The sequence below is a fragment of the Muricoccus roseus genome, assembly GCF_900141905.1.
Taxonomy (GTDB): Bacteria; Pseudomonadota; Alphaproteobacteria; order Acetobacterales; family Acetobacteraceae; genus Roseomonas; species Roseomonas rosea.
Window position 1 is genome coordinate 167,961 of record NZ_FQZF01000002.1, and the last position, 112,022, is coordinate 279,982.

General features: G+C 70.7%; 105 protein-coding genes. 55 read left to right on the forward strand and 50 right to left on the reverse strand.

The genetic code is table 11. The features are described from left to right. Positions 1-91: 91 nt before the first annotated feature. The 6 genes from BUB97_RS00825 to BUB97_RS00850 are packed head-to-tail and all read right to left on the reverse strand — an operon-like array spanning position 92 to position 5,537. A complete protein-coding gene (locus tag BUB97_RS00825; RefSeq protein ID WP_073130314.1) occupies positions 92-1,390 on the reverse strand; it encodes an LLM class flavin-dependent oxidoreductase in 1,299 nt (432 codons plus the stop codon). Next, positions 1,387-2,130 (reverse strand): ABC transporter permease, encoded by a 744-nt coding sequence (locus tag BUB97_RS00830; protein ID WP_217659538.1) that lies wholly within the window; start codon positions 2,128-2,130, stop codon positions 1,387-1,389. The genes BUB97_RS00825 and BUB97_RS00830 overlap by 4 nt, the downstream gene beginning before the upstream one ends. Further along, positions 2,127-2,903 (reverse strand): ABC transporter permease, encoded by a 777-nt coding sequence (locus BUB97_RS00835; RefSeq protein WP_073130318.1) that lies wholly within the window; start codon positions 2,901-2,903, stop codon positions 2,127-2,129. The genes BUB97_RS00830 and BUB97_RS00835 overlap by 4 nt, the downstream gene beginning before the upstream one ends. Then, positions 2,903-3,907 carry an ABC transporter substrate-binding protein gene (locus tag BUB97_RS00840; protein ID WP_086061778.1) on the reverse strand — a complete coding sequence of 335 codons (1,005 nt, stop codon included), beginning with the start codon at positions 3,905-3,907 and terminating at the stop codon, positions 2,903-2,905. The genes BUB97_RS00835 and BUB97_RS00840 overlap by 1 nt, the downstream gene beginning before the upstream one ends. Positions 3,908-3,948: 41 nt before the next feature. Beyond that, a complete protein-coding gene (locus BUB97_RS00845) occupies positions 3,949-4,704 on the reverse strand; it encodes a class II aldolase/adducin family protein (RefSeq protein WP_073130321.1) in 756 nt (251 codons plus the stop codon). Beyond that, complete coding sequence (locus tag BUB97_RS00850) at positions 4,701-5,537, reverse strand: ABC transporter ATP-binding protein (RefSeq protein ID WP_073130324.1); 837 nt, start codon at positions 5,535-5,537, stop codon at positions 4,701-4,703. Before BUB97_RS00850 ends, BUB97_RS00845 begins: the two co-directional genes overlap by 4 nt. A gap of 153 nt (positions 5,538-5,690) precedes the next feature. On the opposite strand from BUB97_RS00850, the gene BUB97_RS00855 reads away from it, so the two are divergent. The 10 genes from BUB97_RS00855 (at position 5,691) to BUB97_RS00900 (ending at position 14,598) form a co-directional block, all read left to right on the forward strand. Then, positions 5,691-6,401 carry a GntR family transcriptional regulator gene (locus BUB97_RS00855; protein ID WP_073130327.1) on the forward strand — a complete coding sequence of 237 codons (711 nt, stop codon included), beginning with the start codon at positions 5,691-5,693 and terminating at the stop codon, positions 6,399-6,401. Positions 6,402-6,460: 59 nt separating this feature from the next. After that, a complete protein-coding gene (locus BUB97_RS00860) occupies positions 6,461-7,243 on the forward strand; it encodes an SDR family oxidoreductase (protein WP_073130330.1) in 783 nt (260 codons plus the stop codon). 2 nt (positions 7,244-7,245) lie between these two features. Continuing rightward, positions 7,246-8,376 carry a pyridoxal phosphate-dependent aminotransferase gene (locus tag BUB97_RS00865; RefSeq protein WP_073130333.1) on the forward strand — a complete coding sequence of 377 codons (1,131 nt, stop codon included), beginning with the start codon at positions 7,246-7,248 and terminating at the stop codon, positions 8,374-8,376. Positions 8,377-8,387: 11 nt separating this feature from the next. Next, a complete protein-coding gene (locus BUB97_RS00870) occupies positions 8,388-9,269 on the forward strand; it encodes an alpha/beta fold hydrolase (RefSeq protein WP_073130336.1) in 882 nt (293 codons plus the stop codon). Further along, positions 9,266-10,513, forward strand: a complete 1,248-nt coding sequence (locus BUB97_RS00875; protein ID WP_245818114.1) for a Zn-dependent hydrolase — start codon at positions 9,266-9,268, stop codon at positions 10,511-10,513. The genes BUB97_RS00870 and BUB97_RS00875 overlap by 4 nt, the downstream gene beginning before the upstream one ends. Then, positions 10,510-11,427, forward strand: a complete 918-nt coding sequence (locus BUB97_RS00880; RefSeq protein ID WP_073130341.1) for a cupin domain-containing protein — start codon at positions 10,510-10,512, stop codon at positions 11,425-11,427. Before BUB97_RS00875 ends, BUB97_RS00880 begins: the two co-directional genes overlap by 4 nt. Positions 11,428-11,564: 137 nt before the next feature. After that, positions 11,565-12,074, forward strand: a complete 510-nt coding sequence (locus BUB97_RS00885) for a VOC family protein (protein ID WP_073130344.1) — start codon at positions 11,565-11,567, stop codon at positions 12,072-12,074. Positions 12,075-12,086: 12 nt separating this feature from the next. Beyond that, entirely contained in the window at positions 12,087-13,049 is a 963-nt protein-coding gene (locus BUB97_RS00890) for an ABC transporter substrate-binding protein (protein ID WP_073130347.1), read from the forward strand. Between the two features lie 11 nt (positions 13,050-13,060). Then, the gene (locus BUB97_RS00895) at positions 13,061-13,849 is read left to right on the forward strand and encodes an ABC transporter ATP-binding protein (protein WP_217659540.1); all 789 of its coding nucleotides are present in this window, start codon (positions 13,061-13,063) and stop codon (positions 13,847-13,849) included. Next, positions 13,849-14,598 (forward strand): ABC transporter permease, encoded by a 750-nt coding sequence (locus BUB97_RS00900; RefSeq protein WP_073130353.1) that lies wholly within the window; start codon positions 13,849-13,851, stop codon positions 14,596-14,598. Before BUB97_RS00895 ends, BUB97_RS00900 begins: the two co-directional genes overlap by 1 nt. A 27-nt stretch (positions 14,599-14,625) precedes the next feature. Here BUB97_RS00900 and BUB97_RS00905 read toward each other — a convergent pair whose 3' ends face one another. Continuing rightward, a complete protein-coding gene (locus tag BUB97_RS00905; RefSeq protein ID WP_073130359.1) occupies positions 14,626-15,723 on the reverse strand; it encodes a hypothetical protein in 1,098 nt (365 codons plus the stop codon). A 121-nt stretch (positions 15,724-15,844) separates the two neighbouring features. Continuing rightward, positions 15,845-18,580: a preprotein translocase subunit SecA gene (gene secA / locus BUB97_RS00910; protein WP_073130361.1), complete on the reverse strand. Its 2,736-nt coding sequence runs from the start codon at positions 18,578-18,580 to the stop codon at positions 15,845-15,847. Positions 18,581-18,833: 253 nt separating this feature from the next. Between secA and BUB97_RS00915 the strand changes: the two genes are divergently transcribed. Together BUB97_RS00915 and argJ are read left to right on the forward strand one after the other, a co-directional pair. Next, positions 18,834-19,877, forward strand: coding sequence for a peptidylprolyl isomerase (locus BUB97_RS00915; RefSeq protein ID WP_073130365.1), 1,044 nt, complete (start codon positions 18,834-18,836; stop codon positions 19,875-19,877). An 18-nt stretch (positions 19,878-19,895) separates the two neighbouring features. After that, positions 19,896-21,131 carry a bifunctional glutamate N-acetyltransferase/amino-acid acetyltransferase ArgJ gene (gene argJ / locus BUB97_RS00920; RefSeq protein WP_073130368.1) on the forward strand — a complete coding sequence of 412 codons (1,236 nt, stop codon included), beginning with the start codon at positions 19,896-19,898 and terminating at the stop codon, positions 21,129-21,131. Between the two features lie 52 nt (positions 21,132-21,183). Here argJ and BUB97_RS00925 read toward each other — a convergent pair whose 3' ends face one another. The 5 genes from BUB97_RS00925 to BUB97_RS00945 all read right to left on the reverse strand — a co-directional run bounded on the left by BUB97_RS00925 (position 21,184) and on the right by BUB97_RS00945 (position 26,253). Next, entirely contained in the window at positions 21,184-21,570 is a 387-nt protein-coding gene (locus BUB97_RS00925) for an excalibur calcium-binding domain-containing protein (protein WP_086061780.1), read from the reverse strand. Positions 21,571-21,773: 203 nt separating this feature from the next. Further along, positions 21,774-22,520, reverse strand: a complete 747-nt coding sequence (locus tag BUB97_RS00930) for an FkbM family methyltransferase (RefSeq protein ID WP_073130372.1) — start codon at positions 22,518-22,520, stop codon at positions 21,774-21,776. A 129-nt stretch (positions 22,521-22,649) separates the two neighbouring features. Continuing rightward, the gene (locus BUB97_RS00935) at positions 22,650-23,609 is read right to left on the reverse strand and encodes a Bug family tripartite tricarboxylate transporter substrate binding protein (RefSeq protein ID WP_073130375.1); all 960 of its coding nucleotides are present in this window, start codon (positions 23,607-23,609) and stop codon (positions 22,650-22,652) included. 21 nt (positions 23,610-23,630) lie between these two features. Then, positions 23,631-24,797 carry a pyridoxal phosphate-dependent aminotransferase gene (locus tag BUB97_RS00940; protein WP_073131050.1) on the reverse strand — a complete coding sequence of 389 codons (1,167 nt, stop codon included), beginning with the start codon at positions 24,795-24,797 and terminating at the stop codon, positions 23,631-23,633. 28 nt (positions 24,798-24,825) lie between these two features. Continuing rightward, complete coding sequence (locus BUB97_RS00945) at positions 24,826-26,253, reverse strand: gamma-glutamyltransferase (protein ID WP_175562526.1); 1,428 nt, start codon at positions 26,251-26,253, stop codon at positions 24,826-24,828. Between BUB97_RS00945 and BUB97_RS00950 the strand changes: the two genes are divergently transcribed. Genes BUB97_RS00950 through BUB97_RS00965 form a run of 4 tightly spaced genes read left to right on the forward strand, consistent with a single transcriptional unit; the run spans position 26,180 to position 30,517 of the window. Next, positions 26,180-27,637: a M48 family metalloprotease gene (locus BUB97_RS00950; RefSeq protein WP_073130378.1), complete on the forward strand. Its 1,458-nt coding sequence runs from the start codon at positions 26,180-26,182 to the stop codon at positions 27,635-27,637. The genes BUB97_RS00945 and BUB97_RS00950 overlap by 74 nt on opposite strands. Continuing rightward, the gene (locus tag BUB97_RS00955) at positions 27,634-28,383 is read left to right on the forward strand and encodes a DsbA family protein (RefSeq protein WP_073130381.1); all 750 of its coding nucleotides are present in this window, start codon (positions 27,634-27,636) and stop codon (positions 28,381-28,383) included. The genes BUB97_RS00950 and BUB97_RS00955 overlap by 4 nt, the downstream gene beginning before the upstream one ends. Further along, entirely contained in the window at positions 28,358-29,233 is an 876-nt protein-coding gene (gene kynA / locus BUB97_RS00960) for a tryptophan 2,3-dioxygenase (protein WP_073130383.1), read from the forward strand. The genes BUB97_RS00955 and kynA overlap by 26 nt, the downstream gene beginning before the upstream one ends. A 33-nt stretch (positions 29,234-29,266) precedes the next feature. After that, positions 29,267-30,517, forward strand: coding sequence for a D-amino acid dehydrogenase (locus BUB97_RS00965; RefSeq protein ID WP_073130386.1), 1,251 nt, complete (start codon positions 29,267-29,269; stop codon positions 30,515-30,517). A 5-nt stretch (positions 30,518-30,522) separates the two neighbouring features. Here the strand turns inward: BUB97_RS00965 and comJ are convergent, their stop codons facing one another. Together comJ and BUB97_RS00975 are read right to left on the reverse strand one after the other, a co-directional pair. After that, a complete protein-coding gene (gene comJ / locus BUB97_RS00970; protein ID WP_073130389.1) occupies positions 30,523-30,993 on the reverse strand; it encodes a competence protein ComJ in 471 nt (156 codons plus the stop codon). A 33-nt stretch (positions 30,994-31,026) separates the two neighbouring features. Further along, positions 31,027-32,178 carry an aminotransferase class V-fold PLP-dependent enzyme gene (locus BUB97_RS00975; RefSeq protein ID WP_073130393.1) on the reverse strand — a complete coding sequence of 384 codons (1,152 nt, stop codon included), beginning with the start codon at positions 32,176-32,178 and terminating at the stop codon, positions 31,027-31,029. Between the two features lie 143 nt (positions 32,179-32,321). Between BUB97_RS00975 and BUB97_RS00980 the strand changes: the two genes are divergently transcribed. Next, positions 32,322-33,251, forward strand: a complete 930-nt coding sequence (locus BUB97_RS00980) for a M14 family metallopeptidase (RefSeq protein WP_073130396.1) — start codon at positions 32,322-32,324, stop codon at positions 33,249-33,251. Here the strand turns inward: BUB97_RS00980 and BUB97_RS00985 are convergent. The 3 genes from BUB97_RS00985 to BUB97_RS00995 form a co-directional block, all read right to left on the reverse strand. After that, on the reverse strand, positions 33,248-34,018 hold the full coding sequence (locus tag BUB97_RS00985) for a competence/damage-inducible protein A (protein WP_073130399.1): 771 nt from the start codon (positions 34,016-34,018) through the stop codon (positions 33,248-33,250). The two genes, BUB97_RS00980 and BUB97_RS00985, sit on opposite strands and share 4 nt — an antisense overlap. 101 nt (positions 34,019-34,119) lie before the next feature. Continuing rightward, positions 34,120-35,121, reverse strand: coding sequence for a bifunctional GNAT family N-acetyltransferase/(deoxy)nucleoside triphosphate pyrophosphohydrolase (locus tag BUB97_RS27145; protein ID WP_073131054.1), 1,002 nt, complete (start codon positions 35,119-35,121; stop codon positions 34,120-34,122). 4 nt (positions 35,122-35,125) lie between these two features. Continuing rightward, on the reverse strand, positions 35,126-38,071 hold the full coding sequence (locus tag BUB97_RS00995; protein WP_073130402.1) for an Rne/Rng family ribonuclease: 2,946 nt from the start codon (positions 38,069-38,071) through the stop codon (positions 35,126-35,128). Between the two features lie 728 nt (positions 38,072-38,799). Here BUB97_RS00995 and BUB97_RS01000 point away from each other — a divergent pair. From BUB97_RS01000 to BUB97_RS01015, 4 genes are all read left to right on the forward strand, one after another. Then, the gene (locus BUB97_RS01000) at positions 38,800-39,909 is read left to right on the forward strand and encodes an N-acetylmuramoyl-L-alanine amidase family protein (RefSeq protein ID WP_245818116.1); all 1,110 of its coding nucleotides are present in this window, start codon (positions 38,800-38,802) and stop codon (positions 39,907-39,909) included. A gap of 382 nt (positions 39,910-40,291) precedes the next feature. Then, positions 40,292-42,817, forward strand: a complete 2,526-nt coding sequence (locus BUB97_RS01005; RefSeq protein ID WP_245818117.1) for a penicillin-binding protein 1A — start codon at positions 40,292-40,294, stop codon at positions 42,815-42,817. 149 nt (positions 42,818-42,966) lie between these two features. Continuing rightward, the gene (prfB, locus tag BUB97_RS01010; protein ID WP_073130405.1) at positions 42,967-44,097 is read left to right on the forward strand and encodes a peptide chain release factor 2; all 1,131 of its coding nucleotides are present in this window, start codon (positions 42,967-42,969) and stop codon (positions 44,095-44,097) included. Positions 44,098-44,107: 10 nt separating this feature from the next. Next, the gene (locus tag BUB97_RS01015; protein ID WP_073130408.1) at positions 44,108-44,677 is read left to right on the forward strand and encodes a DUF1643 domain-containing protein; all 570 of its coding nucleotides are present in this window, start codon (positions 44,108-44,110) and stop codon (positions 44,675-44,677) included. Positions 44,678-44,931: 254 nt separating this feature from the next. Here BUB97_RS01015 and BUB97_RS01020 read toward each other — a convergent pair whose 3' ends face one another. The 11 genes from BUB97_RS01020 to BUB97_RS01070 form a co-directional block, all read right to left on the reverse strand. Further along, positions 44,932-45,993 carry an ROK family protein gene (locus tag BUB97_RS01020; RefSeq protein ID WP_073130412.1) on the reverse strand — a complete coding sequence of 354 codons (1,062 nt, stop codon included), beginning with the start codon at positions 45,991-45,993 and terminating at the stop codon, positions 44,932-44,934. Between the two features lie 55 nt (positions 45,994-46,048). Next, positions 46,049-47,185, reverse strand: a complete 1,137-nt coding sequence (locus BUB97_RS01025) for an MFS transporter (RefSeq protein WP_073130417.1) — start codon at positions 47,183-47,185, stop codon at positions 46,049-46,051. Further along, complete coding sequence (locus tag BUB97_RS01030) at positions 47,182-47,712, reverse strand: GNAT family N-acetyltransferase (RefSeq protein ID WP_073130420.1); 531 nt, start codon at positions 47,710-47,712, stop codon at positions 47,182-47,184. Before BUB97_RS01030 ends, BUB97_RS01025 begins: the two co-directional genes overlap by 4 nt. A gap of 83 nt (positions 47,713-47,795) precedes the next feature. Further along, positions 47,796-49,454 carry an AMP-binding protein gene (locus BUB97_RS01035; RefSeq protein ID WP_086061820.1) on the reverse strand — a complete coding sequence of 553 codons (1,659 nt, stop codon included), beginning with the start codon at positions 49,452-49,454 and terminating at the stop codon, positions 47,796-47,798. Next, positions 49,454-50,269, reverse strand: a complete 816-nt coding sequence (locus tag BUB97_RS01040) for an enoyl-CoA hydratase (RefSeq protein WP_073130423.1) — start codon at positions 50,267-50,269, stop codon at positions 49,454-49,456. Before BUB97_RS01040 ends, BUB97_RS01035 begins: the two co-directional genes overlap by 1 nt. Before the next feature lie 134 nt (positions 50,270-50,403). Beyond that, entirely contained in the window at positions 50,404-52,113 is a 1,710-nt protein-coding gene (locus BUB97_RS01045; protein WP_073130425.1) for an MFS transporter, read from the reverse strand. 207 nt (positions 52,114-52,320) lie between these two features. Further along, positions 52,321-52,971 carry a hypothetical protein gene (locus tag BUB97_RS01050; RefSeq protein WP_073130428.1) on the reverse strand — a complete coding sequence of 217 codons (651 nt, stop codon included), beginning with the start codon at positions 52,969-52,971 and terminating at the stop codon, positions 52,321-52,323. Further along, positions 52,968-54,368 carry a TRAP transporter large permease gene (locus BUB97_RS01055; protein ID WP_073130431.1) on the reverse strand — a complete coding sequence of 467 codons (1,401 nt, stop codon included), beginning with the start codon at positions 54,366-54,368 and terminating at the stop codon, positions 52,968-52,970. The genes BUB97_RS01050 and BUB97_RS01055 overlap by 4 nt, the downstream gene beginning before the upstream one ends. A gap of 33 nt (positions 54,369-54,401) precedes the next feature. Then, entirely contained in the window at positions 54,402-55,076 is a 675-nt protein-coding gene (locus BUB97_RS01060; protein ID WP_073130434.1) for a TRAP transporter small permease subunit, read from the reverse strand. A gap of 58 nt (positions 55,077-55,134) precedes the next feature. Next, positions 55,135-56,271, reverse strand: coding sequence for a TRAP transporter substrate-binding protein (locus tag BUB97_RS01065; protein WP_073130436.1), 1,137 nt, complete (start codon positions 56,269-56,271; stop codon positions 55,135-55,137). 142 nt (positions 56,272-56,413) lie between these two features. Beyond that, positions 56,414-57,187 carry a ferredoxin--NADP reductase gene (locus tag BUB97_RS01070; protein WP_073131062.1) on the reverse strand — a complete coding sequence of 258 codons (774 nt, stop codon included), beginning with the start codon at positions 57,185-57,187 and terminating at the stop codon, positions 56,414-56,416. Between the two features lie 150 nt (positions 57,188-57,337). Between BUB97_RS01070 and BUB97_RS01075 the strand changes: the two genes are divergently transcribed. From BUB97_RS01075 to BUB97_RS01095, 5 genes are all read left to right on the forward strand, one after another. Beyond that, positions 57,338-58,060 (forward strand): GNAT family N-acetyltransferase, encoded by a 723-nt coding sequence (locus tag BUB97_RS01075; protein WP_073130439.1) that lies wholly within the window; start codon positions 57,338-57,340, stop codon positions 58,058-58,060. Positions 58,061-58,157: 97 nt separating this feature from the next. Then, on the forward strand, positions 58,158-59,534 hold the full coding sequence (locus BUB97_RS01080) for an esterase-like activity of phytase family protein (RefSeq protein ID WP_073130441.1): 1,377 nt from the start codon (positions 58,158-58,160) through the stop codon (positions 59,532-59,534). Between the two features lie 110 nt (positions 59,535-59,644). Next, positions 59,645-60,835, forward strand: coding sequence for an amidase (locus BUB97_RS01085; RefSeq protein WP_073130444.1), 1,191 nt, complete (start codon positions 59,645-59,647; stop codon positions 60,833-60,835). Positions 60,836-60,900: 65 nt separating this feature from the next. Next, the gene (locus BUB97_RS01090) at positions 60,901-61,419 is read left to right on the forward strand and encodes a GNAT family N-acetyltransferase (RefSeq protein ID WP_073130448.1); all 519 of its coding nucleotides are present in this window, start codon (positions 60,901-60,903) and stop codon (positions 61,417-61,419) included. Positions 61,420-61,502: 83 nt separating this feature from the next. Next, positions 61,503-61,856 carry an NIPSNAP family protein gene (locus tag BUB97_RS01095; RefSeq protein ID WP_245818118.1) on the forward strand — a complete coding sequence of 118 codons (354 nt, stop codon included), beginning with the start codon at positions 61,503-61,505 and terminating at the stop codon, positions 61,854-61,856. A 43-nt stretch (positions 61,857-61,899) separates the two neighbouring features. Here BUB97_RS01095 and BUB97_RS01100 read toward each other — a convergent pair whose 3' ends face one another. After that, positions 61,900-62,871 (reverse strand): Bug family tripartite tricarboxylate transporter substrate binding protein, encoded by a 972-nt coding sequence (locus BUB97_RS01100; RefSeq protein ID WP_073130453.1) that lies wholly within the window; start codon positions 62,869-62,871, stop codon positions 61,900-61,902. Positions 62,872-62,951: 80 nt separating this feature from the next. Continuing rightward, on the reverse strand, positions 62,952-63,338 hold the full coding sequence (locus BUB97_RS01105) for a hypothetical protein (RefSeq protein ID WP_073130456.1): 387 nt from the start codon (positions 63,336-63,338) through the stop codon (positions 62,952-62,954). 57 nt (positions 63,339-63,395) lie between these two features. Between BUB97_RS01105 and BUB97_RS01110 the strand changes: the two genes are divergently transcribed. The 5 genes from BUB97_RS01110 to BUB97_RS01130 are packed head-to-tail and all read left to right on the forward strand — an operon-like array spanning position 63,396 to position 70,346. Then, the gene (locus BUB97_RS01110; protein WP_073131065.1) at positions 63,396-64,340 is read left to right on the forward strand and encodes an ArsR/SmtB family transcription factor; all 945 of its coding nucleotides are present in this window, start codon (positions 63,396-63,398) and stop codon (positions 64,338-64,340) included. A gap of 14 nt (positions 64,341-64,354) precedes the next feature. Beyond that, positions 64,355-67,855, forward strand: coding sequence for a methionine synthase (gene metH, locus BUB97_RS01115; protein ID WP_073130459.1), 3,501 nt, complete (start codon positions 64,355-64,357; stop codon positions 67,853-67,855). A 39-nt stretch (positions 67,856-67,894) separates the two neighbouring features. Then, a complete protein-coding gene (locus tag BUB97_RS01120) occupies positions 67,895-68,782 on the forward strand; it encodes a cation diffusion facilitator family transporter (RefSeq protein WP_073130462.1) in 888 nt (295 codons plus the stop codon). Between the two features lie 10 nt (positions 68,783-68,792). Beyond that, positions 68,793-69,785, forward strand: a complete 993-nt coding sequence (locus BUB97_RS01125) for an energy transducer TonB (RefSeq protein ID WP_073130466.1) — start codon at positions 68,793-68,795, stop codon at positions 69,783-69,785. Between the two features lie 12 nt (positions 69,786-69,797). Beyond that, entirely contained in the window at positions 69,798-70,346 is a 549-nt protein-coding gene (locus BUB97_RS01130) for a cob(I)yrinic acid a,c-diamide adenosyltransferase (RefSeq protein WP_073130468.1), read from the forward strand. 15 nt (positions 70,347-70,361) lie between these two features. On the opposite strand, the gene BUB97_RS01135 is transcribed toward BUB97_RS01130, so the two are convergent. Both BUB97_RS01135 and BUB97_RS01140 read right to left on the reverse strand, forming a co-directional pair. Then, positions 70,362-70,907 carry a DUF4142 domain-containing protein gene (locus BUB97_RS01135; protein WP_073130470.1) on the reverse strand — a complete coding sequence of 182 codons (546 nt, stop codon included), beginning with the start codon at positions 70,905-70,907 and terminating at the stop codon, positions 70,362-70,364. A 172-nt stretch (positions 70,908-71,079) separates the two neighbouring features. Next, a complete protein-coding gene (locus BUB97_RS01140; RefSeq protein WP_073130473.1) occupies positions 71,080-72,201 on the reverse strand; it encodes a M20 family metallopeptidase in 1,122 nt (373 codons plus the stop codon). 70 nt (positions 72,202-72,271) lie between these two features. On the opposite strand from BUB97_RS01140, the gene BUB97_RS01145 reads away from it, so the two are divergent. Together BUB97_RS01145 and BUB97_RS01150 are read left to right on the forward strand one after the other, a co-directional pair. Next, positions 72,272-73,405 (forward strand): threonine synthase, encoded by a 1,134-nt coding sequence (locus tag BUB97_RS01145; RefSeq protein WP_073130475.1) that lies wholly within the window; start codon positions 72,272-72,274, stop codon positions 73,403-73,405. Between the two features lie 108 nt (positions 73,406-73,513). After that, entirely contained in the window at positions 73,514-73,900 is a 387-nt protein-coding gene (locus BUB97_RS01150) for a hypothetical protein (protein ID WP_073130478.1), read from the forward strand. A gap of 22 nt (positions 73,901-73,922) precedes the next feature. Here BUB97_RS01150 and BUB97_RS01155 read toward each other — a convergent pair whose 3' ends face one another. Beyond that, entirely contained in the window at positions 73,923-75,710 is a 1,788-nt protein-coding gene (locus BUB97_RS01155) for a glycerophosphodiester phosphodiesterase family protein (protein WP_073130480.1), read from the reverse strand. A gap of 285 nt (positions 75,711-75,995) precedes the next feature. Here BUB97_RS01155 and BUB97_RS01160 point away from each other — a divergent pair, with 285 nt between their 5' ends. Genes BUB97_RS01160 through BUB97_RS01175 form a run of 4 tightly spaced genes read left to right on the forward strand, consistent with a single transcriptional unit; the run spans position 75,996 to position 79,150 of the window. Further along, positions 75,996-77,036 (forward strand): class I SAM-dependent methyltransferase, encoded by a 1,041-nt coding sequence (locus tag BUB97_RS01160; protein ID WP_073130483.1) that lies wholly within the window; start codon positions 75,996-75,998, stop codon positions 77,034-77,036. Beyond that, positions 77,029-77,826 carry a phytanoyl-CoA dioxygenase family protein gene (locus BUB97_RS01165; protein ID WP_073130486.1) on the forward strand — a complete coding sequence of 266 codons (798 nt, stop codon included), beginning with the start codon at positions 77,029-77,031 and terminating at the stop codon, positions 77,824-77,826. The genes BUB97_RS01160 and BUB97_RS01165 overlap by 8 nt, the downstream gene beginning before the upstream one ends. Continuing rightward, positions 77,823-78,566, forward strand: coding sequence for a class I SAM-dependent methyltransferase (locus BUB97_RS01170; RefSeq protein ID WP_073130489.1), 744 nt, complete (start codon positions 77,823-77,825; stop codon positions 78,564-78,566). The genes BUB97_RS01165 and BUB97_RS01170 overlap by 4 nt, the downstream gene beginning before the upstream one ends. After that, positions 78,566-79,150 carry a GNAT family N-acetyltransferase gene (locus BUB97_RS01175; RefSeq protein ID WP_073130492.1) on the forward strand — a complete coding sequence of 195 codons (585 nt, stop codon included), beginning with the start codon at positions 78,566-78,568 and terminating at the stop codon, positions 79,148-79,150. Before BUB97_RS01170 ends, BUB97_RS01175 begins: the two co-directional genes overlap by 1 nt. Here BUB97_RS01175 and BUB97_RS01180 read toward each other — a convergent pair. The 5 genes from BUB97_RS01180 to BUB97_RS01200 form a co-directional block, all read right to left on the reverse strand. Then, on the reverse strand, positions 79,147-79,821 hold the full coding sequence (locus BUB97_RS01180; protein WP_073130495.1) for a trimeric intracellular cation channel family protein: 675 nt from the start codon (positions 79,819-79,821) through the stop codon (positions 79,147-79,149). The two genes, BUB97_RS01175 and BUB97_RS01180, sit on opposite strands and share 4 nt — an antisense overlap. Positions 79,822-79,826: 5 nt before the next feature. Then, positions 79,827-81,071 carry an MFS transporter gene (locus BUB97_RS01185; protein ID WP_073130497.1) on the reverse strand — a complete coding sequence of 415 codons (1,245 nt, stop codon included), beginning with the start codon at positions 81,069-81,071 and terminating at the stop codon, positions 79,827-79,829. A 75-nt stretch (positions 81,072-81,146) separates the two neighbouring features. After that, positions 81,147-82,010: a LysR family transcriptional regulator gene (locus tag BUB97_RS01190; RefSeq protein WP_073130500.1), complete on the reverse strand. Its 864-nt coding sequence runs from the start codon at positions 82,008-82,010 to the stop codon at positions 81,147-81,149. Between the two features lie 85 nt (positions 82,011-82,095). Next, positions 82,096-82,872 (reverse strand): DUF2076 domain-containing protein, encoded by a 777-nt coding sequence (locus tag BUB97_RS01195; protein ID WP_073130503.1) that lies wholly within the window; start codon positions 82,870-82,872, stop codon positions 82,096-82,098. A gap of 92 nt (positions 82,873-82,964) precedes the next feature. Further along, a complete protein-coding gene (locus tag BUB97_RS01200) occupies positions 82,965-83,402 on the reverse strand; it encodes a CoA-binding protein (protein WP_073130506.1) in 438 nt (145 codons plus the stop codon). Between the two features lie 141 nt (positions 83,403-83,543). Between BUB97_RS01200 and BUB97_RS01205 the strand changes: the two genes are divergently transcribed. After that, positions 83,544-85,172 (forward strand): glycoside hydrolase family 17 protein, encoded by a 1,629-nt coding sequence (locus tag BUB97_RS01205; protein WP_073130509.1) that lies wholly within the window; start codon positions 83,544-83,546, stop codon positions 85,170-85,172. Here BUB97_RS01205 and BUB97_RS01210 read toward each other — a convergent pair. Both BUB97_RS01210 and BUB97_RS01215 read right to left on the reverse strand, forming a co-directional pair. Then, positions 85,156-85,386: a hypothetical protein gene (locus tag BUB97_RS01210; RefSeq protein ID WP_073130510.1), complete on the reverse strand. Its 231-nt coding sequence runs from the start codon at positions 85,384-85,386 to the stop codon at positions 85,156-85,158. The genes BUB97_RS01205 and BUB97_RS01210 overlap by 17 nt on opposite strands. Next, positions 85,383-86,126: a TSUP family transporter gene (locus BUB97_RS01215; protein ID WP_073130512.1), complete on the reverse strand. Its 744-nt coding sequence runs from the start codon at positions 86,124-86,126 to the stop codon at positions 85,383-85,385. Before BUB97_RS01215 ends, BUB97_RS01210 begins: the two co-directional genes overlap by 4 nt. A gap of 108 nt (positions 86,127-86,234) precedes the next feature. On the opposite strand from BUB97_RS01215, the gene BUB97_RS01220 reads away from it, so the two are divergent. Then, the gene (locus tag BUB97_RS01220) at positions 86,235-87,149 is read left to right on the forward strand and encodes a LysR substrate-binding domain-containing protein (protein WP_073130514.1); all 915 of its coding nucleotides are present in this window, start codon (positions 86,235-86,237) and stop codon (positions 87,147-87,149) included. Here BUB97_RS01220 and BUB97_RS01225 read toward each other — a convergent pair. Both BUB97_RS01225 and BUB97_RS01230 read right to left on the reverse strand, forming a co-directional pair. After that, positions 87,121-88,098, reverse strand: a complete 978-nt coding sequence (locus BUB97_RS01225; RefSeq protein ID WP_175562527.1) for a Bug family tripartite tricarboxylate transporter substrate binding protein — start codon at positions 88,096-88,098, stop codon at positions 87,121-87,123. The two genes, BUB97_RS01220 and BUB97_RS01225, sit on opposite strands and share 29 nt — an antisense overlap. A 40-nt stretch (positions 88,099-88,138) precedes the next feature. Next, positions 88,139-89,431 carry an FAD-dependent oxidoreductase gene (locus tag BUB97_RS01230; RefSeq protein ID WP_073130516.1) on the reverse strand — a complete coding sequence of 431 codons (1,293 nt, stop codon included), beginning with the start codon at positions 89,429-89,431 and terminating at the stop codon, positions 88,139-88,141. 156 nt (positions 89,432-89,587) lie between these two features. Between BUB97_RS01230 and BUB97_RS01235 the strand changes: the two genes are divergently transcribed. After that, entirely contained in the window at positions 89,588-90,091 is a 504-nt protein-coding gene (locus tag BUB97_RS01235) for a YciE/YciF ferroxidase family protein (protein ID WP_073130518.1), read from the forward strand. A 90-nt stretch (positions 90,092-90,181) separates the two neighbouring features. Here BUB97_RS01235 and BUB97_RS01240 read toward each other — a convergent pair whose 3' ends face one another. Further along, a complete protein-coding gene (locus BUB97_RS01240; RefSeq protein ID WP_073130520.1) occupies positions 90,182-90,505 on the reverse strand; it encodes a DUF167 domain-containing protein in 324 nt (107 codons plus the stop codon). After that, on the reverse strand, positions 90,505-90,888 hold the full coding sequence (locus BUB97_RS01245) for a hypothetical protein (RefSeq protein WP_073130522.1): 384 nt from the start codon (positions 90,886-90,888) through the stop codon (positions 90,505-90,507). The genes BUB97_RS01240 and BUB97_RS01245 overlap by 1 nt, the downstream gene beginning before the upstream one ends. A 149-nt stretch (positions 90,889-91,037) precedes the next feature. On the opposite strand from BUB97_RS01245, the gene BUB97_RS01250 reads away from it, so the two are divergent. The 3 genes from BUB97_RS01250 to panC all read left to right on the forward strand — a co-directional run bounded on the left by BUB97_RS01250 (position 91,038) and on the right by panC (position 93,073). Continuing rightward, entirely contained in the window at positions 91,038-91,868 is an 831-nt protein-coding gene (locus BUB97_RS01250; protein ID WP_073130524.1) for a S49 family peptidase, read from the forward strand. Between the two features lie 77 nt (positions 91,869-91,945). Next, entirely contained in the window at positions 91,946-92,140 is a 195-nt protein-coding gene (locus BUB97_RS01255; RefSeq protein ID WP_073130526.1) for a hypothetical protein, read from the forward strand. A gap of 81 nt (positions 92,141-92,221) precedes the next feature. Continuing rightward, positions 92,222-93,073: a pantoate--beta-alanine ligase gene (gene panC / locus BUB97_RS01260; RefSeq protein WP_073130528.1), complete on the forward strand. Its 852-nt coding sequence runs from the start codon at positions 92,222-92,224 to the stop codon at positions 93,071-93,073. Positions 93,074-93,085: 12 nt separating this feature from the next. On the opposite strand, the gene BUB97_RS01265 is transcribed toward panC, so the two are convergent. After that, positions 93,086-93,505, reverse strand: a complete 420-nt coding sequence (locus BUB97_RS01265; protein WP_073130529.1) for a MerR family transcriptional regulator — start codon at positions 93,503-93,505, stop codon at positions 93,086-93,088. Between the two features lie 54 nt (positions 93,506-93,559). Here BUB97_RS01265 and BUB97_RS01270 point away from each other — a divergent pair, with 54 nt between their 5' ends. The 4 genes from BUB97_RS01270 to ppdK are packed head-to-tail and all read left to right on the forward strand — an operon-like array spanning position 93,560 to position 101,693. After that, positions 93,560-95,839, forward strand: a complete 2,280-nt coding sequence (locus BUB97_RS01270; RefSeq protein ID WP_217659541.1) for a heavy metal translocating P-type ATPase — start codon at positions 93,560-93,562, stop codon at positions 95,837-95,839. 60 nt (positions 95,840-95,899) lie between these two features. Next, on the forward strand, positions 95,900-96,763 hold the full coding sequence (locus BUB97_RS01275) for a glycine--tRNA ligase subunit alpha (protein ID WP_073130532.1): 864 nt from the start codon (positions 95,900-95,902) through the stop codon (positions 96,761-96,763). Beyond that, positions 96,763-99,000 carry a glycine--tRNA ligase subunit beta gene (gene glyS, locus BUB97_RS01280; RefSeq protein ID WP_073130534.1) on the forward strand — a complete coding sequence of 746 codons (2,238 nt, stop codon included), beginning with the start codon at positions 96,763-96,765 and terminating at the stop codon, positions 98,998-99,000. Before BUB97_RS01275 ends, glyS begins: the two co-directional genes overlap by 1 nt. Positions 99,001-99,011: 11 nt before the next feature. Further along, positions 99,012-101,693 (forward strand): pyruvate, phosphate dikinase, encoded by a 2,682-nt coding sequence (gene ppdK / locus BUB97_RS01285; RefSeq protein WP_073130535.1) that lies wholly within the window; start codon positions 99,012-99,014, stop codon positions 101,691-101,693. Positions 101,694-101,787: 94 nt separating this feature from the next. Here ppdK and BUB97_RS01290 read toward each other — a convergent pair whose 3' ends face one another. The 4 genes from BUB97_RS01290 to BUB97_RS01305 form a co-directional block, all read right to left on the reverse strand. Then, positions 101,788-102,618, reverse strand: coding sequence for an exodeoxyribonuclease III (locus BUB97_RS01290; protein WP_073130537.1), 831 nt, complete (start codon positions 102,616-102,618; stop codon positions 101,788-101,790). 8 nt (positions 102,619-102,626) lie between these two features. Further along, positions 102,627-103,310, reverse strand: a complete 684-nt coding sequence (locus BUB97_RS01295; RefSeq protein ID WP_073130539.1) for a fumarylacetoacetate hydrolase family protein — start codon at positions 103,308-103,310, stop codon at positions 102,627-102,629. A gap of 392 nt (positions 103,311-103,702) precedes the next feature. After that, positions 103,703-104,509, reverse strand: coding sequence for a gamma-glutamyl-gamma-aminobutyrate hydrolase family protein (locus BUB97_RS01300; protein WP_073130541.1), 807 nt, complete (start codon positions 104,507-104,509; stop codon positions 103,703-103,705). A 101-nt stretch (positions 104,510-104,610) separates the two neighbouring features. Then, positions 104,611-105,255 (reverse strand): LolA family protein, encoded by a 645-nt coding sequence (locus BUB97_RS01305; RefSeq protein WP_073131069.1) that lies wholly within the window; start codon positions 105,253-105,255, stop codon positions 104,611-104,613. 202 nt (positions 105,256-105,457) lie between these two features. On the opposite strand from BUB97_RS01305, the gene BUB97_RS01310 reads away from it, so the two are divergent. The 8 genes from BUB97_RS01310 to BUB97_RS01340 all read left to right on the forward strand — a co-directional run bounded on the left by BUB97_RS01310 (position 105,458) and on the right by BUB97_RS01340 (position 111,981). Continuing rightward, positions 105,458-106,042, forward strand: a complete 585-nt coding sequence (locus BUB97_RS01310; protein ID WP_139281273.1) for a hypothetical protein — start codon at positions 105,458-105,460, stop codon at positions 106,040-106,042. 99 nt (positions 106,043-106,141) lie between these two features. Next, positions 106,142-106,468, forward strand: coding sequence for an ArsR/SmtB family transcription factor (locus tag BUB97_RS01315; protein ID WP_245818120.1), 327 nt, complete (start codon positions 106,142-106,144; stop codon positions 106,466-106,468). Positions 106,469-106,698: 230 nt separating this feature from the next. Then, complete coding sequence (gene coxB, locus BUB97_RS01320) at positions 106,699-107,604, forward strand: cytochrome c oxidase subunit II (RefSeq protein ID WP_086061789.1); 906 nt, start codon at positions 106,699-106,701, stop codon at positions 107,602-107,604. A gap of 23 nt (positions 107,605-107,627) precedes the next feature. Further along, the gene (ctaD, locus tag BUB97_RS01325; RefSeq protein ID WP_073130548.1) at positions 107,628-109,226 is read left to right on the forward strand and encodes a cytochrome c oxidase subunit I; all 1,599 of its coding nucleotides are present in this window, start codon (positions 107,628-107,630) and stop codon (positions 109,224-109,226) included. A gap of 55 nt (positions 109,227-109,281) precedes the next feature. Next, complete coding sequence (locus BUB97_RS01330) at positions 109,282-110,238, forward strand: heme o synthase (RefSeq protein ID WP_073130551.1); 957 nt, start codon at positions 109,282-109,284, stop codon at positions 110,236-110,238. A gap of 14 nt (positions 110,239-110,252) precedes the next feature. Next, on the forward strand, positions 110,253-110,387 hold the full coding sequence (locus BUB97_RS27150; protein ID WP_277614014.1) for a hypothetical protein: 135 nt from the start codon (positions 110,253-110,255) through the stop codon (positions 110,385-110,387). Positions 110,388-110,401: 14 nt separating this feature from the next. Further along, positions 110,402-111,010 (forward strand): cytochrome c oxidase assembly protein, encoded by a 609-nt coding sequence (locus BUB97_RS01335; RefSeq protein ID WP_073130554.1) that lies wholly within the window; start codon positions 110,402-110,404, stop codon positions 111,008-111,010. Between the two features lie 101 nt (positions 111,011-111,111). After that, complete coding sequence (locus tag BUB97_RS01340; protein ID WP_086061790.1) at positions 111,112-111,981, forward strand: cytochrome c oxidase subunit 3; 870 nt, start codon at positions 111,112-111,114, stop codon at positions 111,979-111,981. The last annotated feature ends 41 nt before the right edge of the window (positions 111,982-112,022 follow it).

The following is a 112,022-nucleotide window of genomic DNA, read 5'->3' on the forward strand; positions in this document are numbered from 1 at the left end:
CCCTTGCGCTTACGGCCCGCGGGGCCCGGAGACCCGGGCGGGCAATGGGGATGGAGAGTAAGCAATAGGCGGGCCGCTTCGGAATGCCCGATCATGCCTCCCGGCGCGGCGGGCGGGCCAGGCCGAGGTTTTCCCGCAGGGTGGTGCCGGCATAGGCAGTGCGGAACAGGCCGCGCCGCTGCAGGATCGGCACGACAAGCTCCACGAAGTCCTCCAGCCCCTCGGCCAGGTGGGACGGCATGATGTTGAAGCCGTCCGCGGCGCCGCCGCGGAACCACTCCTCCAGCGTGTCCGCCACCTCCTCCGCGGAGCCGCAGAGCACCCAATGGCCCCGGGCCGCGGCCATGAGGTTGTAGGCGTCCCGCAGCCGCATCCCCTCGCGCCGGGCCTTGTTCAGCATCACACGGGCGAAGCTGTGATAGGTGTCGGGGATGGGAAGGTCCGGAACAGGGCCGTCCAGGTCATAGGCTGACATATCGGTGCCGAAGCGGTCGGAGAGCAGGGCGAGGGCGTTGGTCGCGTCCACGAAGCCCATCAGCTGGGCGAGCTTCGCGAAGGCCTCTTCCGAAGTCCGGCCCACCACGGGCATGACGCCGGGCAGCACCGTCACCTCCTCCGGCCGGCGTCCAAGGGCCGGCAGCCGCGCCTTCAGCGCCTCATACTGCGCCTTGGCCTCCGCGAGGTCCTGCACGACGGAGAAGACGACATCGGCGGTTCGCGCCGCCAATGCCTGGCCCGGCTCCGAGCCGCCGGCCTGGAGGATAACCGGATGGCCCTGCGGTGCGCGACCGATATTCAGCGGGCCCTTCACGCTGAAATGCGTGCCCTCATGGTCGAGGCTCCGCACCTTCGCGGGGTCGATGTAGCGGCCGGTCGCGCGGTCGGCCTCGATGGCGTCATCCGCCCAGCCATCCCATAGTCCCTTCACCACATCCACGAACTCGCCCGCGATCGCGTAGCGCTCGGCATGATTGGGGTGCAGCCGTCCGAAATTCGGGGCGGCCTGCGGGGATGAGCCGGTGACCGCGTTCCAGGCCGCCCGCCCCTTGCTGATGTGGTCGAGCGAGGCGAAGGCCCGGGCGGTGGTGAAGGGGTCGCTGTAGGTCGTGGAGACCGTGGCGCCGAGGCCGATATGGCGCGTGTGCATCGCCAGGGCGGAGAGCAGCGTCAGCGGCTCGAACCGCACGGTGTAGGAGGGATGCGCGGCCGGGTCGCCATAGAGGTTGTCCCCCATGAAGATCATGTCGAGCAATCCGCGCTCGGCGATCTGCGCGACGCGGATCATGGCGTCGATATCCTGGAAGCTGTCGATCGCCCCGGGCATGCGCCAGCCCGCGACATGGCTGCCCGTTCCCAGCAGGAACAGGCCAAGATGCATCTGGCGGCTCATGATGATCTCCAGAAGATCACGCGGCGTTCGATGACGCCGACCAGCCCGAAGAAGGCGAGGCTGAGGGCGGAGGCGACGAGGATGGCCGACCAGACCGCCACGAAGTCGATCTGCACCACGGCCTGGTAGATGATCCAGCCCAGCCCGCCATAGGCGCCGAGCATCTCCGTCACGATGGCGACGATCAGGCTGCGCACCGTGGAGACGCGCATGCCAGCGGCGATCAGCGGCAGGGCGGTGGGCAGGCGCAGCCGCCAGAGGATGGAAAGCGGCCCGGCCCCGAAGCTGCGCATCAGATCCGCCGCGCGCCGGTCCACGCGATCCAGCCCCGCGAGCGCGCTGAGGAAGACGGTGAAGCCCACGGCCAGCGCCACCGCGGCGATCTTCGAGGCCATCCCGACGCCGAGCCAGAGCAGCAGGAGCGGGGACCAGGCCGCGACCGGGACGGAGTTGATGGCCATCATCACCGGCATCACCCCGCGCCGCACCGGGGGCAGCAGGGAGAGCAGGAGGGCGATGCCGATTCCAACGACGCAGCCGATGGCATAGCCGGCGAGCGCCTCCGCCAGGGTGAACCAGGCCGCCGTCAGCAGCGCCTGCCGGGTGGTCCAGGCGGAGAGCAGGATCTCGCTGACCGAAGGCAGGGTGTAGGAGGGAAGGGCGAGGCCCCTGGCCAGGCCCTCCCACAGGATGAGAAGCAGCGCGACGCCGAGCGCGCCGCGCAGCGCACCGCGATTCACTGCTCCGCCCCCCAGAAGAGGATGCGCCGTTCCGCCAGGGCCACGAGCCCATAGAAGCCCGTGCCGAGCACGGCGGCGCAGAGAATGGCCGCCCAGAGGCCCACGACATTCTCGTTGTACATCGCCTGGAGCAGCAGCACGCCCAGCCCGGTGGTGTCGCCGAACCACTCGCCCACGATGGCGCCGACCAAGCTGAGCGAGGCGGCGAGGCGCAGTGCCACGAAGATCTGCGGCAGGGCCATGGGAAGCTGCAGGCGCAACAGCTGCTGCCGGCCGGAGGCGCCGAAGCTCCGCAGCAGGGCCGTGTGCCGCGGGTCCACCGATTGCAGGCCGAGCAACGTGTTCACCGTCACCGGGAAGAAGGTGAGATAGAAGGCGATCACCGCCTTCGCGAGCATCGTGTTCCCGAACCACAGCACCACCAGGGCGCCGAAGGCGATGACCGGAATGGTCTGGGACACGACGAAGATGGGGAAGAGCAGGTCCCGCAGCGCGGGCGCGCGGAAGAACAGCACGCCGTTCAGCACGCCGACGATGCCGCCCGCCGCGAAGCCGATCAGCGTCTCGGCCAGCGTGCGCAGGAAGCCGGACCAATAGGCGCCCGGCGTCGCCGCGATGGCGGAGAGGATGGTGCTCAGCCGCGGCAGGATATGGGGCCGGATGCCGAGGAGGAGGACGGCGGCCTCCCACAGCATTGCGGCCAGGGCCAGGCCCAGGATGAAGCGCGCGCCCGTCATGAGCCAGGGCGGCAGGAAACGGGCGCGCGTGGTCATCAGGCCAGGCGGTCCGCCACGGCGATGGAGTTCAGGAAGCTGCCATCATAGGCCGCGGCCAGGTCCACTGGCGTCTTGATCACCTCATGCTCGCGCAGGAAGTCATGGGCGGACCTGATGGCGCCGTTGTCGATCCAGAACAGGCCCTGCTGCGCGGCGGCGCCGGCCGTCATCAGCTTGCCAGCCTCCACGAGCATGAACTCCTGGTGGTCGCGGTTCAGCGTGGGCGCGACAGCCATCACGGCGTCCACGCCTGCCTTCTGGTCGCGCAGCGCCTCGCGCCAGCCCTTGATAGAGGCGCGGAGGAAGCCCTTCACCATCTCCGGCTTCTGCCGCGCCGTGGTCTCGCTCACGATCAGCGTGTCGCGCGGGAAGGTGATGCCCTGGTCCTCGGCCACGAAGGTGCGCAGCTTGTCGCGGCCCATGCGGGTCATCAGCGTGTAGAACTCGTTGTACTTGGTGGCCGTCACCACATCGATCTGCCCGTCGACGAAGGGCGTCACCGAGACCTGCTGCGGCTGCATGGTGAAGTCGCCCGGCCTCAGCCCGGCCTTGGCCAGCATGCCCAGCAGCACGTAATTCGCGCCGGTGAACCAGGTGGTGATGGTCTTGCCCTTGAAGTCCTGCAGGGAGCGGATGGGGCCATCCGCGCGGGTGACGAAGAAGAAGGGGGTCTGCTGGTGGGACACGCCGACGCAGACGACCGGCAGGTTCTTCTCGCGTGCCGCGAAGACGCTGTCCGTGCCGCCCGAGAGGCCGAAGGTGTCGGCGCCCGTGGCAACCAGATTCTCGGTTAGCAGGTTGGGGCCGCCGGGGTTGATGGTGAGGTCGATCCCCTCGGCCTCGTAATAGCCGCGCGCCTTGGCGAGGTAGAAGCCGGCGAACTGGGTCTGGGGCAGCCACTTCAGGCGGAGCGTCGCCTTGGTGGTGCCCTGCGCGCGCAGGCCAAGGGCGGGGAGCACGGCCGCCGCGCCGGTGGCAGCGAGAAGGTGACGCCTCTGCATGGGTCTGGTCTCCGGTTCGGGTTGACGCTGAAGGCCGCTTCTCAGTGGCGGTAGGACGGATCCGTGCGGTCGAGCTGGCGGATGAAGGCGGGCCACTCACGCTCGCCCGGGACGAGGATGTCGCCCTGGTTCTCCCAGAACTGGCGCGCGGCCTTCTCGCAGACCTCATGCGGCGGGATGACGAGGCATGCCCCGGCGGCCGCGGCCGCCTGCATCGAGAGCTGCACCTTCGCGGCCCTCTCGAAGTAGTAGAGCAGCATGAAGGCTTCGGCCGGGGTCCGGCCGGTGGTGAGCAGCCCGTGGTTGCGCATCAGCATCACCCGGTGCTCGCCCAGGTCCCGCACGAGGCGCGCCTGTTCGTCCGTGTCGATCGCCACGCCCTCATAGTCGTGGAAGGCCTGGCGGTCGTAGAAGCGCATGGCGAACTGGCTCAGCGGCAGCAGGCCGGCCTCCTGGCCGGAGATGGCGAGGCTGGCATCGGAATGGGTGTGAAGAACGCAGATCGCGTCATGCCGCGCCTTATGGATGGCGGCGTGGATGATGAAGGCCGCGAGGTTCACCTCATGCGGCGAGTTGCAGAGCTTGCGTCCCTCCGTGTCGATCTTCACGAGGGAGGAGGCGGTCATCTCCTCGAAGAGCAGGCCGTAGGGGTTGATGAGGAACTGATCCTCCGTCCCCGGGACGCGCATGGAGACGTGGTTGTAGATCAGGTCGTCCAGGCCGAGCCTCGCGACGAGGCGGTAGACGGCGGCGAGCGCGATCCGCGCCTCCTCCTCCGTGGCCGGGGTCGCGTTCATGCGGCCACCGCGCCGTTGCTGGCGACGAAGGACTTCATGCTCTCTTCCTCGATGGCCTCGAGGATCTCGCGTTTCAGCGCCGTGAATTCGGGGGAGGTGACCAGCTCGGCGGCGCGCGGGCGGGGCAGGTCCACGCGGCGCGCGTGCTTCACATGGCCGGGGCGGGCGCTCATCACCAGCACGCGGTCGCCCAGGAAGATGGCCTCGTCCACGTCATGGGTGATGAAGAGGATGGTACGGCGGTGGCGCTGCCACACATCGAGCAGCCAGCGCTGCATCAGCGTGCGCGTCAGCGCATCTAGCGCGCCGAAGGGCTCGTCCAGCAGCATCAGATCGCGCTCGAACAGGAAGGTGCGCATCAACGCCACGCGCTGGCGCATGCCGCCCGAGAGCTGGTGGGGATACTGCTTCTCGAAGCCAGTCAGGCCAAATTCGGGGAGCATGCGAAGCGCCTTGGCGCGGGCCTCCGCGCGGTTGGCGCCCTCGATCTCATTGGCGAGGATCGCGTTGTCCACCACGTTCCGCCAGGGCAGCAGCAGGTCCCGTTGCGGCATGAAGGAAACGCGGCCGAGCAGCTCATGCGCATGGCAGCCGCGGCCTTTGAAACGGAGGATACCCCCCGGGTCGGGCTCGTCGAGCCCCGCCACCATGTTGAACAGGGTGCTCTTGCCGCAGCCGCTGGGCCCGACAACGGTGACGAACTCCCCCTCCTCGACGCTCAGCGACAGGTCGCGCACGGCCTGCACGGACCCGAAGGTCTTGCTGATGCCCTGAAGCTCCAGCAGGGGCGTTGCGGCGGAAGGGGGCAGGGTCACGCGGCTCGGTCCATCCATGTATAATGAAGTCTGCTTCCGGCATGCAGATGCCGCGTCTCAGTTCCTGCCCAGCAACCCCCATGCCAGCGTGCCGGGTGATGGGCCCCTGGGGCCGGGAACGCGGCACGCGGTGTGCGACGTTGCATACGAAGACGGAGTTCATGTGCACAGATGACCAGTTCCTCAGCACAAGGGGCAGGGTTCAGCACAGGGTTTGAGCAGGCAGCCCTGCCCCTGGCCGAGGGGGACACCCTGGCCAGCGCCCTCCACCGCCGGTTGGAGGCCGAAATAGCGGATGGGGCGCTGGAACCCGGCAGCCGGCTGGACGAGCAGGAGATCGCCCAGCGCTTCGGGGTCTCCCGCACGCCGGTCCGCGAAGCCTTCCGCCTCCTGGCCGCGGACCGTCTGGTGGAACTGCGCGGGCGGCAAGGGGCGCTTGTTCGCAGCATCGGCGTGCACACGCTAATCGAGATGTTCCAGGTGATGGGGGAGCTGGAAGGTCTCTGCGCTCGCCTCGCCGCACGCCGCATCGCGCCACGGGGGATCGAGCGCCTCCGCGCCTTGCATGCGCGCCTTCAAGCGAGTGCGGGGGAGGGGCCCGACCGCTTCTATGACGTGAACCAGGAGTTCCACGAGGCCATCTACGAAGCCTCGTGCAACGCCTTCCTGGCCGAGGAGACGCGCAAGCTCCGCAACCGCGTGGCTGCCTATCGCCGCCGGGTCACGCGGATGCCGAACCGGGTGGAAGATACGATCCGGGAGCATGAAGAGGTGATGGAGGCGATCATCGGCCGCGACCCCGAACGGGCCCATGCCGCCATGCGGGCCCACCTGACCCTGCTGGGGGACAACCTGCTGGATTTCATCGCCGCCTTCGAGTGAGGTCGTGGTTTGGTATGCAATTTGCTGCGGATTGCATACCGAACGCCTGGAGCAACCCCTTGCAGCTCGACCTGACCGATAAAACTGCCCTGATCACCGGCGCCTCGAAGGGGATCGGCCTCGCCTGCGCCGAGGTGCTCGCCGCCGAGGGGTGCCACCTGCACCTGGCCGCCCGGAACGGCGCCGCCATGGAGGAAGCCGCCGCCCGTCTTCGGGCCGAACATGGGGTACGCGTCACTATCCATGCCGCCGATCTCGGCAGCACCCCGGCCATGGAGGCCCTGGCCGAGGCCGTGGGCGATGTGGACATCCTGGTGAACAACGCCGGCGACATCCCCTCCGGCAATCTGGCCAAGGTGACGGACGAGGCCATCCGCCGCGGCTTCGACCTGAAGGTGTTCGGTTACATCACCCTCACCCGCCTCTACTATCCTCGCATGAAGGCGACGGGCGGCGGCGTGGTCATCAACGTGATCGGCAATTCCGGCGAGAACTGGGACGCCTCATATTTCGCCGGCTCCACCGGCAATGCCGCCCTCATGTCCTTCTCCAAGGCCATCGGCGGCCGCAGCCTGGATGACGGCATCCGCGTCGTCGGCATCAACCCCGGCCCCGTTGCCACCGACCGCATGCTGAAGATCATGCGCACCAAGGCCATCGACATGCTGGGCGACGAGAGCCGCTGGGAGGAGCTGTTCGACAAGTATCCGGGCAAGCGCCCGGCCACCGCCCGGGAATGCGCCGATCTCGTGGCCTTCATGGCCTCTCCGCGCGCGGCCTACATCACCGGCACGGTCGTCACCATCGATGGCGGCATCGCGGCCCGCGGTTCGGTGATCTGAGCATGTCGGACGCCCTCATCCGCAACCGCTACTTCGACGAGCTGACCGCCACGCCGGACCTGGCCTGGATGGGCCAGAACACCAACCACATCCCGGCGCATCCGGCGGTGCGCGCTGCCATGATCCAGGCGATCGAGGGCGGCGAGTTCAACGCCTATGGCCCGCCGCTCGGCTTCGAGGCGCTGCGGGCCGCCATCGTGGCGGATCTGGGCGTGGAGGGGGCGGAGGCGCTGGTGACGGAGGGCGGGGTGAATGCCCTGGCCCTGGTCTGCCGCGCCCGCTGCAAGCCCGGCACCACCTTCGTCACCACCGACCCCACCTGGAAATGGCCCTGCCTCTTCGCCCGCCAGGCGGGTGCCGAGGTGATCGAGATCCCGATCTACGACCCGGCCTGCGACTACAAGCTGACGCCCGAGGCGCTGGCCGCGGCGGTCGATGCGCGCACCGCCGTCATCTACCTCGTCGATCCGAACAACCCCCTCGGCATCCGCTACACCGCCGAGGAGATCGCGGCCTTTGCCGCCATCGCCAAGAGCTGCGGCGCGCTGCTGGTGCATGACTGCACCTATCGCGACTTCGCCGAGGGCCATCACCCCGCGCTGCGCGTCGCGCCGGAACACTCGGTCGTATCGCTCTCCTTCTCCAAATGGCTCGGCCTCGCGGGCATGCGGATCGGCGCGCTGGTCACGCCGCGCGCGCTGTTCGACGAATTCGCGGCCCAGGCGACCAGCGTGCTCGGCGCCAGCGTCATTGCGCAGCGCGCGGCGCTGGCCGGGCTTTCGGTGAAGGCCGAATGGATGGAGGAGGTGCGCCGGATCGACACGGCCAACAAGGCGATGATCCGAGAGGCCGCCGAGGCCATCGGCCTCACCCTCCCGGTCTGGCCCAGTCACGGCAACTTCCTGGTAATCGAAACCGGCGCGGCCGGGCTGCGGCCGGAGGCGCTGGTGGAGGCCGCGCGCCGCCGCGGCATCATGATCCGCCAGGGCACCTATCACACCGCGCGCTTCGGGGACCGCTTCATCAAGGTCAGCACCTCCGTGCCCACCGAATGGGCTGAGCGCCTCCGCGATGCCTTCCCCGCCATCGCGGAAGAGGCGCGCACGATGAACGACCTGCCGCCGCAGTTCTGAGGAGCACTGCCATGCCCCGCATCACCACCCCCGACGGGATCGGCCTCCACTACGAGGAGGTGGGGGAGGGGATCCCCATCCTCTTCATTCACGAGTTTGGCGGCAACCATGAGAGCTGGGAGCCGCAGATGCGGTTCTTCACGCGCCGCTACCGCTGCATCACCTACGCTGCGCGCGGATACCCGCCCTCCGACGTGCCGGGTGATGTGGAGGCATACTCCCAGGCCCTCGCGGTGGCCGATGCGGTGGCGGTGCTCGACGGGCTGGGGATCGCGAAGGCCCATATCGTGGGCCTCTCCATGGGCGGCTTCTGCACCGTCCATTTCGGCATCCACCACCCCGATCGCGCCCTGTCGCTCACCGTGGCCGGTGCAGGCTATGGCTGCGAGAAGGAGCATGAGGAGTATTTCCGCGGCGTCTCGCGCGAGGTGGCGGACCAGTTCCAGACTCTGGGGGCCAAGGCCTTCGCGCCCGTCTACGGCTCCGGCGCTTCCCGCGTGCAGTTCCAGAACAAGGACCCGCGTGGCTGGCAGGAGTTCGTGCAGCGCCTGGCCACGCATTCTGATACCGGCGCCGCCAATACCATGCGCGGCGTCCAGGCCCGCCGCCCCTCCTTCTGGGACCTGGAGGAGGAGCTGAAGCGGATGATGGTACCCACCCTGGTGGTGGTGGGCGACGAGGACGACCACTGCCTGCAGCCCGGCATTTTCCTGAAGAAGACCATTCCGGCCAGCGGCCTCTCCGTCCTCCCCAAGACCGGCCACACGCTGAATCTGGAGGAGCCCGCCGCCTTCAACGCCCTCCTGGCCGAGTTCTTCGTCCAGGTGGAGGCCGGCGCCTGGAAGCCGCGTGACCCACGCGCCCTGCCGGGCCAGGTGATGAAGACGAAGTGACCCGTGCGATGCCCCGCATCGACGCCGATCGCCTCTGGGCCCGCCTCATGGCCCTGGCCGAAATTGGCGCCACGCCGGCGGGCGGCGTGAACCGCCAGGCGCTGAGCGCGGGCGAGATCGAGGCCTGGCGCCTCCTGATCGGCTGGGCCGAGGCGGCGGGCATGCAGGCCTCCACCGATCCGGCGGGGAACCTCTTCCTCGTTCTGCCCGGGCGCGACCGCGGCCTGCCGCCTCTGATGATGGGCAGCCATATCGACACCCAGCCGACGGGCGGAAAGTTCGACGGCGCCTTCGGCGTGCTCGCCGCGCTGGAAGCCGCCGAAAGCCTGGACGCTACCCCCGAGCGGGACGTGGTGGTGGTGGCCTGGATGAATGAGGAAGGCAGCCGCTTCGCCCCGGGCATGATGGGCTCGGAAGCCTTCGCCGGCGTCCGTGCGCTGGAGGAGGTCCTGGCGGCCCGCGACGCGGCTGGCACCACCGTCGCCGAGGCACTGGCCACGCTGCAGGCGGCCTTTCCGCATCTCCCCTGCCGTCCCCTCGGCTTTCCCATCGGCTTCTACCTGGAGCCGCATATCGAGCAGGGACCGCTGCTGGAGCAGCGCGGCACGCCCATCGGCATCGTCACGGGAATCCAGGGCAAGAAGACCTATGAAATCGCGGTGGAGGGCGCGGAGGGCCATGCGGGCACGCTCGACATGGCCGACCGCCGCGACGCCCTGGCCGCCTTCGCCCGCATGGCCAATGCCATGTTCCGGGAGGTAGGGGCCGCCGACCCCGCCGTGAAGTTCACCATCGGCATGGCGCGCGTGGAGCCCAACGCGCCTTCCGTCGTGCCGTCGCGCGTGACCTTCCGTATCGACCTGCGCCACCCGGAGAATGCCGCGCTGGACGCCTTCGGTACCCGGCTGGAGGCGCTGGCGGAAGCCCACGCCCCGCCCTGCACGGTGCAGGTGAAGGTGCTGGTGGATGCGCCCTCCAACGAATTCGATCCGGATCTTCGCGCCCGGATCGCCGCCGGCGCCGAGGCGCTGGGCCACCCGGCCATGCCCATCCTCTCCGCAGCGGGGCACGATGCCCGTCACATGGCGCCGCTCTGCCCCTCCGCCATGATCTTCATCCCCTGCCGCGGTGGCGTGAGCCATGCGGAGCACGAATGGGCCGAACCCGCCCATGTGGCCGCAGGCGCCGCCGTGCTTGCCGAGGTGGCGGCCAGCCTCGTCCTGGAAGAGGAGACCGCCGCATGATCGACATGGCCGAGCTGCCCGTGCAGCTTCCCGAAGCGCCGCGCAGCGCCGCCGCCGCCCGGGCGCGCTTCTTCAACTCGGGCAACGCCTTCAACATCAAGCTGCCGCCCGTGCCCGCCGCCGGTTTCGCCGCGGTGCTGGCAGCGGCGGATGCGCCGGATGCCCCCACGGGCCTCCATGCCTGCGACCAGTCCGCCGCCATGGGCTGCCCCTTCCCAGCCACGACCCCGCTCATGCTGGCGCGCTATGCCCGGATCCGCGCGGGCGAGGCACTCGGCCTCGCCCTGCGGGCCACTGGCCTCATCGCCCATGTGCTGCACGGGGAAGGGGAGGTGGAGGGGCCGGATGGCTTTGCCTGGGGCCCGGGTGACATTGTCCTGCTCCCCGGCGACCGGCCGCTCAGCCTGCGCGCCACCGCCGACGCCCTGCTCTGGATTGTCACGAACGAACCGATGCTGGCGCTGGACGGCGCGCTGCCGGGGCCGGCGCCAGTCGAAGCCGTGCATTACCCCGCGGCGGAGATCGAGCGGCAACTCGCGTTGCTGGCGACGACCACCACCAACCCGAACACCTCCGGCCTCGCCCTGATCTTCTCTTCCGACCGGTTCGAGGCCGCGCGGAACATCACGCCGACGCTGACCCTCTCCCTGAACACCCTTTCGCCGGGGAAGGACCAGCCGCCGCACCGGCACAACTCCGCGGCCATCACCCTCGCCCTGCGCGGGGAGAACTGCCACTCCATGGTCGGCGGGCAGCGCTGCCCCTGGACCACCGGCTCCACCCTCGTCACCCCACCGGGGGAGGCGCATTCGCACCACAATGGCGGCGCCGTCGGGGCGCGCTTCCTCATCGTGCAGGATGGCGGGCTGCACTACCACGCCCGCACCATGGGCTTCGCCTTCCTGGGCGGCTGAGCGCGCCAGCCTGCCCAGGATCGCGCCAACCCGGGCCGCGCGTGACCAGCAAACGGGCGAGGACGGCCACGCCACGGGGCGATCCTATGGCACATGGATTGCCCAGAGGAGGGCCGATCCAGAAGAAGCCGTCCGGAATGCCAGACCCCCAGGATACGCCGTTCGTCGCCGGCCTGTTCCATGTCGCGATCAAGACCAGCGACCTCGCGGCCACCCTTCGCTTCTACAAGGGGGTCATGGGGCTGGCCGATGCCCGCCGCCCTGATTTCGGCTATCCCGGCGCCTGGCTGGCCGTGCCGCTGCCCGGCGGCCAGGCGCTCATGCACATCTATGCCGGCGGCCCCGCGCTCGGGCCGGAAGGCGTGGCCCCGCGGGGCACGGCCGCCATCGACCATGTCTCGCTCGCCTGCCGGGGCTATCACGGCTTCATCGCCCGCTTTCGCGAGGCCGGGCTGGACTGGCGCGAGTTCCTCGTCCCCGGCACCAGCCTTTGGCAGCTCTTCGTCTACGACCCCTCCGGCGTGCAGCTGGAGCTGACCTTCGAGGGCAGCACCGAGGCCGGCCCGCCGCCGGACATGTCCGATGGCCGCCGCTACGTCGCCGGCGCCTCCTTCTTCGATCCCGCCACCTATCCGAAGCTCTCCTGAAGGGCCGCCGCCATGAACCGTCGCAGCCTCCTCGGCACCACCCTCGCCACGCCTTTCCTGGCCCACGCCGCCTTCGCCGCCGATACGGTAAAGGTCGCGGTGTTCAACGTCTCCTCTGCGCTGCCCTTCTATGTCGCGCGCGAACGCGGCTTCTTCGCCGAGGCCGGGATCGCGGCGGAGGCCGTGCCCTTGCAGGCCGCGCCGCTGATCGTGCAGGCCATGGTGTCCGGCGATGTGGACGGGGCCTCGAACCTCGTCACGCTCGAGGGCGCGAACATCAATTCGCGCCGGGCCAACACCGCCGTCTACATCGCGCTGAACGGCCAGAGCGCGCGTTACCAGATGGAGCAGTTCGTCGTCCGCCCGGGATGGGCGGCCAGCAGCCTGAAGGAACTGAAGGGCGCCCGCATCCTCTCCGCGCCCGGCCCCGCCAATATGTCCGCCGCCCGCGCGGTCCTCGCCTCCGTCGGGCTGCAGGAAGGCCGGGACTACACGCTGACGGAACAGCAGATGGGCGTCCATGTCGGGGCCCTCGCCGCGGGCAGCTTCGATGCCGCCTACACGCTGGAGCCGCAGGCCACGATCGCCGAGCGGCAGGGCGCCGCGCGCCGGCTCGAGGCCGGGGTGATCGCCACCCACCTCATCGGCCGCCCCGACGCCCAGGCCTGGGCCGCCGGCGCCGCCCTGACCGGCAAGTTCCTGCAGGAGAAGCCGCAGGTGGCGCAGCGCTTCGCGGCCGCATGGGCGAGGGCCTGCGCAACCATCCGAAGCGACGCCTCCGTGCGCGAGCTGCTGGTGCCCTTCATGAACACCTCGGCCGAGCTGGCGCCCGCCATTCCCCTGGTGAACTTCCCGATGGTGAAGGACATGGCGCCGCAGGACATCGCGGACTTCCAAAAGTTCGTGGACCTTGCGGTGGCGCAGGGCGTCGTGCGCAGCGCGATCGACGTGAAATCCTTCCTGCGGCCGCTTTGAGCGGAATGGCCTTGAGCAGCATCTCCCCAAGAGAGGCTGCGGTCTCCGTCCGCGGACTCTCCAAGGCCTATCGGGGCCAGCCCGTGCATGACGGGCTGAATCTCGACCTCCGCCGTGGCGACATCCTCTCCGTCTTCGGCCCGAATGGCTGCGGCAAATCCACCCTCATCAACATGATGGCGGGGCTGCTGGAGGCCGATGCGGGATCGGTGTTGTTCGACGGCCGGACGGTGCGGGAGGCCCGCATCGGCTATGTCTTCCAGAACTACCGCGAGGCGCTGCTGCCCTGGCGCCGCGCCGCCGATAACATCCGCTATCCCCTGAAGCTCATGGGCCAGCCCCGCGCCCGGATCGAGCAGCGGCTGGAGGCGCTAAGCTCCGCCTTCCAGGTGCGCTTCGACCTCAACCGCTACCCTTACGAGATGTCAGGCGGCCAGCAGCAGCTCGTTTCCGTCATGCGGGCCCTGGCGGTGGAGCCGGAGGTGCTCTTCCTGGACGAGCCCTTCTCCGCCCTGGACTACGAGACGACGCTATCCCTGCGGGAGCTGCTCGGCCGCGTGCTGAAGGAGAACCGCATCACCGCCATGCTCGTCTCCCACGACCTCGAGGAATCGATCGCCCTGGCGGACCGCGTGCTGATGCTCACCCGCCGTCCCGCGCGCATCGTGGACGACGTGCCGGTGCCGCTGGCCTGGCCGCGAGACGCGGCCACGCTCTCCTCGCCGGAGTTTGTCGCCATCAAGAAGCGCTGCCTGGATGTCTTCACCGCCTCTGTCCGCGCCCGGCCGGAGGCGGCGTGATGCGGGGGCTGCTTCCGCCGCTACTCGGCGCCGCGGGATTCATCGCGTTCTGGCAGGTGGCGGTGCTGCTCCGCGTCGCCGATCCCGTGCTGCTGCCCTCACCGGCGGAGACGGCGCGCGACACCTGGGCGGCCTTCGCCACCGGTACGCTGGCGCAGGACCTGATGCGCACGGTCTGGCGCACCCTCCTCTCCTTCGCCATTGCCTCCGCGATCGGCGTGCCACTGGGCGTGGCGCTCGGTGCGCGGGAGAGGCTCTACCGCGCCGTCGAGTTCGTGGTGGACTTCTTCCGCTCCACCCCCGCCTCTGCCCTCTTCCCTCTTTTCCTCGTGCTCTTCGGCACGGGGGAGGCGACGAAGATTGCGGTGGCCGCCTTCGGGGCCGCTCTCGTGATCCTGTTCAACGCCGCCTATGGGGTGATGAACGCCCGACGCACCCGCGTGCTGGCCGCGAAGGTGATGGGGGCTGGACCGATGCGTCTCCTGACCGACGTGCTGGTCTGGGAAGCCCTGCCGCAGATCTTGGTGGGCATGCGCCAGGGCGTCTCGCTCGCCCTGGTCATCGTGGTGGTGGCGGAGATGTTCATCGGCTCCACCGACGGCATCGGGCAGCGCGTGATCAATGCCCAGATGCTGTTCGAGAGCGGGCTGATGTATGGCGCCATCTTCGTGGCCGGCGCCCTGGGCTACGCGCTGAACCTGCTGTTTCTCGTCATCGAGAAGCGCTTCGTCCATTGGTCCGGGAAGTAGCCGCGGCCACTCCCCGGATGACCCAGCCTAGTTCCCGCCGTGGCGGACAAGATGCGCGGCCAGGGCCGGCACCCGCTCGGACAGCACGATCTTCTGCAGCGGGCTGCGCACCTCCCCCAGCTCGATCTGCATGTTCTCGTCGATCACCGGCGGAGAGACCCGCGACTCCTTCAGCCCCAGGCGAATGAGCGCGATGTAGCACTGCCGCGAGGCGCGCAGGACGTTCTGCAGGTCGCCCAGCACCCAGACGTTCTCCATTAGGTTCTGGGCCTGCACGATCGGCTTCACCGCCTCCACCCCGCGGGTCAGCGCGGCGCGGGCCTGGTCCGTCCGGCCGAGCATATGGGCCAGCAGCCCCTCGGCGAAGGCGCAGATCACGAGGTTCAGCGCCGAGACCTTGGCATAGTGGACGAGATGGGTGTGGCGTGTCGCCAGCTCGAAGAAGAAGAGCGCCTGCTCATAGGACTCGTCATAGAGCGAGAGATGGGCGGCCACCGTGGCGAGGGAGACGGTCCAGCGGACATGCCGCCAGTCCACCTTCGTGCCGGCATCCTCCGCAGCCTTCACGAGCGCCGCGCCTTCAGCCGTGACCGGCCCGGCCTCGGCGAGCAGCCATGCGACCCGCGTCGTTTCCACGGCGTCGAGCGATTCCGCCGGCTTCTCCAGATAGCGATGGCTCAGGATGGTGAGCGCGGCGGCCCGGAGCACGAACTCGGCTTCGGGGTGGTGGAGGTAGAAGGAGTGGGCCGCGAGCTCCAGCAGGTGGCGGGAGCGGAAGCGGGAATGATGCAGCTGCACCCGGTCGAGGAAGTTCGCGGGCGAGATGCTCAGCGCCTCGAAGAACTCTCCCCGGAGGACCCACTCCGCGGCATCGGCGAGATCGGCGCCGGATTCATCGGTGAGATGGATGTCATAGTCCTGCAGGTCATGCAGCGCCGTGACGTTCAGCGTCGCCCGTCCCCGGCTCCCCTCCGCCATCGGCAGCCAGCCCAGCTCCTGGTTGCCCAGGCGCAGCGCAACGTGCCGATCGGCCCACTCGGCCGGGGCCCGTACCGTCAGAGCGAGGGAAAGCTGGCCTTTCGTTTCCTCCGGAGATGCCTCGATCTCAATCTTTGCTTTGGTCATGATCGTCCGAATCTGGCCGCAAATTCATGCCCAACGCGGCTCGGGGCGTCAAATCCACACCGGATCGGCGTGGGTCTTGTTATCGTTCCGGAACGGGCGATGGTTGCAGCCCGGGCGGCCTTCACGCCCGCCCGTGGCAGTGCTTGTACTTCTTGCCAGAACCGCAGGGGCAGGGCGCGTTGCGCGGGGTGCGGTCCCAGGTGGAGGGATCATGGGGATCGACCCCCTCCGCCACCCGGGCGGCGGCCAGCGGGGCGGCGTTGCCATACTCGCCCAGCGCCGCGTCATAGCCGAGCAGCGGATCGCCGGAATCGGGAGCGGGATGGCGGGCATCCAGGATGCTGACGGGCTCCGGGCTCGGCATGGGCGCATCCGGGCCCAGATTCACCTGCATGAGCCAGCGCGTGGTCTCCTCGCGCATCTCGCCCAGCATGGCGTTGAACAGGTTGAACGCCTCGGACTTGTACTCGTTCAGCGGGTCCCGCTGGCCATAGGCGCGGAGCCCGATGCCCTGGCGCAGATGGTCCAGCGAGAGGAGATGGTCCTTCCACACCTTGTCGAAGACCATGAGGAGGAGGGACTTCTCCACCTCGCGCATGCGCTCGATGCCGATATTGGCGGCGCGGGCGGCATAGGAGGTCTCCGCCGCCTCCAGGATGCGCTCGCGGATCTGGGTCTCGTCGATGCCCTCCTCGCGGCTCCACTCCACCACAGGCAGGTCGAGGCCGAGGATCTCCATCACCCGGGATTGCAGGCCCTCCACGTCCCATTGCTCGGGATAGGCGTTCTCGGGAATGGCCGCGGCGACCATGTCGTCGATCACCTCGCGGCGCATCTCCGCGACGGTCTCCTGAACGTCCTGCGCCTGCATGAAGGACTTGCGCTGGGCATAGACCTCCTTGCGCTGGTCGTTCATCACGTCGTCGTATTTCAGCAGGTTCTTGCGCGTGTCGAAGTTGCGCGCCTCGACCTTCTTCTGCGCCTTCTCCAGGGCCTTGTTGATCCAGGGGTGGATGATCGCCTCCCCCTCCTTCAGCCCCAGCTTCTCCAGCATCCCGCCCATGCGGTCGCTGCCGAAGATGCGCATCAGGTCGTCTTCCAGGCTGAGGAAGAAGCGCGACGCGCCCGGGTCGCCCTGGCGGCCGGAGCGGCCACGCAGCTGGTTGTCGATGCGGCGGCTCTCATGCCGCTCCGTGCCGATCACGAAGAGGCCGCCGGCCTCCTTCACGCGCGCCGCACTGCCTTCCACCTCACGCCGGATCTCGGCGAGGCGTGCCTCGAATTCGGGGCCGTCCGGCTCGCCGGGGAAGGTGGCGCGGGCCAGCATCTCGGCATTGCCGCCCAGTTTGATGTCGGTGCCGCGGCCGGCCATGTTGGTCGCGATGGTCACGGCGCCCGGGCGCCCGGCCTGGGAGATGATCGCCGCTTCCTGCTCATGGTAGCGGGCATTCAGCACCTGGTGCGGCACGCCCTTCTTCTTGAGCAGGTCGGAGATCAGCTCCGACTTCTCGATGCTGGTCGTGCCGACGAGGCAGGGCTGGCCACGCTCGCGGCATTCCTGGATGAGGTTCGCCACCGCATCGTATTTCTCGCGCGCGGTCCGGTAGACCTCGTCGTCGGAATCGGCGCGCGCCACCGGCAGGTTGGTGGGAATCTCCACCACTTCCAGCTTATAGATCTCGGCGAACTCGTCGGCCTCGGTGGAGGCCGTGCCGGTCATGCCGGAGAGCTTGGGATAGAGGCGGAAGTAGTTCTGGAAGGTGATGGAGGCCAGCGTCTGGTTCTCGGGCTGAACCTCGACGCCCTCCTTGGCCTCCAGCGCCTGGTGCAGCCCGTCGGAATAGCGACGGCCCTCCATCATGCGGCCAGTGAACTCGTCGATGATGACGATCTTGCCGTCGCGCGAGACGATGTAGTCCACGTCGCGCGAGAAGAGGGTGTGGGCGCGCAGGCTCTGGTTCACATGGTGCACCAGCGTGACGTTGTGGAAGTCGTAGAGGTCGCCTTCCTCCAGCAGCCCCACCTCGGTGAGCGCGGCCGAGACCGCCTCGTTGCCCGCCTCCGTCAGCGAGACGGTCTTGTTCTTCTCGTCCTTCTCGAAGTTCTCGGCCTCCTGCGCGATCAGGCGCACCACCGCGTTCACGCGGTTGTAGAGGTCCGAGGTGTCGTCGGTCGGGCCGGAGATGATGAGCGGGGTGCGCGCCTCGTCGATGAGGATGCTGTCCACCTCGTCCACGATCGCATAGCTGAAAGGCCGCTGGACCATCTCGTCCAGCCGGTACTTCATGTTGTCGCGCAGGTAATCGAAGCCGAACTCGTTGTTCGTGCCGTAGGTGATGTCGCAGGCATAGGCGTCGCGGCGCTGCTGGTCCGTCTTGCCGTAGACGATCGTGTCCACCGTCAGGCCCAGCCAGTTGTAGAGGCGGCCCATCTCCTCGGCGTCGCGGCTGGCGAGGTAGTCGTTCACCGTCACCAGGTGCACGCCCTTGCCCGTCAGGCCGTTGAGATAGGCGGGCAGCGTCGCGACGAGGGTCTTGCCCTCGCCGGTCTTCATCTCCGCGATGCGGCCCTCATGCAGGACCATGCCGCCGATGAGCTGCACGTCGAAGTGCCGCATGCCCAGCACGCGCTTGGAGGCCTCCCGGCACACCGCGAAAGCTTCGGGCAATAGGTTGTCCAGCGCCTCACCATTGGCGAGGCGTTGCCGGAACTCAGGGGTCTTGGCCTTCAGCGCCTCGTCGGAGAGGGCGGCCATCTGGGGTTCCAGCGCGTTGATGGCCGGCACCCGCGACCGGTAGGCCTTGAGGGCGCGGTCATTCGAGGTGCCGAGGATGGCGCGGGCGAGGCGGGCGAACATCGGGGCAGGCGGTCTCCGGGCAACGCCAGGGGGGCCGCCACCGAAGGACCGCGGCGCGGCCGGCAGGAGGGGGGCGCACGAGCCCTGTGTGCGAGGGGGAGAGATAGGGAAGGGGGGCCGGTCGGTCAACGAAAGGGCACGCTCCGGCGGCCGGGACGCCGGGTTGTGATGGGCGGCGCGCCCCAGGGGCGCCTTGTGACGGAACGACCCGTCCGCCATGTTGCGCCCCCTTCCGCCGAGGCTTTGACCCCAGATGCGTCGCCTTCTCCTCTCCACCGCCCTGATCCCGGCCGTCCTCTCCGGCGGGCTCGCCTTCGCCCAGGTCCCCGCCCCGAGCCCGGCCCAGCGGCCCGCCGCGCCGCCAGCCAGCGCCCCGGCCGCCAACGCCCCGGCTGCCAGCCCCCCGGCTTCCAACACCCCGGCTGCCAACGCCCCAGCCGCCAACCCCCAGCCGGCGGACCCTGTGGTGGCCCGGGTGGATGGCCAGGAGATCCGCCTCTCGGACGTGCGCGATGCCGCGAACGAGCTGCCGGACGAGCTGAAGAACGCCCCGCCCGCCATGCTCTACCCCCTGATCGTGGACCAGCTGGTGGCCCAGAAGGCCCTGGTCGCCCGCGCGCGCGCCGAGGGGCTGCAGAACGATCCGGAGGTGCAGCGCCGCATCGCCCGCGCCACCGACCAGGAGCTGCAGCAGGCCATCCTCCGCCGCGAGGTGGGCCCGGCCCTGACCGAGCAGGCCCTGCGCCAGCGCTATGACCGCGATTCTGCGAACCGCCGGGGGGAAGAGGAGGTGCATGCCCGCCACATCCTCGTCCCCACCGAAGCCGCGGCGCGCGAGGCGCTCGAGGAGGTCCGCCGCCCCGGCACCGACTTCGCCGAGGTGGCCCGGCGCCGTTCCACCGGCCCCGGCGCGCAGCAGGGCGGCGATCTTGGCTTCTTCAAGAAGTCCGACATGATCCCCGAATTCGCCGAGGCCGCCTTCGCCCTCCAGCCCGGCCAGATCAGCGAGAACCCGATCCAGACCCCCTTCGGCTGGCATGTCATCAAGGTGGAGGGGCGCCGCACCGCCGCGGCCGCGAGCTTCGAGGACAGCCAGGAGGCTCTGCGCCAGGCCGCCTTCGAGGAGACGGTGAACGCCGCCGTGGAGCGCATCCGCAGCGCGGCGCGGGTGGAACGCTTCAACCTGGACGGCTCGCCCCAGCGCCCGCCCAGCCTGCTCGACGGCGCCTCCCCCCCGTCGCCCACCGCCCAGCCGCCGGCGGCCAGCCCCACCCCCACCCCGGCCCAGCGGCGCTAAGCGGAAAGGAGGCGCCACATGGCCAAGGACCTGCCCGTCTCCCCCCTGAAGGTGGAGCTGCCGCCCCTGCCGCCGGTGAAGGGCGTGCGCCTCGGCGTCGCCGCCGCCGGGCTGCGCTACCAGGGCCGCCCGGACGTGATGATGATGGAGTTCGCCCCCGGCACCACGGTCGCGGGCGTCTTCACCAGCAACAAGTGCCCCGGTGCCCCGGTGGATTGGTGCCGCACCGCCTTGAAGGGCGAGGCGGCCCGCGCGCTGGTCGTGAATGCCGGCAACGCGAATGTGTTCACCGGCCGCGCCGGGGTGGAGACGGTGGAGGCGACCGCCGCTGCCGCCGCCGCGCTCGTCGGCTCCACGCCCACCGAGGTGTTCCTGGCCAGCACGGGCGTGATCGGCCAGGTGCTGCCGCATGAGAAGCTGACCGCGGCGCTGCCCGCCCTGCACGGCGCGCTGAAGGAGAATGGCTGGGCCGATGCCGCGCGCGGCATCATGACCACCGACACCTTTCCCAAGGCCGCGATGCGCAAGGCGGCCATCCACGGCACGGAGGTGACGATCCTCGGCATCGCCAAGGGTAGCGGCATGGTCGCGCCTGATATGGCGACCATGCTGTGCTTCGTGGCGACGGACGCCGCCATCCCGGCTGCCGCGCTGCAGTCCTGCCTGCGCCAGGGCGTGGAGGCGAGCTTCAATCGCACCACGGTGGACAGCGACACCTCCACCTCGGACACGGTGCTGCTCTTCGCGACCGGACAGGCCGGGCATGACAAGGTCTCCGCCCTGTCTGGATCCGCGCTGGCGGATTTCCAGGCCCAGCTGGATGCCCTGCTGCTGGACCTCGCGCTCCAGGTGGTGCGGGATGGCGAGGGCGCCCAGAAGCTGGTGAAGGTGGCGGTGAAGGGTGCCGTCTCTGACAGTTCCGCCAAGCGCATCGGCATGGCCATCGCGAATTCGCCGCTGGTGAAGACCGCGATCGCCGGCGAGGACGCCAATTGGGGCCGCATCGTCATGGCCGTCGGCAAGGCCGGGGAGCCCGCCGACCGGGACCGCCTCTCCGTCGCCATCGGCGGCACCTGGATGGCCAGGGAAGGCGGAGTCGTCGAGGGCTATGACGAAACGCCCGTGGTCGAGCACATGAAGGGGCGCGAGATCGACATCGAGGTCGATATCGGGCTCGGAAAGGGCGAGGCCACGGTTTGGACCTGCGACCTGACCCACGGCTACATCGATATCAACGGCTCCTATCGGTCATAGGAGAGGCGGGCCTGGTCATACGTGACCGGGCCCTTCCGCCGCCCCGTGCCGCCTAGTAGCGGCGGTTACGTCCCCAGGGCTCGCATGAAATCCCGTCCTCATCGGCATCCAGGTGTTCCCAATAGCCAGGGGCGCCCCTCCGGGCGGGAGCCAGGCCGACCGCGCGGGCCGCATCGCAGTTTCTCCGGGCGCGGTAGTGCTTGATGGTAACCGCCAGCGGCCAGGGGCTCAGGACAAGATCGGCCACTGAGGATACGGTCCCTAAGGCGATCACGGCCAGCACAAGCACGAACTTTCCGCGGGCGAGGATGCGGCGGAGGCTCAGGGACCCGAGGAAATTTCCCAGGGCGGCCGTCCGGCGGCGCCGCTTCCGGCCGTACATGCGCTTCTCGACCTCGGCGCGGTCAGAAGCTCGCAGCCATGCCGGAAGATCGCTCATCGCCCCGCCCCGTCACCCCTGCACGCGACGGCTGCTGAAGTGCCCCGCGATGCCTGTTTCTCTGAAGCATGGCGTTCTGTGAACGGAAGAATCAACCGGCGGTTGTGCGTTCGACATCTCTGATTGGCTCATCCAGCACTGGCAGGAAGGCATGTGGAGCCTCGTCCGGTCGGAGAAGCGGGCCCTGGACGTCATACGTGGGTTCAGGCCCTGCGCGCCCAGATCATCCCATTGTCCGGCCCGGTCGCATAAGGCTCCGCGACATACCCGAGCGCATTCAGGCGCTGCAGGCACCAAGCGAGGCCCTGTTCACCCCGCGCATGCCACTCCATGACGATTGCCCGGACATCGAGCCCGGCGAAGCGCGGATCGGCCAGCAATTCGTACTCCCCGCCTTCCATGTCGATCTTCATCAGGTCGATGGGCCGGCCGGTGAGATGGGGAAAGGCATCCCGGATCTCGATGCTGAGCCCATCCCCTTCCGCCGCGACGGTGGACCCCGAGCCGCGATCGCTCAGCACGGCCATGCGCGTCCGCGTTCCCGCTCCCGCCTCGACCAGCTCGACCCGCTCCGCCACCCCGCCCAGCGCCCAGTTCCGCCGGGCCTGGGCGGCATGGCTCGGATGCGGCTCGAAGGCCAGCACGCGGCAGGCTGGGAACTGGTTCAGGAACCAGAGGGCGGACAGGCCGACATTGGCGCCGAGATCCACGACAAGGCGAACCTCGTCCCGCTTCACCCCCTCCAGCGCAACCCGGTAGAGGTCGAGCGAGAAGATCTCATAGGCAACGCCGTAATCGTTGTTGCCGAGGCGCCCAAGTCCGTTGGGGCGGATTTCGAAGCGCGCGCCGCAGCGCGCCCGAAGTGGAACGGCGGCCCGGCCCCCACCCGCCCGCCAGGCGAGATAGCGGAGGGCGCTTGGAACTGTCAGCGCGCGGGTGAAATCGAGCATCCGGCCGCTCCCTAGGGGGGCTTCAGGCCGGCTGGACAGGAGGCCGGGAGCACCGCCCGAGATTAGCGATACGCGGCCCCAGCGCCCTTTCCAATGCGAAATATTCCGACATTCTATCCTGCGGGGCGCCTATTCCGCGGTGCGGATGTTCAACCGACGCACCAGCTCGGTCCAGCGCTCCCGCTCCGAGCGCGCCGCCTCCGCCAGGGCCTGCCCATCCCCCGTGCGGGGATCGACCCCCAGGCCCAGCAGGCGGGCCCGCAGCTCGGGGTCCGCCATTACGGCCTGCGAAGCCTCGGTGATCCGCTGCACCACGGGCGCCGGCATCTGGGCCGGGCCGAAGATGCCGAACCAGGTCTCGGAGACCAAGCCGGGAAGGCCCGCCGCCTCGGCGGTCGGCACGCCCGGGGCCAGCGGCGTTTCCTGCGCGGAGGTCACCGCCAGGGCTTTGACCGTGCCAGCCTGGATATGGGTTGTGGCCGTCGCCGGCACGTCGAGCAGCACGTGCACGTCGCCCCGCCGCAACTCGGCATAAACAGCACCGGTGCCGCGATAGGGCACATGCACCATGCCCAGCTCGGCCAGGCTATCCAGCAACGCACCGTTCAGATGCGGCGTGGTGGCAACGCCGGAGGAGCCGTAATTCACCTGCCCCCGCCGCGCCCTGGCCCAGGCGATGAGGCCGCGCAGGTCGTTTACCGGCACGGTGGTGGAAACGAGCACGAGCGAGGGTGAGGCGCCGATCAGCGCGAGCGGCGTAAAGTCCTTCTCCACGTCATACGGCAGGCTCGCCCCGGTCGCGGGAGCGGTGGAGTGGATGGAGGAGGTGGCGAGAAGCAGCACCAGCCCATCCGCCGGCGCGCGCACCACCACCTCGGCCGCCGGCACGCCGCCGGCCCCGGGGCGGTTCTCCACCACCACGGTGGTGCCGAGCCGCTGGGCCAGCAGGGGCGCGAAGAGGCGCGAGACCGCATCGGTGGCGCCGCCGGCCGGGAAGGGGACGATCAGTCGGGTGGGGCGCTGCTGGGCCAGGGCGGGGCGGCCCAGCGCGGCCAGGGCCGGCAGGGCGAGAAGCGAACGGCGATCCATGGAAGTTCTCTGTGAGAGGGGTCAGCCCTGAAGCCAGCGGCGCAGCCGGCCCGGAGCCTCGGCCATGTCGGCCTCGGGCCCGCAATAGCTGAAACGCAGGAAGCGGGCGCCCCGTTCGGGGTCGAAATCGACGCCGGGCGTGGCCGCGATCCCGGCCTCCGCCAGCATGCGGGAGCAGAAGCCCGGGCTGTCATTGGTCAGGTGCCCGACATCGGCCCAGATGTAGAAGGCGCCATCCGCCGCCGCGATCTGGTCGAACCCGGCCTCCGGGAGGCCCCGCAGCAGGAGGTCGCGGGAGCGGCGGTAGGCGGCGCGGTTCGCCTCCAGCTCCTCGGTGCAGTCCATCGCCGCCTCGGCCGCGATCTGGGCGACATGCGGGGCGGAGATGAACATGTTCTGGGCCAGCCGCTCGACGGGGCGGACCAGATCCTCCGGCAGCACCAGCCAGCCGATCCGCCAGCCGGTCATCGAGAAATACTTGCTGAAGCTGTTCACCACGATGGCGCTGGGGGAATGCGCCGCGGCGGTCGCCTCCGGCATGTCGTAGGACAGGCCGTGATAGATCTCGTCTGAGATCAGCCGCACGCCATGGTCATGGCACCAGCGGGCGATGGCGCCCAGCTCCTCCGGCGTCAGCATGGTGCCCGCCGGGTTGCAGGGGCTCGCCACGATCACCCCGGCGGGGCGCGGGTCCAGCGCCTCGAGCATCGCGACCGTCGGCTGGAAGCGGGTGGAGGCGTCGCAGGGCAGGAGCTGCGGCACCATGCCCAGCGCCGTCAGAATATTGGCATAGGGCGGGTAGTAGGGGGCGGCCATGGCCACCCGGTCCCCCGTGTCGAAGGCGGCGAGGAAGGCGAGGGGAAAGGCGCCCGACGCCCCGACCGTGACCGCGATGCGCTCGGCCGGAACCGCCGTGTCGTAATGCTCGGCGTAGCGGCGCGAGATCCGCTCCCGCAGGCTGCGCAGTCCGAAGGCCTCGGTATAGCCCATCGGGTGCCCGTCCCGAAGGGCGCGGGCCGCGGCCTCGGCGGCGCCGCGCGGGGCGCCCGTGCCGGGCTGGCCCACCTCCATCCGCAGGATACCGGGCTCCCCCGGGGCAATGCCGGCCGCGCGCGCATTGGCGGCCGCGATCACATCCATCACCAGGAAGGCGGGGGCATGGGCACCCCGCCCCACCTTCAGCCCCAGCTGAAGCCCAGGCTTCGGACCGGACAAGTCAGTTGTTCCCGGTCGCCAGCCCGAAGCCGCGCGGATCGGCCGCGGCGGTGCAGGAGGAGGCGCTGATGCCGCCCTGGCAGGAGATCGCGACCCCGCGTCCGGGCTCCGGCGCGCCGGTCGCCACGGCCTGGGCAAGGGGCACCCGCCGGCCGAAATGCAACCCGGCCGGCCCGCCGGCCGCCGCCGGCGCCGCGCCCTGGCCCGAACCGGCCCCGGCATAGCGCATGGCCTTCGCCCCGGGGCTGGTGACGAGGATCGCCCCGAGCGGCGGCGCCTGCACGCTGCCCAGCCCGGGGGCGGGCGCCAGCAGGAAGCCCATGCCCGACACCATGCGGCCGGTGCCGAACAGGTTGTTCATGGTGAAGGCGCAGGCGACCGCCCCGCCATCGCGGTCCTGCACCACCAGGGCGGTGCTGGCGCCGAAGCTGCCGCCCACGACCGGGGCGGGCTGGCCGGAGGCCGCGGCGCGGAAGGCGGCCAGCGTCGCGCCGCCATCGGCCGAGGCCGGCAGCACGGAGATGAGATCGGAGCCCAGCCGCTCCTGGACGGGCGGGGCCGCCTGCGGCACGGCCGCGCGCATCTCGGCGACGGTGAGGAAGCCGCCAGCGGCCGCGCTGGCCTCCTCCACCCGCCGGGCCAGCCCGCCCTGGTGGAAATCGCCCACCCCCGTGCTGCGGAGCGCGGCCAGGGTGCTGGCCAGTTCGAGCTGGGTAAGGGAGGTCCCTTCGCCGATGGGCGCCCCGCCGGGCGCGAAAACGGCCCGGCTGACCGGGTCGGCCAGAAGCGGGCCGGAGACGGCCGCGAAATCCGCCGCCAGGGCGCGGGAGACCGGGGTGCCGACGCGCGCCAGCTGCTCGGCCGGGGCGAGGATCTGCTCGAAGGGCAGGCGCCCCTGGCGGGCATGCAGGGTGAAGAGGCCGCGCGCCATCATGGGCACCGCCGCCGGCCGGTCCGCCCCGGCCGGGATGCCGGTGCGGGCCCCGGGCTGGAACAGGAAGGATTCGAGCTCGTTCCGGCGCGGGTCATAGGCGAGGCAGGCCCCGCCGCCGCCCAGCCCGGCACGGGAGGGAAGCGTGACGGCCAGGGTGAAGCCCGCCGCCGCCGCCGCATCCGCCGCCGAGCCGCCGGCCGAGAGGATGTCCCGGGCGATCTGCGCCGCGCGGGGGTCCTCGGCCACCACATTGCCGAGGAAGCCCCTCACATGGCCCGGCTGGCCCGCCGGGGCGGAGGAGCCGCCGCCGAGCACATTGCCCACCCGCTCCACAGTGGAGCAGCCGGCCAGCGCCGCGAGGGACAGGGCCATCGCCGCCATGGCTGGCCCGCGGGGCGCCGTCCGGAATAGGGTGCCGCCCATGCGAAAGCCGCTCGCGCTCGCCATCTGGTTCCGTGCCACCTCGTGGACCATCCCTGCCGCCGTGCTGCTCATGGCCGCGTTCCTGGCACCGGGTACGGCAGGGGCGCAAGGGGGAGGGGCCCAGGGCGGGCGCGGCCCGGTCTCCCTGATCCGCGACGCGGAAACGGAATCCCTCATCCGCGCCTTCCTGGACCCCTTGCTGGCGGCGGCCGGCGTGGACCGGCGGCTGGTCGAGCTGACCCTCGTGCAGGACCGGGCCATCAACGCCTTCGTGGCCCAGGGAAACCGCCTCTACCTCCATACCGGGCTCATCCAGCAGGCCGAATCCGCAGGGGAGCTGGCGGGGGTGATCGCGCATGAAGTCGGGCATATCGCCGGCGGCCATCTCGCCCGCCTGCCGGAGGAGATGCGCCTGGCCATGCTGCGCTCGGTCGCGGCGATGCTGCTCGGCGCCGGGGCGGGGGTGGCGGCCCGCTCCTCGGATGCCGCGATGGGCATCATCATGGGCGGCCAGACCAGCGCCATGGGGGCCTTCTTCGCCTTCACCCGCACCCAGGAGCAGTCGGCCGATCAGGCGGGACTCGTCTTGCTGGAACGCCTGGGCTGGTCGAGCCAGGGGCTGGAGCGCCTGCTGCGCCGCCTGCTGGACCAGGAGCTGCTCGCGGTCGGTCGGCAGGACCCCTATTTCCGCACCCATCCGCTCTCGCGCGACCGGCTGGAATTCGTGCGTGAGCAGATGGCGCGCGGCCGCGCGACCTCCGGCGGCATCCCGGCCGCGCTGGAGACGCGCTTCGCCATGGTGCGGGCGAAGCTGAACGGCTTCGTCGATGCGCCCGTCGCCAGTTGGCGCCGCTACCTGAACGACGACAGCGCCCCGGGACGCTATGCCCGCTCCATCGCCCAGTACCGCTCGGGCCGCACCGATGCCGCGATCGAGATCCTCGAGCCCGTCATCCGGGAGCAGCCCTCCAACCCCTATCTGCTGGAGTTCAAGGGCCAGATCCTCTTCGAGGGCGGGCGCCCGGCCGAGGCGATCGCGCCGCTCGCCGCCGCCACGCGCCTGGCCCCGAACGAGCCGCTGATCCGCGCCGCCTATGGGCGCGCCCTGATGGAGGGCGGCGGCGACACCGCCTCGGTCCGGCGCGCGGTGGCCGAGTTGCAGGCGGCCGCCCGGCAGGACCGGGAGAACGGCTTCACCTGGGGACAGCTTGCCACCGCCTATGCCCGGCTAGACGACCTGCCCAATGCCGAGCTGGCCCTGGCCGAGCAGGCCATGGCCCAGGGCAACACCGCCGAGGCCCGCTTCCGCGCCGCCCGGGCAGAGAGGGGCCTGCCCCCCGGCCCCGCCCGGCTCCGCGCCACGGACCTGCGGAACGCGGTCCGGCGTGATAACCTCACCTCCGACGAGCGCCGCGCGGAAGACGAGCTGCGGCGGAGGGACAGGAACAATCGATGAAGCGAATCCTGATGGCTGGGGTCGCCCTGGTGCTGGGCGGCGGCATGGCCCTGGCCCAGGGGACAGAGACCCGCGCCGGCTTCTCGCCCGAGCAGCGGGAGGAGATCGTTTCCATCCTGCGCGAGGCCCTGAAGACCGATCCCTCGATCCTGCGCGACGCCGTGGCCGCCATGCAGGAGGCGCAGCGGACGGCGCAGCAGAATGCCCGGCGCGACGCCCTGGCCGCCAGCCGCGACGCGCTGTTCAACGATGCGCGGGATCCGGTGAAGGGCAATCCGCGCGGCGACGTCACCATCGTCGAGTTCTTCGATGCGCGCTGCACCTATTGCAAGGCGCTCCACCCCAACATGCAGGCGCTCCTCCAGCGGGACCGCAACATCCGCGTGGTGATGAAGGACCTGCCCATCCTGGGCCCAAACAGCGTGCTCGCCAGCCGCGCCCTTCTCGCCGCGCAGAAGCAGGGCAAGTACGAGCCGCTCTACGATGCGCTGCTGCGGCTGCGGACGGAGCCGACCGAGCAGGTGATCCAGGCCGAGGCCCAGCGCGCCGGCATCGACTGGCCGCGCCTGCGCCGGGACATGGACGACCCCGCGATCCAGACCCGCATCCAGGCGAATATCGCCCTCGCCGAGCGCCTCCAGTTGGAGGGCACGCCCGCCCTGGTGATCGGCGACACGCTGGTGCCGGGCGCCGTGGAACTGCCCGAGCTGGAGCGGCTGGTTGCCGAAGCGCGCCGCCGTGGCTGAGGCGCCGCGGGACGCGCCGGAGCACGCGCGGGAGGAGGGGCGCGGCCTCGCGACCGACTTCTCCCGCACCATGTCCTATGGCGGCTATCTGCAGCTGGAGACGCTGCTCTCCGCCCAGCAGCCGCTCTCGGACAAGCATGACGAGCTGCTCTTCATCATCATCCACCATGTCCAGGAACTCTGGATGAAGCTCATCATTCGGGAGCTGGAGGTGGCGACGGATTGCGTGCGGGCCGATGACCTGCGCCCGGCCTTCAAGGGCATGGCGCGCGTCTCGCGCATCCAGCGCCAGCTGGTGGAAGCCTGGGACGTGCTCTCCACCATGACCCCGGCCGACTATCTCTCCTTCCGCGAGGTGCTGGGCCAGTCCTCCGGCTTCCAGTCCTGGCAGTACCGGCTGATGGAAATCCTGCTCGGCGCGCGGGACGAGTTCATGCTGAAGCCCCACGCCCATGACGCGGCACTCACTGCCCGGCTGCGCGCCGCCTTCGACGCCCCCTCGCTCTACCAGGAATCCCTGCGCCTGCTGGCCCGTCGTGGCATTTCCGTGCCAGAGGCGGTGCTGTGGCGCGACCCGTCGAAGCCGCATGCGGAGGATGAGGGCGTGGTCGCGGCCTGGGAGCAGGTCTACCGCCACAGCCAGGAGCATTTCGACCTCTATGAACTGGCCGAGGAGCTGGTGGACATGGAGGATGCCTTCCAGCAATGGCGCTTCCGCCATGTGACCACGGTGGAGCGCGTGATCGGCGCGCGCATGGGCACTGGCGGGTCGGCCGGCGTCGCCTATCTCCGCCGCGCGCTGGAGCGCCGCTTCTTTCCCGAACTATGGACCGTGCGCGGCCGCCTGTAGCCGGGCCGCGATTCGGCGCGCGATGATGCCGGCATGAAGGTCCTCGTTCTCGGCGCCGGCGTGACCGGGCTGGCCGCCGCCTATCTCCTCGCCCGCGATGGCCATGCGGTGACGGTGCTGGAGCGCCGCAGCGGCGTCGCTCTGGAGAGCAGCCACGCGAATGGCGGGCAGCTCTCCTATTCCTACGTCGCCCCGCTCGCCGGGCCGGGGGTGGTGGGCAAGCTGCCGGGCTGGCTGCTGGACCGGGACAGCCCCATCCGCTTCCGCCCGCGCCTGGACCCCGCCCAATGGGCCTGGGGCGCGCGGTTCCTCGCGGCCTGCAACGCCTCCACGGCGGACCAGACCACGCGGCGGCTGCTGCTCCTCTCCTTCCTCTCGCGCGACCTGACCCGGGCGGCCATCACGGAGGAGGGGATCGACTGCGCCTTCCGCCATGCCGGCAAGCTGGTCGTGCATTCCGACCCGGCGGCCTATGAAGCGGCGCGCCGGCTGGTGGACTACCAGCGCAGCCTGGGCAGCGAGCAGGAGGCGCTTTCGCGCGAGGAATGCCTCGCGGCCGAGCCCTCCCTGGCCGGGATCGCGCATCGCCTCGTCGGCGGCATCCTGACGCGCGGGGAGGATGCGGCGGAATGCCGCCTGTTCTGCGCGGGGCTGGAGGCGGCGATGCGCACCGGCAATCTCGGCGTGCGCTTCCGCTTTGGCACGGAGGTGCGCCAGATCCTCGCGGTGGGTGGCCGGGTGATCGGGGTGCAGACCGGCGCGGGGGTGCTGGAGGCGGATGCGATCGTCATGGCCATGGGGGCGGGCAGCACGCGGCTGCTGGCGCCGCTGGGGCTGCGCCCGCCGGTCTATCCGCTGAAGGGCTACAGCCTCACCCTGCCCATCCTAGCGGATGGTGCCGCGCCCCGGATCAGCGTGACGGATTTCGCGAAGAAGGTCGTCTATGCCCGCCTTGGCCAGGGGCTGCGCGTCGCCGGCATGGCCGACCTCGTCGGCTACGACACGGGCTTCGACCTCTCCCGCCTCGACCTGCTGGTGCGCCAGGCGCGGGAAGCCTTCCCCGATGCGGCGGACTGGACGGTGCTGAACCCCTGGGCCGGCCTGCGCCCCGCCACGCCGACGGGCCTGCCCATCCTCGGCCCCGTGCCGGGCCTGCCGAACCTGCACCTGAACATCGGCCATGGCGCGCTGGGCTTCACCCTGGCGATGGGCTCCGCGCGGGTGGTGACGGATCTCCTGGCCGGCCGGGCTTCTCCCATTCCGCTGGAGGGCTTCGCAGCCTGAGGCGATCAGCTCCGGCGCGCCCTGGGGCTCAACACCGTTGAGCTGTCCAGCTCGCCCTGCTTCAGCACGGAAAAGCCGCTTGAGCCGCCTCGCACGAAGATGACCTCCAGCCGGTAGGCATGACCCTGGGCTCCCGGCCGCGCCTGGAAGACCAGCTGGTAGGGCCCGGGCCGGATCGGAACCTGCCGCGGCTCCAGCACCGTGCCGACCGCCACGAGGGGCTCCGTCGCCGTGAAGGGCACCGCGACCGCCCAGAGCGCATCCGCGTCGGGGCTGAAGGGCGCCTCCCGCCCCGTCTCCACGGCGATGAGGCAGGTGCCGTCATGGTCGGGCATGCCGAAGGCGACGACCTCCGGGTCCCAGGCGAAGCCCTGGGCCACCTCGGCCTCGCCCCAGAGCAGGCCCACATGGCTCGCGGAGGGCAGGCCCACGAGGATCTGGCCGTAGAGGATGGTGGCGGCGAAGAGCTGGAGCATGGCGGGACCCTCGCAATGGCGCGTGGCCGCGTCCTATGTCGCACCGAGGCGGCGGACCCGGTCCAACGACGAATCCACCTCTTCATCCGTCTGGTAGGGGCCGAAGCCGAAGCGCAGGCGACGTCCGCGCCGGTCCGTGACGATCCGCGCCTCCGCCAGCCGCGCCTGCCAGGCTTCCGCATCATCGAGGTCGAAGGCGAGGAAGTTGCCGCGGCGGGGTTCTGAGAGCGGCACGGCCAGCCGGGCCGGGTCGAGCCCCGTTCCGGCCAGCCCCGCGCAGAACCGAGCCTGCAGCGCGTGGGCATGGGCATGGATCCGCTCGACGCCGATCCCGAGCCCGTCCAGCCATCGCATCGCCGCTTCCAGCCGGTAGAGGCCGGAGGGATCGAAGGTGGCGCCGAGGAAGCGGCGGCCATCCGGCGCGTAGCCGACCTTTCCGTCGCTCGCGGCCAGCGCACCGAAGGCGGCGAACCAGCCCGTGTCGCGCGGGCGCGGCAGCCAGCCGGGCGGGCAATGCAGGAAGCAGCAGCCCTCGCCCGCCATGGCGTATTTGTATCCCCCCGCCGTGTAGAAGGCGCGGTGCGCGAGGCGCGAGAGATCAACCGGCCGCGCCATGAAGGCGTGGTAGCCGTCGATCACCAGCACCGCCTCGCCCGCCGCCTCGGCCAGTGCCTCCAACCCCTCCAGCGCGTAGCCGGAGTGGAAGAAGACCTCGCTCACCCAAATCAGGTCGAAGCCCTGGCCCGCGGCCTCCACCAGGCGCGGCACGCAGTCGCCGCCGGGCTCGGAAGGGATGCGCGTCAGCGCGAGCAACCCCTCCTCCTCCAGCCGCGCGGCCTGGCGGGCGAAGGAGTGGAACTCGCCATCCGTCGTCAGCACGCGCGCGGGGCGGCCGAGCGGCATGGCGCTGAGGATCCTGCGCACGAAGTCATGGGTGTTCGGCGCGCAGGCCAGGGTGGAGGGATCGGGCAGCTTCAGGTGGCGCGCCACATGCGCGCGGCAGGCCTGCAGCACCGGGCCCAGCACGGCCTCCCACTTGTCGTCCTGCAACCGCGCCGCCTCGTCCCAGGCGCGGAGCTGCGCCTCCCGCGTCACGTCGGGCCAGGGATGGTGGCTGTGCGCGGCGAAGTGCAGCCGGCCCGGCTCCGCCGAGAGGAAGCGGGAGAAATGCGCGCGCAGGTCCAAGCTGATCTCCTCCGGGGCCCCGGATTGCCGCCGGACGGCCAGCCTATAGAGTGGCGGCGGGAGGCCGTGAATGGCGAGGTGCCGTCTGTCCAGGGGCGCGTATCATCCCGCCCCGGCTGCCGCCGGATGGGCGGCGCCAGGGCATGGCTAGCGAGTTTCCCGTTCGGATTCCGGTGCCGGATCTCTCCGATGCGGCGCGCGGCAACACGGGCATCCCCGGCGTCTGGCGCTTCGAATCCGGCCTGGCGGGGCCGCATGCCGTCATCGTCGCGCTGATGCATGGAAACGAGTTCGCCGCGGCCTCCGTGCTCGCGCGCTGGCTGCGGGCAGGGCTCAGGCCCCGGCGCGGCACGCTCAGCCTCGTCTTCGCCAATCTCGACGCCTTCGCCCGCTTCGACCCGGAGGATCCGACCCTTTCCCGCTATGTCGACGAGGACCTTAACCGGCTCTGGAGCCCGGCGTTCCTGGAGGGGAAGCGCGACAGCCTGGAGCTGCGCCGTGCCCGCGCGCTGCGCCCGGCGGTGGAGGCGGCGGATGCGCTGCTGGACTTGCATTCCATGCTCTGGCCCTCCGAGCCGCTGGTCCTGGCGGGACGCAAGCCGGCCGCGCGGGATCTGGCGCTGGCCATGGGGGCCGGCGCGGCGGTGGTGCTGGATGGCGACCATCCCGAGGGACCGCGCCTGATCGACCACCCCTGTTTCGCGGCGCCCGAAAGCCCGCGCCTTGCCCTGCTGGCCGAAGCCGGCCTGCACTGGGAGCCCGGGACCGAGGCGATGGCCGAAGCCTGTGCCACCGGCTTCCTGCGCGCCCTCGGACTGGCGGAGCCCGCACCGCCGGCCCCGCCCGGCGAGTGCTGGACGGTGACACGCGCCGTCGCGGCCGCGTCGCGGCAATTCACCTTCGCCGAGCCCTTCCGGGGCGGGACGGTGATCCCGCGCGCCGGCACGCTGATCGCGCGGGACGGCGAAGCGGAGGTCCGCACGCCGCATGACGACTGCATGCTTGTGATGCCCAGCCCGCGCGTGATGCGCGGGCATGTGGCGGTGCGGCTGGCGCGGCGGGACGGCGCCTAGGCTGCCGCCGGCTCGCCCATGATCGGCTCCTTGCCGTCGGCCCGGATCAGGGCCGCGATCTCGGCCGCCGCCGCCTCCAGCACGGCCTCATCCGTGCCCTTGGCCACCAGCGCCACGCCGTTCCCGCCCTCGCGGTAATAGGGGTAGGAGCCGATATCGAGCATCGGGAACCGCTCCTGCACCGCCGAGAGCGCGGCGGCGATCTGCCCTTCCAGCAGCCCATGCGCGTGCAGCGCGCGGGACTTCACCGGGGTGCCGCCCTCGAGCGTTGGCGCCACCACCTCGAACATGCTGCGCATGATCCGCGGCACGCCGGCCATGACATGCACATTGCCCATGACGAAGCCGGGCGCCGAGGTCTCGGAGCAGAGGATCGGCCTTGCCCCGCGGGGAAGGGTGGCCATGCGCAGCCGTGCCGCATTCATCTCCACCGGCGGGTTCCGGCGGGAATAGTCGGCCTCCATAATCCTGCGCGATTCCTCATGCACCTCCCAGGGCACGCCGAAGGCCCGGGCGACGCATTCGCTGGTGATGTCGTCATGCGTCGGGCCGATACCGCCCGTGGTGAAGACATAGGTGAACCTGGCCCGCACCTCGTTCACCGTGCCGATGATCGTCTCCGGCACATCCGGGATGACGCGCACCTCGCGCAGGGGAATGCCCAGCTCCCCCAGGCGGGTGGCGATGAACTTCAGGTTCGCGTCCTGGGTGCGGCCCGAAAGCACCTCATTCCCGATGATGAGCAGGGCGGCCGTGGGATTCGTCATGGCGTTTCTCTTGCGGGAGGCGACGCAGGGTCGCGTGTTCCACCGTGGCGTCAAGCCTTCCCGGGGGGCGGGGCCGGGGCAGGGGCCGGCGCGGCCAGGCCTCAGAGGAAGTCCCGCAGCAGCGCTACCAGCGGCTTGTCGGCCGGTGGCATCGCGTAATCCCCCAGTTTGCCGGGGCGGACCCAGGCCAGGGCCTGGCCCTCCCGTCCTTCCACCGTGCCGGCCCAGCGGCGGCAGAGATAGAGCGGCATCAGCAGGTGCCGCCCCTCCAGCGGGTGGGAGGCAAAGGCGAAGGGCGCGAGGCAGGCGGCGGAGACATCGATGCCCAGCTCCTCCTTCAACTCCCGGATCAGCGCCTCCTCGGGCGTCTCCCCGGGGGCCAGCTTGCCGCCGGGAAACTCCCAGAGCCCGGCCATGGGCTTGCCCTCGGGGCGGCGGGCGAGGAGCACGCGGCCGTCGGAATCGATCAGGGCGCAGGCGGCCACCAGCAGCAGGTTCGCGCCGGGCGCGGCGGCCGGGCCGGCCTGCGGCGCGGCCTCGGGCGCGGGCTGCCCGGCGGGGGCGGAGAGCTCGGCCCGGCCCGCGCGGAAGCGGCGCACGGGCAGGCGCGCGTTGCGGGCGGTGAAGTCCTGCTCCGCCATGCCGTCCGGGACGAAGCCGATGCGCGCCAGGACGGCGGCGGAGCGCTTGTTCTCCTCCAGCACCGAGGCGTGGATCACGTCGAGATCGAGATTGGCCAGCGCCCAGCGGGCCAGCCGCCCGGCCGCCTCGGGCCCGATTCCCTGGCCCCAGTGGCGCCGGCCGACCCAGTACCCCAGCTCGGCATGGCGCGGCGCGTCCCGGGTGGTGGTCAGGCCGACGCAGCCCACCAGCGCATCCTCCCGCATGATGGCGAGGTGCCAGGCGGTACCGGCCTCGATCTGGGCGCGGGTGGAGGCGATCCACTCATCCGCCAGCTCGCGCGGATAGGGGAAGGGGACGCGCGCCAGCATGCGCGCCACCTCCCAGTCGTTCACGAGCCGATGGAGCTGGGCCGCATCCTCCGGCCGCAGGGCGCGCAGGGTCAGCGCCCCTGCGCGTAGCGGCGCGAAAATGCCGTCCATCACGTCAGCGACGCCACCAGCCCTTCTTCGCCGGGGCCGCCGAGGAGTCCTCGGTGCCGAGCAGCACGGGCTGCACGACGGTGCCGACCACGGGCTCGGCACGCTCGGGCTCGGCATCCGGCGCGGGGGCCGCGGCGGGCACCTCGGCCGGAGGCTCGGCCCGAACCTCGGCCGGAGCCTGGGCGACTGGCTCCGGCGCGGGGGCCGGCTCCGGCTGCGCTGGCGCGGCGGCCTCGGCCGGGGTCTCCTCCGGCCGGGCTTCCTCGGCCGCCGCAGCCTCGGGCGCTGCGACAGGCGCCTCGGCCGGGGCGGCGGAGATGGGGATCTCGCGCACGGCGCGCGGCGCGGCATCGGCCGTGGCCGCCTCCTCCACCGCGTCCATCGCGTCCATCAGCGCGTCATAGGTCCCGGCGAAGGGATCGGCCGGGGTCGGGCCGGCATAGCGCGGGGCCTCCTCGCCCTCGGCGCGCGGCGCCTCGCCCTCGGCCTCACGGCGGAAGCGGCCGCCCCCGCGGCGGCTGCGGCGGCGACGGGCGTCGCCCTCGGGCCGCTCCCCGGCGGGGCGGGGCGCCTCGGCCTCCGTGGCCTCGGCCCGGGAAGCGGACACGGCCTCCTCCGCCGCGACCTCGGTGCTTTCGCCCTCGGAGCCTTCCTCGTCGGAACCCTCCTCGCCGGAGGCGGATTCGGCGCCCTCATTCGCGGTGCCGTCCTCGCGGCGTCCGCCACGGCGGCGGCGGCGGCGGCGGCGGCCACGCTCGCCCGCGCCCTCGCCGTTGCGCGCCTCGGTAGCGGCGCCGCTGCCCTCCTCGGCCTCCTCGGCCGTGACGGGCTCCTCCTCGTCATCGCCGCCGCCGCCGGTGATGAAGACCGGCTCGGGCGCGTAATCCATCCGCAGCGCGGGCGCCGTGGTGGAGGGGGCGGGCTGGGTCTGCGGCCGCGTGCGCTCGATCCGGTTCTGCGCCGCGGTCATCTCCGCATCCGGCTCGAAGATCACGCACATGTCGTGGCGGCGCTCCGCCGCGGCCAGGCGCTCGCGCTTGCGGTTGAGGATGTGCATCGCGACCGAGGGCGAGCACCGCACGACGATCTCGGCGGCGCGGCGCTTGGCGCCCTCCTCCTCGATGGCGCGCAGCACATGCAGGGCCGAGCTCTCCTCGGAGCGCACGATGCCCAGGCCCTGGCAATGCGGGCAGGTGACGAAGGAGTGCTCCGTCAGGCTCGGGCGCAGCCGCTGGCGGGACATCTCCAGCAGGCCGAAATGGGAGATGCGGCCGACCTGGATGCGCGCGCGGTCATGGCGCAGCGCCTCCTTCAGGCGGCGCTCCACCATGCCGTCGTGGCGGCTGCTCTCCATGTCGATGAAGTCGATGACGACGAGGCCGGCCAGGTCGCGCAGGCGCAGCTGGCGGGCGATCTCGTCCGCGGCCTCGAGATTGGTGCGGAGCGCCGTGTCCTCGATATGCCGGTCGCGCGTGGCGCGGCCCGAGTTCACGTCGATGGAGACCAGCGCCTCGGTCTGGTTGATGACGATGTAGCCGCCCGAGCGGAGCTGCACGGTGGGCGACATCATCGCGTCCAGCTGCTGCTCGACGCCCGCGCGGGCGAAGAGCGGCATGCCGGGCTCGCGGTAGAGCTTAATCTTGCGCTCGTTCTGCGGCATCAGCATCCGCGTGAACTCGCGGGCCTGACGGAAGGCCTCGTCGCCCTCGATCTGGATTTCCTCGATGTCCTTCGCGAAGTTGTCGCGGATGGCACGCTTGAGGAGGTCCGCCTCCTCATAGACCAGCGCGGGCGCGGTCGAGGAGAGCGTGCGCTCGCGGATGTCGTCCCAGAGGCGCAGCAGGTATTCGCCGTCCCGCCGGATCTCGGGCTTGGGCCGCTGCGCGCCGGCGGTGCGGACGATCATGCTCATGCCACGCGGCAGGCTCAGCTCGTCGATCACCTCGCGCAGGCGCTTGCGGTCGGTGGCGGAGGTGATCTTGCGGGAGACGCCGCCGCCCTTGGGCGAGTTCGGCATCAGCACGGAGAAGCGGCCGGGCAGGGAGATATAGGTGGTGAGGGCCGCGCCCTTGTTGCCGCGCTCCTCCTTCACGACCTGGACGAGGATGATCTGCCGGCGGCGGATCACCTCCTGGATCTTGTAGTGGCGCAGGAACTTGGAGGGGATGCGGCGCTCGCGGCGCTCCTCGTCCCCGCCCTCGTCGCCATTCCGGTCCTCGCCGCCGATCGTCTCGGGCGGGAGGGTGGATTCGCTGACCGTCTCGACGTCGCCGTCTTCCTCGGAATCCTCTTCGGCGGCGTCCTTCGCCGCGGCCACCGGGTCGCCCTCGCTCACGCGGTCCACATGCATGGTCATGGGCTGGGCGCGTGCGTTGGAGGGAGCCGTGGGGGCGCCATCCTCGCCGCCGGCCGTCTCGCCATCGGGGGCGGTGCCCGCGGGCTCGTCGGTGCCCGGGGTGCTGGTCGGCTCGGCGGTAGTGTCGGCGGTGGCGCCGGATTCATCCACGGTTTCGCCGGGCCGCGGGGCAGAGGGCTCCTCGGAGGCGCCGGCCGTTCCGGAAGCGCTCCTCGCCTCATCGCGGCCGATCAGGTCGGCATCGTCTTCCGGGGCCAGGCGCTCGGCCGCGGTCTCGATCTCGTCCTCGGGATCCTCCTCGTCCTCCTCCTGGGCCTGCATCTCCAGCAGGCGCTGACGGTCGGCGACGGGGATCTGGTAGTAGTCCGGGTGGATCTCGCCGAAGGCGAGGAAGCCGTGGCGGTTGCCGCCATACTCGACGAAGGCGGCCTGGAGGCTTGGCTCCACGCGGACGATCTTCGCGAGATAGATATTGCCCTTCAGCGGGCGGCGGTTCTGGGTCTCGAGATCGAAATCCTCAAGACGGTTGCCGTCCAGCACCACCACCCGCGTCTCTTCGGGGTGGGATGCATCGATCAGCATGCGCTTGGTCATGGAAGGCGGAACTCCGCGCCGCGCGGGGCACTGGGCGGCCGGCGGCGGTGAGGGTTGGCGGAGCGGGAGAAGCGCGGTGCGGGGCAGAGCGAAGCATCGCCGTCATCCGTCCTTTCTCCCGTGGCGGGCGGCCCGGGGGCCCCCCTGTGTGCTGTTCGCGGGCACGAGACGTGCCCAGTGGTTTCGGCGTGCCGTGCGCGACCCCTTGGGCGGCGCCCCTCCATCCGGGGATGGCGGCGCGCGCGGGCGGGCCGGCGACGGGCGCGTTGCGGTCCATCAGTCCCACGCATGGGACGCTTGGCCCTGCCGCGCCGCATGGCGCGCGCCGGGGAAGGCTGGTAACCCGCTGCCCCGTGTGCCGGGCCGGCGCGCCGGCCGGAGACCGGCGCTGGCGGCGGCCCTTTTCGGGGCGTGACGGGGCCGGGCGTCCAAGCTGGCTGGACAAGTCTCACTGGACTGGCGGCCGTTCCGTGGTCGGCCGCACCCGAAAACCCTCCACCGGCGGCGTGCCGCCGGGGCAATCCACCATACTGAGGGGGGTGCCGAGGGGCAAGGCGCTGTGTGCCCCGTGCCACACCTTGGCCTGAAGCGGCCGGAAAGGGGCTCCTGGGGTCCTGTTTCCCTCCGTCACGCTTCAGACAAGCTTCAACCGCAATCCCGGTGCTACGATGTAGACCAAGGGGATGCCTGACGACCTTGAGGGGGGACGTGAGGGGATGAGAACGAACTTGCCGCGCCGGGGCCTGCTGGCCGCGGCCCTGGCCGCCTTGGTCGCGCCACGCCCGGCCGCCGCCGATGGCGCGAGCCTGCGGGCCGACGGAAATGGCGTGCGCCTGGTGCTGCCCGGTGCCGCCACCGGCCCCTGGCGATTGAGCGCCGATGCCCGGCCGCAGCGCCTGGTGCTCAGCCTGCCGCGCCACGGATGGGAGGGGCCGCGCCTGCTCTCCGGCATCGCTCCCGTGCGCACGCTGCGCTGGGACCCACGGGCCCGGCGCCTCACCATCGACCTCACCGGTCCTGTCGCGGCGCCGGGGGTCGGCCAGGAGGGGGGGGCGCTCGTCCTGTCGATCCGGCCCGGCCCGGCAGCGGCCTTCGCCCGGCTGGCGGGCCCTAGCCGCCCCATCGCCCAGGGGCAGGGCGGCGCCCGCCCGGTGGTGGTGCTGGACCCCGGCCATGGCGGCAAGGACCCGGGCGCGATCGGGGCCACGGGCACGCAGGAGAAGCGCATCGTCCTCGCCGCCGCCCAGGAGATGAAGCGGCGGCTCGAGGCGGGCGGGCGCTGCCGGGTCCTCATGACCCGCAGCCGAGATGTCTTCGTCCCCCTGGCGAGCCGGGTGGACTTCGCGCGCCGCCAGCGGGCCACTCTTTTCGTCTCGATCCATGCGGATTCGGCGCCCGGGGCTCGCGGGGCCAGTGTCTATACCCTCTCGGAAACCGCCTCCGACGCCCTGTCCGCCGCCCTGGCCCGGCGTGAGAATGCCGCCGATTCGGCGGGCGGGCTCAATCTGCCGCCCGTGCCGCCCGATGTGCAGCGGATCCTCCTCAGCCTCGTTCGGCAGGAGACGCGGCAGGGCTCCGTGCGGCTGGCCAACATGACGGTCGGCGCGCTGCGTCCGCGCGTGCCGCTGCTGCCCAACACGCATCGCCAGGCAGCCTTCGCCGTCCTGAAATCGCCCGATATCCCCTCCATGCTCGTCGAGATCGGCTTCCTCTCGAACCGTCAGGACGAGGCCCAGCTGAAGCAGCCCCAGCACCGGGCGGTGGTTGCCACGGCGCTCTCGGCAGCTGTGGAGGACTACCTGGAGCGGCCGGGCCTCGGAGTGGCCTCAGTGGGGTAGCAAAAAAGGCGCGGGGTGGTTGGGCATGGCATCTCGGCCACACCCGGGCAGGACCGCGGGACGGAACGGCGGCCGTCCGAAACCGGTTCGGCAGGGGCCGGGTTACCGACCCGACTTTCGCACGGGGGTGGGGCGATACACCGGCAAGGCGAGCACGCCGCCGGCAATGTTAAGGATCACCTCCCTAGAAAACTCCGAGGCCAGGGCACGGGCCTGTCATTCGCCCCCGTGCCTCGCCAGTTGATAAATGCATGTTAAGGGCCACCCCCGCCGGGTGGCCGTGAGGAACAGGATGGCATCGAGAGATCTCCGCGCCGAACGTCCGCTGGTGGGCGAGCGTCGCCCCCGGGACGGGGCTGCACCCGTGGAGCCGACGGATTCGATGGATATCCCCCCGGTGCCGCCGCCGGGTACTGGCAAGCCGCGTCCGCGCCGTGCCATCTGGCTGCGCCGCACCGTGGGCTTTGTTCTCGGCGTGGGCATGGTCGGCGTAGTGGTGGGCGGGATTGCCGGCTATGGGCTGTGGCGGAACGCCACCGCCGACCTGCCGGACCATGCCTGGCTGGCAGACTACCAGCCGCCCCAGCTCTCGCGCATCTTCGCAGCCGACAGCCGGCTGATGGCCGAGCTGGCGCTGGAGCGCCGCGTCTTCGTGCCGATCGGGGCCATTCCGAAGCGGCTGCAGCAGGCCTTCGTCTCGGCCGAGGACCAGCGCTTCTGGGATCACCACGGGGTTGACCCCATCGGCATCCTGCGCGCGGCCATCACCAATCTGGAGCAGATGGGCACGGGCCGGCGGGCCGGCGGCGCCTCCACCATCACCCAGCAGGTAGCCAAGAACATGCTGGTGGGCGCCGACCGCACCATCATGCGAAAGGTGCGCGAGGCCATCCTCGCCCAGCGGCTCGAGAGCGCGATGAGCAAGGAGCGCATCCTCGAGATTTATCTGAACGAGATTTTCCTGGGCGCCCAGGCCTATGGCGTGGCCGCCGCCGCGCAGAACTACTTCAACAAGGGGCTGGACGAGCTGACCTTGGGCGAGATGGCCTTCCTGGCCGTGCTGCCCAAGGCGCCGAACAACTACAACCCGGCCCGCTACCCCGAGCGCGCCAAGGAGCGGCGCGACTGGGTGCTGGACCGCATGGTCGAGGACCGCGCCGTCACGCGCGAGGAAGCCGAGGCCGCCAAGCAGGAGCCGATCCAGTATCGCGGCCGGGCCCGGCCGGACATGGTGGCGGTGGGCCAGTACTTCACCGAGGAGGTGCGGCGAGAGCTGAACACCCGCTTCGGGCCGGAACAGACCACCATGGGCGGGCTCGTCGTCCGCACCTCCATGGACCCGAAGCTGCAGGCGACGACTGAAACCTCCCTGCGCAACCACCTCATGGCCTATGACCGGCGCCGTGGCGGCTGGCGCGGGCCGGTGACGAAGGTCTCCGCCGCCGCGGCCGAATGGATGCCTGCGCTCGAGGGCGTGCAGCGCGTTCCCGGCATGCTGCCGGAATGGCGCCTGGCCGTGGTGCTGGAGGTGGGCGCGCGCGAGGCCCGGCTCGGCTGGGCCGAGAGGCCCAACCCGCGCGTCCCAGCGCAGCCACGCGAGGGCCGGCTGGCCATGGAGGACATCCCCTGGTCCCGCGTCTCGCGTGATGGGCGGCTCGGCCCGGCGATGCGCCGGATGCAGGATGCGCTCAGCCCCGGCGATGTGGTGATGGTGGAAACCCTGCCGGCCGCGGCCGCCCAGGGCCGCACCCCCGCGCGCGGCGAGCGGCTGGCGCTGCGCCAGATCCCGCAGGTGGAAGGCGCGGTCGTCGCGCTGGACCCCTCGACGGGCCGCGTGCTGGCCATGTCCGGCGGTTTCAACTTCGACAAGTCCTGGTTCAACCGCGCGACCCAGGCGATGCGGCAGCCCGGCTCCTCCTTCAAGCCCTTCGTCTATGTGACGGCGCTGGAGCAGGGCATCCCGCCCAACCAGCAGCTGCTCGACGCGCCCTTCGAGATGATGACGCCCCAGGGCGTCTGGCGCCCCGGCAATTACAGCGGCAACTCCAATGGCTGGGTGACCATGCGCACCGCCATCGAGAAGTCGCTGAACCAGGTGACGGTGCGGCTGGCGCAGGAGATCGGCATCGACAAGGTGGCGGAGACCGCCCGGCGGTTCGGCGTCATCCCGAACATGCCCCGCGTCCTCTCCATGGCCCTCGGCGCCGGGGAGACGACCGTGATGCGGATGGCCGCCGGCTATGCCGCCTTCGTCAACGGCGGCAAGTTCGTGGAACCCTCCCTGATCGACAGCGTGCAGGACCGCTTCGGCCATATCGTGTGGCGCAATGAGGCTCGGCGCTGCGAGGGCTGTGACGCCGATGCCGCCGCCGGCCCGCCGCGGCTGGCCGATGCCCGGCGCCAGGTCGTGGACCCGATCGCGGCCTATCAGATGGTCTCGCTTCTGCAGGGCGTGACCCAGCGTGGCACGGGCGTGGCCGCGGCCAAGGGGCTGAACCGCCCCGTCGCCGGCAAGACCGGCACGACCAACGACTATTTCGACAACTGGTTCGTCGGCTTCACGCCGGACATCGTGGTCGCCGTCTGGGTGGGTTTCGACGACCCCCACAGCCTGGGCGAGGGCGAGACCGGCGGCGGCAACGCGGCGCCGATCTTCAACGAGGTGGTGGCAGCGGCCCTGCAGGACAGCCCGCCCGTGCCATTCCGCGCCCCGCCGGGCGTGGCGCTGGTCCGGGTTTCCACCAGCAACGGCCAGTCTATCCTCGAGCCCTTCAAGCCCGGCACGGAGAACGCGGCCCGTCCGCCCATGGGGGGCTACGAGGCCTCGGGCGGTGGTGGCGGCGGTGGTGGTGGGGGCGGCGGCGCCACGGCTTCGGCCGTGGACAGCAGCCTGGGCGGGCTCTACTAGGTCCGCCCCGGGCTTCCCATCTGAAGGGGACGCCCATTTCACTTCCAAGGGGATCGGATCGGCGCTTCCGCGGCTCCCGGCGCGGCCCGCCGCCGAAACGGTCTCCGCGCGGCTCGCCGCCGCGACGATCCGACTGGACCTGCTGACCCATGCGTGCCGATGCCGAGGGCCTGAAGGCCCAGATTGCCGACAGCGTCGCCCTGCTGCGCCGCCACCTGGACTGGGATGCCGCCGTGGTGCGGCTGCACGAGCTGAATGCCCGCGCGGAGGACCCGGACCTCTGGAACGATGCCGCCAACGCGCAGAAGCTGATGCGCGAGCGCACGCGGCTTTCCGACCAGATCGACGGCGTGAAGAAGCTGGAGCAGGAGGTGCAGGACGCGCTGGACCTGATCGAGCTGGCCGAGGCGGAGGACGATGCCGCCACGGCCGATGCCGCCGTCGCCGATCTCCACCGCCTGGCCGCCGAGGCCAAGCGCCGCGAGATCGAAAGCCTTCTCTCGGGCGAGGCGGACGCCAACGACGCCTATGTCGAGGTGAACTCCGGCGCGGGCGGCACGGATGCGCAGGACTGGGCGGAGATGATGCTCCGCATGTACACGCGCTGGGCCGAGGCGCATGGCTACAAGGTCACGATCACCGAGCAGAGCGAGGGTGACGAGGCCGGGATCAAGTCCGCCACCATCCAGGTGAGCGGCCCGAATGCCTATGGCTGGCTGAAGACCGAGATGGGCGTGCACCGCCTCGTCCGCATCTCGCCCTTCGGCGGCAACGACAAGCGGCAGACGAGCTTCGCCTCGGTCTATGTCTACCCCGTCATCGACGACAAGATTCAGGTGGACATCAACCCCGCCGACCTGCGCACCGACACCTTCCGCGCCTCCGGCGCCGGCGGCCAGCATGTGAACAAGACCGAATCGGGCGTCCGCTTCACCCATATCCCCACCGGCATCGTGGTGGCCTCCACCCAGGACCGGTCGCAGCACCGCAACCGCGCCATCGCCATGGATATGCTGCGCGCGCGCCTTTACGAGCTGGAGCTGCAGAAGCGCGAGGCCGTCTCCGCCGCCACCGAGGCGGGGAAGACCGATATCGGCTGGGGCCACCAGATCCGCTCCTACGTCCTGCAGCCCTATCAGATGGTGAAGGACCTCCGCACCGGCGTGGAGAAGGGGAACCCGGCCGCGGTTCTTGATGGCGACCTGGACGAGTTCATGGCTGCGGCGCTGGCCAGCCGGGTCGGCGCGACACGCTCCGAGGCCAGCGCCAACGCCCGCTGAGCCACCGGCCATGGCCCGCCCGCAGGACCTGCACGACCCCGGCGGCAAGGTGCGCCTGAAGATCGGCGCCGAGGTCGTCAGCCGCGCCGAGTTCTCCGCCGATGGCCGCTACCGCACGGTGCTGGAACGCCGCTGGGACGGCCTGCCCTTCGGCTCCCCCGGCGTCTGCGCCTGGATCATGATGAACCCCAGCACCGCGGATGAGAGGGTGGACGACCCCACCGTCCGCCGCGCCCGCGACTTCACCCGCCGCTGGGGATACGGCGCCATGGTGGTGCTGAACGCCTTCGCCCTGCGCGCGACGAAGCCCAGCATGCTGCTCGAATGCGAGGACCCTGTCGGGCCCGGCAATGACGAAGCCATCGCCGACTGGGCCGCCCGAGCCGAGCGCGTGATCGTGGCCTGGGGCCTGCCGCCGAAACCCCTACGCCGCCGCGCGGCCGATCTGGCCCTTATCCTGGCAAAGGCGGGCGCCAAGCCGCTGGCCCTGAAGGTGACGGCGGACGGCCAGCCAGGCCATCCCCTCTACATCGCGGGTGACACGCTTCCCGTGCCCTGGAGGGCGCCGGTTGGGGTTTGAGGCTTCGGCCTGGCGGTCTGTCCCAGGGAGAGGAAGAAGGAATTCTTTCTCTCCCCGGACCCCTCACCATCGTCTTCTTTTAGAAGTCTGGAATCACGAGGCTGACGGTGCGCCTCGGGTCCATCACCCGAGGTGACTGCAAGCGCAGGTTCAATCCCGTTCAACCCGAGACCCCTTCGATCCGGGGTATCCACGGCAGTCAGACGGGGTTCCAAGGGCCTCAGGCCCTTGGCGGGTCGAGGGCAACCCCCGACCTAATCCCCCCGCCGGTTCGTGAACCGCGCATTCCCAAGCCCGGTGCCGATGGTCAGCACCCCCCAGCGCTCCACGTCCTGCATGTTGGGGATTTCGCTCAGCCCCTGCAGCACCGCGTCGTTGTGCATCAGCACCACCGTGCCGTGGCCACCGATCTCCGGCACCGCTCCGGCGATGGCGCGGGGGAGGTTGAAACGGCTGCTCTCCCAGTTGCCCGGAAGATTCTGGCCGCCCCGGTCGATCGACCCGTCCTCCTCGATGATCCCGGGGCAGCCGATGCCGATGAAGGGGGCAAGCGCCCGCTTCTTCGCCTCGGCCAGCGCGACCATGCCGCGCAGCATGGTGCCGAGCCGTTCCACCGCCTCCTCCCGGGTCGGCTCGTCCGCCGAATGGCGCCAGACTTCCAGCCCGACCACCCTCGCCTCCGAGAGGTCGCGTGCCTTCTTCAGGTTCAGCTCCACCAACCCCGCTCGGATGTTGGTGCCGCCGATATCCACGGCCAGCAGGCTGTCATGCCCTGCGAAGATCCAGCTCGGCGCCAGATGCGCGGCGCCGATCAGCGCGGCCTCGTCAGGCTCGTGGGTGATGGGGACCAGCTCCACCCCCTGGCCGTCGGCCTTCAGCAGTAGCGAGGCCCGGCCGATCGCCAGCTTGCCTACGCGGCTGCCGCTCATCCCGCCGCCCACCGCGATCCGCTGCGTGTCCTTCCAACCCTTGAGGCGGAGGAAGCGGCGCGTGACGCCGCACAGCTCCTGGGCGAACTCCTCCACCACCCCGTGGATCAGGGCGGCGGCCTCGGGCCGCTCGTCATGCAGGAGCTTCTCCAGGCGGCGGTTGGAAACCTCGTCGGTCTCCATATCCCCCAGCGGGTCCTCGTCACCCAGCTTGTGAAGGCGTTCCCGCCATTCATCCAGGATGGCGCGGAAGGCGCGCTTGCTCGCGCGGTCGCCGATGAACCCCTCCTTGTCGCGCAGCTCCGCATTGTAGGCATCGACGACGACGCTGGTGAGCTTGCTGGCGCCGTGTCCGGCCACGGGTGGCGCGACGGCCTGGTCGGGCATGACCTGTGTTAATCCCCTGGTGATCCAGCGGAGAACGCGGTCGCCCGTCCGAGGTTCATCCCGCGCCCCGATGCGGGCGCCGGATGGCCAGGCTGGCCACGGCCAGCATCGCCGCGGCGCCGCCATAGATCATCAGGGCCGGGGCGACGGGCAGCAGGAAGCCCGCCAGCAGCGGCCCGGCGCCGGCACCGATGTCCCGCCAGGTGGCCTGGCGGGCCAGGGCCGGGACGCGCCCGGCCCCCGGGTTCTCGGCCGCGACCACCGGGCCGGGCAGGGGCTGGATGATGGCCCGCAGCAGGACCGTGCCCAGGGCGCCCGCCCAGAGCAGCACGCCCCCCACGCCGAGCAGCAGCAGCCCGCAGGCGGTGGCGAGGGAAAGCCCCACCAGCGCCCGCCGCGCGCCCAGCCGCCCCGCCAGCCAGCCACCGGCCGGGGAGAGGAGGATCTCGGCCGCGTAGCGCAGTGCGAGGGCAGCGCCGGCGGCGAGGGTGGCGCCTTCGGGCAGGGTGGCCGCCGCGAGCACCGAGAGCCCGATGATGAAGAGCCCATCCATGGTGAGCCCAAAGGTGAAGGCCCAGAGATCGAAGGCGCGTGGCAGGGAGAAGCGTGGCCCGCCCTTGGCCTGCCCCTCCGGCACGGCGGGCAGGCGGGCGGCGAAGAGGATGGCGGGCACCGAGACGGCGCCGAGCAGCAGGAAGACCACGCGCGGCCCCGCCCATTCGGCCAGCAGCGCCCCGCCGGCCAGCCCCAGCATGGGACCGGCCGCCACGATGGAGCGGGACCAGCCGCTGCGCCGCGCCGCGCCCTCCTGGATCGCCGTGGGGAGCGCCTGGACCGCGATGTTCATGGCCGCGAAGGCCAGTCCCCAGACCAGACGCGCGACGAGCAGTGCCCAGAGGCCGGAGAGCAGGGCGTAGCCGGTGGTGGCGACGACCGAGGCGGCGGCGGCCAGCATGCAGGCGGCGCGTGGCCCCCGTTCGGCATAGAAGCGCGCCACCCAGCCATAGCCCGCGATCCGGACCAGCCGGTTGGCCGCCAGGAGGATGCCCGCCTCCGGCAGGGATACGCCGAACACGGCCGCATGCAGCGGGAGTATAAGATAGAGCACCACGTCGCCAGGCAGGGTGAGGGCGAGGGTGAGGGAGGCATTCCGTGTGTCGCGATCGGCCCGGGCGGCCTCCGCGGCGGTCACGGCCGGGTTGGCGGGGTGGTGTCGCCGGGGCCGAGCGGGCGGGTCATCAGCACCGTGTCGAGCCAGCGCTCGTGCTTGAAGCCGATGGAGGGGATCACCCCGGCATGGCGGAAGCCCAGCTTCTCGTGCAGGCGAATGGAGGGGGCGTTGGCCGAATCCCCGATCACCGCGACCATCAGGCGGAAATCTGCGGCCTCGCAGCGCGCGATCAGCGCCTCCAGCAGGGCGCGGCCGATGCCGGACTGGGTGCCGCCGGGCGCGACATAGACCGAGTTCTCCACCGTGTGCCGGTAGGCCGGGCGGGGGCGGTAGGCCGACGCATAGGCATAGCCTAGCAACGCGCCGTCCTCGTCCACGGCCACCAGATGCGGGTAGCCACCCGCCAGCACCGCGTCGCGCCGCCCCGCCATCTCCGCCTCGCCGGGCGGGGTCAGCTCGAAGGAGGCTCGGCCATGCTCCACCCAATGGGCGTAGATGCGGGTGATGGCAGGCACGTCTTCCGGCCGGCTGTCGCGGATCTCTGTCATGCAGTTGTCATGCGGCGCGGCCGGGCGCGCCGCAAGACGATCAGGTCGCCGACTTGTCGGTGCCCCCCAAGCCGGGCGGGGCTCTATCCCGTGACCAGGCCTTCCTTCACCGCCTTGCGCAGGGGCACCTTCTGCAGCTTGCCGGTGGAGGTCTTCGGGACCTCCTGGAAGATCACGCGCTTCGGCACCTTGAAGCCCGCCAGCCGGGCGCGGGCATGCGCGATCAGCTCGGCCTCCGTCACATCCGCGTCCGGCTTCAGCTCCACGAAGGCCCAGGGCACCTCGCCCCACTTCTCGTCCGGCGCGGCCACCACGGCGGCCACCGCCACGGCCGGATGCTTGTAGAGCGCATCCTCGACCTCGATGGAGGAGATGTTCTCGCCGCCGGAAATGATGATGTCCTTCGCCCGGTCCTTCAGCTGCACATAGCCGTCCCGGTGCTTCACCCCGAGGTCGCCGGTGCGGAACCAGCCGCCCGCAAACGCCTTCTCCGTCGCCGCCGGGTCCTTCAAATAGCCCTTCATCACCGTGTTGCCGCGCATGGCCACCTCGCCCATCGTCGTCCCGTCTGCGGGCACGGGCTGGTCGTTCGCATCCAGCACGTCGAAAGCCTCCAGCGTGACGTAGCGCACGCCCTGGCGGGCCATCAGCGCCGCACGCTCCGGCGCGGGCAGGGCGTCGTGCTCGGGATGCCACTCGTTCACCACCGAGGGGCCGTAGCATTCGGTCAGGCCGTAGATGTGGCGCACCGTGACCCCCGCGGCATCGGCGGCGGCCAGCACCGCCTCGGGCGGCGCGGCGCCGGCGGTGGCGAAGACGAGGCCGCTGCCGGGCACGCGGTTCGGGTCGTTCACCAGCGTCTGTAGCACGATGGGCGCGCCGCACAGATGCGTCACCCCATGGGCCTGGATCAGCTCCCACATCACGGGCCCGCGCACGGCGCGGAGGCAGACATGGGTGCCGGCCACGGCCGCCACGGTCCAGGGGAAGCACCAGCCGTTGCAATGGAACATCGGCAGCGTCCAGAGATAGGTCGGCGCCGGGGGGATGCCGCAGGCCAGCACATTGCCGAGCGCGCCGAGATGAGCCCCACGATGGTGGTACACCACGCCCTTGGGGCGGCCGGTGGTGCCGGAGGTGTAGTTCAGCGCGATCGCGTCCCATTCATCGGCCGGGGGCTGCCAGGGATAGGCGGGGTCGCCGCCGGCGACGAAGGCGTCGTAATCCTCCCCGCCCAGCGTATTGGCGGAAGGCGCCTCGGGATCGTTCACCTCGATGACCAGAGGCCTGGAGGTGGCGATCTCCAGCGCGCGCTCCAGAAGCGGCGCGAATTCGCGGTCCACCACGACGGCGCGTGCCTCGCCGTGATCGAGGATATAGGCCACGGTATCCGCATCCAGGCGAATGTTGATCGTGTTCAGCACAGCGCCCGTCATGGGCACGCCGTTATGGCATTCGATCATGGCCGGGGTGTTCGGCAGCAGCGCCGCCACCGTGTCGCCGCGCCCGATGCCTCGCGCAGCAAGGGCGGAGGCGAGGCGCACGCAGCGGTCCCGGTGCTCGCGCCAGGTGAAGCGTTGCGCGCCATGGATGACGGCGGTGCGGTCGGGGAAGACCGCAGCCGCGCGCTCCACGAACAGCAGCGGCGTCAGCGCGCGGTGATTGGCGCCCGTGCGGGGCAGGGCGTCATAGGCCTGCTTCGCGGAGGCCAGGTCGGTGGAGACGGGTGGGTTGGTGTCCATCAGCGATGCCTCCATTCCGGCGCACGCTTCCCGAGGAACGCGCCGATGCCTTCGGCCGCGTCCTCGGCCAGCAGGTTCTCCACCATGGCCGCGGCCGCCACCTCATAGGCTTCGGCCAGCGGCAGCCCGGCCTGGCGGTGGAAGTTCCGCTTGCCGAGCTGCACGGCCAGGGCCGAGCGGCCAGCGATGCGGGCCGCGAGCGCCGCCGCCTCCGCTCGCAGCGAGGCACCCGGGAGGATCCGGTTCACCAACCCGATCCGCCGCGCCTCCGCGGCATCGATCGGCTCGGCCGTCAGCAGCATCTCCATCGCGGCCTTGCGCGGCACGGCGCGCGAGAGGGCGACGGCGGGGGTGGAGCAGAACAGCCCGATCTCCACCCCCGGCGTGCAGAAGCGCGCCTCCTCGGCCGCCAGGACCATGTCGCAGGCCGCGGCCAGCTGGCAGCCGGCGGCAGTGGCCATGCCCTGCACCGCCGCGATCACCGGCTGGGGCACGGCGGGGATGGCCTGCATCACCGCGGCGCAACGCGCCATGGAATCCGCGAAGAACGCATGGCCGCCATCCGCATCGGCGAAGTGCGCGGTGATCTCCTTCAGGTCGTGGCCGGCGCAGAAGACGGGGCCCTCGGCCTGGATCACGACGCAGCGCAGGCCAGAATTGGTCGCGATGTCGCGCAGCGCCGCGCTCAGCGCGTCGAGCAGGGCGAGGGACAGCCCGTTCCGGGCCGCGGGGCGGTTGAGGGTGAGTGTGGCAACGGCGCCCCGGTCCTCACGGACCAGGACGGGTGCGGCCATCCCGCTGGCGCCATCCGGCATGTCGTTCCTCCCACTTTCCGGAGAGGTTGAGCCGTGCGGCCAGGGCCATGCAAGAGGGAGGTGCAGCGGCGGGGGTGAAAGAAAGAGAGCGCCGGGATTTCTCCCGGCGCCCCCGGTTCTGACAAGCGCGGCGGTCAGGCCCGCGCGTTGGTTCCCGATTCTTCAGCCTCGAAGATGTCGCGGTTCTTCGTCTCGGGGATGAAGATCGCGCCGATCACCACCGTGGCGAGAGCGATCACGATCGGGTACCAGAGGCCGTAATAGATGTCGCCGGTCTGGGCCACCATTGCCAGCGAGGTCGCCGGCAGCAGCCCGCCGAACCAGCCGTTGCCGATATGATAGGGCAGCGACATCGAGGTGTAGCGGATGCGCGTGGGGAAGAGCTCCACGAGCGCCGCCGCGATCGGGCCGTAAACCATGGTCACGTAGATCACGAGCAGGGTGAGCACGCCGATCAGCACCGCCGGCTGCTCTCGGAAGATATCGAAGGGCCCCGACATCTTCACCACGCTCGAGTTGGAGGCCAGCGGATAGCCCGCGGAGGACAGCCCCGCCGTGAGCTGCTGCTGGAAGGTCGGATCCGTCGCCCGGATCGGCGCGCCGCCCGCGATGCGGATGGACGTCTCCGCCGTTGAGGTGCCGGGCGGCAGCGCTTCCACCGAGTACTGCACCGAAGCCCGGGCCAGCGCGGCCTTGGCGATGTCGCAGGGCTGGGTGAAGCGTGCCGTGCCCACCGGGTTGAACTGGAAGGAACAGGTGGAGGGATCGGTCAGCACCTGGACCGGGATGGTCTGCTGCGCCTGGTGCAGCGCCGGGTTCGCCTCCGCCGTCAGCAGCTTGAACAGCGGGAAGTAGGTGAGCGCGGCCAGGAGGCAACCGCCGAGGATGATCGGCTTGCGGCCGATCTTGTCCGACAGCCAGCCGAAGAAGACGAAGAAGCCCGAGCCGAGCAGCAGCGACCAGGCGATCAGCAGGTTCGTCGTCGCCCCGTCCACCTTCAGGATCGAGCCAAGGAAGAACAGCGCGTAGAACTGGCCAGTGTACCAGACCACCGCCTGGCCCATGGTCAGGCCGAGCAGCGCGAGCAGCGCCCACTTGGCGTTCCGCCACTGGCCGAAGGCCTCCGACAGCGGCGCCTTCGAATGGGTGCCCTCTTCCTTCATCTTCTGGAAGGCCGGGCTCTCATTCAGCGTGGAGCGGATCCAGACCGAGATGCCGAGCAGCACGATCGAGAGCAGGAAGGGGATGCGCCAGCCCCAGGCCGCGAAATCCGCCTCGCCAACCGCCGTGCGGGTGCCGAGGATGACCAGCAGCGAGAGGAACAGGCCTGCCGTCGCGGTGATCTGGATGAAGGAGGTGTAGAAGCCGCGGCGCCCGTTCGGCGCGTGCTCCGCCACATAGGTCGCGGCGCCACCATACTCGCCGCCCAGCGCCAGGCCCTGTAGGCAGCGCAGTACGATGAGCAGGATGGGCGCGAGGATGCCGATGCTCTCCGATCCCGGCAGAAGGCCGACGATGAAGGTGGAGGCGCCCATGATGACGATGGTGACGAGGAAGGTGTATTTCCGTCCCACCAGGTCGCCGATCCGGCCGAAGACAAGGGCGCCGAAGGGGCGCACGAGGAAGCCGGCCGCGAAGGTGAGAAGCGCGAAGATGTTGCGCGTGCCCTCGGGGTACTGGCTGAAGAAATGCGTGCCGATCAGCGCCGCGAGGCTGCCGTAGAGGTAGAAGTCATACCACTCGAAAACGGTGCCGAGCGAGGAGCCGAGGATGACCTTCCTCTCCTCCCGGCTCATCGGACGGTTCTTGTCCGCCGCGGCGCTTGCTGAATAGGTGGTGCTCATCTTTGGGCTTGGTCCTGAATCCCCCCGGGGCGCGACGCTGCCCGGACCTCGGTTGCCTCGGGCGGCCGGTGCCGGCCTCCCCGGGGACGAGCCGTCGCGCAGACTCGTCGCGGTGAGCGTAAAACGATGCCGCGGCGTATCGCTAGGGAGAAAGCTGACGGAATCGAAAGCTTTCCCGCATGCTGCGTTGCAGCGCCGCGCACCGTTTCAGCCGAGGCGCACCGAGAGCGTGCCAAGCATTCCGAAATCGGCACGGATCGTGCCATCCGACGGGACGAGGGGAGGCGAAAGGCCGGCCGCGACGAGCAGCGCGCCGGCGGGCAGGCCGCCGAGGCGCCGCGCCGCCACGGCCACGGGCGCGAACGCATCCCGCGGCCCGACCTCCACCCCGCCGATCAGCACCCGCTCCGGCAGGGAGGCGATGGGCGGCCCCGCCACGACGAAGCCCAGCCCGGCGAGGTCGGCGACGCGCAGGCCGAGGGCGAGCGGTGCCTCGGTGAAGCGGTGGTCCGCGATGTCCAGCGCGACATGCAGCGCGGCGATGCGCGGCCTCACATCGTCATCCGGCTGCAACGCCTCGGCCAGGACCCCGATCAGCGCCGCGGTCGCCACCGGATGCCGCAGGGGGGCGGCGGTGGCGCCATCGGGCAGCAGCCGTCCCTCCACCATCGGCCCCACAAGCCCATCGGCCATCCGCACGCCGCAAGGGGAAATGCCGAGAGCCTCCAGCGCAGCGAAGGCCACGCGTTCCCCTTCCGCGCGGCCGCGCGGGGCGATCTCGGCCGGTAGCGCGGCCAGGGGATTGCCGGTCGCGATCGCCTCCGCGATCCAGCCGGCAGCACGGGCGGCGCGCGTCACTCGCGCATCGTCTCCTCCTCGGTGAAGCCGCCGCTGGGCGGCGCCTCCATGGTCCCACTGGGATCCCCGGCGCTCTCCCCTCCATAGAGCGCCTCGGGCAGCCAGGTCACCAGCTCCGGCACGAAATACATCACCACCATGGTGGCTACCACGATGTAGATGAAGGGCATCACGCCGGCGAAGATGTCCTCCAGCCGAACGTGCTTCGGCGCCACGCCCTTGAGATAGAAGGTCGCCATGGCCACCGGCGGGGAAAGGAATGAGGTCTGGAGGTTCAGCGCGATCATCACCCCGAAGAAGAGGGGAGAGACGCCGAAGTCGTCCAGCAGCGGCAGGAAGATGGGCACGAAGATGACGATGATCTCCGTCCATTCCAGCGGCCAGCCGAGCACGAAGATGATGGCCTGCGCCAGGATCATGAAGGTGAAGGAGTTCAGCGGGAGCGACTTGACGAACTCCTCGACCAGGGACTGCCCGCCGAGATAGCCGAAGACGGAGGAGAAGACGTAGGAGCCGACAAAGAGCCAGCACACCATGGCGGAGGTGCGGGCCGTTAGGAACACGCTCTCCTTCAGCTTCGTCCAGGTGAAGGCGCGATAGACGATGGCGAGGATGACGGCGCCCAGGCTGCCCATCGCGGCCGCCTCGCTGGGCGTGGCGAGACCGAACAGGATGGCGCCGAGCACGGAGGCGATGAGGAGCGCCAGTGGCACGAAGGATGTGACGAGCGCCCAGGCGACCCGCCAGAAGGGAATGTTGCGCTCCTCTGGCGGCAGGGGCGGCGCCACCTGCGGCTTCAGCATCGCTAGGATGATGACGTAGAGCATGTAGCAGACCGCCAGCGTCACCCCGGGGATGAAGGCGGCGGCATAGAGCTGCACCACCGAGACGCCCGCGGTGGCGCCGTAGAGGATGAGCATGATCGAGGGCGGGATGAGGATGCCGAGGCATCCGCCCGCGCAGGTGACGCCGGCGGCCAGCCGCACGTCATATCCCGCCTTCAGCATGGCGGGAAAGGCGAGCAGCCCCATCAGCGTGACCACGGCGCCCACGATGCCGGTGGCGGTGGCAAACAGCGCGCAGGTGGCCAGCGTGGCGACGGCGAGGCTGCCCGGGATGTTCCCCGATGCCATCTGCAGGGATCGGAACAATCGGTCGAGGATGCTCGCCCGTTCGATCACATATCCCATGAACACGAAGAGCGGCACGGAGATGAGAACGTCATTGGCCATCACCGCATAGGTGCGCTGGACCAAGAGGTCGAAGATCCGGTCCCCCATGCCCAGGTAGCCGAAGAACAGCCCCATCGCCATCAGCGTGAAGGCGATCGGGAAGCCCAGCAGGATGAAGAACAGGAACAGCCCGAGCATCGTCAGGCCGAGGGCGGGGTCACTCATGCCTGTGCGAGGCCTCGATCGGGTGGAGTTGCGTCACCGGCCGTCCTGCTGGTCGCCGCTGCGCTCGTGCGGCACGGCCTCCGCGGGCGGCGGTAGCTCGGGGGCGGCGCCGCTCGCGATCCGGGCGGCCAGGGCCTCGGCCCCGAGCGCCTCCGCCTGGGCCAGGATGAGCTGGTCCATCTCCTCCACGTCCGAAAGGCGCTGGGGCCATGCGCCGTTGCGGATGCAGTGGATGCAGCGCACCGCCTCCACCAGCCCCTGCAACAGCAGCAGGACGCCCACGAGCGGGATGAGGAGTTTGAAGGGCCAGATCACTGGGCCGCTCGGCGAGAACATGGACCGCTCGTTCTGCGCCAGGCTCTCCTGGAAGAAATGCCAGCCGGAGATCATGAAGGCGAAGATCGCGGGGAAGAAGAACAGGATGTAGAGCACGAGGTCGAGCCAGGCCTGCCGGCGCGGCGACAGCATGCGGTACAGGAAGTCGCCGCGAACATGCCCGTTGCGCGAGAGCGCATAGGCGCCCGCCATCATGAACAGCGCGCCATAGAGCATGTAGGTGACGTCGTAGCCCCAGGTGGTCGGGGCACGGAAAGCATAGCGGGCGACGACCTCATAGGTAACGACGGCGGTCAGGGCCACGATGCACCAGGCGAAAGCCTGCCCGACCAGGGTCGAGAGCCGGTCGATACCCAGAAGGATCCGCTGCATGCTGCTCCCTTGCGTGCGGTGGATGGCCGGCGGGGCGCGGGGCCCCGCCGGCTTCCGGTCAGCGGCTGGCGAAGAAGTGGTTGTAGGAGACGACCTGGCTGGCCTCGTAGCGCAGGAAGAAGTTGCCCACGCGGCGGCACCAGTCCCGCTGGCTGTCGCAGATCTTCTTGAAGAAGGGGCCATTGGCGGGGTTGGAGTTGTCGCCCTCCAGCCGCTCGATCACCTTGTTCCAGGCGGCCAGCTGCGCATCCAGCACGGCGCGGGGCAGGGGGCGTGCCTGCACGCCCTGCCGCTGCGTCATCTCCAGCAGGTCCTTCGAGTACCGGTCTTGCAGCTTCCAGGACATGTCGGCCGAGGCCGCTTCCGCCGAGTGGCGGATGATGGCCTGCAGCTCGGCCGGCAGCCCTTCGTACTTCTGCCGGTTGAACAGGATCTCGAAGCTCTCCACCCGCTGGTGGTAGCTCTGGATCATGTAGGTCTTGGCCACGTCGGGGAAGCCGAGCACGCGGTCGGAGGAGGGGTTGTTGAACTCCGCCCCGTCGATCACGCCACGCTCCAGCGCCGGCACGATCTCGCCGCCGGGAAGGGAGACGACCGCCGCGCCCATCTCGGCCAGCAGGTCGGCGGCCAGGCCCACGGTGCGGTACTTCAGCCCGCGGATCTGCTCGGGGCGCTCGATCGGCTGCTTGAACCAGCCGAAGGGCTGGGTGGGCATCGGGCCGGAAAGGAAGCCGACGACATTCACCTTCAGGATGTCGTGCAGCAGCTCCTTGTACATCGCCTCGCCGCCGCCGTGGTAGAACCAGCCGAGCAACTGGTTCGCATCGCCGAACCAGGGCGGGGTCGTGCCGAAGAGCGAGAAGGCCTTGTTCTTGCCGAACCAGTAGGCCGCGACGCCGTGCCCGCCATCCAGCGTGCCCGCATGCACCGCATCCAGCACCTGGAAGGCGCCCACCACGGCGCCGGCGGCCAGCAGCTCCACCCGCAGCCGCCCGCCCGCCATGCGGTTCACCCGCTCGACGTAGTCCTGCGCGAACTCATGGAAGATGTCGCGCTGCGGCCAGGTGGATTGGAAGCGGAGCGTGGTGGTCTGGGCGCGGCTGACGCTGGGCGTCGCCAGCACGGCGGCACCGGTGGCGCCGACCGCAGCGGCGCGCAACAGGCCGCGACGGCCCGCCTTTTGTTTCTCGGACATCGAACCTTCCCTCGTGGCGCATCTCTGCCGGATGCGCTTGCGCGGAAGCCTGCCCGGATTCTAACGGGGCCGCAATATCTTCGTGGCGAACTCGCCGGCCGCGCGAATGGGCGCGGCCGGCTCCTTGGCCCGGCCCGGCCGGCTACTTCTCGACGAAGGCCTTCTCGACCACGAAATGCCCGGGCTCATGCGCGCTGCCCTCCTTCATGCCGAGGGCCTCGAGCCGCGCGCGCGTGTCCGCCAGCATCTCCGGAGAGCCGCAGAGCATCACGCGGTCATGCTCGGGCGAGAGGGGCGGGAAGTTGAGATCGGCATAGATCCGGCCGCTGTCCATCAACTCGGTGATGCGGCCCCGGTTCGGGAACTCCTCGCGCGTCACGCTGGGGTAATAGACCAGCTTCTCCCGCACCATCTCGCCGAGGAACTCGTTCTGCGGCAGCTCCTTCGTGATGTATTCGCGATAGGCCAGCTCCTCCACCTCGCGCACCGTATGGGTCACGATGACCTTCTCGAAGCGGTCATAGGCTTCGGGCTCGCGGATGAGGGACATGAAGGGCGCGAGGCCGGTGCCGGTGGAGAGGAACCACAGCCGCTTGCCCGCCAGCAGGTTGTCGAGCAGCAGCGTGCCCACGGGCTTGCGGTTGATCAGCACCGTGTCGCCGGGCTGGATGTTCTGCAGGCGGGAGGTGAGAGGGCCGTCCTGCACCTTGATGGAGAGGAATTCCAGCGTCTCCTCCCAGGGGGGGGACGCCACGGAATAGGCCCGCATCAGCGGCTTGCCATCGACCATCAGGCCGATCATCGCGAACTGCCCGGCCTGGAAGCGGAAACCGGGGTCCCGCGTGCAGCGGAAGGAGAAGAGCCGGTCGGTCCAGTGGCGGACCTCCAGCACCGTCTCGTTCAGGAAGGCGGACATGGCGGGACGCTTGGGGTCCGCGCTCGGCTGGGCGGGGGTGGTGGGATCGGCGGTCGGCATGGCCGGACGGTATGGGGTGGCCGGGCCGCTTGTGCAATGCGGCGGAACGCACGGCTTGAGGAGGGTGCCCCGCCCCGGCAGCATCGGTCTATGTCCGATTCGCCGCCGAACGCCCCGCCCCTGGGTCCTGAAGTCGACCCCACCCCCCGGCCCCTGCCGGCCCGCATCCCCCTGCACGGCGCCAGCATGGACCTGGAGCCCCTGGCCATCCGCCATGCCGCCGAGCTGTGGCAGGCCGCCCAGGCGCCGGGCGCGGAGGCGGGATGGGCCTATCTCGGCTATGGTCCCTTCGCGGATGAGGCGGCCATGCGCCGCCATGTCGCGGGCTTCGCGGCCCAGCACGACCCGATGGCCTGGGCGGTCCGGCAGAAGGCGACCGGCACCGCCGATGGCTGGCTGACCCTCATGGAGATCTTCCCGGCCGATTCGGCCATCGAGATCGGGCATATCTGGTTCTCCCCCCGGCTCCAGCGCAGCCGGGCCGCCACCGAGGCCATGTTCCAGCTCATGCGCTACGCCATGGACGAGCTGGGCTACCGCCGACTGGTCTGGAAGTGCCATGCACTGAACCAGCCCTCCCGCGATGCGGCCGCACGGCTGGGCTTTCGCTACGAAGGCACGCTGCGGGCCATCAAGGTGATCAAGGGCCGGCTGCGGGACACGGCCCAGTTCTCCATCCTGGCCGATGAGTGGCCGGCGCGGCGCGGCGCGATCGCGGCCTGGTTGGACGAGTCCAACTGGGATGCCGGGGGGCACCCCCGGGCGTCGCTGGCGCGTGCCCAGCATCCGCCGCTGCCCTGGGTCGCGGGCTGAGCGGCCACGGCCGCAACGCCTTCGTCACCTTTCCGTCAAGCGGCCGCAACCGGCGGCGCGTAACCCCCCGCCCGACTTCGGGGGAGCTACCGACCACATGCGCGTCCTTCTTCTGGCCACGGCCGCCTTTCTGTCCCTGTCCGCCGCCTCGCCGGCCCGGGCCGACCAGCGCTTCGAGGCGGTGCTCGAGGGCCATGCCATCCTGCCCGCCAACACACTGGTGCAGCCTCCCGCGGATGCGCCGGCCGATGCCTGGGTGGCGGGCAAGTTCGCCGGCCCGGGGAACCGGCGGGTGGATGCGGTCGGCAGCATTCCCGGCACCACCGGCCCCGCCCCGAATGGCCGCCCGACCGGCCTCAACTTCCCCTTCCAGGGCCAGGCCCTGCAGGGCTTCTCCGGCATCAAGCCGGTCTCCGGGGAACCCGGCGCCTATTGGGTGCTGACCGACAACGGCTTCGGCAACAAGCGGAACAGCCCTGACGCGCTGCTCATGGTCCACAAGATCCGCCCAGACTTCCGCACGGGGCAGGTGACGGTGGAACGCACGATCTTCCTCTCGGATCCCGAGCGCCGCGTGCCCTTCCGCATCGCCCATGAGGGAACGGAGCGCCGCTACCTCACCGGCAGCGACTTCGATATCGAGAGCATCCAGCCGATCGCCGGCGGGTTCTGGATCGGCGACGAGTTCGGCCCCTTCCTTATCCAGGTGGATGCCGAGGGCCGGGTGCAGCGCGTCGTGGAGACGGTGGTGGATGGCCGTGCCATCCGCAGCCCCGACCACCCCGATCTCTCCATCCCCGCCAGCCCCGCCTCGGGGGTGGCGTTCGAGTCCCAGCGCAGCGGCGGGTATGAGGGCATGGCGGCCAGCCCCGACGGTAGCCGCCTCTATGCCCTGCTGGAGAAGCCGCTGCTGACGCCGCAGGGTCAGCCCGAGGGCGCCTTCCTCCGCATCCTGGAGTTCGACACGGCGCGCGCCGCCTGGACCGGCCGCAACATGCGCCTCCGCCTCGCCGAGGGGGCGACCGCGATCGGCGACTTCAACATGATCGACGACCGCCGCGCGCTGGTGATCGAGCGCGACGACGCCGAGGGCGATCCGGCTCGCGCCTGCGCCCCGGGCCAGCAGCCCCCGGCCTGCTTCCATGCGCCCGCCCGGGTGAAGCGCATCTCCCTCGTGGATCTCGGCGATGTCGATGGCGAGGGGTTCGTCCGCAAGATCGGCCATATCGATCTGATGGCCATCCGGGATCCGGAGGGGGTGGCCCGCCAGCGCGGCGATGTCGGCCCCGATGCGCCGCGGGACCGCTTCACCTTTCCCTTCTTCACCATCGAGAACGTGGCGATGGTGGATGCCGACCACATCATTGTCGGCAATGACAACAACCTGCCCTTCAGCGCCGGACGCCATCTTACCCGCGCGGACGACAACGAGCTGATCCTGCTCCGCGTGCCGGAATTCCTTCGGGCCCGCTGAACGGCCTGCCGCTGCCCGGCCCACGTTCTGGAATGCCCGGGGCCGGGCAGCGGTGGACAGGACGGTGGCGGTGCCGCAGCATCCGCAGCATCACGGTACGGTGTGGACGGATGACGGACGAGGATCGTGGCAGTGGCTTCATGCCGGGCGGGCGGGCGTCGCTTCCCCCGGCATCGGGCGGCCCTCTGGCCGGGCTCACCTTCGCGGCCAAGGATCTGTACGACGTGGCCGGCCATCCCACGACCTACGGCAACCCGGATTGGGCGCGCACCCATCCGGCTGCCGTGGCCACCGCGCCAGCCGTCCTCGCCCTCGCGGAGGCCGGGGCGCGCTTCCTCGGCAAGACCAAGACCGTGGAGCTGGCCTTCGGGCTGACCGGCGAGAATGTCTGGTACGGGACCCCGGTCAATCCGGCGGTCCCGGACCGCTTCCCCGGCGGCTCCTCCTGCGGAAGCGCCTCCGTGGTGGCGCGGGGGGAGGCAGATATCGCCCTGGGTTCGGATACCGGCGGCTCCGTGCGGATCCCGGCGTCCTATTGCGGCATCTACGGCATCCGGCCCTCCTGGGGCTCGGTCTCCCTCGTCGGCGCGCGGCCGCTCGCGCCTTCCTATGATACCGCGGGCTGGTTCGCGGCCCGCGCCTCCGTCCTGCGCCTGGCGGGGGAGGTGCTGCTGCCCGAGGGCGGCGAGGCTCCGCTCGGCCCGGTCATCCGGGTGCAGGAGGCCTGGATGAACGCGCAGCCGGCGGTCGCGGCGGCGCTGATTCCCGCCATGGAGGCCGTGGAGAAGGTGCTGGGCCCGGCGCTCCAGCTCTCCCTCGTGCCCGAGACCCTGCTCGAGCTCTACGAGCATTTCCGGGCCGTGCAGTCCGAGGAGGCCTGGGCGACGCTCGGCGCCTGGGTGGCCGAGACGAACCCGCAATTCGGCCCCGGCGTGGGCGAGCGATTCGCCATGGCCCGCGCCATGGACCCCGCCAAGGCCCGCGCGGGCCGTGCCTTCCGCCAGCATTTCCGGCAGCGCCTGATGGGGCTGCTGGGCGGCGGCGCCGTGCTCATCTACCCGACCTCGCCCCTGATCGCGCCGAAGCTCGGCGCATCCGCGGCCGAGCAGCTCTGGGTGCGGGAGGTGACGCTCGGCGTCACCGCCATCGCCGGCATGGGCGGGCTCTGCGAGGTGAGCATCCCCGCCGCGACGGTGGAGGACGCGCCGGTCGGCCTGTCCCTGGTCGCCGCGCCCGGGCGGGACCGGGCGTTGCTGGCCCTCGCCGAGCAGGTGGCCGAGCGGATGGGATTGCCGCTGTGACACAGCGCCGATTTCCCTGCGGCGGGGTGATTCCCCGCCGACGGGTTCTGCTCTAGGCATTCCCCATGCCCATCCGCGATGCCACCCCCGACGACGCCCCCGCCATCGCGGCGATCTACGCCCATCACGTGCTGCACGGCACCGGCACCTTCGAAGAGGAGCCACCCCCAGCCGCGGAGATGGCCGCGCGCATCGGCCGTATCCAGGCGGCCGGCCATGCCTGGCTGGTGGTGGAGGAGGACGGGCGGATCCTCGGCTATGGCTACTACAACAACTTCCACCCGCGCTCAGCCTACCGGCACACGGTGGAGGATTCGATCTATGTCCGCGATGACGTGCGGGGCCAGGGCGTGGGCAAGGCCCTCGTAGCGGAACTCCTGGACCGTGCCGAGGCCGCCGGCTTCCGGCAGATGATGGCGGTGATCGGCGATTCGGAGAACGTCGGGTCGATCGGCCTGCACCTCTCGCTCGGCTTCCGGCAGGTGGGGCTGACCAAGGCCGTCGGGCTGAAGTTCGGGCGCTGGGTGGATGTCGTCTACATGCAGAAGGCCCTGGGCGAAGGGGACCGTACCGTCCCCGAGTGAGCGGCGGCGCGCGTTGACCGTGCCGCGCCGATATGGGCTCCTCTCGCGGGCCTGACCGGGGAACTCCAGGAGTCCCGGCAGCCATGGGAGAGCGCACGGGAATGCTACTGGATCATCGAACCTATACCTGCCGGCCGGGCACGCTGAAGAAGCACCTCGCCCTGTACGAGAAGCATGGCTGGGCGGCGCAGACGCGCCATCTCGGCATGCCCTTCGCCTATCTCACCACCGAGACCGGCGACGTGAACAGCTACGTTCATGTCTGGATGTACGAGGATGCGGCCGACCGCGCGCGCCGCCGCGCCGCCATGCAGGCCGATCCGGAATGGATCGCCTATCTCGAGATGAGCGCCGAGGCGGGCTACCTCGAGAAGCAGGAGAACAAGCTCATGGTGCCGGTTCCTTTCGTGCCGGCGCCGACCCGCGCGGGCGGCTGACGCCCGCCGCCCGGGTAAGGGGCGGCGGCGCGCCGGCCCGCCCCTATCCGGCGGTCACCCCCGCGCCGCGGACGACCTCGCCCCAGCGCGCCCGGTCCTCGGCAATGAAGGCGGCGAAGGCCTCGGGCGCGTTGGCCGTGGCATCGGCGCCCTGCTCGCGCAGCCGGGCCACCACCTCGGCGTCGGTCAGGGCGCGGCGGACAGCCTCGTTCACCGTCGAGACCACCGGGGCGGGCGTGCCGGCCGGCGCGAGCAGGCCGAACCAGGAGGTGACCTCGGCCCCTGGCACGGCGGAGGCGAGGGTGGGCAGGTCCGGCAGCATCGCGGTCCGCTCCGGCCCGGCGGTGCCGAGCGCCACCAGCCCGCCGCTGCGGATATGCGGCAGCACGGTGGGGGCATGGTCCACCATCATCAGCACCCGTCCCGCCAGCAGGTCCGCGATCGCGGGCGCGCTGCCGCGATAGGGAACATGGGTGAGCCGGATACCCGCCTTCGCGGCGAAGAGCTCTGCCGCGAGATGGGTGATCGCCCCCTGGCCGGAAGAGGCGAAGGTCAGCTCGCCCGGCCGTGTCTTCGCGTATTGCACGAGGGCCGGCACATCCCGCGCGGGGATAGAGGGATGCACCACCAGCACCATGGGCACGGTGGCGACGAGCGAGACGGGGGCGAAGTCCCGCACCGTGTCATAGGCGAGGTTGGGGTAGAGATGCGGGGTGATGGCCTGCGTGGCGCTGGTGCCGAGCAGCAGCACATGCCCGTCCGGCCCCGCCTTGGCGACGACCTCCGTGCCGATCGTGCCGCCCGCGCCCGTCCGGTTCTCCACCACCACGGGCTGCGGCCATTCGGACTGGAAGCGGTTGGCCAGCGCACGGGCGAGGATGTCGGTCGCGCCGCCCGCTGCGAAGGGCACGATGAGACGGACGGGCCGGCTGGGCCAGGACTGGGCCTTCGCGGCCCGGGCGCCAAGCAGGGCCGCCGAGCCAAGCGCGGCCGCCATGAAGGGGCGTCGCTTCATTCATTCCTCCCGGATTGGGCAGGTTGGATCCTGCCTGGAACGAAATGCAGCATGCCCCCCAAGGGGCCGCAACCTTACGGTCAGCCCTCCGGCGGGGCGACATCGGGTCGGTAACGGCTGGCCACCACCGAATCGCCCCGCAGGGCCTCGTCAAGAGCTATCCGGGCCTCCTCGGCGGGAAGAAGTGCCACGACACGGGTGAACCACTTCGCCTGCCCCTTGACCCGGGCAAGGAACAGGGCATCCAGCGCCTGGGCCAAGGGGCTGCGGCCCACGCAGCAGGTGCACGCGACGGGGTGGGGCGCCGCCGGGTCGAACCCGGCCGTGGCGACGACCCCGGGCGGGAGGGTGGCCGGCGCGGCTTCGGCCAGCAGGGCCGCCCCGGGGCGCGCCGCGAGGCTCGCCCGCAGCCCCGCTTCATCCGCCACGACGGAGACGGGGATACGGCCATCGGCAAAGACGGGCATGGCGCGGATGCTCCTTTCCGATAGACATAAAGATATCGTTATGTCATGTGCAAGGCCATGGAAGAGACCCTGGCCCAGCTTCGCGCCGCCGCCGAGCCAACCCGGCTGCGGCTGCTCGCGCTGTGCGCCCGCGGTGCGCTCTGCGTCACCGACCTTTGCGCCGCCCTCGGCCAGTCCCAGCCGCGGCTGTCCCGCCACCTGAAGCTGCTGGTGGAAGCCGGCCTGCTGGAGCGGATGCCGGAGGGATCGAACGTCTACTTCTCCCTCGCCGCCCGGGCTGACCTCGCCCGCGCCATCCTCGCCCGCCTGCCCGAGGACGACCCGCTCCTGGCCGCTGATCGTCGCCTTGCGGCCCGGCTGAGCGCGGAGCGGGTGCGCGCGGCCTCCGATGCCTTCCGCGATGCCGGGGCCGATTGGGACGAGATGCGGGCCCTGGGCCTCCCCGGCGCCGCCATCGAGGCGGCTGTGCTGGCCGCGCTGCCCAGGCGTGTCGGGCATCTGCTGGATATCGGGGCCGGCACCGGCCAGCTCCTGGAACTCGTGGCCGACCGCTGCGACGCCGCGCTGGGCGTGGATGCCAGCCGCGACATGCTGGCCCTCGCCCGCGGCCGCCTGGCCGAGCGCGGCCTGGCCCCGCGCTGCGCCGTGCGCCAGGCCGACATGTACCGGCTGCCCTTTCCGGATGGCGGCTTCGACGCCGTCACCCTGCAGATGGTGCTGCATTATGCCGAGGATCCCGCCGCCGCCCTGGCGGAGGCCGCGCGCGTTCTCTCGCCCGAGGGCGTGCTGCTGGTGGTGGATCTGGCGCCCCATGGCCGGGCCGAGCTGATGGAGCGCCATGCCCATCGCTGGCCGGGCTTCGATGATGGCCAGATGGCCGGCTGGCTGGGCGAGGCCGGCTGTGCCCTTTCCTCGCCGGTGGAAATCCCCGGCCCGCCCGATGTGAACCTGAATGTCCGCCTGTGGTCCGCGCATCGCGCGACCGCCGTGCAGCCTGCCTGAGAAGAGCAAACTCCATGTCCCGACCGCATCTGCTCGACGCCTTGCGCGACCGCGTTCTGCTTTGCGACGGCGGCATGGGCAGCCGCGTGCAGGCCCTGACCCTGGATGTCGAGCGCGACTACTGGGGCAAGGAGAACTGCACGGAGGTGCTGAACCTCTCCCGCCCCGACCTCGTGCGCGAAATCCACCGAGGCTACTACGAGGCCGGGTCGGACGCCGTGCTGACCAACAGCTTCGGCGGCTCCCCGGTCACGCTCGAGGAGTTCGAGCTGGGCGACCGCGCCTTCGAGATCAACAAGCTCTCGGTGGAGCTGGCGCGCGAGGCCGCGGAGACCTTCGCCGACGGGCGCCCGCGCTGGGTGATCGGCGATATCGGCCCCGGCACGAAGCTGCCGAGCCTCGGCCATATCGAATACGACCGGCTGGAAGCCGCCCTGCACGAGCAGTGCCGCGGCCTGATCGCGGGCGGGGCGGATGCGCTGCTGACCGAGACGAACCAGGACACGCTTTTCATCAAGGCGGCGGTCAACGCGGCCAAGCGCGCCATCGCCGAGGCCGGGAGCGACATCCCCATCTTCGTGCAGGTGACGGTCGAGACGACCGGCACGCTGCTGGTCGGCCCGGACATCGCTGCGGCGGCGACCGTGATCGACGCGCTGGACGTGCCGCTGATCGGCCTGAACTGCGCCACCGGGCCGCAGGAGATGGCCGAGCATGTCCGCTGGCTGTCGCGCAACTGGCGCGGCCTGATCTCCTGCCAGCCCAATGCCGGCCTGCCGGAGCTGGTGGACGGCAAGACGCACTACCCCCTCGGCGCCGAGGAGATGGCAAGCTGGATGGAGCGCTTCGTCACCGAGGACGGGCTGAACCTCATCGGCGGCTGCTGCGGCACCTCCATCCCGCATATCACCGCGCTGGACGCGATGCTGCGCAAGCTGGCGGGCAGCGCGCTGCGCCCGGCCCCGGTGGCGCGCAAGCCGGTCTGGGTTCCCTCCGTCGCCTCGCTGTACGGCGCCACCGCGCTGCGTCAGGAGAATGCCTATTTCTCTATCGGGGAGCGCTGCAACGCCAATGGCTCCAAGGCCTGGCGCGAGCGGCAGGCCGCGCATGACTGGGACGGCTGCGTTGCCATCGGCCGTGAGCAGGTGGGCGAGGGCTCCAACTCGCTGGACATCTGCACTGCCTTCGTCGGCCGCGACGAGATGGCCGAGATGAACGAGGTGGTCACGCGCTTCACCTCCTCGGTGAACGCCCCCTTGGTGATCGACTCCACCGAGACCCCGGTGATCGAGGCCGCGCTGAAGCTGCATGGCGGCAAGCCCATCATCAACTCGATCAACTTCGAGGATGGCGAGGGCCATGCGAAGGACCGCCTGATCCTGGCGAAGAAATTCGGCGCCGCCGTCATCGCGCTCACCATTGATGAGGTGGGCATGGCGAAGACGGCCGAGGACAAGCTGCGCATCGCCCGCCGGCTGGTGGACTTCGCCTGCAACAAATACGGGTTGCCGCAGAGCGACCTGATGATCGACCCGCTCACCTTCACCATTGCCACCGGCAATGAGGACGACCGCAAGCTCGGCCTTTGGACCCTGGAGGGCATCAAGATGATCCGGGACGAGTTCCCGGACATCCAGATTATCCTCGGCCTGTCGAACATCTCCTTCGGCCTCAACCCGGCAGCACGCCATGTGCTGAACAGCGTGTTCCTGGACCACGCCGTGAAGGCCGGAATGACGGGCGCAATCGTCCATGTCTCCAAGATCAAGCCGCTCCACCTCATCCCCCCTGAGGAGGTGAAGGTGGCCGAGGACCTGATCTTCGACCGCCGGACGGAGGGCTACGACCCGCTCCAGGCGCTGCTGGAGCTCTTCGCTGGCCGTAAGGCCGCCGATACCGCCAAGCGCGCCAAGGCCGAGACGGTGGAGGGCCGGTTGAAGGACCGCATCGTCGATGGCGACCGCAAGGGGCTGGATGACGAGCTGGCCGATGCGCTGGCCAGGGGCATCACCCCGCTCTCCATCATCAACGACATCCTGCTGGACGGCATGAAGGTCGTCGGCGAGCTCTTCGGCGCCGGCAAGATGCAGCTTCCCTTCGTGCTGCAGAGCGCGGAGACGATGAAGGCCGCCGTCGCCTATCTCGAGCCGCATATGGAGCGCATCGAGGGGCAGGAGAAGGGCACGATCGTCCTCGGCACGGTGAAGGGCGACGTGCATGACATCGGCAAGAACCTCGTCGACATCATCCTGACCAACAACGGCTACAAGGTCGTCAACCTCGGCATCAAGGTGCCGCTGCAGGACATCGTCACCGCGGCGCGCGAGCACAAGGCGCATGCCATCGGCATGTCCGGCCTGCTGGTGAAGTCCACCGTGGTGATGCGCGAGAACCTGGAGGAGATGTCCCGCCAGGGCGTCGATATCCCGGTCATGCTCGGTGGCGCGGCGCTGACGCGCAACTATGTCGAGGATGATTGCGTCCGCGCCTATGCCTCCGGCCGGGTGGCCTATGCGCGGGATGCCTTCGATGGCCTGCACCTGATGGACAAGGTGATGGGCAACGGCTTCGACGACTATCTCGCCGCCCTGCAGACCAAGCGTGCCGGCAAGGGGAAGAACGAGCGGCGCACCCTCGGCACCGCCGATGCGCGTGGCTTCGCGCCCGTCGAGATCGGCTATGCCCGGAACCGGCGCCAGCGCCTGACCGCGGAGGAGCCCGTCCCCACGCCGCCCTTCTGGGGGGCGAAGGTGGTGGAGGCCCCGCCCAAGGCGATCGTGCCCTTCATCAACGAACGCAGCCTCTACCAATTCCAGTGGGGCTTCCGGAAGCAGGGCCGCTCGCTGGACGACTTCCTCGGCTGGGCGAAGCAGGAGCTTCGCCCGGTGCTGCGGCGCATGCTGCAGATCACCGAGGAGCGCGACATCCTCAAGCCCCAGGCCATCTACGGTTACTGGAAATGCGCGGGGCAGGGGAACGACCTCATCCTCTTCGAGGAGGACGGCGTGACGGAAGCCACCCGTTTCACCCTGCCGCGCCAGCCCAGGGAGGACGGCGACTGCATCGCCGACTTCGTGCGCGACGTGGATGACGGCCCGGAGAAGCGCGACGTCATCGGCCTGCAGGTCGTCACCGTCGGCCAGAAGGCCAGCGACATGGCGCGCGAGTGGTTCGAGGAGAACCGCTACCAGGACTACCTCTACCTCCACGGCCTCTCGGTCGAGATGGCGGAGGGCATGGCCGAATACGTGCACAAGCGCATCCGCGCCGAATGGGGCTTCGCCGGCGAGGACGCGCGGGACATGGAGAAGATGCTCTCCCAGGGCTACCGGGGCGGCCGCTACTCCTTCGGCTACCCCGCCTGCCCGAAGCTGGAGGATCAGGAGCCGTTGCTGCGCCTGCTGAAGGCGGACCGCATCGGGGTCTCGATCTCGGACGAATGGCAATTGCATCCTGAGCAATCCACCTCCGCGATCGTGCTGCACCACCCGCGCGCGAAGTACTTCTCGGTCTAGGGCCGGGCGGGCTATGTCGGGGCGGATGAGCCCGACCCCATGAGCCCGACCGAACGCACCGCCTGGACCAGCCTCGGCGTCGGCCTCTCCGTGCTCGCCCTGAAGGGGGCGGCATGGTGGCTGACCGGCAGCACGGCCCTGTTCGCCGACATGCTGGAGACGGTGGTGAATGTCGCCGCCGCCTCGGCCGCGCTGGCCGCCGTTCGCTATTCGGCCCTGCCGGCGGATGAGAACCATCCCTATGGCCATGCCAAGGTCGAGTATTTCTCGGCGGTGCTGGAAGGCACGCTGATCCTCGTCGCAGCTTCCATGATCCTGCAGGAAGCCTACCAGGCCTGGTGGCGCCCCAAGGTGCCGGAGCAGCCGGTCATCGGCCTCGCCCTTTCGGCCGCCGCCACGGTCATCAACGGAACCTGGGCCACCATCCTGGGCAGGCGGGGCCGGCGGCTCGGCTCGCCGGCGCTCGTGGCGGATTCGCACTACCTCATGTCAGATGTGGTCACCTCCGCCGGGGTCATCATCGGCGTCGGGCTCGTCGCGCTCACCGGCTTGCTCTGGCTCGACCCGCTGCTGGCCGGGCTCACGGCGGTGATGATCCTCTTCTCCGGCTGGCGCCTGCTGCGGGAAAGCGTGGGCGGGCTGATGGACGAGGCGGTGGGGCCCGACGACCTTTCCACCATCCGCACCCTCGTCTCGGCCGAGGCCGCCGGGGCGATCGAGGCGCATGACCTCCGCACCCGGCGCGCGGGCCGCATCACCTTCGTCGAGTTCCACCTCGTCGTTCCCGGCGCCATGGCGGTTTCCGAGGCGCATGACATCTGCGACCGCATCGAGACGGCGCTGAAATCCGCCCTCGGCAACGCGGTGATCACCATCCATGTGGAGCCCGAGGGCAAGGCGAAGCACAGCGGGGTGCTGGTGCTGTGATCCGCCGCCCTTGAGCAGCCACGCCGTCGAGGGGGGCTGGGCCTTCGCGCCCGTCGCCGCGCCGGCCTGGCGCCCGCGCGCGCGCCGGGTGCGGCGGCGGCGCTGGGCGCTGGGGGCGGCGGCCCTGCTGCACGCGGCGGTCTTTGCGGCCATCCTGCTCGATCTCGACCCCCGCCGCCTGCCCGAGCCACGGGTGGTGGAGGGGACGCCCCTGGTCTGGGAAGGCCCGATCGGGGCGGGGGAGGGGGCACCGACGCTCTCCCCGGATCTCGTCGCGCCGCCTCCCGCCCCGGAGGATGCGGCGGCCACCACCACGGCGCCTTCCGAGCCCGCCCCGCCCGCAGAAGCCGCCGCCCCGGCCCCGGCCGCCCCCGAAGCGCCCCCGCCCGAAGCGCCCCCGCCCGAGGCGCCCGCGGCCGAAGCGGCGCCTGCTGTCCCTCCGGCCGAGCAGGCTGCACCGCCCCAGGTTCCAGCGCCCGCACCCGCCGCACCGGCCGCCCCGCCGGCGCCAAGCCCTGCGCCGGCCGCGCACCCCTTGCCGCTCCCTCCGCCGCCGCCTCCGCCCATCCCCGCTCGCCCCGCGCCCACTCCCCCGCCGCCAGCCCCCTCCGCCAATCCGGCGCCGCCCCCCTCGGCGGCGGGCGCCCCGATGCGGACGGTCGAGGTTCCGGTCGCGCCCGGCGCCATCCGTCTGGGCGCTGGCATGGCGGGCGCACCCGGGGAAAGCCGTGCCGTCGGTGCCCCGCAGCCCGGCTGCGAGGACGTGATCGGTTATCCGGAATCCGAACGACAGCGCGGCGTCACGGGCGCCGTTGTGTTCCGCCTCCGCGTCTCCGACGATGGGCGGGTGGTGGATGCGCGGATCGTGCAGCCCAGCGGCTCCTTCGCGCTGGACGAAGCGGCCCGGCGCGGCGTGCGCCGCTGCCGGTTCGTCCCCGCGCTGCGGGACGGCGTGCCCGTCTGGGGCAGCCGGGACTATCGCGTGGTCTTCAACCTCAACTAGGGCGGCGCATCCATGGTCAAGCTGGACGTCATCACCACCCGCGGCGGCGATACCGGGCAGACCTCGCTCGGCGATGGCACGCGGGTGCCCAAGCATGCGCTGCGGATCGAGGCGCTGGGCGCGGTGGACGAGGCGAATACCGGGATCGGCCTGCTGCGCCTCCATACGGCGCAGGAGGAGGATGCGATGCTCGCCCGCATCCAGAACGACCTGTTCGACCTCGGCGCGGACCTCTCCGTCCCGGGAGAGGAGGGGGGGCTCCGCGTCACCGCGGCGCAATGCGCGCGGCTGGAGCGGGAGCTGGGGGCCATGAACGCCGACCTCCCGCCCCTGCGCTCCTTCGTGCTGCCGGGCGGCACGCCGGCCGCCGCCCATGCGCATCTGGCCCGCACGCTCGCCCGGCGGGCGGAGCGGGCGGTGGCCGCGCTCGCGGCGGCGGAGGCGGTGAATGGCGACGCGCTGCGCTACCTCAACCGCCTCTCAGACCACCTCTTCGTGCTCGCCCGCAGCCTCAATATGGGCCAGGACCCTCTCTGGGAGCCTGGCGGGAACCGAGGCTGAGGAGAGCGCCGCGCCTCAGCGGCGCAGCCGCCGCCCCTGCGTGCTCGCCTGCAGATAGGTGAGGTGCTCGCGGATGCGGTCCACCGCCAGCAGGGCGATCGCGCGATCGGCGGCGGGCGCCGCGGAGTCCTCGGCCATCGCCAGATAGGTCGTCAGCGCCTCCTGATGGCCCTGCACCTGCGCGGCAACGAAGAGCTGGTCGAACTGCATGCCGCTCGCGGCCTGCAGCTGCTGAAGCATCGCAGCCTTCTCCGCCGGCGGGGGCGGGGGAGGAACGGCCTCGCCGAGAAGCCCGAAGGCCTGCACCAGCCCTTGCTGCTCGCTCACCTCGAAGGGGGCGAAGCGGCGGAGATCGGCGCGCTGGGCCTTGGTGGCGCCGAGCTGCGCGGTCTGCATCAGGAAGGCGCCGCCCTGGATCGCCTGAAGACGCAGGCGGGACGGCGCGGCGCCGATGGAACCCTGCGGAACGGGCGGCACCATGCCCGGGGGCTGCGCGGTGGCGGTGCAGCCCGCAAGGCCTGCCCCAGCCAGAATGACACCCAATGCGCGACGATCGATCATGCTGCGGCCTCCATCATGCCGGCTTCGCCACCCGATGGATCGCTCGAAGCCGAAGCCCGAACGTCACGGAATGTGGAAGGGTTGAGCGTGACAGGCGAGAAACCGCAGAAACAGCAATAAATATCAGGTATTTAACATAGGTGATTGCGGGTCGTGCCCTGGGGCTGGGGGCTCAGCGGAGCCCTGTTCCCTCGCGCAGCAGGCGCCGGAAGAGTGGCACGGCGGCGGCCAGCTCCGCCACGGGGACATGCTCCCGCGGCGAATGGGCGACCGCGATATCGCCGGGGCCCAGCACCAGGCAGGGTGCCAGGGCATTGAGCCGCGTCGCATCCGTGCCGAAGGGAACCGTGCGCGCGGGCTGCCCCGTCGCCGCCACGGCCGCGACCACCAGCGGATGCTCGGCGGGCAGTTCCGGCGGAGAGCCATCCACGTTGTAGCGCAGGGCGAGCCCCGCCCGCGCCGCCGCCTCTTCCACCGCCCGGATCACCGGGGCCGGGTCCAGCCGGCGGGAGTAGCGGAACTTCATGCGCGCCGTGGCGCGGGCCACCGTGACATTGATCGCGGTGCCGTGGTTGTCGATGACGATGTTCAGGTCGGGGAAGGTCGGCTCATAGCCGTCGTCGCGCCAGGCCGCTTCGGTGCGCAGCCGGTCGTGCAGCGCCCGCATCTCGGCCAGGAAGGGGATCAGCGCGAGATTGGCGTTCACGCCGAGGCCGGTGGAGGAATGCGCCTGCACGCCGGATGCCACGGCCTCGAAATTCACCGTGCCGCGGTGGCCGCGCACGGGGGCAAGCCGCGTCGGCTCCGCCACCACGATGCCCCGCAGCGCGGCCCGTCTCGCCAGCTCCGACCTCTCCACGATCAGCGCGGCGCCCGCCTTGGTCGTCTCCTCGTCGGTGGTGATGAGAAGCGTGACCGGAATGTCCGCCGGCAGGCCCTTCGCCGCCACGATGCAGGCCGCGACCGGTCCCTTCATGTCGGCGGTGCCCAGGCCGTGCATCAGGCCCTGCCCGTCGATCCTGGCGGAGAAGGGATCCTCCTGCCAGCCCGTATCCGGCACCGTGTCCAGATGGCCCGAGAGGGCGAGGCCCCCGGGGCCGCCGCGATGCGCGACGATGGCCCGCTTGGGCACGCCCGCCGCGTCGTTAAAATCCAGGCGCTCGACCTCGAAGCCGGACAGCTCCGTTTCCACCCGCTCGGCGATGGGGAGGTTCGAGACGAAGGAGCGGCTGTCGATGCGGACAAGATCGGCGGCGAGGGTGGCGACGGCCTCGGCATCGGTGTGATCGGTCATGCGGAGGGTATCCCTTGCGGCGCGCCCGGCGGCAAGACAGGTTGCCGCCCCCTGCCAGGAAGGAGCCGACGTGACCGCCTATCTCGACCCGCGCAGCGGACAGACCTGGCCGCTGGAGGCGCCTCGCTGGCGTGGAGGTGACGGCCAGCCGCTCCTCCTGACCGACCTGCCCGGAATCACCCGCGGCGAGATCGAGCCCACCGCGCCCGGCCTCTGGCGCTACGCCGCCGCGCTGCCCTTCCTCCCCCGCCAGCCGATCGCGATGGGAGAGGGGCGCACGCCGCTTCTTCCCCGGCGCCTGGATGGCTTTGAGGCGCTGCTGAAATGCGAATGGCTGATGCCCACCGGCTCCTTCAAGGACCGCGGCGCCGCGGTGATGCTGTCCCTCCTGCGGGAGCAGGGGATCACGGCGGTGCTGGAGGATTCCTCCGGCAACGGAGGTGCCGCGATCGCGACCTATGCGGCAGCGGGCGGGATGCGGGCCCGGATCCTGGTGCCGGAGAGCACCTCCCCGGCCAAGACGGTGCAGTCCCGCGCGGCCGGTGCCGAGATCCAGCTAACGCCCGGCAGCCGGCAGGACTGTGCCGACGAGGCGCTGCGCCAGGGCAACGACCCCGCTTCCGGCTTCTTCTACGCCAGCCACAACTGGCATCCCTTCTTCCTCCAGGGCACCAAGACGCTCGCCTATGAGCTCTGGGAGGATCTCGGCTTCGAGGCGCCGGATGCGGTGGTGATCCCCTGCGGCGCCGGGTCAAACGTGCTGGGCTGCGATATCGGCTTCGGCGAGCTGCTGCGTGCCGGCCAGATCGCCCGCCTGCCGCGGCTCTATGCCGCCCAGCCCGCGCATTGCGGCCCGATCGCGCGGGAAGCCCTGGGCCTTCCCCCGCTGCCGCCCCGCCCGACGATGGCCGAGGGCACGGCCATCGCCCAGCCGATCCGTCCGGCCGAGGTGCTCGGCGCGCTGCGCCGCAGCGGCGGCGGAGGCGTGCTGCTGGAGGAGGCGGAGATCGCCGCCGCCTCCCTCAGCCTTGCGCGCCAGGGCATCTATGTGGAGCCAACCTGCGCCCAGGCCGTGGCGGCACTGGGCAAGCTGGCGGCGGCCGGCAGCATCCGGCCGGGGGAGCGTGTGGTCGTCATCCTCACCGGGACCGGCCTGAAGGCGACGCCCCGTTATGCGGAGATGCTGGGGATCGGGCCGGTCTGACGAAAACGGCTTGCCGGCCGGACCCTGTCGAAGCTCGCAAACGTCAAGTCGTGACGGATGGGAATAGATTTGCGGCGCCGGCGGCAACTGGCGCCGCGGGGGCCCCATTTGTTCCGCGTGATCCTGCAGCTCGACCCGCCCCTGCCCATGGAGACCAGCCGAGGCGCCGGGCTGGCGCATTTCATGATCGACTACGGGCCGGAATCCCACCTCATGTGGGTGGTGTTCCTGAACGCCGACGGCGCTTGCTGGACGGTGCCGAACCCAGAGGTCCGGATCCAGGCGAACTGGTCCATGCAGCGCCGCCCGGGTGAGAAGTCCTTCGCCAAGCCCGGCCCAGCGGCGCTGCCAATGCGAGTGGACGAGGCCCCGGCCGCTCCCTCTGGGCACCAGGACGGCACGCCCCTGAACGGCTACGGGCTGAACGGGCAGGGCCTGAACGGCCACGCCTTCAACGGTCATCGGCGCTACCATGCCTCCTCCACGGAGCTGTGAGAGCGACGAGCCGCCTGCGCGGTCAGACCACCCAGATATCCGCCGCGGAGAGATCCGTGCCCGCCGTGACGGAACCGATCCGGATCGCATCCTCCCCGCCCGAGCCGTCACGGTCGTAGAGCAGCGTGCCGGAGGTGGGATCGTAGAGCAGGTACTGCGCCGCCGTGTTGGCGCTCGTGCCGACGCCTGAGTTGTCCGCCGCGAGCGCGCCGCCTGCCACTGCCGTGAACACGGCGCCATCCAGTTCGATCCGGTCTTCGCCCTTCGTGAAATCCATGACGCGGGAGAGGTTGCCCTCGCCCAGCGCATCGAAGCGGAAGCGATCCGCGCCATCACCGCCGAACAGGCGGTTGGAACCTGTACCGCCCATCAGCAGGTCGTCACCACCTTCGCCCAGCAGCGTATCCTTGCCACCCCCGCCTGACAGGATGTTCGCCAGCCCGCTGCCGATAATGCGGTTGTCCAGCGCGTTGCCGGCGCCCGATACCGCCTCGCCGGCAAGGATCAGCTTCTCGACATTCGCGCCCAGCATGTAGTCGATCCGCGCGGTGACGCGGTCATAGCCTTCATCCGCCAGTTCCACGACCAGATCGCCGGCCGCGTCCACCTCATAGCCGTCATTGCCCAGGCCGCCGGCCATGCTGTCATGCCCCTCGCCGCCGAGCAGCCGGTCGTCGCCTTCGCCACCCGAGAGCCGGTCATCCCCGTCCTGCCCGCGCAGTGTGTCGTCGCCCGCATGGCCGAAGATGTCGTCTCGCCCCTGGCCGCCCTGGAGGAAATCCGCCGTCTCGGTGCCATCCAGCCGGACGACGCCCGGCGCGCCTTCCCCGGGGCCGTATTCCTCCACCACCTTCACCCCGAGATCGGTGTGGTCGGTGAAGAACCCGTCCGCGCCAGCCTCGATGAGGTGGCGGATCGCATCCGTGGCCGTCTGGACGGTGCCATCCGCATTGAGGCTCAGCGAGTTCTCCTCGGCACGGACGGTGTAGGGAATGACCTTCAAGCCCTGCGCATGCGCATTGGCGATGAGGTCCGTCACCTCGCCGGTGAGCTGGGTGTGAATCTGTGCCCGGCCGTCGCCATTCCCATCCACCGGGCTGGACAGCTCCACCCGCGGCAGGATCGCCGAGAGATTCGGCGCCACGATGTCGGCATACCGCGCAATCTCCGCCAGGCCCTCGGGCGTCGCCGTGTTGCCCACCAGCAGCAGCATCAGGTCGATGCCGGCCGCGGGCAGGATCCGGTCGTGCAGAACCTTGAGTATCTTGAGGTCGCCGGAGCTGAGGAGGACGCGCTCGGGCTCCGTGAAGCCGTGGGCGAGCAGAGTATCCACCAGCATCTGCGGCGTGTCGTAGCCCTTGGCCATCAGCACGCCCGTGTCCTTCAGCTCCGGCACGATCGCGATCTTCTCGCCCGTCTCCGCCTCGTGCTGCTTCACCAGCGCCAGGATCTCGTCCAGCGTCGCGATCTCGAACTGGCCATCATAGGCGGCGCTTTCCGGGCGCCGGTTGCCCGTGCGCTCCACGGCACGCAGCGTCTTCAGCTCGGCCAGGGTGAAGTTCTCGATCACCCATTCCCGGTCGGCGAACTCCGGGTGTTCGGCGATGTCGGTGCTCTGCGCCAGCGTGTGCTCGTGCCGGGCCACCAGCACGCCATCGCGGGTAGTGACCAGGTCCGGCTCTATGAATTTCGAGCCCATCTCGATGGCGACGCGATAGGCTTCGATCGTGTGCTCCGGGCGCACGGCGCTCGCACCGCGATGGGACACGACGATGGGGGGCTGCCCGTCCAGCGTGTTGAAGCTCGCCATGGATGGACCCTTCCCGCTTCCTGCGTGGCCGGGTCGGGGAGCCGCCGAGGGTGCGCTCCGGGCTTCCTGACCGGTTGCGCGGGCTTAGGAGGGCTGCGTGACGGCGGGGTGAGTATGGTATTGCGGGACTGTGAAATGTTGGCTCGGAGGGCGCCTTCGCGCCCGGAGGCGCGGGCCAGCCGTTAACGGCACTTTAGGGAGAACGGGCGGAGGGTTCGGGCGCCACAAAACGTAGGCCACCCGATGACTCCCGAACCCGACCGTACCCTTGTCTTTCCGGGGGGCATGCCGGATGCCCTTGCGTTCCGCGAACGCGCGGAGGCCCGCGGCGCCTCCGTGATCGGCGCCTCCTCGATCGAGGATGATCCGGCCCGCGGCTTCTATCCGGAATGGGAATACCTCCCCTTCGTCACCGGGGACGGCTTCGACACCGCCCTGGCCGGGCTGATCCGGCGGCGGGGCGTGCGCTCGGTCTACACGCCGCACTTTGTCATCCACCGCCATCTCGAGGAACGGCTCGGCCAGATCGCGCCCGGTACGGCGCTGGCGGCCGGCCGCTTCCCGCAGGATGAGGAGCGTGCCTATCGCGCCCTGCGCGAACGGGTGGCGTCGCTGCCCTGCATCGCCCCGCCCGGCGCGGCACGGGCGCCGCTCACCCCGCTCGAACGCCTCGGCCTGGTCCGGCTCACCGGCACCATCCCCGGCATGTGCGGGGAGGAGAAGATGCTGGCGCTGATGGAGGTGATGCGCCACGCGCCGGAAGGGGACATCGTCGAGATCGGCTCCTGGTGGGGGCGCTCCGCGGCGCTGCTCGTGCTGCTGGCCCGGCGCTGGGGCATCGGCCCGGTGCTCTGCGTCGATCCCTGGGAAAGCGCGGCCATGCCGCAGGGGAATGCGCTGCTGGACAGCACCAGCGCGCGGCTAGACACGGAGGAGGCGCTCCGCATCTTCGAGATCAACCTCTCGCCCCTGGCCGGCGGCAGGCTGAACTATCTCCGCGCCCGTTCCACCGCCGCGTGCGCCTATGCGCCCGGCCTGGAGGTGACGACCGCCGCCTTCGGTACCACGCGCTACAGCGGCCGCATCGCCGTCCTGCATATCGACGGCAACCACGCCCATGAGGAGGTGGAACGCGACATCGCGGCCTGGGTGCCGCGCCTCCGTCCCGGCGGGTGGATCATCTTCGACGACTACGAATGGGCCTTCGGCGACGGCCCGCGCCGCGCCGCGGACAGCTTCGTCGCGCGTGAGGCGGGGCGCATCGCCGCCACCTTCCGCGCGGGCCCCGCCCTTCTCGTGCAGCTCCGGAACCACGCCCATGACTGACCATGCCAAGCCCGGCCTGGAGGAGTTCGACTGGCTGATGCGGACCAAGGGATGGGTCCTGTTCAGGAATGTCGTGCCCGCGGCGCAACTCGGCCCCATCCGGGAGGCGGTGCTCCGGAGCATCGAGGATTGCGGACAGCGACAGGTCGCCCTCGGGGCCACCGCCGCGCCGGATGGCACGTCCCACCACGCCCTCGGCCAGTATCCCGCCCTCGACGAATTCCTCGCGGGCCGCTGGCTCGCCGAGGAGGTGGGCCACTACTTCGGCGGCGCGCCTTTCATCCTGCACGCCTTCAACCCCGTCTGCGTGGACCCGGGCGCGACGAGCTATGTCCACGCCATCCACCGGGACGTGCGCACCCATGGCGGTGACTTCCGGCTGATGCTGAACATGCTCGTCATGGTGGATCCCTTCACGCTGGAGAATGGCGCCACCTATGTCCTGTCCGGCTCCCAACGCTGCCCGCAACCGCCGCCAGAAGCACTGTTCCGGGACGGCGCCGAGCGCCTGACCGGCCCGGCCGGCAGCATCGTGCTGTTCGACAGCAATCTCTGGCACGCCGCCGGCGAGAACCGCTCCGGCACGCCGCGCGCCGCTCTGACGCTGAGCTTCAGCCGCGCCTTCATCAAGCAGCAGATGGATTATCCCCGATTCCTCGGGCCGGATTACGGGCGGCGCCTTTCGCCCGAGATGCGGCAGCTGCTCGGCTACAACGCGATGGTGCCCACCTCCTATGAGGAATTCTACCGCCCGCGCGCATTGCGTCTCTACAAGGGAGACCAGGGATGAACGCCGTCGCACGCGACTTCGAACGCGAGGCCGGCGAGTTCGGCGGCCGCCGCTACAACTACGATTTCGACGGAATCCTCCGGCATTACATGATGCAGGCCTTCGCGCCCTTCCTTCCGGCGGGCCGCGCGCTGGAGCTGGGTTGCTATCTCGGCGAATCCACCGAATGGCTCGCGGGCCGGTATGACGACCTCACGGTGGTGGAGGCCGCGCCGAGCCTGGTGGAGGCCGCGCGCGACAGGCTCGGCGGCCGCGCCCGCTTCATCTGCTCCACCTTCGAGACGCTCGAGACGGAGGAGGTCTTCGACGCCATCTTCCTGATCAACACGCTGGAGCATCTGGACGACCCGGTGGGCGTGATGGCGAGGATCCGGCGCTGGCTCGCGCCCGGCGGGCGGCTCTTCGTCCTCGTCCCGAACGCCCAGGCGCCCTCGCGGCAGATCGCCGTGAAGATGGGCCTCATCACCCACAACGCCGCGGTCACGGAGGCCGAGCGGGCCAACGGCCACCAAAACACCTTCTCCTTCGACACGCTGGAGAGGGTGGCCCGCGAGGTCGGCCTGCGGGCGATCCATCGCGGCGGCCTGATCTTCAAGGCGCTGGCGAACTACCAGTTCGACGCCGCGCTGAAGGCCGGCATCATCTCCGAAGCCTATGTGGAGGGCTGTTACGAGCTCGGGATGCAGTATCCGGAGCTCTGCGCCAGCATCTTCCTGATCTGCGAGGGAGGGCGGGGCTGATGGCCGTGGACTGGGCCGCCATATCACTCACGCCAGTGGGGGCGGAGGACGTGCCCCGCCTCAATGCCTGGCAGAACGACCCCGCCTTGCGCGACCTCACCATGGGCTTTCGTGGCCCGGTGGCCGAGGAGACGACGGCCGGCTGGGTGCGGGGCCTCGCGGAGCAGAATCTCCGCACCCGCGTGGCCTTCGCCATCCGGCATCAGGACACGCTCAAGGGGCTGGTGCAGCTCCACACGGTCGACTGGGTGCAGCGCAGCGCCATGCTGGGCCTCTATGTCGCGGAGGAGGCGGACCGCGGCGCCGGGCTCGGCTTCGCCGCGACCTCACTTATCCTGGACTATGCTTTCGACGGCCTCGACCTGCAGCGCGTCGGGCTCTCCGTGCTCTGCTCGAACCTGCCCGCCATCGCCCTCTACGACCGGCTCCGCTTCACGCGGGAAGGGGTGCTGCGATCCGCCTTCTTCCTCGCCGGGCGGCGGGAAGATGTCGCGGTCTACGGCCTGTTGCGGGACGAATGGCGCAGCATCCTGCCGCAGGAGGCGCGTCGCCTCGTGCCGGTGCTCGCGCCGGAGTGGTGCTAGGCGCCAGGCGGCGCGTCGCGTCCCGGTTCCGGGTCCGCCGCGCCGCGCGCCGCCTGGCCCCCATAGGCGGGAAGGGACCAGCCACCCCCCAGCGCGGCCGCGCGGGTGCCGAAGGCCACCAGCGCGCCGGCGCTCACGGCGATGATCCGCCCTGCTCCGGCCGCCTCCAGCGCCAGGAAGGTTCCCGCCCCTGCCGCCGCGGCGGTGGCATAGATCTCCCGGCGCAGGATCAGCGGGATTTCGCCACAGATGATGTCGCGGATCAGCCCCCCGAAGCTCGCCGTCATCACGCCCATCATCACCGAAACCCAGGGCGCCATCCCGGCCCGCGCGGCCAGCTCCGCCCCCAGCACGGCGAAAACCGCCAGCCCCGCCGCATCGGCCCAGAGGAGAAGGGCGACCCGCCGCTCGATTCGCGGTGCCAAGAAGAAGACGAGCAGGGCGCAGAGCGCGGCCAGCGCCGCCAGGTCGGGCCGGGCCAGCCAGCCCACAGGCAGGCCCAGCAGCAGGTCGCGCAGGGTGCCGCCCCCGAAGGCGGTCACTCCCGCCACCAGCAGGAAGCCCACGGGGTCCATCCGCTTGCGCGCGGCCGCCAGCGCGCCGGCGGTGGCGAAGGCGGCGGTGCCGGCCCAGCCCAGCGCCTCCAGCGCCAGGTCGAAGGGCGCGGCCATCACGCCTATTCGGCGGGGAGCGGGGAGGGGGAGGCGGCCCGCGCCTGCCGCAGCGCCTCACCCCGCGCCGTGCCGGCGCAGAACAGGGAGGCGAGCAACAGCAGCGCAACCGTCGGCAGGACCAGCCAGGGCATGCCGTTGTCCAGCATCAGGCCGAACGGCACGGGGGTGATGGCGCCGCCCAGCGGCAGGCCGGAGGAGATGAAGCCGAACACCTTCCCGATCTCCCCGGGAGGCGCGGCGTTCTTCACCATCACGTCCCGCGGCGTGCGCGACGCACCGAGCGCTGCGCCCGCGACCAGCGCCACGACCGGCAGCACCACATCCGGCAGGGGCAGCAGCCCCATGGCGAGGAATAGGACGATCGAAAGCGCCGTCAGGCCGGTCACGAAGGTGAAGTGCCGGCTGTAGCGGTCCGCATACCATCCGCCGATGAGCACGCCGCTCGTCGCCCCGACCACGTAACCGGTGAGGGCGAGGGAGGCGATGGCCAGCGGCGTGCCCCAGAGCCGATCCAGCGTCGCGATGAGGAAGGACTGCACTCCCACCCCCGCCATGGAGGACAGCAGGAAGAAGGCGAAGAACATCAGCATGGTGCGCGAGAACAGCACCTGCCGCCCGACCGGTGCCCCGCTCTTCTTCGGACGCGCCTGGTCCTTCAGGATGCGGGACTGCAGCATGATGGCCGCCACCACCGGCAGGCCGAGCAGCCCGAGGGCCAGCAGCGTAGGCCGCCAGCCGATGCCCAGCGTCTGCACCATCATCCCAAGCACGAGCGGCGCGGCGGCGAAGCCGAGATTTCCCGTGAAGGTGTGCATGGCAAACGCCCGGCCCATGCGCTTCTCGCCGATGCTGCTGCCGAGGATGGCGTAGTCGGCCGGGTGGATCACCGAATTGCCGATGCCGGACAGCACCGCGAGCCCGAGGATCACCCAGTAGCTCGGCGCCAGCGCCATGGCCGAGATGGAGAGCGCCATGATCAGCGTGCCGCCGAGCAGGTAGGGCCGCGCCCCGTGACGGTCGACGAGGAAGCCCACCGGCGTCTGCAGCAGGGCCGTCACCGCGCTCATCAATGCCACCGAAAGGCCGAGCACGGCATAGGAGACGCCGAACTCCTCCCGCCAGATCGGGAAGAGGGGGGCCAGGCAGAGCATGTAGAAATGCGAGAGGAAATGGCCCGTGCCGATGAGCCCGATAATGCGCCAGTCGCGATCGGGCGCCGCATCGGCCGGGACGTTCTCGTTCTGCATGAGGCGGAAACTGCTCCCCGCTCCCGGGACGGTCAATCGCAGCTTTCACAGCCCGCCGCGCGGCGTGATTCGGCCTCAGGCCACCAGCGCAGGCTGCGCCACGGTCTCGCGGATGGCCTGCACCAGGGGCTCGGCGAGCGGTGCCAGCCCGGCCAGGTCCCCGAACACCGCCATTTCCGCGGTGCCGAGCGGCGGCAGGCCCGCCAGCGGCGCCAACCCTTCCGGCAGGCCGGAGGCGCCGATCACCGTGGCCCCCAGCCCCGCCTGGGCGGCGGCGGCCACGCCGAGCAGGCTGGGCGAGGTGTAGGTGATCTCGAAGCCCAGCCCGGCACGGGCGAGGGCCGCGAGCGCCCGGTCACGGAACATGCAGCCGGCCGGGAGCATGGCGAGGGGCAGGGGGCGGCCCTCCGGGACGACCCAGCCCGGTGCGGCAGCCCAGATCACTGGTTCCGTCCACAGGATGCTGCCCTCGCTCTCCCCGTCCCGCCGCTTGCCGAGGACAAGGTCCAGCGAGCCGGCCTCCATCGCCCGCCGGAGATCGTGCGACCGCCCGACCTCCACCTCCAGGCGGATGCCGGGATGGGATCGGGCGAAGCGGGCGAGGAGGGGGGCCAGGTTGCGCGGCACGAAATGGTCGGCGACCCCCAGCCGCAGCCGGCCCGTGACAGGCGGGGCGACCAGGCGCTGCACCGCCTCCTCGTTCAGGGCAAGCATGCGCCGGGCATAGGCGAGCAAGGTTTCGCCCTGCGGCGTGAGAGCGACGCTCCGGCTGGTGCGCTCCAGCATGCGCTTGCCGAGAAGCTCCTCCAGCCGCCGGATCTTCAGAGAAATGGCGGATTGCGTGAGGCCGAGAGCGGGGGCGGCTGCCGTGAAGCCGCCGCGTTCCGCCACCTGCACGAAGCAGCGGAGAAGGTCGAGATCGAGGTCCGGAACGCGCATGGGGGCGCAGGCTGAGCCCGCGCCCCCATGAGGTCAATGAGGATCCGGCAAGCTAAGTGCCGGATCCATGAGCCCTGCCGATGGTTCAGATATCCTCGTCGAAGCCGCCGGCATCATCGAAGCCACCGGCATCGTCATAGCCGGCGGCATCATTGCCGCTCCAGCCGCCCTGATCCGAAACCGGGGAGGCGTCGTTGCCCGCGCCCGCCGGGTCGGTCCAAGGCGAGGAGGCCGGGGTGTTCACCGCCTGCTCCCCGAAGGCGCCGGTGGCACCGGAAACGGCATCCGAGGCCGCGGTGGCGGCCTGCGCCGCGCCGCCCGAGAACATGCCCATCAGCGCATTGCCGAGCACCATGCCGCCCGCGACGCCCGCCGCGGTGGTCAGCGCGGTGCCGAGGAAGCCCGAGCCGCGGCCCTGCTGTTGCATCATTGCCGGGTTCATCGCGCCCATGGGCGGCTGGATCGGCTGCGGGCGGGGCGTGTAGGGCACCTGCCGGTTGCCGCCACCGCCGAACATGCCGCCGAACAGCCCGCCGCGGGACTGCTGGTTCGCCTGCACCTGGTTCTGCGTGTTCTCCAGCTGCCACTCCAGCTCCTGGATGCGGTTCTGGGCCTGCACCAGCGCCGCTTCCTGGACGAAGGCGGTCTGGGTGATCCGGTAGCGCGCCTCGGGGTAGCGGGCGAACAGGTCGTTGATCAGCCGGTCGGCCTCCGGGTCCACCGGGGGCAGGTTCGGCGCCGACTGGGTGCTGGGAACGCTGCGCGCGCCCCAGGGGCCGGTGGAGGTCGCGGCCGGCTGCTGCGCGACGCCTGCGACGCGCTCCACATAGCCGGTGATGATGCGGCGCTCTTCCTCGGTCATGTCCCTCGAATGCTCCTTGTAGCGGGCGGAGGCCCGCGACGGCGGCGAGATGGCCCGTGGGCCGGAATCTTTCAAGATGTTAATGTGGGGGCTCAGGCGGGCACCCGTCCAGGAAGGCCCAGCCGCCCCCATTCGATGACGGGGCAGCGATCCATCGCGATGGCCACTCCGGCCGCCCGCGCCCGCTCCGCCGCCGCATCATCCCAGATGCCAAGCTGCAGCCAGACCGACTTCGCGCCGAGGCGAATCGCCTCGTCCACCACCGGGCCTGCCTCCTCGCTCCGGCGGAACACGTCCACCATGTCCAGCGGCCCGGCCTCCTCCAGCGAGGCGACGCCCGGCGCGCCATGCACCGCCCGGCCATTGAGGGCGGGATTCACGGGAATGGCGTGGTAGCCGCGGGCCAGGAGGAAGCCGAAGACGCCGTTGGAAGGACGGCCCGGCTTGTCCGACGCCCCCACCACCGCGATCCGCCGGGTCCGCAGCAAGAGGTCCCGCACCTGGTCGTCGCTCAGCCCGTCCCGGCCCATCTCATCTCTCCCGATACCAGCCCAGGCAGTTGGGGCGGCGGTGCCCTGACGCCAATGGCCGAGGCTGCCGCGGCAATTGGGGCATGAACGCGGCTGCTCCGCCTTTCGTGAGCCGCGCTCGGCCGCTACACCCGTCGCACCATGCCCGCACCCCGCTCCCTGACCGCCCCCGCGCTCCTCCTCGGCGCGCTCGTGACGATCCTGGCGTGGTGGGTGCCCAACCGCCAGCAGGCCGGCGACGTGCCGATGGTGGCGGAGCGGTTCAACAGCGTCTCCTTCGCCCCCTTCCGCGAGGGGCAGAGCCCGCTGCGCGACAGCTTCCCCACCGCGGCGCAGGTGGAGGAGGACATCCGCCTCATCGCCCCGCGGGTCCGCGCCATCCGCAGCTATGCCAGCATCGAGGGGGATTACGAGACGGCCGAGCTTGCCGGCCGCCACGGCGTGCGGATGTGGAAGGGTGCCTGGCTCGGCCGCGACCTCCGCCAGAACGACCGCGAGATCGCCGCCCTGATCGCGACCGCCAACCGCCACCCGGATGTGGTGGAGCGCGTGGTGGTCGGCAACGAGGTGCTGTTGCGGCGCGACCTGCCGGTGGAGGAGCTGGCCCGCCAGATCGACCGCGTGAAGGCCGCCGTGCGCCAGCCCGTGACCTATGCCGATGTCTGGGAGTTCTGGGCTCAGTTCCCGGAGCTCGCGCGCCATGTGGACATCGTGACCATTCACATCCTGCCCTATTGGGAGGATGAGCCGCTGGGCGTCGATGTCGCCATGGCGCATGTGCGGGACGTGTATCGCCGCATCAAGGCGATGTTCCCGGACAAGCCCATCGCCATCGGCGAAATCGGCTGGCCCAGTGCCGGCCGCTGGCGCGAAGGCGCCGTTCCCTCCCGCGTGGACCAGGCGGTGTTCCTGCGCCAGTTCATCCAACTCAGCCGGGAGGAGGGATTCGACTACAACCTGATCGAGGCCTTCGACCAGGTCTGGAAGTACCGGAACGAGGGCACGGTGGGTGCGGCCTGGGGCCTCTGGACCGCCGACCGCCAGCCCAAATTCGATCTCTCCGGCCCCGTGCGGGAGAATCCCTGGTGGGCCTGGTATGCCGGCGCCGCGCTCGTCATCGGCCTCGGCCTCTTCGCCGCCACGGCCCGCGCCTGGCCCCGCGCGGCCGGCTGGAAGCTCGCCCTGCTCTCGGCCGCGCTCGGCAACGCGCTGGCCCATGCGTGGTGCGGCGGCTGGCCCTATGCCTTCGACGAGCATCTGAAGCTCGCTTTCGTGGTCAACCTCGCGGGGCAGATCCTGCTGGCCGCCCTGCTGCTGCGCCGCGCCGGCGCCCGCCTCTCCGGGGAGCGCGTCGAGCCCGCGCGCAACGGCGCCCAGGCGAGCGCGAACATCCGCTCCATCTTCCGCGGCCGTTTCCGCTGGCGGGACTGGCGCGCCTTCGCCTTCGAGGACCTGCTCTTCCTCTTCATCGCCACCGCGGCGGTCCTGCAGCTGATGCTGCTCTTCGATCCGCGCTATCGCGACTTCCCGTTCCCCACCTTCGCCGTGCCGCTGGTGGCCGTGATCGCGCGCGCCCTGCTGGGCGACCTGCCGCGCAAGGGCGGCGGCTGGGCGGAATGGCTGGCGGGCGGTGTGCTGGCGGCCTGCGCGATTGCCAGCGCGGTGAATGAGGGGCCGCACAACATCCAGGCGCTGGGCTGGAGCGCCTGCGCCATCGGCCTCGCCCTTCCTGCGCTGCTGCGGGTGCGGCCTTTCAGCCGGGCAGCGTGACCGCGCGCCCCGCTTCGGAAAGGAGGCGGAGCCCCTGCGGCGTCACCCGCACGGGCTCAGTGCGGATGAGCAGGCCCTGATCCACGGCCTCCTCCCACACGTCGAGCCGGGGGCAGGAGGTGCGCCAGGCCTCCATCACCTCGGCATAGGAACGGGGCCGGCGGGCCACCCATTCCACGAGGTCCAGCACCAGCGGCGCGACGATCGGGCTCATGCGCGGAACATCTCCCAGGCGCCCTGGGCGATGTAGTAGAGCGCGATGACGGTGATGATCCGCGTCGCCCAGGCGCGGTACTGCGTGTCCGAGAGCATCTCGAGCAGCGGCTTGGCGAGGGTGGTGCCGAGGATCGAGGCGCCCACGGCGAGCGCGGCCAGCACCGGGTCCAGCGACCCCGCCGCGCTCACCAGACCGCCGAAATAGAGAAGCTTCCCGGCATGGCTGAAGATCTGGCAGGCCGCCTTGGTCGCCACGATCTCCCGCCGCTCCAGCCTGCCGCCGAGGAAGAAGCTGTCCATCAGCGGGCCGGAGACGCCGGTGAGGATCATCAGCGCCATGCAGGCGGCGCCATAGAGCAGCCCATGCGCCAGCCGCTCCGGATCCGGCTTGAAGCGCGTGGGCAGGAGGCGGACGAGGAAGGGCGTCGTGCCCAGCATCAGCAGTGCCACGGGGCGGGAGGGGACGTAGTTGAGCAGGCCGAGCACCAGCACGGCCACCAGCGCGCCCAGCAGGTAGTTCGCCATCGGCCGCAGCCGCACGTAGCGCCACCACAGCGCCGCGCGCCAGCCATTGGATGCCATCTGCGTCACCGCATGCAGCACCATCGCATCCGCCACGGGCAGCAGCGCCAGCAGCACGCCGATGAGGACGAGCCCGCCCGCCATGCCGAACACGCCAGAGAGCAGGGCGGTGGCCACCATCAGCGCGGTCAGGCCCAGCATCATCATCGCGGTCATGCGGGGGCCTCGGGGCGTGCGGGTTCCATGCCGCCTGTTTCGGCGCATTGAACCGCCGGCGCAAACGCCGTTATCTCCGTCTCAGGCCAAGTTTTCCTTGGGGTGACAATGCGGCGCCTGCCATCCCTCAACGGCGTGCGGGCCTTCGAGGCGGCGGCGCGCAACGGCGGCTTCGCGGGCGCCGCGCGGGAGCTGAACGTCACCCCCGCCGCGGTCAGCCGTCTCGTCCACCTGCTGGAGCAGCGCCTGGGCGTCGCGCTCTTCGAGCGCGCGGCGAACCGCCTTCAGCTCACCTCCTCCGGGCGGCTCTATCAGGCGGGGCTCACCCCCTTGCTGGATGCACTCGCCCAGCTCACCGCCGATGTGACGGGGCGGGGAGAAGGACATATCGTCACGGTGGGAGTGGGCCCCACCTTCGCCATCCGCTGGCTCATCCCCCGGCTCGCCCTGTTGCAGCGTGAGGCGCCGGGGCTGGAGGTGCGGATCACCACGGGGGGGGCCGCCGCGCCTTTTTCCGACGGGTGGAGCTGCGGCATCGAGCTGGGCGACCGCCACCCGCCGGGCCTCGTCAGCGAGCCGCTCTTCTCGGCCGACCTGCTGCCCGTCTGCGCGCCCGCCATGGCCGCCGGGCTGGCCGGTCCGGGAGAGATCGACTCCGCGAGGCTGATCCGCGTGGCCCATGCGCCGGAGGACTGGCCACGCTGGCTCGCCGAGGCCGGGCTGGAGCGGCTGCGTCCGGCCGGGCCGGTCTTCGAGTTCTACGGCCAGGCGCTGCAGGCGGCGGTGGACGGAATCGGCATCGCGCTGGGCCTTCGCCCCTATATCGACGACGACCTCCGGGCGGGGCGGCTGGTCGCGCCCTTCGCCCTCAGCGTGCCCAAGGGCCGGCCCTGGACCCTCGTCTACCATCCCCGGCGGCGGGAGGAGCCGGGCTTCGCCGCCTTCCGCCGCTGGATCCTCCGCCTTGGGGCGGAGGAGGGCGGGCAGGGGCGGCTTATTCCGCCCGCAGGCCCCGTGCCTTGACCACCTCGCCCCAGCGGCGGAACTCCTCGGGGAACATAGCGGCGAAGGCGGCGCGGTCCCGCGTCGCGGGCAGGGCGCCGAAGCCGGCGATGCGCTGGCGGATGGCCGGGTCGGCCATTGCCTCGGCCAGCAGCGTGGCCATGCGCTCCACCCCCTCCGGCGGGGTGCCGCGGGGGGCCAGCATCGCCTGCCAGCCATCCACCTCCATGCCCTGGATCCCGGCCTCCGCGAAGGTGGGCACCTCGGGCAGCTCCGCCAGGCGCTCGGCGCCCGCCACCGCCAGGGCGCGCAGCTTGCCGGCGCGGATATGCGGGAGGACGGAGGAGAGGGTGAGGAAGCCCATGCCCACATTGCCGCCGAGCAGATCGGGCATCAGCACGCCCTCGCCGCGATAGACGACGCTCTCGATCTCCACGCCCGTGCGCTCGTTGAACAGCTCGGCGGTGAGGTGGGACAGGGTGCCGTAGCCAGAATTGGCGGAGGTCAGCGCCCCGCGCCGCGCCTTGGCCGCCGCCACCAGCCCCGCCACGTCCCGGATGGGCGAGGCGGCCGGCACCACGGCGAGGAAGGGGGTGGAGGCCACCAGCCCGAGGGGCACGAAGTCGCGCACCACGTCATAGCCGACCGGGTTCGGCTGCAGATGCGGCACGATGGTCATGCTGATGCTGCCGAAGAGCAGGGTATGGCCGTCATTCGCGCCCGCTGCCGCGGCGGTGCCGATGATGCCGCCCGCGCCGGCGCGGTTTTCGACCACCACGGGCTGGCCGAGCTTGGGCGCGAAAACCTCGCCCAGCATCCGCGCGAGACCGTCGGCGGGGCCGCCCGCCGCGAAGGGGACGATGATCCGCACGGGGCGGTTCGGCCATTCGGCGGCCAGGGCGGGGCGGGTGGCCAGGGCGGCGCCCCAGCTCAGGGCCAGGGCCAGGGCCGTGCGGCGCGTCAGGCGCATGGGGGGATTCCTCCGTTCTTGTCCGTCATTCAGCAGGGGCTCAGGGCAGGATGGCGCCGTCGGCCCGCAGCCGCGCCTGCAGCCGCGCGACATCGGCCTCCGCCACCGGGGCGTTGCCCTGCACGGCCTGGGCGGCCGCCAGCCCGGCGGCTTGGCCGATGGCCATGACGATCGGCATCACGCGGATGGCCGCATGGGCCTTGTGGGTTGCCGAGATGCCCCGCCCGGCGACCAGCACGTTGCCAAGGCCCTGCGGCACGAGGCTGCCGAAGGGAATGGCATAGGCATGGTCCGCGCCGAACTCCTCGAAATGCAGCCCGGCGCCCTTGGGCGGGTGGATGTCCATGGGATAGGCGCCCCAGGCGATCCGGTCTGGGAAGGGCGTGCCGGCATGCAGCTCCGCCTCGGTCAGCAGGTGCCGCCCGGCGACCCGGCGGCTCTCCCGCACCCCGATCACGGGGGCGGTGGCCACCAGCCGCCCGCCCGCGCAGCCCGGAACGCGCTCGGCCAGGAAGGCGGCGGCGGCCAGGGCCTGCCGGCGCCCCTCCACCTCGGCGGCGGAAAGGGCGAGCGGGTCGGTCGCGTCGAAGGCCACGCGGCTGATGTTGAACCAGGCATCGCGCGTGCCCTCGATGCGGCTGGCATGCAGGGCGGCGCGGGCCAGGCGGCCTTCCTCCACCCCCTGGCGGGCGAGCGCGGCGAGCTCGGGCCCCGGGATGGCCTCGAAGGCCTCCAGATCCATCGGGCCGAAGCGGAACATGGCCGTGGCGGGCTGCATGGATTGGCCCTCCGCCAGTTCGAGGAAGCCGGCCCCCGCGCGCGCGAGCAGGTCGAGATCGCCCGAGGCGTCGATGACGGCCTTCGCCTCCACGCGCCAGGGCCCCGCCTTGGTGAGGACCTGCACGGCCGCGATGGCGGGGCCGTCGCGCTCCACATCCAGCAGGGCGGCGTGGAAAAGCAGGCGCACGCCGGCTTCGCCGGCCATGGCATCCAGCACGGGCTTCAGCAGCTCCGGATCGTAGCAGACCCGGTCCATCCGGTGCCCTGTGGACATGGTGAAATGGGTGTGCCCGTCGCTTCCGCCGATCGCGCGCAGGCGCTCCACGATCTCCTCGGCGATGCCGCCCACGGTGCGGCGGCCCGAGCGTGTCTCCCATCCGACGAACTGGCCCACCGCGGCCGCCGTGGCCGCGCCGCCGAGAAAGCCCAGCCGCTCCACCAGCAGCGTGTCCGCCCCGGCGCGCGCGGCGGCGATGGCGGCCACCGTGCCGGCCATGCCGCCGCCCATCACCAGCACATCGGCCCTGAGGGTCGTCCTGTCCGCATCCACCATGGCCGGAGGCGGTAGCGGCGGGGCAGAGGGGCGTCAACGCCGCGCGCGGGCATTCCCGGCGCAACGGAGTCTGGCCCCGTGGCGTTCCATGCCCGGCTGCGCACGGCCGGCCATCCCCCGCGACACCCTCAAAACCCTCGCAGAAGGCAGACCGCCATGGCCCTCTTCTCCAAGCCCATCAAGACGCTCGACGACCTGTTCGTCCACACCCTGCAGGACATCTATTACGCCGAGAACCGGATCACGAAGGCCCTGCCGAAGATGATCGACAAGGCGACCGATCCGCAGCTGAAGCAGGGCTTCGAGCTGCACCTGCAGGAGACGAAGAACCAGATCACGCGGCTGGAAAAGGTGTTCCAGATGCATGGCCAACCCGTGAAGGGCGTCACCTGCGCCGCCATGGACGGCATCCTCGAGGAGGCCGAGGAGATCATGGGCGATGTGGGCGACCCAGAGGTGCTGGACGCCGCCATGCTCGCCGCCGCCCAGGCGGTGGAGCATTACGAGATCACCCGTTACGGCACCCTCGTCGCCTTCGCCCGCCAGCTCGGCCGCGCCGACTGCGCCTCGGTGCTCGAGGAGAACCTCGCGGAGGAGAAGGCGACCGACAAGAAGCTGACCATGCTCGCCGAGAGCAAGGTCAACCGTATGGCCGCCTGAGGCGTTACCGACTCCGCCTCGGACGATCCACCAGGGGCAGGGAGCGCCGGCCTGTCATCCCTAAAAGGGATGCGGGCCGGCGCTTCTCTGTCATGAGAGCCGCGCCATAAGCCTCGCCGCCAGCGCTGCGGCGTCGCCTCCCACCAAAACCGTCTTCTCGCGGGATGCGGCACCGGCCGTGACGGAAAGCCGCGATGGCGGCAGGTCCAGCTCCTCAGCCAGCAGCGCGCAGATCGCGCGGTTGGCGCGCCCGTCCTCCGGCGCCTCGTTCACCGCCACCTTGATCCGCGGGCCGTCCGCCGCGGCGACCAGGCCCTGAAGCCCCGGCCGCCGGGCCCGGGGCTGCGCCTTCACCCGCAGTTCCAGCCCGCCTTCCACCGCCCGCCAGGCGGTGTCGCGCGGGGCGAGAGCCATCAGGCCCGGGCGGCGGCGGTGGCCTGGCGGGCATTCGCCTCCACCCAGGCCCAGCCGCCCAGCGCGGCGCCGATCATCCCCCAGGTGGCGTTGAAGTTCAGCACCGCGATGACGCCCAGCGCCACGGCCGCGGCCCGGATGGCGAAGGGCGCGCCGATGAAGGCCCATACGCCCAGCGCCAGCGCCCCCGCGCCCCAGAGCTGCCAGTGCTGCAGCCAGAGCAGCACGGCGCGCGGCTGGCAGGCGAAGGGCGCCTCGGCGAGGTCGAGGCAGAGCGCGCCCATTTCACGCGGCTCCACCTGAAGGTGCCGGTAGGCCACCATCAGCCCGATGGCGGCGGCCACGGCCAGCAGGGCGAGGAGATCGCGCTTCGTCACGGTCATGCACGGGAATTCGCGCGATCGGACCTGTCATGCAAGCGGCATCATTGGGGCAGGTTCCGCCCGCCCATGCCTTGAACTGGCGGGCCTTGAACTGGCGGGCCTTGAACCGGCGGCCTTGAACCGGCGGGGCGGCGCGCGACCTGTGCGGGATGAACCTGCCCTTCCTCGACCGCACTCCCCGTGTCGCCGTCGTTCGCCTGCAGGGGGTGATCGCCCCGCGCGCCAACGGCCTCGCCGGCCCGACCCTCGCCGCCGCCGCGCTGGATCCCGTGCTGGAGCGTGCCTTCGGCCTCAAGCGCCTCGCGGGGGTCATGCTGGCGATCAATTCGCCCGGCGGGTCGCCGGCGCAATCCTCGCTCATCGCCGCGCGCATCCGCCAGCTGGCGGAGAAGAAGAAGGTGCCCGTCATCGCCTGCGTGGAGGATGCGGCGGCCTCGGGCGGCTACTGGCTGGCCTGCGCGGCGGACGAGATCATCGCGGACCCGACCAGCATCATCGGCTCCATCGGCGTCATCTCCGCCGGCTTTGGCTTCGAGGAGGCGATCGCGCGGCTCGGCATCGAGCGCCGCCTCGTCACGGCGGGGGAGGACAAGTCCTTCCTGGACCCGTTCCGCCCCGCCGACCCCGCCCAGCAGGAGCGGCTGCGCGCGCTGATGGAGGGGCTGCACCGCGAGTTCATCGGATGGGTCGAATCGCGCCGGGGTAGCCGCCTGCGGCCGAATGCCGAGCCGCTTTTCACCGGCCGCTTCTGGACCGGCCGGCGCGCCCTGGAACTCGGCCTGGTGGATGGGCTGGGCGACCTGCGGGGCGAGGTGACCCGGCGTTTCGGGGAGAAGGCACGCATCATCCCCCTTGGGGCGCGCCGCCCACGCCTGCCCTGGCGGCTGCTCTCCGGTGTGTCCCTCGACCCGGCGGCGGTGGTGGACGGGGCGCTGACGGCCGTGGAAGCGCGCGCGGCCTGGAACCGGATCGGCCTCTGATGGGCCAACGGAGCACTCGTCCCGGCGTTGGACTCGCCGGGCGGGCAGGCCCGCCCATGACCTGAATGGAGGCGCAGATGACCACCGAGAAGAAGGGGGGCGAACCCAAGCCCCGCGACCCCATGATCAACCAGACCGCCCAGACCGGGAACCCGCTGAGCAACCAGACCTCCAAGACCGGGAACCAGCTGGACTACGAGCCCGGGCAGCCCGTGCGGGAGTCGAACGACCCCGAGGGCCATGCGGGGAACCAGGGTCCGCAAGGCGCCTGACGCACCCCTTCCGCCCCGCGGCCTTGCTCCCTCCCGGCGGCTCGGCCATGCCTGCGCCCCTATGGCGAGGGGGAGCAGCGCATGCGGGTGGTCCGCGATCTGGCGGCATTGCGGGAGGCCACCGCTGGCCTGCGCGCGGGCGGGCGGGGGCTGGGTTTCGTCCCCACCATGGGCGCGCTGCACCGGGGCCACCTGGAGCTGGTGCGGGAGGCTCGCCGGCAGGCGGGGGGCGTCGCCGTCTCGATCTTCGTCAACCCGCTGCAGTTCGGACCCAATGAGGACCTGGCCCGTTACCCACGGGATGAGGCCGGTGACCTGGAGAAGCTGCGCGGGGCGGGTTGCGACCTCGTCTGGCTGCCGCCGGTGGAGGTCATGTACCCGCCCGGCGCCGCGACGGTGATCGAGGTGGACGGGCCTTCGAAGGGCTTCGAGGGCACCGCGCGCCCGGGCCATTTCCGTGGCGTGGCGACCGTCTGCGCGAAGCTGTTCCACCAGACTGGCGCCGACGTCGCGGTGTTCGGGGAGAAGGACTGGCAGCAGCTGCAGGTGGTCCGCCGCATGGTGGCGGACCTGGACCTGCCGCTCCGCGTCATCGGCCTTCCGACGGTGCGGGAGGAGGATGGGCTTGCCTTTTCCTCGCGGAACGCGCGGCTGGCCCCGGCCCAGCGTGCGCTGGCGCCCATGCTCGCGCGGGAGATGCGCGCGGCCATCGCCGCCATGGAGGCGGGGGCGGAGCCCGGGACCGTGCTGGCGGAGTCCACCGGCCGCCTGCGCCAGGCTGGCTTCACCCCGGATTACCTCGCGCTGGTAGAGCCCGAGACCCTGCGCCCCTGGCCGGCCGGCGCCACGGGCCAGGCGCGGCTGCTGGCCGCCGCCGGGCTGGGCGATGTGCGCCTGCTGGACAACATGCCGGCCGAACTGCCGGTGCGCTGAGGCGCCGGCGCTTCAGTGATGCGCATGGCCGCAGAGGCCATGGTCGGCCAGCACCTGGATCACGCGGCAGTCGCCGACCTTTCCATGTGCCCCGCATTCGGTCATCCGGCTGATCTCCCCGCGCAGGGCGGTCAGCCGGGCGATGCGGTCGTCGATCTCGGCCAGATGGGCCCGGGCGATGCCATCCACCTCGGCGCAGGGGCGTTCCGGCTGGTCGGCCATGGCGAGGAGCTGGCGGATGACCTCCACCTCGAAGCCGAGGTCCCGCGCATGGCGGATGAATCGCAGGCGGCGCACCGCTTCCTGCCCATAGAGGCGCCGGTTGCTCCCGGTGCGCGGCGCCTCGGGCAGGAGGCCCACGGTCTCATAGTAACGGATGGTGGGCACCTTCACGCCCGTGAGGCGGGAGAGGCCCCCGATCGGCAGCTCCATGGTGAAATTCCCCGCTTGATCCTCTAGTCGCTGGAGGATGTAGGGACGGGGGCCATGACAGCAAAGGCACCCGCGATGTCCGAGGCCCAGAGCACCACCCGCTACCGCGTGGAGGGCATGGATTGCGCCGGCTGCGCGACGCGCATCTCCAATGCGGTGAAGCGCGTGCCGGGGGTGGAGGATGTCTCGGTTTCGGTTGCCGCCGGCACGATGACGGTGCGCCATCAAGCCTCCCCGGATGTCGGGGACGCGGTGCTGCGGCAGCTTGGCGCGCTGGGCGGTTACACGGCCACTCCGCTGGCTCCGCGCAATGCGCCGACGCCGCCGGCCGCCCCGGCCTGCTGCGCGCATGACCATCACGACCATGCGGCACACGACCATGGCGATGGGCACCACCATGGGCACGCCACGAGCCGGGAGGGGGCCGGGGCCGGCGGCCTGCATGGCCATGCCCACGACCACGGTTCGAGCACAGGCCCCTGGTGGCGCAGCCCGCGCGGCATGCTGACCATTGCCTGCGGCCTCGCACTCGGCGCTGCCTATCTGCTGGGGCAGCTGCAGCCGACCCTGGGGCACTGGGCCTTCACCGCCGCCATGCTGGTCGGGCTGGTGCCGATCGCCCGCCGCGCCTTCGTCTCGGCTCGGCTCGGCACCCCCTTCTCCATCGAGATGCTCATGGTGATCGCCGCCGTGGGCGCCACCATCATCGGCGCCACCGAGGAGGCGGCGACTGTCGTGCTGCTCTTCCTCATCGGGGAGCTGCTGGAAGGCGTTGCCGCCGGGCGGGCCAGGGCCAGCATCCAGGCCCTGACCGGGCTCGTGCCCGCCACGGCCCTGCTCGAGCACGAGGGACGCACCACCGAGGTGCAGGCCGCCACCCTCGCCGTGGGCAGCACCATCCTCATCCGCCCTGGCGACCGGATCGCGGCCGATGGCGAGATCCTGGAGGGCGAGAGCGCGATCGACGAGGCGCCCGTCACGGGGGAGAGCACGCCCCGGCGGAAGGGGCGGGGGGAAGCGGTCTTCGCCGGCACCGTGAATGGCGACGGCGTGCTCCGCCTGCGCGTCACCGCCGCCGCCGAGGACAACACCATCGCCCGCGTGGTGCGGCTGGTGGAGGAGGCGCAGGAGAGCAAGGCCCCGACCGAGCGCTTCATCGACCGATTCTCCCGCTATTACACCCCGGCCGTGCTGGCGGTGGGCGCGCTGGTGGCCGTGCTGCCCCCTCTGCTCCTGGGCGGGTCCTGGGGCGAATGGGTCTATAAGGGCCTCGCCATCCTCCTGATCGGCTGCCCCTGCGCGCTGGTGATCTCCACCCCGGCCGCCATCGCGGCCGGGCTTTCCGCCGGGGCGCGGCGGGGGCTGCTAATGAAGGGCGGCGCGGTGCTGGAGGGGCTGGGGCGGATCGACTCCATCGCGCTCGATAAGACCGGCACCCTGACCGAGGGGCGCCCGCGCGTGACCGACCTGCTGCCCGTGGAGGGGGATGCCCGCGCGCTCCTCTCGCGCGCCGCCTCGCTTGAGACGGGGTCGAGCCATCCGCTCGCCCTCGCCATCCTTGCCCGGGCGGCGGCGGAAGGCGTGGAAGTGCCCTCGGCCACCGGGGCCGTCGCCCTCGGCGGCAAGGGCGTGAGCGGCCAGGTGGCGGGGGAGGGACTCTTCCTGGGCTCACCCGCCGCGGCGGCCGAGCGAACCGCCATCCCGCCGGAATGGACCGCACGCATCGGCGCGCTGAACGGCGAGGGCAAGTCCGTCTCCGTCCTCCTCGTGGAGAATCGGCTGGCCGGGATCATCGCCATGCGCGACGAGCCGCGCGCTGATGCGAAGGCGGGGCTTGACGCGCTGAAGGCCGCGGGCGTGCGCCCGGTGATGCTGACCGGCGACAACCGGCCCACGGCGGCCGGGATCGGCGAGGCGCTGGGCCTGCCCGTCCATGCGGAGCTGCTGCCGCAGGACAAGCAGCGGATCGTGCGGGAGATGCAGGGCCAGGGGCGGCGCGTGGCCAAGGTGGGGGACGGCATCAATGACGCCCCGGCGCTGGCCGCCGCCGATATCGGCATCGCGATGGGCGGCGGCACGGATGTGGCGCTGGAGACGGCGGATGCAGCCGTGCTGCACGGGCGGGTGATGGACCTCTCCCGCATGGTCGCCCTTTCGCGCCGGACCATGGGGAACATCCGCCAGAACATCACCATCGCCCTGGGCCTCAAGGCGGTGTTCCTGGTGACGACGATCCTCGGCGTGACCGGGCTGTGGCCCGCCATCCTCGCGGATACCGGGGCGACGGTGCTGGTGACGGCCAATGCGATGCGGCTGCTGCGGGTGCGGGACTGAGGCGCTCCCGCGCCCGGCCGCCTTCCTCGCGGGCCCCTGCCGCCCTATACCGGCCGCGCCATGAGCACCACGCCCCTCCCGTTCCAGGACATGATCCTGGCGCTCCACGCCTTCTGGTCCAGGCAGGGCTGCGCCATCCTGCAGCCCTATGACATGGAAATGGGGGCAGGCACCTTCCATCCGGCCACCACGCTGCGCGCGCTGGGCCCCAAGCCCTGGCGGGCCGCCTATGTCCAGCCCAGCCGTCGCCCGACCGATGGCCGCTACGGCAAGAACCCCAATCGCTTGGGCGCCTACTACCAGTACCAGGTCATCATGAAGCCGAGCCCGCCCGATCCGCAGTCCCTGCTGATCGAGAGCTACCGGGCCATCGGCATCGACCCGATGCTCCATGACATCCGCTTCGTGGAGGATGACTGGGAGAGCCCGACGCTGGGCGCCTGGGGCCTGGGCTGGGAGGTATGGTGCGACGGGATGGAGGTGACGCAGTTCACCTATTTCCAGCAGGTCGGCGGCATTCCCTGCGCGGTGCCGTCCTGCGAGCTGACCTATGGTCTCGAGCGCCTGGCCATGTACATCCAGGGCGTGGAGAACGTGTACGACCTGGCCTTCAATTCGGCTGGCCTGACCTATGGCGACGTGTTCCTGCGGAACGAGCGCGAGTTCAGCGCCTATTCCTTCGAGCACGCGAACATCCCCGCGCTGTTCCGCCACTTCGCCGAGGCGGAGGAGGAGTGCAACGCCCTTTGCGACGCGAATCTTGCGCTGCCCGCCTATGACCAGTGCATCAAGGCCAGCCACAGCTTCAACCTGCTGGATGCGCGCGGCGCGATCAGCGTGACGGAGCGGGCCGCCTATATCGGCCGCGTCCGCGCCCTGGCGAAACGGTGCTGCGAAGGCTGGCTGGCGGGGGAGACGGCCTGATGCCCGAGCTCCTTCTCGAAATCCTCTCCGAGGAAATCCCGGCCCGCATGCAGGCCCGCGCCGCCGAGGATCTCGCGCGGCTTCTGGGCGAGGCGCTGAAGCCCGCCGGGCTGGGGATGACGGGCCTGCGCACGCTTCATGGCCCGCGCCGCATCGCCCTCATCGCCGAGCTGCCCGCCGCGACGCCCGCGAGCGAGCGCGAGGAGAAGGGCCCCCGCCTGGGCGCCCCCGAGGCCGCGCTGGGCGGCTTCGCCCGCAAGTTCTCCCTGCCGGAGGCCGCCGTGGCCGCCATGCGTGGCGCGACGGGGCCGGCGGAGGAGCCGGTCTATCAGGCGGAAGGGCTAACCATCATCGCCCGCGCCGAGAAGTCCGGCGCCTCCTTCCTGCTGCGGCTGGAGAACCCGGCGCGCTCCACCGCCGATGTGCTGGCCGAGGCGATCCCGGCGCTGATCCGGCGCTTCCCCTGGCCGAAATCCATGCGCTGGGGAACCTCGGAGCTGATCTGGGTGCGGCCGATGCAGCGCATCCTCTGCCTGCTGGACGGGGTGGTGGTGCCCTTCGCCCTGGCCGATGCGGCGGATGACGCGCATGGGCTGCGCTCCGCCGATGTGACGGAGGGGCATCGCATCCAGTCCCCCGGCGCCTTCAGCGTCGCCTCCGCCGCCGCCTACGAGGCCGGGCTGCGCGAGCGTTCGGTCATCCCCGATGCCGCCGAGCGGGAGCGGATGATCGAGGCCGGCATCGCCGAGCTCGCGGCCGCGGAAGGGCTGGAGGTGGTGCCGGACCGCGGGCTGCTGGCCGAGGTGGCCGGGCTGGTGGAATGGCCCGTGCCGCTGCTGGGCCGGATCGACGAAGACTTCATGGATCTTCCGCCCGAGCTGATGCGGACGACCATGCGCGTGAACCAGCGCTACTTCGCCCTGCGCCACCCGGACGGCCGGGCGGCGGCACGCTTCGCGCTGGTGGCCAATATCGCGGCGGTGGATGGCGGCGCCGCCATCGTCGGCGGCAATGAGCGCGTGCTGCGCGCCCGGCTTTCCGACGCGCGCTTCTTCTGGGACCTGGACCGCAAGCAGAGCCTGGAATCCTTCCTGCCGAAGCTCGATTCCGTGGTGTTCCACGCCCGGCTGGGCACCCAGGGCGACCGCGTGCGGCGGCTGGAGCGTCTGGCGCGCCATATCGCGCCCAAGGTCGGCGCCGAGCCGGATCTCGCGGGCCGCGCCGCGCGTCTGGCCAAGGCCGATCTCGCCTCCGGCATGGTCGGCGAGTTCCCGGAGCTGCAAGGGGTGATGGGCCGCTACTACGCCCTGCATGGCGGGGAGGATCTGCGCGTGGCCGAGGCCATCGGCGCGCATTACCGCCCGCTCGGCCCGGGCGATGCCGTGCCCTCCGAGCCCGTCGCGATCGCCGTGGCACTGGCGGACAAGCTGGACCAGCTTGCCGGCTTCTTCGCGGCCGATGAGCGCCCGACCGGCTCGGGCGATCCCTATGCGCTGCGCCGCGCCGCGCTCGGCGTCATCCGTATCATCCGCGAGAACGGGCTGCGCCTTTCGCTCGCCGATGCGGTGGCCGAGGCCTTCTTCGGCTATCCCATGGCCCAGGGCACGACCGCCTCGCCGGAATTCGGCATGGCGGTGGCGGCCGAGCGCATGAATGCCGGCTGGAAGCCGCCCGCCGAATCGGCCCACCCGCCGATGGTGGCCGCCTTCGCGCAGGGGGTGGTGGAGTTCCTCGCCGAGCGCCTGCGCGTGCAGATGCGGGCCGAGGGGCTGCGTCACGATCTCGTGGCCGCCGCCTTCGGCACCTCGGGCGATGACGACCTGAACCGCCTGCTCGCCCGTGCTGATGCGCTGCGCGACTTCCTCTCCACCCACGAGGGGACGGACCTGGTGGCGGCCTATCGCCGCGCCGCCAACATCCTGAGAATCGAGGAAAAGAAGGACGGGCGGAGCTACGCGCCCGCGATCGAGCCGAACCTCCTCCGCGCAGCGGAGGAGAAGGCCCTGGCGGCGGCGCTGGAAGCCGCCCGCCCGGCTGTCCGCGCAGCCCTGTCCCGCGAGGACTTCGCGGGCGCCATGGCGGCCCTTGCTCCGCTCCGCAGCCCGGTCGATGCCTTCTTCGACCGGGTGACGGTCAACGACCCGGATAGGGAGTTGCGCGGGAACCGGCTAGGCTTGCTGGCGTTGCTGCGCGGCGCCATGGACGAAGTCGCCGACATCGCGCGCATCGAGGCTTGAGGGAACAGGTCATGACAAGCTGGGTCTATGGCTTCGGGGCTGGCCGCAATGATGGCCGGGCCGACATGCGGAACCTGCTGGGTGGCAAGGGTGCCAACCTGGCGGAGATGGCCTCCATCGGCCTGCCCGTGCCGCCCGGCTTCACCATCACCACCGAGGTCTGCACCTACTTCACCGAGAAGGGCGGCACCTATCCCGAGGACCTGGACGGCCAGGTGAAGGCCGCGCTCGCCCGGGTGGAGGAGGCGGTCGGGGCAAGGTTCGGCGATGCGGCGAATCCGCTGCTCGTTTCCGTCCGCTCCGGTGCCCGCGTCTCCATGCCCGGCATGATGGACACGGTCCTCAACCTCGGCCTGAACGACGAGACGGTGAAGGGGCTGGAGAAGGCTTCGGGCGATGCGCGCTTCGCCTGGGACAGCTATCGCCGCTTCATCCAGATGTACGGCTCCGTGGTGCTCGGCGTGGATCATCACCGCTTCGAGGAGATCATCGAGGAGGCGAAGCTCGACCGCGGGGTGCATGAGGACACGCATCTCACCCCCGAGGACTGGCAGCGCGTGGCCGCGCAGTACAAGGACATGGTGCGCGAGGTCACGGGCGCCGACTTCCCGATGGACCCCTGGGCGCAGCTCTGGGGCGCGATCGGCGCGGTGTTCGGCTCCTGGATGAACCAGCGCGCCATCACCTATCGCCGGCTGCACGACATCCCCGCCGACTGGGGCACGGCCGTGAACGTCCAGGCCATGGTCTTCGGCAATATGGGCGACGACTGCGCGACCGGCGTCTGCTTCACGCGCGACCCGTCCACCGGCGAGAACGTCTTCTACGGCGAATACCTCATCAACGCCCAGGGCGAGGATGTGGTGGCCGGCATCCGCACGCCGCAGCCGATGAGCGAGGCCCGCGCCAAGCCCGGCGAACGCAGCATGGAGGCGGCGATGCCCGCTGCCTATGCCGAGCTGGTGCAGGTGCGCGCCACGCTCGAGAAGCACTATGCGGACATGCAGGACATCGAGTTCACGGTCCAGCGCAACAAGCTCTACATGCTGCAGACCCGCAACGGGAAGCGGACCGCGGCGGCCTCGCTCAAAATCGCCGTGGACATGGCGAATGAGGGGCTGATCGACCGCACCGAGGCCGTGCGCCGGGTGAATCCGGGCTCGCTCGACCAGCTGCTGCACCCGACGTTGGACCCGAACGCGCCGCGCAAGCTGCTCTCCCGCGGCCTGCCGGCCTCGCCGGGCGCGGCCAGCGGCGTGGTGGTGTTCTCGGCGGATGAGGCCGAGGCACGCGCGGCCAAGGGCGAGGCGGTCATCCTCGTCCGCATCGAGACCTCGCCCGAGGACATCCACGGCATGCACGCGGCCCGCGGCATCCTCACCACGCGCGGCGGCATGACCAGCCACGCGGCGGTGGTGGCGCGCGGCATGGGCCGGCCCTGCGTGGCCGGTGCCGGCGGCATCGTGGTGGACTACGCCTCCCAAATCCTCGCCGCTGGCGGCGTGCAGGTGCAGGCGGGCGAGACCATTACGCTGGATGGCGCGACCGGCGAGGTCTTCTCCGGCACCGTGGCCATGGTGGAGCCGAAGCTCTCCGGCGATTTCGAGACGCTGATGAGCTGGGCCGACGAGGTACGCCGCCTGAAGGTGCGCGCGAATGCCGAGACGCCGCTGGATGCCGACACCGCCCGCAAGTTCGGCGCGGAGGGCATCGGCCTCTGCCGCACCGAGCACATGTTCTTCGACCCCTCGCGCATCTCGGCCGTGCGGCAGATGATCATGAGCGAGACGGAAGGCGGCCGCCGCGACGCGCTGGCCAAGCTGCTGCCTTTCCAGCGCGACGACTTCGTGGAGCTGTTCCGCATCATGGCGGGCCTGCCCGTCACGATCCGCCTGCTCGACCCACCGCTGCACGAGTTCCTTCCCCACAAGGAGGAGGAGCTGGCCGAGGTGGCGGAGAGCCTGGGTGCCGATCTCGCGACCATGAAGCGCCGCGCCGCCGACCTCTCGGAAGCGAATCCCATGCTCGGCCATCGCGGCTGCCGCCTGGCGATGACCTATCCCGAGATCGCGGAGATGCAGGCCCGCGCCATCTTCGAGGCGGCGGTGATCGTGGCGAAGGAAGCCGGCAAGGCCCCGGTGCCCGAGATCATGATCCCGCTGGTTGCCACGAAGAAGGAGCTGGAGATCAGCCACGCGCAGATCGACAAGGTCGCCAAGGAGGTGTTCGCCGAGGCCGGCGTCACCATCGAATACCTGGTCGGCACCATGATCGAGCTGCCCCGCGCCTGCCTCACGGCCGACCGCATCGCCGAGACGGCCGACTTCTTCTCCTTCGGCACCAACGACCTGACGCAGACCACCTTCGGCCTGTCGCGCGACGATGCCGGCAAGTTCCTGCCCTTCTATGTCGAGAAGGGCATCCTGCCGAAGGACCCCTTCGTCTCCATCGACGTGGACGGCGTGGGCGCGCTGGTGAAGATCGCGGCGGAGAAGGGGCGGGCGACGAAACCGGGCCTCAAGCTCGGCATCTGCGGCGAGCATGGCGGCGACCCGGCCTCGATCGGGTTCTGCGAGACGGTCGGGCTGGATTACGTCTCCTGCTCGCCCTACCGCGTGCCGGTCGCGCGGCTGGCGGCGGCCCAGGCGGCGCTGGCCAATGAGAAGCCGGCCATGGCCGACCGCACGGCCTGAGGCGAATCCTTCTGGGGAGAGGCTTAGCCCTCTCCCCAAACACCCCCCGCGCCGGGCTCCCCGGCGCAGGGAAAGGTCGCTCCCCGAGGGGCTGCTAGACCGCCAGTTCCAGCATCACCGGCACATGGTCGCTGGTCTGCACCCAGTCCCGCGCATCCTTCAGCACGGCGTGGCGGCGCAGTGAGCCGGCGAGGTCCTGGCTCACCCACATATGGTCCAGCCGCCGGCCGCGATCCGAGGCGCGCCAGTCCTTCGCGCGGTAGGACCACCATGTGTAGAGCTTCTGGTCCGCCGGCACGAAGTGGCGGAGCGCGTCGTACCAGTCGCCCGCCGCCTGCCAGCGCGTCATCGCCTCCACCTCCACGGGGGTGTGGGAGACGATGCCGACCATCTGCTTGTGGCTCCACACATCGTGCTCAAGCGGCGCGATGTTGAGGTCGCCCACCAGCACAGAGCGGCGGGCGGGACCGCGCCCGGCCGTCCAATCCGTGACCTCGGCCACGAAATCCAGCTTATGGGCGAATTTCGGGTTCACCGCCGCGTCCGGCACATCGCCGCCGGCGGGCACGTAGAAATTGTGCACCTCCAAGGGGCCACCCGGCAGATCCACCGCGACGCCGAGATGGCGGCAGTCCCCCTTGCCGCACCAGTCCTTCCCGTCGGGCAAACGGGCGAGGGGCAGGCGGGAGAGGACGGCGACGCCGTTATACCCCTTCATCCCCGTGATGATCCGGTGGGTGAAGCCCAGCGCCTCCGCCGCCTCATGCGGGAAGTGCTCGTCCGGCGTCTTCGTCTCCTGCAGGCACAGGACGTCCGGGTTCAGCTCCTCCATCAACTGGCGGAGGAGCGGCGCGCGCAGGCGGACGGAGTTGATGTTCCAGGTGGCCACGCGCAGCGGCGTGGCCCCCGGCTTCGTCTCGGCCATCGGCCGGATCAAACCACCCGCACCGTGACGGTGCCCACGCCTTCGACCATGCCCTCCAGCAGGTCGCCCTTCTGCACGGCGGCCACGTTCTCGGGCGTGCCGGTCATGATCAGGTCACCCGGGGCGAGGCGCACGAGGCGGGAGAGGTTGGCGATCACCTCCGGCACGGACCAGATCATCTTCGAAAGGTCGGAGGTCTGGCGGACCTGGCCGTTCACCTTCAGCTCGATCAGGCCCTGGCCCGGATTCACCTCGCCGGCCGGCACCAGCTCGCCCATCGGGGCGGAATGGTCGAAGCCCTTGCCCATGTCCCAGGGGCGGCCGGTCTTCTTCGCGGCGTTCTGCAGGTCACGGCGGGTCATGTCGAGGCCGGCGCAATAGCCCCAGACATGGTTCAGCGCGTCCGCCTCGGCGATGTCGCTACCGCCGACTCCGACGGCGACGACGAGCTCCATCTCGTGGTGCAGCTCCTTGGTCTCGGTGGGGTATGGCATGTCGGCGCCATTGATCACCACCGCGTCGGCGGGCTTGGTGAAGTAGAAGGGCGGCTCGCGGTCGGGGTCGCTGCCCATCTCGCGCGCATGCTCGGCGTAGTTGCGGCCCACGCAGAAGATACGCCGCACGGGGAAGAGGCCGCCGCCGCGCACGGGCAGGGCGGTGACGGGCGGCGGGGCGATGACGTAGTCGGCCATGGGACGATCCGATCCGGTTCCGGGAACGGCCGAAGGATATAGGGCGGTCCCGGTGGCGCGGATAGCGGCTGGGATGCCACGGCACCGGACAAGAGGCGGGCTGCTGCAACCGATGCGCGCAGCCGCGGTTCCCACTATGCCGGGCCAAAAAAGGAGGCGCCCGGTGAGGGGGGTCACCGGGCGCCGGTACGCTGTTCCGATCGGAGTAGTCTCAGGTCGGGTGAGCCGGCAGGGGATACCGGGACACCGCCGGTCTTAACGACCGGCAGAGAAACATTACCCATATCCACAGGCGAAATGCAAAGCCGAGAGGCGATTTGGCGATCACAGGCGTGTGAGAGTCGCGCGAAAGCACCCGCGGGCGTGGCTTCGCACCCCGGTAGCCCTGCGTCCTATTCGGCGGCGACGGACAGCCGCATCGTCTCCTCAGGGGAGCGCCGCTGGGCGAACTCCCTCGCGGCCTCCCCAAAACGGTCGAAAATGCGCCGTGACAGGTCGTCTCGCTCCCAATCATATTCCGGATGCCATTGCACACCGAGGGCGAAGCCGGCGGCGGCATCAATGCTCGCGGCCTCGATCGTTCCGTCCGGGGCCCAGGCCTCGGGCCTCAGCCGCGGGGCCGCGCGGGCCACGCCCTGGTTGTGAAGGGAATTTACGGGAACGGCGGCCGGGTCGTAGTCCAGCCCTGACCAGAGCTGGGCCAGGCCGCTACCGGCGGCCACCCGCACGGGATGAGCCTTGCCGGTCCGCACCCGGGCAATCGTCTGGTCCGAGGGCGTGGAGTGATCCATCCGCCCCTCCATGTCCTGGATACGCTGGTCGAGCGAGCCGCCCAGGGCAACGTTCAGCTCCTGGAAGCCGCGGCAGATCGCGAGAAGAGGCACGCCGGCGGCGACCGCGGCGCGGATCAGGGGGAGGGTGGTCGAGTCCCGCGCCTGGTCCTCCGGGGTCCCCTCGGCATGGTTCGGGCCGTCGTAATAGACCGGGCACACATTGGAGCGGCTGCCCGTCAGGAGCAGGCCATCGAGGCGGGAGAGGAGTTCGCGGGACACCTCCTCGCCGGCGGCGGGGAGGAGCACCGGCATGCCGCCCACCGGGCCGAGCACGACGCGAACATAGTGGTCCGACGCCGCGTGGTTCGGCATCCCGGAGGGGCCGAAGGGCTTCACGCAGCAGGAGATACCGATCAGGGGCCGCATGGACGCCTATGTTGCAGCCGCACCATGGCACCTTCAAGGCAGAAGACGTCCGGACGGCGCGCCGATTCGGCGGGGCAGGGCCGCCCTGACGGAAACCGGGGTTAGTTGTTGTCGACCGGTCCGCGGAGGAAGCGAGGGTCGTTGAAGTCGAAGCTCGCGCGGTCCAGCCGCACCCCGGTCTCGATCGCCGAGAGGGTGACGCGGGTGGTGCGGCCCTGGCCATCCACCACCAGCCACTGGCGCAGTTCCAGCGGGTCGTTGGCGAAGACGAGGGTCAGGCGGCCCTCGCCGGGACTGCTCGTCCGGAAGAGGGTAACCCGCAGGAGCCCCTGCTCCCGCTGCAGTCCGGTGACGGTGACATCGCCGGAGAGGGTGATCCTGTCCCGGAGCAGGATGCCGAGCGGCGTGGACCCCACCGGCACGATGGAGGGCTGCCGCAGCTCCTTGTCGTAATGCAAGAACTGGCCGTTATTCGCGATCAGCATCAGCGGCTCGGGCGGGTCGTAGTCGAAGCGCATCCGGCCCGGCCGCCAGATGAGGGCGGTGCCCTGCGCCGTGGCGCCGTTCTGGGCGATCTGGATGAAGCGGGCCCGCAAGGTGGTCAGGCCGTTGAGATAGGCCTCGACCCGCTGGAGATCCGCCCGGTCCCGCGCGGAGAGGGCGGCCTGGGCGAGGGCAGGGCCCCCGGGGGCCAGGAGGGCAGGGGTCAGCAGGGCAAGGCTGGAGAGAAGATGGCGTCGACGCATCGCCGCGAGATGGCGCCGCGCGCCCCGGAGGGGAAGAGGTCCGCGCAACACCTGTACGTTAACCGGAACGCAACGCGCAGCGGCCTTTCCTTCCGGGATGGACATCCTGGCCCCCGAGCGCGATTCCGCACCTGTCCTTCCCCCCCCAATCCTTCCCTGGGGGGCGGCCCTCCCTGCGCAGCCGGCGCGCCGCACGGGGGATGTGGCGCCGCCGGCGCACCCGCCGGCCGCGGTGGTGGTGGTGCCCGTGCCGCCCGGGCATGTCCGTTCCCTGAAGTCGGTGCTGTCCTCCCTGGCAGCGTCTCGGACCGCCGGAGGGCTCCCGGCGGCTCCGGGCGCGCTGGCCGTGCTGATCCTCGCCGCCGATCCCGAGGCCCTCTCCATCGCCGAGGCCACGGCGCCGGACTACCCCTTCCCGCTGCGGGTGGAGGCGGGGCCGGGCGACGCCGTGCTGGCCATCCGGCGGGCGGGCGCCTGGGCCACGGCGCTCGGTGCCCCGGGCGCGCCCGTTCTGATCGCCGACCGCGGGCAGCCGGTCTCGCCGCGCTGGGCCTATGATCTTCTCTGCGCCTTGCGGGACGGGGCAGACCTCGTCACCCGCAGGGCGGGTGTGTTCGAGCGGCTGCTGGGCGGGCCGGTGCCGCCCGTCGCCCTCTCGGGCCGTGCCCAATGGGCGATGGAGCGATGGTCTTCCGGAGGGCTGGCGCGGCGTGGTGCGGCCTGGACGGAGCGGGATTCGCCCTGGCGCCGCCCCGCTCGGGCCGGGCTGCGTGCCGTCGCGGCCTGACCAGTCCCTGCCGGGTCGAGTGCGCGCCGGACCGAAGAGCACGCTGGACAGAGCGGCCCGCTGCCCCGAGACTCGGGCGCGACAAGCGCGAGGTGAGTGGTGCGGGGTAGGATCGGCGAGGACCAGGTGGTGGAGCTGGCCGAGATGTTCCGGCTGATGAGCGATCCCACGCGCCTCAGCATCATCCTGGCCTGCCTGGACGCCCCGGCCTCGGTCGGCGAGATGGCCGAGCGGATCGGAATCTCCGGCAGCCTCGTGTCCCACCATCTCCGGCTGCTCCGCGCCGCCCGGCTGCTCCAGGCGGACCGGCGGGGGCGGCAGGTCTTCTATGCCGTGATGGACGAGCACATCCGCTCCATGCTGACAGACATGGTGGACCATGTGGCGGAGGGCGAGGCGGAAGGCGAGGTGGTGGCCTCCAATTGAGAGGCGCTCGCAAGTAAATCACAAGTACCCGCCGCACTTTACGGCCCGTCATGCGCCCCAATCTTGTGCGGGGCGTCGCCGCGTGATTAGTGTCCGGTTGCGTTCCGCACCGCCACTGCGCGGGGGCGGAAACCGGCCGGCGCGTTCGCGCCGGGCGGAGGAATTTGGAGCGGCGCGTGGCCGCCCGGCGTGCGGTGCGCCCGGGTGGAACACCGGATCAGGACGGCGGAATGCGGCGGATTCTCTCGACAGCCCTGGCTCTGGCCCTGGGTGGCATGGTGACGGGGGGTGCCGCGCTGGCGCAGTCGCCCCCGCCCACCCCCACGGGCGAGGCCATCGGGGCCCCCACGAATTGGGCGATGGGCCTGCAGGAGGCTTTCGGGCCGCTGAAGGTCGCCATCCATGACTTCAACGACCTCGTCCTCTACATCATCATCGGCATCGTCATCTTCGTGGCGGCGCTGCTGGCCTGGGTGATCTGGCGCTACGACGCCCGCCGCAACCCCGTGCCGTCCCGCACGAGCCACCACACCATGCTCGAGATCGCCTGGACCGTGGTGCCGGTGCTGATCCTGCTGGTCATCGCCATCCCGTCCTTCCGCCTCATCTATTACGAGGACCGGGCGCGCGATGCCGACCTGACGATCAACGTGCAGGGGCGCCAGTGGTACTGGCACTACACCTACCCGGATAACGGCAACTTCTCCTTCGACAGCTATCCCGTCGCCGAGGCGGACCTGAAGCCGGGCCAGATCCGGAACCTGTCGGTGGACAACCCGCTGGTCGTGCCCGTCGGCGCCACCATCCGGGTGATGACCACCGGGCACGACGTGATCCACAGCTTCTTCGTGCCCAGCCTGGGCGTGCAGAAGTATACCATCCCCGGCCGCACCATGGAGACCTGGATGCGCGCCGACCGGGAAGGCGTCTTCTACGGGCAGTGCAACCAGATCTGCGGCCAGAACCACTGGTTCATGCCCATCGCGGTCCGCGCCGTGCCGCGCGCCGAATTCGACACCTGGGTGGCCCAGGCCCGCACCCGCTTCGCCGAGGGCCAGGGCCCCGGCTGGCCGGAGCGTGACCGGACCACCGAGGTCGCCAGTATCACCGATTCCTCTGCGGAGGTCCGCCGTTAAGGCGGCCTGACAGGAAGAACACCATGGCGCACGCTGCGCACGACAGCCATCACGGTCACGACGACCACAACCACGCCCCCGGTTTCGTGGCGCGCTGGTTCTTCTCGACCAATCACAAGGACATCGGCAGCCTCTACATCATCTTCGCGGTGCTGGCGGCCTTCGTCGGCATCGGCCTGTCCATGCTGATGCGCCTGGAGCTGCAGGCGCCCGGCATGCAGTTCTTCGCCGACGGACAGATGTGGAACGTGGCCGTCACCGCCCATGGCGTGCTGATGGTCTTCTACGTGGTCATGCCCGCCTTGATCGGCGGCTTCGGCAACTGGTTCGTGCCGATCATGATCGGCGCGCCGGACATGGCCTTCCCGCGCCTGAACAACATCTCCTTCTGGCTGCTGGTCCCGGCCCTGGGCCTGACGGTTGCCAGCCTCTTCGTCGGCGGTGCCGGCACGGGCTGGACGCTCTACCCGCCGCTGGCCGACAGCCAGTACCAGGGCGGCCCGGGCCTCGACATGGCCCTGTTCGGCCTGCACCTGGCCGGCGCCTCCTCCATCCTCGGCGCCGCCAACTTCATCACCACCATCTTCAACATGCGCGCCCCGGGCATGACGCTGCACAAGATGCCGCTCTTCGTCTGGGCGATGCTCGTCACCGCCTTCCTGCTGCTGCTCTCCGTGCCCGTCCTCGGCGGCGCGATCACCATGCTGATCACGGACCGCAACTTCGGCACGGCCTTCTTCAAGCCCGAGGGCGGCGGCGACCCGGTGCTGTTCCAGCACCTGTTCTGGTTCTTCGGCCACCCCGAAGTCTACATCATGATCCTGCCGGCCTTCGGCATCGTCTCCCACGTCCTGTCCACCTTCAGCCGCAAGCCGATCTTCGGCTATCTCGGCATGGCCTACGCCATGGTCGCGATCGGCGTGGTGGGCTTCGTGGTCTGGGCGCACCACATGTTCACCTCCGGCATCTCGGTGGACACGCGGGCCTACTTCATGGCTGCGACGATGATCATCGCCGTCCCCACGGGCATCAAGATCTTCTCCTGGATCGCAACGATGTGGGGCGGGTCGCTGGAGTTCAAGACGCCGATGCTCTTCGCCATCGGCTTCGTCTTCCTCTTCACCGTCGGCGGCGTCACGGGCGTGAAGCTCGCCAATGCCGGCGTCGATGTGATCCTGCACAACACCTATTACGTCATCGCGCACTTCCACTACGTGCTGTCGCTGGGTGCCGTCTTCGGGATCTATGCCGGCTTCTACTACTGGATCGGCAAGATGAGCGGCTACCAGTACTCGGAACTGCTCGGGAAGATCCATTTCTGGCTCACCTTCGTGGGCGTGAACCTGACCTTCTTCCCCATGCACTTCCTGGGTGCGCAGGGCATGCCCCGCCGCTATCCGGACTATCCGGATGCGTTTACGGGCTGGAACGTGGTTGCCTCCATGGGCGCGTACATCTCCGGCATCTCCTTCCTCTTCTTCATCTATGTCGTGGCCGACCTCTTCCTGAAGAAGCGGGCCGCTGCCGCGAACCCCTGGGGCGAGGGCGCGACGACGCTGGAGTGGCAGGTGGCTTCCCCGCCGCCCTTCCACACCTTCGACGAGCTGCCCCGGATCCGCTGATCCGTGCCGCTTCCCCGTTGCGGTCCGATGCCGCGGGGCGATATGTAGCGTCACCATGAGTGACCTGATTGAGAGGGGGGCCACGGCCCCCCTCGACGTTTCTGCCGACTGGTCGGAGCTGCGCGACTGGGTCGCGCTCCTCAAGCCCCGAGTCATGACCCTGGTGGTCTTCACCGGCCTTGTCGGCATGCTGGTGGCGCCGGGGCGCATCCACCCCTTCCTGGGCGCGGTCGCGATCCTCTGCATCGCGCTCGGCGCCGGTGCGGCGGGCTGCATCAACATGTGGTACGACCGCGATATTGACGCGGTGATGCGCCGCACCCTGCGCCGCCCCATTCCCGCCGGCCGCATCGCGCCGGAGGCCGCCCTGGCCTTCGGGGTCTTCCTCTCCGCCCTTTCCGTGATGCTGATGGGGCTGGCCACCAACCCCGTCGCGGGCGCCTGGCTGGCCGGGTCCATCCTCTTCTACGTTTTCGTCTACACCATGTGGCTGAAGCGCCGCACGCCGCAGAACATCGTCATCGGTGGCGCGGCGGGCGCCTTTCCCCCCGTGATCGGCTGGGCCGCGGTGACGGGCGGGGTGGATGCGCTGCCGCTCATCCTCTTCGCCATCGTCTTCGTCTGGACGCCCCCGCATTTCTGGTCACTGAGCCTCTGGGCGCATGACGACTACCAGCGGGCGGGCGTCCCGATGCTGCCGGTGGTCTCGGGTGCGCGGGAGACGCGGCGCCAGATCATGCTCTACACCCTCATCCTCGCCCCGCTGGGCCTGCTGCCCACCTTGCTGGGCCTGGCTGGCTGGGTTTATGGGGCGGTGGCGCTCTCCCTGGGCGCGGGCTTCCTGCTGCATGCCTGGCGCGTGCTGCGGGAGAAGCAGGACGCCGCCGGGGTGAGCCTGGAGGGGGACAAGGCCGCGCGGGCCGCCTTCCGCTTCTCCCTGCTGCATCTCGCCGGTCTCTTCGGCGCCCTGGCACTCGATCATTGGCTGCGCCTTGCCGGGGTGATCAGCTGATGGAGACGGCACTCATGACCAAGGAAGAGGAGGCGGCCTTCATCCGCCGCCGCCGCGTGCGCAACATCGCCATGATCGTGGTGCTGATCGCCCTGGTGGTCCTTTTCTATTTCATCACCGTGGCCAAGATCACCTCCTCGCTGGGTTGAGGAAGAAGGGGACGATGGACCGTCAGGACGCTCTCGCCCGCCGCAATCGCCGCGTGGGCTTTGCCGCCTTCGGCACGGTCGCCGGCATGGTTGGCCTCTCCTTCGCCGCCGTGCCGCTCTACGACATGTTCTGCCGGATGACCGGTTATAACGGCACGGTGCAGACCGGCGGCCCGGCTGCCCCCGGCGCCGTGGAGCGGCAGGTCACCGTCCGCTTCGCCGCGACCACCCATCCCTCGCTGCCCTGGCGGTTCGAGGCGGCCCAGAACGCCATGCCCGTGCATCTGGGCGAGCAGGGCCTCGCCTTCTACCGCGCCGCCAACCCGGCCGCCGTCCCGGTCGAGGGCGTGGCGACCTACAACGTCACCCCCGAGGTGGTGGGCAAGTATTTCCACAAGACCGCCTGCTTCTGCTTCGACGCGCAGACCCTGCAGCCCGGCCAGTCCGTGGAGATGCCGGTGAGCTTCTGGGTCGATCCGGCCATGGCGCAGGACCCCAACACCCGGGACATCCGGACCATCACGCTGAACTACACCTTCTTCCGCACCCTGGCCGATGCGGAGAAGGCGGGCGTGCTCGCCAGCGCCGGCCCGCATGTCGGGCGCGGGAGCGTGACGCGGTAAGGACGCGGTTCCGCCCGCCGAACCCTTGATCCCCGCATCCGTTTGCGGGATTGATGGGCCGAGACTCCACGGGGCCCAGCCCCGCATCACCAGGACGCGCGATGGCTTCCCTCGACACCACCACGGCCGACATCTCGCTCGACCCGACCGAGCCGCCGCCGCCGAACAAGCACCCGTACCATCTGGTGGATCCGTCCCCCTGGCCGATGGTCGCGTCCTTCTCGGCCGGGTGCCTGCTGCTCGGCATCATCATGTTCGCCCATTACAACATCCACTGGGTGTTGGGCCTTGGCCTGCTCGGCGTGCTTGCCTCCATGTTCTTCTGGTGGCGCGACGTGATCCGCGAGGCCAAGACGCCGGGGCTCCATACCCCGATCGTCCGCATCGGCCTGCGCTACGGCATGGCGCTGTTCATCGCCTCCGAGGTGATGTTCTTCGTCGCCTTCTTCTGGGCCTACTTCCACTTCGCCCTCTACCCCGAGCACGTCGCCGGCGCCGAGACCGCGATCTGGCCGCCGAAGGGCATCCTGACCTTCGACCCCTTCGGCCTGCCCTTCCTGAACACCATGATCCTGCTGCTCTCGGGCTGCACGGTGACCTGGGCGCATCACGCGCTGATCGAGAATGACCGCAAGGGCATGATCCAGGGCCTGACCCTGACCGTCGTGCTCGGCATGTTTTTCACCTTTCTCCAGGCAGTCGAGTATGCGGAGGCCCCCTTCGCCTTCAGCGGCGGCGGGATCTATCCCTCCACCTTCTTCCTGGCCACCGGCTTCCACGGCTTCCACGTGATCGTCGGCACCATCTTCCTGGCTGTCTGCCTCTTCCGTGCCATCCGGGGCGACTTCACCCCGCGCCGGCATTTCGGCTTTGAGGCGGCGGCCTGGTACTGGCACTTCGTGGACGTGGTTTGGCTCTTCCTCTTCGTCTGCATCTATCTCTGGGGCGCGGGCGAGATCGCCCACCACTGACCTCTCCAGGGCTCACCAACCGAACCCCGTCCGGCCCGCCG

Bases quoted from the DNA above. Each gene is read 5' to 3' on its own strand.
- BUB97_RS00825 (WP_073130314.1), bottom strand. From the start codon at position 1,390: ATGAGCCGCCAGATGCATCTTGGCCTGTTCCTGCTGGGAACGGGCAGC.
- BUB97_RS00835 (WP_073130318.1), bottom strand. From the start codon at position 2,903: ATGACCACGCGCGCCCGTTTCCTGCCGCCCTGGCTCATGACGGGCGCG.
- BUB97_RS00840 (WP_086061778.1), bottom strand. From the start codon at position 3,907: ATGCAGAGGCGTCACCTTCTCGCTGCCACCGGCGCGGCGGCCGTGCTC.
- BUB97_RS00845 (WP_073130321.1), bottom strand. From the start codon at position 4,704: ATGAACGCGACCCCGGCCACGGAGGAGGAGGCGCGGATCGCGCTCGCC.
- BUB97_RS00850 (WP_073130324.1), bottom strand. From the start codon at position 5,537: ATGGATGGACCGAGCCGCGTGACCCTGCCCCCTTCCGCCGCAACGCCC.
- BUB97_RS00855 (WP_073130327.1), top strand. From the start codon at position 5,691: ATGACCAGTTCCTCAGCACAAGGGGCAGGGTTCAGCACAGGGTTTGAG.
- BUB97_RS00865 (WP_073130333.1), top strand. From the start codon at position 7,246: ATGTCGGACGCCCTCATCCGCAACCGCTACTTCGACGAGCTGACCGCC.
- BUB97_RS00870 (WP_073130336.1), top strand. From the start codon at position 8,388: ATGCCCCGCATCACCACCCCCGACGGGATCGGCCTCCACTACGAGGAG.
- BUB97_RS00880 (WP_073130341.1), top strand. From the start codon at position 10,510: ATGATCGACATGGCCGAGCTGCCCGTGCAGCTTCCCGAAGCGCCGCGC.
- BUB97_RS00885 (WP_073130344.1), top strand. From the start codon at position 11,565: ATGCCAGACCCCCAGGATACGCCGTTCGTCGCCGGCCTGTTCCATGTC.
- BUB97_RS00890 (WP_073130347.1), top strand. From the start codon at position 12,087: ATGAACCGTCGCAGCCTCCTCGGCACCACCCTCGCCACGCCTTTCCTG.
- BUB97_RS00900 (WP_073130353.1), top strand. From the start codon at position 13,849: ATGCGGGGGCTGCTTCCGCCGCTACTCGGCGCCGCGGGATTCATCGCG.
- BUB97_RS00905 (WP_073130359.1), bottom strand. From the start codon at position 15,723: ATGACCAAAGCAAAGATTGAGATCGAGGCATCTCCGGAGGAAACGAAA.
- secA (WP_073130361.1), bottom strand. From the start codon at position 18,580: ATGTTCGCCCGCCTCGCCCGCGCCATCCTCGGCACCTCGAATGACCGC.
- BUB97_RS00915 (WP_073130365.1), top strand. From the start codon at position 18,834: ATGCGTCGCCTTCTCCTCTCCACCGCCCTGATCCCGGCCGTCCTCTCC.
- argJ (WP_073130368.1), top strand. From the start codon at position 19,896: ATGGCCAAGGACCTGCCCGTCTCCCCCCTGAAGGTGGAGCTGCCGCCC.
- BUB97_RS00925 (WP_086061780.1), bottom strand. From the start codon at position 21,570: ATGAGCGATCTTCCGGCATGGCTGCGAGCTTCTGACCGCGCCGAGGTC.
- BUB97_RS00930 (WP_073130372.1), bottom strand. From the start codon at position 22,520: ATGCTCGATTTCACCCGCGCGCTGACAGTTCCAAGCGCCCTCCGCTAT.
- BUB97_RS00935 (WP_073130375.1), bottom strand. From the start codon at position 23,609: ATGGATCGCCGTTCGCTTCTCGCCCTGCCGGCCCTGGCCGCGCTGGGC.
- BUB97_RS00950 (WP_073130378.1), top strand. From the start codon at position 26,180: ATGCGAAAGCCGCTCGCGCTCGCCATCTGGTTCCGTGCCACCTCGTGG.
- BUB97_RS00945 (WP_175562526.1), bottom strand. From the start codon at position 26,253: ATGAGCAGCACGGCGGCAGGGATGGTCCACGAGGTGGCACGGAACCAG.
- BUB97_RS00955 (WP_073130381.1), top strand. From the start codon at position 27,634: ATGAAGCGAATCCTGATGGCTGGGGTCGCCCTGGTGCTGGGCGGCGGC.
- BUB97_RS00965 (WP_073130386.1), top strand. From the start codon at position 29,267: ATGAAGGTCCTCGTTCTCGGCGCCGGCGTGACCGGGCTGGCCGCCGCC.
- comJ (WP_073130389.1), bottom strand. From the start codon at position 30,993: ATGCTCCAGCTCTTCGCCGCCACCATCCTCTACGGCCAGATCCTCGTG.
- BUB97_RS00980 (WP_073130396.1), top strand. From the start codon at position 32,322: ATGGCTAGCGAGTTTCCCGTTCGGATTCCGGTGCCGGATCTCTCCGAT.
- BUB97_RS00985 (WP_073130399.1), bottom strand. From the start codon at position 34,018: ATGACGAATCCCACGGCCGCCCTGCTCATCATCGGGAATGAGGTGCTT.
- BUB97_RS27145 (WP_073131054.1), bottom strand. From the start codon at position 35,121: ATGGACGGCATTTTCGCGCCGCTACGCGCAGGGGCGCTGACCCTGCGC.
- BUB97_RS00995 (WP_073130402.1), bottom strand. From the start codon at position 38,071: ATGACCAAGCGCATGCTGATCGATGCATCCCACCCCGAAGAGACGCGG.
- BUB97_RS01005 (WP_245818117.1), top strand. From the start codon at position 40,292: ATGGATATCCCCCCGGTGCCGCCGCCGGGTACTGGCAAGCCGCGTCCG.
- prfB (WP_073130405.1), top strand. From the start codon at position 42,967: ATGCGTGCCGATGCCGAGGGCCTGAAGGCCCAGATTGCCGACAGCGTC.
- BUB97_RS01015 (WP_073130408.1), top strand. From the start codon at position 44,108: ATGGCCCGCCCGCAGGACCTGCACGACCCCGGCGGCAAGGTGCGCCTG.
- BUB97_RS01020 (WP_073130412.1), bottom strand. From the start codon at position 45,993: ATGCCCGACCAGGCCGTCGCGCCACCCGTGGCCGGACACGGCGCCAGC.
- BUB97_RS01030 (WP_073130420.1), bottom strand. From the start codon at position 47,712: ATGACAGAGATCCGCGACAGCCGGCCGGAAGACGTGCCTGCCATCACC.
- BUB97_RS01035 (WP_086061820.1), bottom strand. From the start codon at position 49,454: ATGGACACCAACCCACCCGTCTCCACCGACCTGGCCTCCGCGAAGCAG.
- BUB97_RS01040 (WP_073130423.1), bottom strand. From the start codon at position 50,269: ATGCCGGATGGCGCCAGCGGGATGGCCGCACCCGTCCTGGTCCGTGAG.
- BUB97_RS01045 (WP_073130425.1), bottom strand. From the start codon at position 52,113: ATGAGCACCACCTATTCAGCAAGCGCCGCGGCGGACAAGAACCGTCCG.
- BUB97_RS01055 (WP_073130431.1), bottom strand. From the start codon at position 54,368: ATGAGTGACCCCGCCCTCGGCCTGACGATGCTCGGGCTGTTCCTGTTC.
- BUB97_RS01060 (WP_073130434.1), bottom strand. From the start codon at position 55,076: ATGCAGCGGATCCTTCTGGGTATCGACCGGCTCTCGACCCTGGTCGGG.
- BUB97_RS01065 (WP_073130436.1), bottom strand. From the start codon at position 56,271: ATGTCCGAGAAACAAAAGGCGGGCCGTCGCGGCCTGTTGCGCGCCGCT.
- BUB97_RS01070 (WP_073131062.1), bottom strand. From the start codon at position 57,187: ATGTCCGCCTTCCTGAACGAGACGGTGCTGGAGGTCCGCCACTGGACC.
- BUB97_RS01075 (WP_073130439.1), top strand. From the start codon at position 57,338: ATGTCCGATTCGCCGCCGAACGCCCCGCCCCTGGGTCCTGAAGTCGAC.
- BUB97_RS01080 (WP_073130441.1), top strand. From the start codon at position 58,158: ATGCGCGTCCTTCTTCTGGCCACGGCCGCCTTTCTGTCCCTGTCCGCC.
- BUB97_RS01085 (WP_073130444.1), top strand. From the start codon at position 59,645: ATGACGGACGAGGATCGTGGCAGTGGCTTCATGCCGGGCGGGCGGGCG.
- BUB97_RS01090 (WP_073130448.1), top strand. From the start codon at position 60,901: ATGCCCATCCGCGATGCCACCCCCGACGACGCCCCCGCCATCGCGGCG.
- BUB97_RS01095 (WP_245818118.1), top strand. From the start codon at position 61,503: ATGGGAGAGCGCACGGGAATGCTACTGGATCATCGAACCTATACCTGC.
- BUB97_RS01100 (WP_073130453.1), bottom strand. From the start codon at position 62,871: ATGAAGCGACGCCCCTTCATGGCGGCCGCGCTTGGCTCGGCGGCCCTG.
- BUB97_RS01105 (WP_073130456.1), bottom strand. From the start codon at position 63,338: ATGCCCGTCTTTGCCGATGGCCGTATCCCCGTCTCCGTCGTGGCGGAT.
- BUB97_RS01110 (WP_073131065.1), top strand. From the start codon at position 63,396: ATGGAAGAGACCCTGGCCCAGCTTCGCGCCGCCGCCGAGCCAACCCGG.
- metH (WP_073130459.1), top strand. From the start codon at position 64,355: ATGTCCCGACCGCATCTGCTCGACGCCTTGCGCGACCGCGTTCTGCTT.
- BUB97_RS01120 (WP_073130462.1), top strand. From the start codon at position 67,895: ATGAGCCCGACCGAACGCACCGCCTGGACCAGCCTCGGCGTCGGCCTC.
- BUB97_RS01130 (WP_073130468.1), top strand. From the start codon at position 69,798: ATGGTCAAGCTGGACGTCATCACCACCCGCGGCGGCGATACCGGGCAG.
- BUB97_RS01135 (WP_073130470.1), bottom strand. From the start codon at position 70,907: ATGATCGATCGTCGCGCATTGGGTGTCATTCTGGCTGGGGCAGGCCTT.
- BUB97_RS01140 (WP_073130473.1), bottom strand. From the start codon at position 72,201: ATGACCGATCACACCGATGCCGAGGCCGTCGCCACCCTCGCCGCCGAT.
- BUB97_RS01155 (WP_073130480.1), bottom strand. From the start codon at position 75,710: ATGGCGAGCTTCAACACGCTGGACGGGCAGCCCCCCATCGTCGTGTCC.
- BUB97_RS01160 (WP_073130483.1), top strand. From the start codon at position 75,996: ATGCCGGATGCCCTTGCGTTCCGCGAACGCGCGGAGGCCCGCGGCGCC.
- BUB97_RS01165 (WP_073130486.1), top strand. From the start codon at position 77,029: ATGACTGACCATGCCAAGCCCGGCCTGGAGGAGTTCGACTGGCTGATG.
- BUB97_RS01170 (WP_073130489.1), top strand. From the start codon at position 77,823: ATGAACGCCGTCGCACGCGACTTCGAACGCGAGGCCGGCGAGTTCGGC.
- BUB97_RS01175 (WP_073130492.1), top strand. From the start codon at position 78,566: ATGGCCGTGGACTGGGCCGCCATATCACTCACGCCAGTGGGGGCGGAG.
- BUB97_RS01180 (WP_073130495.1), bottom strand. From the start codon at position 79,821: ATGGCCGCGCCCTTCGACCTGGCGCTGGAGGCGCTGGGCTGGGCCGGC.
- BUB97_RS01185 (WP_073130497.1), bottom strand. From the start codon at position 81,071: ATGCAGAACGAGAACGTCCCGGCCGATGCGGCGCCCGATCGCGACTGG.
- BUB97_RS01190 (WP_073130500.1), bottom strand. From the start codon at position 82,010: ATGCGCGTTCCGGACCTCGATCTCGACCTTCTCCGCTGCTTCGTGCAG.
- BUB97_RS01195 (WP_073130503.1), bottom strand. From the start codon at position 82,872: ATGACCGAGGAAGAGCGCCGCATCATCACCGGCTATGTGGAGCGCGTC.
- BUB97_RS01200 (WP_073130506.1), bottom strand. From the start codon at position 83,402: ATGGGCCGGGACGGGCTGAGCGACGACCAGGTGCGGGACCTCTTGCTG.
- BUB97_RS01205 (WP_073130509.1), top strand. From the start codon at position 83,544: ATGCCCGCACCCCGCTCCCTGACCGCCCCCGCGCTCCTCCTCGGCGCG.
- BUB97_RS01210 (WP_073130510.1), bottom strand. From the start codon at position 85,386: ATGAGCCCGATCGTCGCGCCGCTGGTGCTGGACCTCGTGGAATGGGTG.
- BUB97_RS01215 (WP_073130512.1), bottom strand. From the start codon at position 86,126: ATGACCGCGATGATGATGCTGGGCCTGACCGCGCTGATGGTGGCCACC.
- BUB97_RS01220 (WP_073130514.1), top strand. From the start codon at position 86,235: ATGCGGCGCCTGCCATCCCTCAACGGCGTGCGGGCCTTCGAGGCGGCG.
- BUB97_RS01225 (WP_175562527.1), bottom strand. From the start codon at position 88,098: ATGCGCCTGACGCGCCGCACGGCCCTGGCCCTGGCCCTGAGCTGGGGC.
- BUB97_RS01230 (WP_073130516.1), bottom strand. From the start codon at position 89,431: ATGGTGGATGCGGACAGGACGACCCTCAGGGCCGATGTGCTGGTGATG.
- BUB97_RS01235 (WP_073130518.1), top strand. From the start codon at position 89,588: ATGGCCCTCTTCTCCAAGCCCATCAAGACGCTCGACGACCTGTTCGTC.
- BUB97_RS01240 (WP_073130520.1), bottom strand. From the start codon at position 90,505: ATGGCTCTCGCCCCGCGCGACACCGCCTGGCGGGCGGTGGAAGGCGGG.
- BUB97_RS01245 (WP_073130522.1), bottom strand. From the start codon at position 90,888: ATGACCGTGACGAAGCGCGATCTCCTCGCCCTGCTGGCCGTGGCCGCC.
- BUB97_RS01250 (WP_073130524.1), top strand. From the start codon at position 91,038: ATGAACCTGCCCTTCCTCGACCGCACTCCCCGTGTCGCCGTCGTTCGC.
- BUB97_RS01255 (WP_073130526.1), top strand. From the start codon at position 91,946: ATGACCACCGAGAAGAAGGGGGGCGAACCCAAGCCCCGCGACCCCATG.
- panC (WP_073130528.1), top strand. From the start codon at position 92,222: ATGCGGGTGGTCCGCGATCTGGCGGCATTGCGGGAGGCCACCGCTGGC.
- BUB97_RS01265 (WP_073130529.1), bottom strand. From the start codon at position 93,505: ATGGAGCTGCCGATCGGGGGCCTCTCCCGCCTCACGGGCGTGAAGGTG.
- BUB97_RS01270 (WP_217659541.1), top strand. From the start codon at position 93,560: ATGACAGCAAAGGCACCCGCGATGTCCGAGGCCCAGAGCACCACCCGC.
- BUB97_RS01275 (WP_073130532.1), top strand. From the start codon at position 95,900: ATGAGCACCACGCCCCTCCCGTTCCAGGACATGATCCTGGCGCTCCAC.
- glyS (WP_073130534.1), top strand. From the start codon at position 96,763: ATGCCCGAGCTCCTTCTCGAAATCCTCTCCGAGGAAATCCCGGCCCGC.
- ppdK (WP_073130535.1), top strand. From the start codon at position 99,012: ATGACAAGCTGGGTCTATGGCTTCGGGGCTGGCCGCAATGATGGCCGG.
- BUB97_RS01290 (WP_073130537.1), bottom strand. From the start codon at position 102,618: ATGGCCGAGACGAAGCCGGGGGCCACGCCGCTGCGCGTGGCCACCTGG.
- BUB97_RS01295 (WP_073130539.1), bottom strand. From the start codon at position 103,310: ATGGCCGACTACGTCATCGCCCCGCCGCCCGTCACCGCCCTGCCCGTG.
- BUB97_RS01300 (WP_073130541.1), bottom strand. From the start codon at position 104,509: ATGCGGCCCCTGATCGGTATCTCCTGCTGCGTGAAGCCCTTCGGCCCC.
- BUB97_RS01305 (WP_073131069.1), bottom strand. From the start codon at position 105,255: ATGCGTCGACGCCATCTTCTCTCCAGCCTTGCCCTGCTGACCCCTGCC.
- coxB (WP_086061789.1), top strand. From the start codon at position 106,699: ATGCGGCGGATTCTCTCGACAGCCCTGGCTCTGGCCCTGGGTGGCATG.
- ctaD (WP_073130548.1), top strand. From the start codon at position 107,628: ATGGCGCACGCTGCGCACGACAGCCATCACGGTCACGACGACCACAAC.
- BUB97_RS01330 (WP_073130551.1), top strand. From the start codon at position 109,282: ATGAGTGACCTGATTGAGAGGGGGGCCACGGCCCCCCTCGACGTTTCT.
- BUB97_RS27150 (WP_277614014.1), top strand. From the start codon at position 110,253: ATGACCAAGGAAGAGGAGGCGGCCTTCATCCGCCGCCGCCGCGTGCGC.
- BUB97_RS01335 (WP_073130554.1), top strand. From the start codon at position 110,402: ATGGACCGTCAGGACGCTCTCGCCCGCCGCAATCGCCGCGTGGGCTTT.
- BUB97_RS01340 (WP_086061790.1), top strand. From the start codon at position 111,112: ATGGCTTCCCTCGACACCACCACGGCCGACATCTCGCTCGACCCGACC.